The sequence below is a fragment of the Arsenicitalea aurantiaca genome, assembly GCF_003994485.1.
Lineage (GTDB): Bacteria > Pseudomonadota > Alphaproteobacteria > Rhizobiales > Devosiaceae > Arsenicitalea > Arsenicitalea aurantiaca.
On record NZ_RZNJ01000001.1, the window covers coordinates 445266 to 559194 of the forward strand.

The window sequence follows — 113929 nt, forward strand, 5'->3', positions numbered from 1 at the left end:
TGGAACGGGGACTTCATCAACGGCGCCTATGAGGTGACGGCGGCCGAGCCGCCCATGGTTAAAGCCATCACGGCGCTGCGCGCGCTGTTCGAAGACGGCGCCTTCCCCCGGGAATTTCCGGCGCTGCTCCAGGAAGAGGCAAGCACCTGGATTCAGGGCGGGCGCGCGGCGATGGTGATCACCAATATGAGCCGGAACGCGCAGTTCAACGACCCCGAGCGGTCGCAGTTTCCGGGCCGCATCAAGACGACGTCGGTGCCGATTTCCGAAGAGCTGGCGGGGGAGTTCGAGGTTGCGCCGGTGGGAACCGAATCCTGGAGCTACGTCATCCCGCGCAACGCGACCGACAAGCAACGGTCGTGGAGCCTGATCAAGCACATGTCCTCGCGCGCCTCCACGCGCACCGCCGCGCTCAATGGCAACGGGCCGGCCCGGGCCTCGCTCTATGCCGATCCCGAATATATCGCGACGCTGCCCTATGCGGCCGAGGAGGCTCGCGCCCTGGCCGTGGCCCGCGTGCCGATGCCGGCCTTCGACGGAGCGCCGCGCGCGGCGGACCTGATCCGCGAGGCCTATGAGGGCGCCGTGCTCGGTTTCGTCGAGCCCGAGGCGGCGATGGAAGATCTCGCCGCGCAGCTGCGCCCGTTGCTGCCGCGCTGACCGGCTGATCCCCAAAGACGATCCCGGAGGCCGATGCCGGCCTCCGGTCCCTTCCTTGCGCCCTTTATGCGCATCCACGCAAATTCTTGGACAGGCCAGAACCGAATGAAAATCGCCGAGATCAAAGCCATCCCGCTCACCATGCCGATCGCGCCGGGCGAGCACAGAACCTGGTGGGGGGATTATCCCTCGATCTCGATCATCCTCGTCGAGGTGACGACCGACGAGGGGATCAAGGGCTATGGCGAGGGGCTGGCGCGCTATTGCCCGCAATCATACGGGCTGATGATCGAAAACCTGCTGGCGCCGCGCTATATCGGGCAGGACCCGTTCGCCGTCGAGGCGCTGTGGCAGCGCGCCTTCCGCATCCATAGCGGCAAGTCGGGCGGCATGATGATGGAAGCGATCTCGGCCATCGACATCGCGCTCTGGGACATCATGGGCAAGGCGCTGAACCAGCCGATCCACCGGCTGCTGGGCACGTACGGCCGTACCGAAGTGGAGGCCTATGCCTCCTCGATCTCGTGGAGCGCCGAGGAGAAGGCGGCCGAGCAGATCGAGGCGGCCACCGCCATGGGCTTCAAGATGATCAAGGCCAAGCTCGGCGCACCGGCCGACGAGGCAATCGCGTGGTGCCGCAAGGTGCGCGAGATGGTGCGCAGCGACATCAAGCTCTGTGCCGACGCCAATTTCGCCTATGACCTCGATGATGCAATCAGGGTGGCGCGGGCGCTGCACGAGCTCGATTTCTACTGGCTCGAGGAGCCGATCGCGCCTGAGGACATCGACGGCTACAAGCGGCTGCGTGCGGCCTCGCCCATGCGCATCGTCGCCGGCGAGAGCGAGCACACAACGTTCGGGGCCCGCGAGATTATCGCGTCGCGCGCCGTGGGCATGATCCAGCCCGATTGCACGCGGGCGGGCGGCATCACCGAGACGCGCAAGATCGCCAATCTCGCCTATGCGTTCAATGTCGGCTATGCCCCCCATATCGGCGGCGGCGGGGCCATTTCGTCGGCCGCAAACCTGCAGCTGTCGGCGGCCATGCCCAATTTCACGATCTTTGAAAGCATGATCTTCCCGAGCGCGCTCCGCGACCAACTGGCCACCGAGCCGGTCGGCGCGATCGACACCAGGACCGGGCTCGTGCCGGTGCCGCAGGGGCCGGGGCTGGGGATCGAACTCGATTTCGACATGGTCGAAAAGCTCCGCTCGGAAGGGTGACACCATGTTCGGCAGGGTCGGGCAGTATCTGCTCATATCGCCGGTTCATTTGCTGCTGATCGCGTTCATCCTCGTACCCTCGCTCTATGTGGGCTGGCTGAGCTTTCACAGCGCGACCTTCGGGGGCACGGCTGAGTTCGTCGGCTTTGCCAACTACCTGACCCTGCTGGGAGACCGCAATTTCTGGCGAGCCTCGCTCAATACCTTCGTGATCGTCAACCTCATCGTCTACATCGAGTTGGCGCTGGGGCTGGCGATCGCCCTGCTGTTCGCGCGCGGCGTGCCGATGACGAAGGTGATGGTCGCGATCGTGCTGCTGCCCTATGCGGTAAGCGAGGTGGTGGCGATCGTCATGTGGCGCTACGTGTTCGACCCGAGCGCGGGCATCGTCAACCTTGCGCTACAGGGCATGGGGCTGCCGATCGTGGAATGGGCGATCAACCCGACCCATGCGCTAGGGCTTGTCGTGCTGATCAGTGTCTGGCAGAACCTGCCCTTCACCTTCATCCTCATCTACACTGCCCGGCTGGGGCTGCCCAAGGACATCTACGAGGCCGCCGACCTCGATGGCGGCTCGCCATGGAAGATTTTCCGGCACGTAACCATCCCGCTCCTGATGCCCGCCATCATGGTCGCGGTGATGTTCCGCTACATCTTTGCGTTCCGCATCTTTTCGGAAGTCTGGCTCCTCACCGAAGGCGGTCCGGCGCGGATGACCGAAGTGCTGGCGGTCTACCTCTATCGCAGCGCCTTCCGCTACCATGATTTCGGCGTCGCCTCGGCCACGGGCTGGGCCATGGTGCTGCTCTCCTTTGCTATCGCCGCACTCTACCTGAGGGCGATGTACCGGAGGATGTTCACATGAACACGCGCATGCTGGGCGCAGTCGGGCGCCATGTCGCCCTCGCCATGGTGATCCTGTGGTCGGCCTTCCCGATCTATTTGGTGGTCAGTTCCTCGTTCAAGGCATCGCGCGACATCTTCGCGATCCCGCCAAAGCTCTTTGCCTTCAGCCCCACGCTCGACAATTACGTGCGCCTGTTCAACGAGTGGCCGCAGTTCTTCCAAGCGCTGGGCAACAGCCTCATCATCACCGCCTGCGCCACGGCGCTGACTGTGATCGTCTGCTCGCTGGCGGGCTACGTCTATTCGCGCCATCGCGGCATGCTGCTGACCGGCTCGGCCTTCTTCATGATCATCATCCGGCTGTTTCCGCCCATCGTGATCACGCTGCCGCTTTTTCCCTGGATCAACGCAGTCCGGCTCAACGACACGCACATCATCCTGATCGTCCTTTACGCAAGCTTTTATGTGAGCCTCGGGACCTGGATCATGAAGGCGTTCTTCGACCAGATCCCGCGCGAACTGGACGAGGCGGCGACCATGGATGGCGCGTCGCCATTGCAGGCGCTGGTGCGGATCCTCCTCCCGCTCGGGGCGCCAGGCATGGTGGCGACGGCGGTGTTCGTCACGGTGTTTGCCTGGAATGAGTTCCTCTTTGCCTTCATCTTCTCATCGACCAATGCGCGCACCGCGCCAATGACGCTGAGCGAGATGATGGGGTCGGTCACCGGGGTGGACTGGGGGGTGCTGTTCGCGGCGGCGAGCCTGCATCTGGTGCCCGTCGCCATCTTCGTCGTGGCCATGCAGCGCTATCTGATCGCTGGGCTAACGGCCGGATCGGTCAAGGGATAAAGGCGAGTTCGCCGGAAGGAATGCAATGTCTGGGATTACACTGCGCGGGGTGCGCAAGGCCTATGGCGATGTCGAGGTGCTGCACGGGGTCGATCTCGACATCCCGCAGGGCAAGATGACCGTGCTGCTCGGACCCTCGGGATGCGGGAAATCGACGCTCTTGCGGATGATTGCAGGGCTCGAGCCGATCACCGGCGGCGATCTCGCCATTGCCGGGCGGCGGGTCAATGACGTGCCGGCCAAGCAGCGCGGCTGCGCTATGGTGTTCCAGAGCTATGCGCTCTATCCCCATCTGAGCGTCTACAAGAACCTTGCTTTTCCGCTGACCATGGCGGGGCAGGCGGCCGAGACGATCGACACTCGCGTGCGCGCCATAGCCGCAATGCTGCAGATCGAGCCCTATCTCGACCGGCTGCCGCGCGACCTCTCTGGTGGCCAGCGCCAGCGCGTCGCGATGGGTCGTGCGATCATTCGCGAGCCCGACGTCTATCTCTTCGACGAGCCGCTTAGCAATCTCGACGCTGAATTGCGGGTGAAGATGCGGCTAGAGATCGCGAGGTTGCAGCGCGAACTGGGCGCGACCATGCTGTTTGTCACTCATGACCAGGTTGAGGCAATGACACTCGCCCACCAGATCGTCGTGATGAAGGACGGCCATATCGAACAGGTGGGCGCTCCGCTCGACATCTATCGTGCGCCCGCGTCGCGGTTCGTCGCGACTTTCATCGGCTCACCAGGCATGAACATTATCGACGTCACCGAGACGCTTGGGCAAGGCTCAGACAGGGCGGCAGTACTCGAGAACGGTGTGCATGTGCCGCTCGCTGCCTGGGGATCTGAGGCGCCTGCCGCGATCGCGCTCAGGCCCGAGGCGTTTTCCTTGCACCCGCTGGAGGGCGGCTCGGTGCTCACTCTGGACAGCGGGAGCTATACAGTTCTCGGCATTGAGCAACTCGGCGATCGGGCGTATTGTTATCTGTCAACCACGATTGGAGAGATTGCGGTGGCGGTAAGTGGCGGGACGGGCGTGGAAGCAGTGGGAAGCGCACAAGGTCTTAATCTCCACTATCGCCAAGGGGACATCCGCCTCTTCAACGCTAGCGGCCGTGCTATCGCCGGCTAGCGCCAGCCAGACCTGTCGGCTGTAACTTTCTCAACAACCGGCCGTCTTGACGCCGCTTCTGATTTGCAGCACATACGGGGGCGTTGCGGGTGTAGCTCAATGGTAGAGCAGAAGCTTCCCAAGCTTACGACGAGGGTTCGATTCCCTTCACCCGCTCCAAGCCGAAATTGCCAATATTCGTCAGCCGCCGCTCACTCGGGGCTCATTTTGCCATGGGGTTGGCCTCGCGGTCGCCACGCCGACGGGTTCCGGCTTTCGGGCATTGCGATACCTTTGGCGCCAATCAGATTTTGGCGGCGTCCGGCAGGAACTTGTCGAGTCCCATGATGTCGTAGGTACGCTCGCCCGCGGCCAGGCGAGCGCGCAGGGCCGTCTCGTTCTGTTCGCGCGCTTGGCTGAGACGAATGACCTCATCGATCTCGTCGGCATCCACAACGACGAGGCCGTCACGGTCACCCACCACGATATCCCCCGGGCGTACGATCGTGCCGCCGCAGAGGATCGGCTTTTGCACCTTGCCCACCTGCCGCTTGCCCGAGCCCTTGATCGACAGGCCCCGCGCAAACACCGGGAAACCGGAATCGACCATCGATTGGGCGTCGCGCACACAGCCATCGACGATCAGTCCACCGCAGCCAACGGCCTGCGCGCCGGCCGTCATGACATCGCCCCAGATGCCGGACTCCATGAAGCCCTTCGCGTCGACGACGAGAATATCCCCGGCCTGCATGCGGGTCAGGGCATAGTGCAGCATCAGATTGTCGGCGGGTTCGCTGTCGACGGTAAAGGCTCGACCCGCAAGGCGCATGCCCGGATCGATCGGCTTGATGCCCGAATCCATCGCACCGCGGCGGCCCTGCGCCTCGTGAATGGTGGCCGATCCAAGCCTTCCTAGGGCCGCCAGCTTCTCCGCCAGTGTCATTTCCATCTCCCTGTCCGTAGCTTACGATCTTGACGCCTGCGTCAAATGTGCCTCCTCTGCTAGAGGGGCAGAAAGCCCGGCTGAAGGGTGTTTTTTTTTCTATCAGCTAGATACGGACCCAGTAGGGAAGCATGATGAAGCTGCAGCAGTTGCGCTATCTGATCCAGGTTGCGGAATCGGGCAGCTTCACCAAGGCGGCCACCAAGCTCAACATCGCCCAGCCGGCACTCAGCAAACAGATCAGGCTGCTCGAAAGCGATCTGGGCGTGGCTTTATTCGTGCGTGACGGCCGCGGGGTCGAGGCGACCGCCGCCGGACGCGAACTGCTTCGTCGGGCGGGCCTGCTTTTTCACGATCTCTACGAAATGCGACAGGCTGTCACCAGTTACCGCGACGTCGTCGAAGGGACCGTGACGATCGGCATGATGCCCATGCTCGGCGCCCATGTGGTGCCCGACCTGCTGCTGCGCGCCCGCCAGCTTCATCCCAATGTGCGTATCAACTTCATGGTCGGCATGTCAGACGCCATCCATGAGTGGGTGATCGCGGGGCGCGTGGATTTCGGCATCGTGTCCACCGCAGCCGAAACCAGCAAATATCTCGTCTACCAGCCGCTTGCCACGAGCCGCATGGAGCTGGTTCACAGCGTGTCGGACGCTGCAGTCAACGAGGGCAATGCGATGACGCTTGCTGAAGCGCTGCAACTTCCCCTCGTGATCCCCACGAAGGCCAATGGGCTACGCTCGCTGATAGAGCGGGGGGCGGCGGAGAAGGGCCTCAGCCTGCAGCCCGTGATCGAGGTTGATTCAATCGACATCATCAAGCGGCTCGTGCGCACCGGCATCGGTGGCGCGATCCTTCCCCGCTTTTCCATCCTTGAAGAACTGGAGCGCGGTGATTTTCGGAGCGACCCGATTGTCGAGCCGGAGTTGACCTATGAGGCGGCGATCACCTTTCCGGTCGAACGGCCGCTGAGCTCGATTTCGTCGGCGATCGCTTCGATCTTGCAGGAAGTCGTCATTTCCGTGCTCAGCGAGGCGCCGTCGGTCTCTAATGATTATAGCTGATAGCACGGCAAGTCGGCTACCGACGCCTCACCCCTCCATCTTAACTGGCTTCACCTGCTGAAACCAGCAAGCCGGAGGGAAAGTCCGGACTGGTTCTTCCCTTTTCGCCCCGGCTCGCCGGGCTGAGGGCGATGCGGTGTTGAACACGTCGGGAAAGGTCGGGGCGTATCGATGGGCTTGTCTCGGGATCAGATTGCTGAAGCGGCGAGCCTGCTCATCTCAGCAGGCCGCAGCGGGACCCGGCTCTCCGCGCTGCCGGAGCGAATCCGGCCTGAGGCCATCGAAGATGCGCACGCCGTTCACGATGCGGTTCGCGAGGCGCTGCGCCAGGACATCGGTGCGATCAAGGTCAACCTTGCTGGGGGCGTCGTCTTTCGGGGCACGCTGGCTAGCGCAGTATGTCGACCCAGCCCGGCGAGGTTCGATGCAGCTCCCGGGCAGTTCGCCGGCATTGAAGCCGAGATCGCCTTTCGCTTCCCGGACGGGCTGTTGCCGTCTCCCGATTCTTATGATCCCGCCCGTGTGGCAGAGGCCACAGAGGCTTGCGCAGCTTTCGATCTCGTGGGCACGCGCTTTCATGACTTCATGCGTCGCAGCCAGTTCGAGCGTATAGCCGATGGGCTGAACGCCGGCGCCTTTGCCTATGGCCCTTTTCGGCGAAACTGGCTCGGCGTGAACTTTGCCGAGCTTGCGGTGCAGGTATCGGTGGATGGCATCGAGAGTTTCTCCGGCATCGGCGGTCACGCTGCAAGCGATCCCTTCCTCTACGCACTCGCCTATGCCGAAACTGTGCGGGACCAGGGGATCGCGCCCGGTACCATACTGACCACCGGCTCATTATGCGGCCTGCTGCCCGTCGCCCCGGGCCAGACCATTCGCGCGCGGCTCGGTGACTTCCACCCCATCGAAGTGACGCTGCGGCCCATCGACAACGAGGGCGACGCGCTAGAGCGTACCCGGCCCGGCAGGAGAGAATACCAATAATGCTGATCTACGAGAGTCTGGCGAAAGCCTTTGCCGCGGAAGGCGTCGATACCCAGTTCGGCCTGATGGGCGATGGCAACATGCACTGGATGACGGCCATGGACCAGCTTCCTGGCATGACCACGGTGGGCGTACGGCACGAACACTGTTCGGTGCTGATGGCGATGGGATACTGGAGCGCCACCGGCAAGCCGGGCGTCTGCTCGGTCACGCATGGCCCCGGTTTCACCCAGGTCATGACGGGGTTGACGACGGCCGCGCGCAACAATGTGCCGCTGGTCTGCTTTGCCGGCGAGACGTCGCTCGGCGCGTCCTGGGCCCTGCAGGCAATGGACCAGGCGCCACTCGCGCGCGCGTGCGGGGCCGAATACATCGCCGTGCACAGCCCCGCACGCATCCATGACCAGGTGCGCGAGGCATTTTATCTCGCGCGGACCAAGTCGATGCCGATCGTCCTCGGCGTGCCGCTCGATATTCAGAAGATGCAGGCACCCAACCTGCCGCCTTATCGGCCGTCGCTGGAGTTCCTGTCTCCGACCACAGCGTTGCCGCCCGATCCGGCCGCAATCGCAATGCTTGCCGAGAAGCTCGCCGCCGCCCGTCATCCTGTGCTTGTTGCAGGAAATGGTGCGGTGCAAGCCGACGCCCTTGCGGTAATCGAAGCTCTGGCCGACCGGACGGGTGCGCTCCTGGGCACCTCGCTTCTTGCCAAGGGCGCTTTTGATCATCATCCCTTCTCGCTCGGAATCGTGGGCGGCTATGTGCGCGAGGCATCGCGGGCCATCGCGCGCGATGCGGATCTCGTCATCGCTTTTGGCGCCCAGCTCTCCCGGTTCACCCTCGATGGGGGCCGGATGTTCCCGGATGCCGAAATCGTGCAGGTCGACATCGCGCCACAGGCGCTGAAGGAAGGGCTCGTGGTCGCCCACACAATGCTCCGTGCCGACGCGAGGCTTGCCGGGGAGGCACTGTTCGGTCGGCTCGAGGGCCATCAGCCCCTAACCACGATCCGAACCGATGATGTCGCACGCCGCCTGCGCGAAGGTCCCGCCGACTCGACGCCTTACGCCATTACCGACGGCACGCTCGATCCGCGCCGTGTCTTCGAGGCCCTCGAGACGATCATCCCCAAGGACTATCATCTGGTCTCGGGATCGGCCCACCAGGCCTATTGGCACACGGCCATGCGCGGCATGGCGCCTCAGAACTATCATGCGGTTCGCGCCTTCGGGGCCATCGGCAATGCGATGAGCTTTGCCATCGGGGTGGCCACCGCGCGCAAGGACGGCAAGGTGGTGCTGGTGGAGGGCGATGGCGGACTGCTCATGCACATCCAGGAGATGGAGACGCTGCAGCGCCACGGCATCAAGCTGCTCATCGTCTGCGTCGATGACGGTGCCTATGGCGCGGAGATCCACAAGCTTCGTGTCGACGGCGTCGATGATGCCAACGCTATCTTCGGACGCCCCAATTTCGAGGGTGTCAGCAAGGCGTTCGGTGCTGACGGCGCCACGGTCACCCGCATCGAGCAACTGCCGGACCTGATGGCCCGATACGAAGCGGGCGAGGTGGCAGCCATCTGGGACGTCCACGTCTCGGACCAGGTGATGACGCCGCCCATGCGCGACGAAGTCGCTGCTAGCAAATCCAGAATATGAAGCGCGAAAGCGCGTAAGGGAGGAAGACCATGAGACTGTCTAGACGCACCCTGCTGGCCGGCATTGCCGGCGCGGCGCTCGCTTCGGCGATCGGTTCGGGGCCAGCGGCGGCCCAGAGCTGGCCGGAGCCAGGGCGGACCATCACCGCCATCGTCCCGTTCACCGCCGGTGGCGGCACCGACGCCTTCGCGCGGCGCATCACACCCAAAATGTCCGAAGCGCTGGGCGTTCCCATCGAGGTCGTAAACCGGCCTGGCGCATCGTCCCAGATCGGCATGACCGAACTGGCCAATGCTGCCCCGGATGGCTACACCATCGGTTTCCAGATCTTTCCGACCTCGCTTGCCTATCTCGACCCTGAGCGCCAGTCCGCCTACACCCGCGACAGCTTCACGCCGATCGGGCCGGCCTTCGTCGTGGAGAGCGTGCTGGCGGTCCGTACCGATAGCCAGTTCGAGACACTCGGCCAGCTCGTCGAGCACGCCACCGCAAATCCAGGCGTATTGACGGCAGCTACGCCGGGCGTGCTCTCGACCGGGCATCTGGCCGCAATCGGCTTCGAGCAGGCAACAGGGGTCGATTTCGCGCTCGTCAACTTCCAGGGCGGGGGACCTTCGGTCACCGCGACCCTGGGCGGGCACGTCGCAGTGGGCTTTTTTGCGATGAACGAGTTGCTGCCGCAGCTCGAAAGTCGAGGCGGTCAGCTGCGCGCGCTCGCGGTGCTCTCGGACCAGGACAATCCTTACGAGGTGCCGACCGCGGTCTCGCAGGGCTTCGATGTGCCCTCCTACGCCCCCGATGTCGGCATCGTGGCGCCAGCCGGAATTCCTGCCGAAGCGCAGGCGGCGCTCTCTGAGGCGCTGAAGGCCGCGCTCGAAGACCCCGAGATCATCGCGGCGGCTGCCGACACGGGCAACTCGATCGGTTGGGAGTCGCCCGAGGACTATACCGCCCGCTGGATCGAGGCAGAAGAACGCTACGCTCCGCTGATCGAACTGGCCAAGCAGTAGAAGTCTCCGGGCCACGCCGCTGGAGGCGTGGCCCACCCCGACACCAGAGACATTCCGAAAGCCACCGTGGAAACGCTCCATCTCCTCTTCGAGGGCATTTTGACGGTTCTTCAACCGGGCAATCTGCTCTTCGCATTCCTGGGTTGCCTTCTTGGCACGATGATCGGGGTTCTGCCCGGGATCGGTCCTGCGGCCGGCATCGCCATCCTCATTCCCGTTACCTCAGGCATGGACGCTACCGGCGCGATCATCATGCTCGCCGCGATCTACTATGGTGTCATGTATGGCGGCACGATCACCTCGGTGCTGATCAATACGCCGGGCGAAGCGGCGTCCGCCGTCACCTGCCTCGATGGCTACCAGATGGCCAAGCGGGGCAGGGCAGGGGTGGCGCTGTCGATCGCCGCGATCGGTTCGTTCATCGGCGGTACCTTCGCAACGTTCGGGCTCGTCTTCCTCGCGCTGCCCTTGACCGGTCTGGCGCTTGCCTTCGGGCCTCCCGAAATTTTCGCGCTGCTCGTCTTCGGGCTGTCGCTCGTGACGGGGCTGGCGAGCAAATCGCTTGTCCGGGCGCTTATCGCAGCCATTATCGGCATGCTCATCGCCCAGGTCGGGATCGATCCCGTGCTCGGCGCCCCGCGCTTTACCTTCGGCATCACCGAACTGTTGGACGGGTTCGGCATCGTGCCGGTCGTCATGGGGCTGTTCGGGATCGGTGAACTGCTGTCGAGCGTCGAGGCGCGCTATCGCAACAAGCCGACGCCGGCGGTCCGGGGGCTTCTCCCATCGCCGACCGACTTCCGGGCCTCTGCCGCCCCGATTGCACGGGGTACCGGGCTTGGCTTCGTGCTCGGTCTCGTCCCGGGCATCGGCACGATCGTGCCGACCTTCCTGTCCTATGCGCTCGAGCGCCGGCTGTCCCGCACCCCGGAACGCTTTGGCCAGGGTGCGATCGAAGGTGTCGCCGGCCCTGAAACTGCCAACAATGCCAGCGCCGCCGCCTCGCTCATTCCACTGTTCACCCTAGGCATACCCGGCTCGGCGGTCACCGCGCTGCTGCTCGGCGCCTTCATGGTCAAGGGGTTGACGCCCGGCCCCGCGCTGTTCGTCGAGCAACCGGCCTTTGTCTGGGCGATCATTGCGAGCCTGCTCGTCGGAAATCTGATCCTCCTCGTGCTCAACCTGCCCTTCATTCCGGTGTGGGTCTCGCTGCTGCGCGTGCCGCGGGCCATCATGCTCTCGGCAATCCTCTGCTTTTGCATACTGGGGGCCTACAGCCTCAACAACAGTACCTTCGACGTCATCGTCATGCTCGGCTTCGGAATTGTGGGCTACCTGTTCAACAAGCTCGATATCCCGGTCGCCCCGCTCGTGCTGACGCTTGTGCTCACGCCATTGCTCGAGGCCGCGCTCCGCCAGTCGCTCGAGATGTCGGTGGGCAATTTCATGATCTTCGTCAACCGGCCGATCGCGCTGGGGTTCATCGTCCTTGCGATCGCCTCGATCGCACTCTCGGCCCTCAATTCGGTGCGTCACCTGCGTGGGGGAGGCAGCGAGATATGACCGACCCTGACACCGAACACGAGCCCGATGACGCCGGCCTCTGGCCGCAGCCGACTTCGATGCGGCGCGTGCATCAGATCGCGGCCCTGCTGCTCGTGCTCTTCGGAGCCTTCATCGTATGGCAGGCGCTGGGGCTGCGCTTCTACACCTCGCTCGGTCCGGGCCCCGGCTTCTTCTCGTTCTGGCTCGGCGCCTCTCTCATCGTTCTCGCCCTCATCATGTTCGTGGGCGCAAGATGGGGCCGCGCCGAATTGCCGCCGCCGGGCTTCTTTGCGGACCGGCAAGGCTATCTGGGCATGGCCGGAATCGTGGGGGGATTGCTCGCTGCGAGCCTGTTGCTCCGCCCTCTCGGTTTTCCGCTGACGCTGATGGCCATCATGTTCGTCATGCTCAAACTCGTGGGCCGTACCGGATGGACCACGGCGGTGCTCGGCGCCCTCATCGGCGGACCCGGTGTCTACCTGCTCTTTGTTCATTGGCTGAGGGTGCCGCTACCTGCCGGCATCACCAGCTTTCTCGGCTAGCCACAGATGGAACGCTCATGATCATCGATATTCACGGCCACTACACCACGGTTCCCGGCGACCTGCTCGCCTTCCGCAAGCAGCAGCTGTCAGGAGAGGTGCCGCCCGACCGCATCGTCGCCCAGGCGGCGGGGATCTCCGACGATGCCATCCGCTCGAGCATTCTGGAGGGGCAGCGCAAGTTCCAGATCGAACGTGGCACCGATCTCACCATCTTTTCGCCGATCGCCGGGGCCATGGCCCATCACGAGGGCGATGCGACCATGAGCCGGTACTGGGCGGAGGCCTGCAACAACACCATCCACCGGGTGGTGCAGATGTTCCCCGAAAATTTCATCGGGGTCTGCCAATTGCCCCAGTCGCCCGGCGTCTCGCCTGAAAACTGCATCGAGGAATTGCGTCGCTGCGTCGAGGAACTTGGCTTCATCGGGTGCAACCTCAATCCCGATCCGGCGGGGGGCTACTGGACCGATCCGCCGATGTTCGATCGCTGGTGGTATCCGCTCTACGAGGCGCTCTGCGATCTCGACGTGCCGGCGATGATCCATGTCAGTTCGTCCTGCAATCCGCACTTCCATCATACCGGCGCGCACTATCTCAATGGCGACACCAGCGTCTTCATGCAGTGCGTGACCTCCGACATCTTCAGGGATTTTCCCAAGCTGCGGTTCGTCATTCCCCATGGCGGCGGGGCGGTCCCTTATCATTGGGGCCGCTACCGTGGGCTCGCACACGACCTCGGGCGCCCCATTCTTGAAGAGCATCTGCTTGAGAACATTTTTTTCGATACCTGCGTCTATCACACGCCAGGTCTCGAACTGCTCACCAAGGTCATCCCGACCAAAAACGTTCTGTTCGCGTCCGAGATGATCGGTGCCATCCGCAGCATCGATCCGCGGACGGGCCATCACTACGACGATACCAAGCGCTACATGGATGAGCTCGACCTCAGCGCCGAGGATCGACAGGCGATCTTCGAGGACAATGCCCGCCGGGTCTATCCGCGGCTCGACGCCCAGTTGAAATCCCGCGGTCTCTAGGCCAGGGCACCTGATTAAGCGCCGTCACCGTCCCGGACCCGAAAGAACAGGTCCGGGATAGGGCGGCGCTCGCCGCCGCAATCGGCACACGGCAACTGTGAATATTTCGAACGAGCGATGATCGCTCAGGCGGCAGGGCCGAAGCCGAATTGGCCCACTGATTGCGAGGTCTTCCAGCGCACTTTGCCTGGAAGCCCGAGGGCGGACGAGGCGCGGTTGCTCCGCGCCTCGCCTGACGGTCAGTTAAGCTCGCGCAGGGTGCCTTCGAAGAGCTCGTCCGTGGTGTACCGCTTCGACACGATGCCCTGCTCAAAGGCGTAGCGTGCGATCAGGTCAAACGCCTCGCGGTTGGCATCTACGCCAAACGGCATCGGGTCGCGGCCGGCGGGGGCAGGGGCGGCGTCCTTGCTGGCCTTCAGCATGCGATAGATTTCTTCAGCGAGCCATGGGTGCTGCCGCACAAGCTCGGTTCGGATGACGACCAGATGGTTGACCGGGGAGAAGCCGTGTGCCTCGGCCCATTGCTCGGCCACGGCATCGGCGTCGTCGATCACCGGCACCAGTGCAGGGTCGGCCGTCTTCTCGGTGATCGCAGCATCGACTTCGCCGGTCTTGAGCATGTCGAGCAGTGCGCGGCCTTCAGGGGCCCGGATGACCCAGGACGGTTCGTCGAAATCGGGGACGTGTGCGCCCTCGAAGGTCACCCAGTTTATGTCCTTGAAGGAGACGCCGTACTCGTCCCCGAGCATGCCGCGGATCCAGGCGCCCGTGGTCTGGGAATAGGCCCGCACCGCGACGCGCTTGCCAGGCAGGTCCTTGGGGCCGAAGGTGCCGAACGTCCTGTTCTGTATGAACAATGGCTGCTGGGGGCGGCCGAGCATCACTGCGGGAACTGGCGTGATGGGGATGCCGCGATCGACCGCCATCAGATAGGTGACGATCGCCATCTCGCAGACGTCGTAGCAGAGCTCACGCGCCATCGGCTTGAATGCGGTGTGGACCGGTGTGACCTGAACGATGTCGAGATCCACGATGTCGCTCTTGATGTCGCCCCGTTTTATGGCTGCGGTGATGGGCTCGTCGCCGATCACGAGGCTTAATTTCAGGGGGGCGCTATCGACGCCCGCAGAGTTCAGGTCGGGGTCTTGCATGGTCATCGGTCGCCTTCGTCCATGGGATCAAGCGCGGTCCGATCGGGACCGGACTTCGCGCAGAACGGAGACTGAACCGGCGACCCGGGGCTTTCCATAGCCTTGTGGGAATAGCAGCTTTCATGTTTCGCATCTGAGCGCCCATCCCGCACGCCCGGACCAGGGTCGTTCTCGGGAAGCCAGCGGGGTCATTCCCGAATCGCACTAGCTGATAGCGCAATAATCTGGGTAGGCAGCGCCGGTCACCATCCTAGGCTTGGACAAGACCAAGGAGGATGAAATGAACCTGCTCAAGGCCCTCGCGGCCACCCTCGTCGTTGGCTGCGCCGCGCTGTCGGCCACCGGCGCCAATGCCCAGGACTTCCCCACCGAGCCAATCAAGGTGATCGTACCCTACGCGCCGGGTGGCGTGACTGATCTGCTCGCCCGCACGTTCCAGCGCGCCATCGGGGAGGCCGGCACGCTCTCGCAGCCGATCACCGTGGTGAACATGGCTGGCGCCGGCAGCACGGTGGGCACGCGCCATGTGATGAGTGCCAAGCCGGATGGGCACACGCTGCTGCTCCACCACCTCGGCCTGCTCTCGGGCCAGGCTGCCGGCATGTGGGAGCACGGCTTTGCCGATTTCGCTCCCATCGCAGGGACCACCCGCTATTGTCACGTGCTCGCCGTGAGCGCCTCGTCGCCCTATGACGATCTCGCCGGGTTCCTCCAGGACGCGCGCGAGAATCCCGACACCATCGTTTTCGGCGCCAATCTGGGCGGCGCCATCCACATGGCCGGTCTCGTCGTCGAAAGCCTCGACCCCGAAGCCAAGCTGCGCTTTGCCCAGATCGGCGGCGAGGTCGACAACATCGCGGCAATCAAGGGCAACATCATCCAGGCAACGGCCCTCTCGGTGGGCTCGTACAACCAGTACAAGGCCGAAGGCCTGAAGGCCCTGTTCGCCATGGCGCCGGAGCGTGCCGCAGAAGCCCAGGACATCCCGACCGGCGTCGAACTCGGCTACCCCGATTCCTCGCTGTGCGTGCAGCACAGCTGGTACGCACCCGCCGGCACTCCGCCCGAAGTTGTCTCGACGCTCGCCGACGCCCTCGAGGGGGCGATGAACGACGAGACGGTGAAGGCGTTTTTCGCCGGCCGTTCCATGGAGATGACCTTCGTGCGTGGGGATGCGCTCACCGCCGATCTCGAAGCCACCTACGCGCAGTTCGCGCCGCTCGCGGCCGGTGCCATGGCGCCGGTTCAATAAGGGCCGCGTTCGCAAAGCGGTGATCCGGTCGATGGGGAGGGAGAAGCTTTCCTCCCCATCCTCCTGTTTGAGAAATCCAGCCCGCGAGACATGATGACCATGAGCGACAAAGGTCTGCAGACCAAAATCCTGGCAGCCGTGCTGATCGCCTTCAGCGCCCTCATTTTCTGGGGGACGCTCAATCTGGCACCGTCGCCCTTCGAGCCCTTGGGCGCGAGCGCATTTCCCCGGTTCATCGCCGTTCTGGTTGCAATCTTTTCGATTGGGCTGGTGTTCATGCCCTCCGAACGGGAAGAGCCCGAACTCCCGGTCGTGGCTGATCCTGCTCCGGAACTCGCCGGGCCAGTGGATGACGACCAGGTCGGCATGCGGGCCACGCCCGTGATGGCCTTGGCGACCGTCGGCTGCACCATTGTCTACGCTATCGCACTGCAGGCGCGGATTGTGAGCTTTGCCATATCGACCGCGATCTTCCTCCTGGTGCTCATGACCATTCTCACCCGCTTCAACCCTCGAGCCATGCCCTTAACTCTCGTCATGGCGGTCGTGTTCGGATTTGGCCTCGAATACGTCTTCACCTCAGTGTTCGTGGTCAACCTTCCATAAGAGCAGCAACGATGGTTTTCCTTGAAACACTCGGGCCGCTCTTTGCGCCCATGCCTCTCTTCCTGATCTTCATCGGGACACTCCTCGGCATCGTCGTGGGCGCCATTCCCGGGCTCACCGGCTCCATGCTGATCGTGCTGACGCTGCCGCTCACCTTCACCATGCCGCCGCTCGACGCATTGGTACTGCTGATCTCCATGTATGTTGGCGCCATCAGTGGTGGTCTCATCTCCGCGACGCTGCTGCGGATGCCGGGCACGCCCGCGTCGGTCATGACCACACTCGACGGCTACCCAATGGCGCGCTCGGGCCATGCGGCCAAGGCGCTCGGCTTCGGCATCAGCGCCTCGGTGTTCGGCGGGATCGTGTCCTGGGTCGTACTCGTTGCCTTGTCGCGGCCGCTCGCGGACTTCGGCGCGCAGTTTGGTCCATTCGAGAAGTTCAGCCTCGTGCTGATGGCGCTTGTGCTGATCGCCTCGGTCAGCGACGGCTCGATCATTCGCGGCCTGATTGCCGGGCTCCTCGGCATGCTGGTGACGATGATCGGCGCAGATCCGGCCGTCGGGACAATGCGGCTCACCTTCGGCTTCAGCTCTCTGGAAGCCGGCCTCGGCGTCGTGCCCGTGCTCATTGGCCTCTTCTCGGTCGGCCAGGTGCTGAACGAAGTCATGGCGCATGATCGAAAGCCGGCACAGCTTTTCAAGGTCCACATCCGGGACACCTTGCTCAGCTCCGCCGAATGGGCCCGCAGCCTGCCCAATCTCATCCGGTCCTCGATCCTGGGAACGGGCATCGGCATCCTGCCCGGGATCGGCGCCAACATCGCTTCGGCCGTGGCTTACACCCTCGCGCGCAACGCGTCCAAGACGCCCGAGAAGTTCGGCAAGGGCTCGGAAGAAGGCATCATCGCGTCGGAATCCGCCAATAATGCCAGCGTCGGTGGTGCACTGATCCCGCTGATCGCCATGGGGATCCCCGCCAGCGTCATCGATGCCATCCTGCTTGGTGCGATGATGATGCAGTCGATCACTCCGGGCACATTGCTGTTCGTCAACAATCCCGAGCTGGTTGCCGGCATGATGGGCTCTTACCTGATCGCGGTGCTGCTGATGTTCGTGATCATGGTCGTCCTGTCGCGCTACATCGCCAAGCTGGGCATGGTGCCAAGGTCTCGCCTGATGCCGATCATCATCGTTTTCTGCGTTGCCGGCACCTATGCCAACAGCAACATCATGTTCGACGTCTGGGTGATGCTGGCATTCGGCGTACTTGGATTTACCCTGGAGAAATGCCGCCTGCCGCTGGCACCGTTCGTCATCGGGTTCATCCTTGCACCTTTGGCCGAAACCAACCTTCGGGCGGGGCTGATGATATCGGGCGGCTCGCCGATCCCCATCCTCTCCCGCCCGATCTCGCTGTGTTTCGTGCTTGTCACCCTCGGGCTCCTCGCGTGGCAGGTGCGGCGGGAGTTCCTCGCGCGAAAGACGGTGAAGGGGGTTGCTGTGCCGACGTGAACGTCGCGGCCTCCGGGAGTATGGTCTTCCGTGATGCAGAGTCGGTCCCCATCGGCCATCGCGTCTAGGGCGGGGTGGTGCTGGCGAGCCAGCCTATGGGGCCGTGCATGAGCCGGGCGACGAGGTCGGTCTGGCCGTGAACGCCGAGCTTCTCGCCGGCTTGCGGCCGGCGATGAACCGGAGGCCGCATGCGCGGCGCTCGGCATTTCGCGTCGTGCGGCAGATCGCCATCTGGCGACCGCCCGCGCGGTCTATGGCGCTGAGGGCAATCTTGCCGCGCTCGCACGCTTTATGGCGGATCGGTCGTTTCCGCGCCTGCCGTTCTGAGCAGGTCCGTGCCGGCCGCGAGGAGTGAGCGGCCCTCCGCAGGCGCGGAGATCGGATGGACGATGACGGATTATTCGCGCTCAAGGGGTGCCGGTCGGCCGCGGGCGGTGAGGCCCGCGGCCGGATTGGCTAGACGCGGATTTCGCGGTTGCCGCCGATGCGCATGAGCAGGGCGAGCGAGAGCATGGTGAGGACCAGCAGGATGGTCGAGAGAGCGGCCGCAGTGCCCTGCTGACCCCGGATCACCTGGGCGTAGATGCCGAGCGAAAGGGTCTGGGTCGATGTGTTGTAGAGAAAGAGCGTCGTGCTCAATTCGGTGATGATGGTCACCCAGCTCAGCACTGCGCCGGCGAGGATCCCTGGCGCGAGGGCCGGCACGATCACCTGCATCAGGGTGCGGAACTTGGACGCCCCGAGGCTCACCGCCGCTTCCTCGATGCTGGGGCTGAACTGATACATCAGCGCCGTCGTCGAGCGGACGGTATAGGGCAGCCTGCGGATGGCGAGCGCCAGCACCATGATCGCGAACGTGCCGGTCAGGACCAGCGGGGGCTGGCTGAAGGCGGTAATGAGCGCGATGCCGATGATCAGGCCCGGCACCACGTATGGCACCATGGTCATCGTATCGAGCGCGCCGGTGAGGGCGTTCTTGCGCCTCACGGTGAGGTACGAGACCAGCACCGCGATCACCACCAAGACGACCAGCGCCGTGATGCCGATGCTGAAGGTGTTGGTGACGTAGCGGGTGATGTCGCGCTGGGCGTTGATGTAGTTGTTGAACGAGAACCCGGCGACGAACTGGCCGTAAAGCGTGTTGCGGAACGAGCTGACGACGACGACCAGAAGGGGTGCGAGTGCCAGGGTGAGGAAGCTGTAGATGTAGAGATAGACCAGCCAGCCGCGCCAGCCGGTGAGACGGGTCGGCTCGATGGCACGCATCGCGGTCATCGAGAAGGTGCGACGATCGACGATGAATTTCTGGATGAGGAACACCGCCAGCGTGACCGCGATGACGATGACGGCGACGGCGGCCGCAAAGCTGCTGTCGATGCTGACCTCGCCCACGAACGAGCTGTAGATAAGCACCGGGATGGTGCGGAAGCCCTGTCCGATCAGCATGGGCGTGCCGAAATCGGCGAATGCCCGTACGAAGACCAGAAGGCTGCCCCCGAGCACCGTGGGCAGGAGCAGCGGGGTGATGACCTTGGCCGCGCGGCGCCAGCCGGTGACCCCCATGCTTTCGGCCGCCTCGAGCAGCGAGACGTCGATCGTGCGCCAGGCGCCCATCAGATAGGTGAAGATCAGCGGCACCAGCTGCAGGGTGAGCACCAGCAGGATGCCGGCAAAGCCGTAAATGCTGGGCGCACTGATGCCGAACGTGCCCTGCAGCCAGCGGGTGATGAGCCCGTTGTTTCCAAGGAGCAGGATCCAGGAATAGGCGCCGATGAAGGGCGGCGACATCATGGAGGCGAGGATCAGCACCTGGATCGTGCGACTTCCCGGAATGCGGAACATCGTCATGAAATAGGCGAGCGGGAAGGCGATGACGAAGGCGAGGATCGTCACGCAGACCGTCACCATCAGGCTGTTGATGAGGGTGCCGTAATAGAGACGCGACGAGAAGAAGGTCGCGAACCCGTCGAGCGTAAAGCTGCCGCCGCTCGAGACGCTGCTGATCAGCACCGTGATCAGCGGCCAGACGACGAGGAAGAGATAGCCCGCCGTCAGCAGCAGCGCGACCGAGGTCCAGCCATCGAAACTCTTGCCGGCGACCTTCACGCTGAGGTCCCCTGCATGATGGATGCGCCGGTCTCGAGATCAAAGAAGGTCAGCATGTCCCGATCGACCTCGAGGAAGACCTCCGCGCCCTCTTCCCAGAGGGAGGAGCGACGGGAGAATTCGAGGAATTCGATGATCTCGCCGGTTTCGAGCCGGGCACGAACCTGGGAATGGGAGCCGAGGAAGGTCTCATCGACGATCGTCGCCCGGAGGCCCGAGCTGGCGGCCCGGACCGCCTCCGGACGTACCGAAACCTGGATCCGGCCCGAAGCGGTCGGCGTCACGAGACCGGTTACGTCGAGCTCGGTGCCCGTGCCGAGTGCCACCATGGCCTTCTCGTCCTGCCGGAGCAGGTCGCGGGCGAGCAGATTGGTCTTGCCGATGAACTCGGCAACGAAGCGGTTGGCCGGCCGGCGATAGATTTCGGCAGGCGCACCGACCTGCTGGACGACGCCCAGATTCATCACCGCGATCCGGTCCGAGACGGCCATGGCCTCTTCCTGATCGTGGGTCACGTAGACCGTGGTGATGCCCGCCTTGCGCTGGGCCTCGCGGATCGTGTCGCGCATCTCGACGCGCAGCTTGGCGTCGAGATTGGAAAGGGGCTCGTCCATGAGCAGCAGGGCCGGCTCGATCACCAGCGCCCGCGCCAGCGCCACGCGCTGCTGCTGGCCGCCCGACATCTGTCCGGGCAGGCGATCCTTGAGGTGGGCCATGCGGACGGAGTCGAGCGCCTGCTCGATCCGGCGCTCAGCATCGGCGCGCGGGACCTTGCGGGTCTGCAGGCCAAAGCCGACATTCTTGGCCGCCGACATCTGCGGGAAGAGCGCATAGTTCTGGAAGACCATACCGATATTGCGCTCGGAGGCGGGGCGGTCGTTGATGACCGTGCCGTCAAACGAGATGGTCCCGGCCTCGATGGAGTTGAACCCGGCGATCATCCGCAGGAGCGTGGTCTTGCCGCAGCCCGAGGGGCCGAGCAGGGTGAAGAACTCGCCGTCTTCGATCTCAAGGTTGAGATCGGGGATGGCGACCTGCCCGGCATATTCCTTGCGGAGCGATTGAAGCGCTATGCGGGTCATAGCGCTTCACCCTTCTTGAACGTCGAGCCGATCAAGAGCGCGCCTCGAGGATGGCGCGGTACTTGGCAACGATGGCTTCGCGGTTGGCCGCGACGTATTCGCCGTCTTCCTGCACGGTCGGGATCTCGGAGAGGGGCGGCAGGCCGGGCTTGGTGATGCCATCGCGCAGCGGGCGACCGGCGGTCTGCTCGGCGATGATGGTCTGGCCTTCCTCGGAGATGATGAAGTCGATGAACGCTTCGGCCGCCGCGGGATTGGGTGCGCCCGCGATGATCTGGACGGTTGCGGGCAGGAAGGCCGCGCCTTCGGCGGGATAGACGATCTCGACCGGCGCGCCGCTGCGCACGAAGTTGAGCGAGAGCGGCTCGTAGGTGAGGGCCACCACATATTCGCCATTGGCGACGTCCTGGGCGACCTGGGTCGAGGAGCCGATGGAGATGCCGTCGAGCTGGTCGACGAGCGATTCCACGAACGTCCAGCCGGCATCCGATTCATAATCGCCGCCGACGGCCTTCAGCATGTTGGTCAGCTGGGCGAAGGCGGAGGAGGAGCCGGTGGGATCCCCGAAGGCGATGCGGCCCTTGAGTTCGGGCTGCAGCAGATCGGCATAGCTCGTGATCTCGACGCCGGCCTGGGCCGCCGCTTCGGTGTTGACCAGGAGGTTCGAGCCGTCGGCCTGGTAGGGGGTGAAGGCGCCGGTGGTGTTCTTGCCGGCTTCGACCATCGCCGCATCCTCGGGCGAGGTGTATTCCTGCCAGAGCGTGATGTTGGCCGCTGCCTGCGCGGCACCGCCGCCGAACATCACGTCGCCCTGCGGGTTGCCCGCCTCGCTGCGGATGCGCGAGTAGAGTTCGCCCGTGCCGGCGGTGATGAGCTGAACTTCGACGCCGGTATTGCCTTCGAACACCGGGATCAGGCTCTGCAACATGCCTTCTTCATTGGGGGTGTAGACGACGAGCGTCGACCCCGAAATGTCCTGGGCATGCGCGCTTGCAAGCGCCATGAGGGAAATCGTCGTGGCAAAGAACGCCGTGGCAGTCATCCGGGTCAGGCTTGGCATGGTGGGATCCTCTGATCGCGATGGCGCGGCCGAGATCCGGGTTTTCACGCAGCCGTCCCGTCGATCGCGCGGGGCGCGACGCGGAGGGCGCCGTTGACCGGACACCCTTGCTGACCCTGCGTAAGGCCCGAGCCTCGCTGACGCGCCACCGTCATGAAACTGTCACATATGAGGCTGAGCCCTTCTGCGAATGCAACAATTTTCTTTCAGCAGAACGATCTTCCACAGCTTGCTCACCGCCGCCGGAAGCGGCTTCATCCGAAGGATATGCCCGTCATGGTTTCCGAGAGCTGCCAGAGCCGGGAGCCAAGCGCCGGGTCGGCGGCATTGGCGGGCACCTGGGCGAGGGTCGGATAGCCGCGGGTCTCGCTCAGCCGGTGCGGGCCGTAATAGGCGCCCGATACGGCGTCCGGCGAGGTCGCGGCGAAGAGCGTCGGAAGCGCACCCTGGGCAGCGGGCTGGAAGAGAAACCAGAGCCAGGTGCGGGCAAGCCCCTGCGGGCTGTTTCGCCCCGGGGCGTTGTGGAGGAGGTCGGTTCGCGAGACGCCCGGATGGGCGGCCATGCTGGCAATGCCCCAGCCTGCCGCAGCGCTGCGCCGGTGCAGCTCGAACGCAAAGACGAGGCAGGCGATCTTGGATTGGGCATAGGCGCGCATGGGAACATAGGCGCGCTCGGAATTGAGATCGTCGAAATCGATGCTGCCCGAGCGGGCGGCCACGCTGCCGAGGCTGACGACGCGCGGACGATCAGCCTTGCGCAAGAGCGGCAGGAGCGCGGCGGTGAGCGCGAAATGGCCCAGATAATTGGTGCCGAGCTGGAGCTCGATGCCGTCGCGCGTCACCTGGCGGGTGGGCGGCACCATGACGCCGGCATTGTTGATGAGGAGTTCGATCGCATCATGGCTTCCGCGGAGCCGCTCGCCAAAGGCCGCGACCGAAGCAAGATCGGCGAGGTCGAGTTGCTCGAAGCGGGCCGCTACGCCCGGAACGGCCGCGCGGATCCCTTCGATTGCCGCGCGCCCCCTGGCCGGGTTGCGCCCGGCAAGGATGATGCCGCCCCCAGCCCGTGCGAGGGCGAGCGCATCCTCATAGCCGAGCCCGCCCGTTCCGGTGATGACGGCAGTCCGGCCGCTCTGGTGGGGAATGTCTTTTTCCGTCCATCTTGCCAATTGAATTGTCCTTCGTGTTGGCGGCTGGCCTTCAGGCCTGGGTAGCAAGCAGGGTGCGCACGCGGCGGACCCCCGTGGTTTCGGTCGTTGCGAGCGGCAGAGTGCGGAGCCGCCGGCCCGTCGCGGCGTGGATGGCATTGGCGATGGCGGCCGCGACCGGCACGATGCCGGGTTCGCCGGCCCCGCCGGGGGGAAGATCGCTCTGCATGATCGCGACCTCGATCGCGGGCGCATTGGCCATGCGCTGCATGGGATAATCGTGGAAGTTCGATTGCCGCACCGCGCCGTCTTGGATCGTGATGGTGCTCATGAGCGCACTCGTCACCCCGAAGATGATGCCGCCCTCCATCTGGGCGACGACCGCGTCTGGGTTGATCACAGTGCCCACATCGATGGCGCAGAAGACGCGATCGACGGTGAGCTCCCCATCCTCGGCGACGCTCACCTCCGCCACCTGCGCGACGATGCTGCGATAGCATTCCTCGATCGCGATGCCGCGCCCCCGGCCCGGCGCCAGCGGGCGGCCCCAGCCGGCCATTTCGGCCACCCGCTCGAGCACGGCGAGGTGCCGGGGGCTGTCGACGAGCAGGCGCCGGCGATATTCGAGCGGATCGGCCCCGGCGGCGAGGGCGCATTCGTCGATGAAGCTTTCCGAAAAGAAGGTGTTGAAGGAAAAGCCGTTCGAGCGCCAGAAATGGATCGGCACATGGGTGGGCACGTGCTGGCTGCGCATGCGTCGGTTGGGGATGGAGTAGTGAAGTTTGTCGAGCCCCTCGACGGTGAGGTAATCCCCATCCGGCCCGGGGGTGAACGGCATGTTGCGGCTGCCCATGGCGTTGAGGATGGACTGGGCGGCGACGCGCGCATCATAGGCGAGCGGCAGCCCGTCGGTTCCGAGCGCGGCGCGCAGCCGCCCCGCGGCCTGGCTGCGATAGAGGCCGCGGCCAATGTCTTCCTCGCGCGACCACATGACCTTGACCGCACGGCCCCGGTGCCGGGCGGCGAGATAGGCCGCTTCGGCGATGACGTCCTGATCGCTGCGCCGCCCGAAGGCCCCGCCGTTCATCGTCACATGGAGCGTCACCTCGCCCGGGCGTGCGTCGGCCCAGCCCATGCCGCGCCCGACGCCGGCCTGCATGGTCACGCGGTTCTGAGTGGGTGCCCAGATTTCGGCGGACCCATCTTCGTTCAGGATGGCGGTGGCGTTCATCGGCTCCATGCAGGCATGGGTGACGAAGGGCACGCCGTAATCGGCCTCGACAAGCCTTGCGCCCGGAGCGGCCAGGGCCGCTTCGACATCGCCATCATCGATGTGGCCGTGCGGCGCCTCGGAGCCGAGCGCCGCCTCAAGGCGGGCAGCGAGGGCGGCGCTATTTTCCCCATCAGCCTCGGTCGGGGTCCATTCGACATCGAGGCGCCACGCGGCCCGCTCGGCCTGCCACCAGGACTGGGCAAGGATCGCGACGTGCCGGCCATCGATGATGGCGACGTCGACGACGCCCGGTTCGGCGCGCAGTGCCGCCTCGTTCCGGATTGCCGCAACGCCGGCGCCGAAGACCGGTGCGTGCCGTATCGTGGCATGGAGCATGTCGGGCAGGACGACGTCCATGCCGAAAACGGGTTCGCCCCTGACCTTGGCCGGCAGGTCCACGCGCCGTTGCGAGCGGCCGATCAGGCCCCAGGCGCTGCGCGGCTTCAGCGTCGGCGCGTCGGGGGGCGGCAGCAGGGCGGCGGCTGCCGCGAGTTCGGCATAGGCGATGCGCCGGCCGGTCGGCTCGTGATGGACCAGACCCTCGGCCGTCGTGAGTTCGGAGGCTGGTACGCCGAGGCGCGCGGCGGCGGCCGCCACCAGCATCTGCCGGGCGGCGGCGCCGGCGACGCGCATCGGGTGCCAGAGGCCCATGGTCGAGCCCGACGCTCCGGTGGCGATGAAGCCCATCTGGCCCAGCACCCGCCGCCCGATCCAGGCGACCGGGCCGCTCGCCTCTTCAGGGCGCACCTGCAGCACGTTGGACCAGGTGGAGTAAGATGGGTGCGCCTCGGTCGGGAAGACGACCTCGATGCGCTCGTCAAAGGGAATGTCGAGCTCTTCGGCCACGAGCATGGCAAGGCCGGTATGGATGCCCTGTCCCATTTCGGTGCGGGGCACGTTGATCACGACGTGGCCGTCATTGCGGAGCATGACGAAGGCGTTGAGCTTTGCGTCCTCGCCATCGACGGCGCCCCCGTGAAGGCCCTCGACGTCGACGGTGGCGAGAAAGCCGACGCCGCCAATGGCCGCGACGAGCGCGGTGCCGGCAAGGGCGGAGCCGGTGATCAGAAAGCCTCGGCGGGTGATGAGCGGCATGGCTGGCTCCTCAGGCGACGGGGCGCGCGGCAGCGGCGCGGTGGATGGCGCGCCGGATGCGCGGATAGGTGCCGCAGCGGCAGATATTGGTGATCGCCTCGTCGATCTCGTCATCGGTGGGGCTGGGATTTCGGGAAAGGAGATCCGTTGCGGCGATCAGGAAGCCGGGCTGGCAGAAGCCGCATTGCGGCACCTGTTCGTCGAGCCAGGCCTGCTGCAGGTAGGAAAGGCGGCCCTCCGGGTCGGCGAGACCCTCGACGGTGACGATCTCGGCCCCTTGAAGCGACCCGGCGAGCGTGACGCAGGACGGCGTCGATTGCCCGTCGATCAGCACCCGGCAGGCGCCGCACTGGGCGACGCCGCACCCGTATTTGGGCCCGAGCGTGCCCAGATCTTCCCGCAGGACCCAGAGGAGCGGCTTGTCGTCCAGCCCGTCGAGACTGACCGGACGGCCATTGAGTGTGAAATCCACCATGCTGCGTTCCTCTGCAAATGCCATGAGGCAAGATGGTCCGGGACGCTCAGGGCTTCCTGCCGGAACCGGCAAAAAACTTGCCTGATCCTCCAGAGGTCTGGCGCGGGCGGATGGCGGGCAGTATCGTCGGGCGAATGAGGATGGGAGCTGGACGATGCACTCCGAACTGAAGCGGGCCGTTGCGCGCTATGTCGAAAACCATGGGGGGCTCGATGCGCCGTCCCCGACGCCGGTCGCGGACGTGCTCGTCATCTGCAGTACCCAGCCCCGCAACCCGTTCCGCAAGCTCTACAAGCCATCGCTCTGCGTGGTCGCGCAGGGCGCCAAGCGGATCGCGCTCGAGGGCCAGACCATCGACTATGCCGCCGGATCAGCGCTCGCGGTGAGCCTCGAGGTGCCGGGGCATGGCAGCATTACCGAGGCCAGCCGGGCCGAGCCCTTTTTAGGGCTGACCATCGGGTTCGATGTGGGGCTGCTGCGCGAGGTGCTCGAGCAGATGGCCAATCCGCCAAAGCCCTCCGGCGAACGGCTCGGCGCGTTTGTCGAGACGCTGAGCGAACCGGTGCAGAACTGCATCATCCGCCTGCTCGAAATCTTCGAGACGCCCGAGGCGGTGCCGGTGCTCTACCCTGCTGTGACGCGGGAGCTCTACTATCGGCTGCTCTCGGGGCCGAACGGCCGAGAAATCTGCAAGATCGCGCATGTGGACAGCCACACCCAGCGGATCGCCGAGGCGATCCACATGATGCGCGCCGACATATCGCGGCCGTTGAAGGTCGAGGACATGGCGAGGGCGGCGCGCATGGGCGTCTCGTCATTCCACCAGCACTTCCGGACGCTGACGTCGATGTCGCCGCTGCAATACCACAAGCAGCTGCGCCTGCTCGAAGCGCGCCGCCTGATGGTGGCCGAGGCGGCCAATGTGACGAATGCTGCGTTCCGCGTGGGCTATGAAAGCCCTTCGCAGTTCAGTCGGGACTATGCGCGCATGTTCGGCCGGGCGCCCAAGCGCGACGCGATGGCGCTCAAGGGCCTGCCCGTCGCGGTCTAGTCAGACGCCGAGCTTGCGGCCGGCGGTGCGCGCCATGGCGGCAGGATCGGGCGCGTCGATCTGGCGGTAGCGCGCCTGGATGAGGCTGTAGAGGCCGAAGGCGAAGAGCCCCAGCGCCACGAGGCCATATAGGATGCCGCCGAACGGCAGCTGGCGGACCCAGGCGAGCGCCTCGGTCACCGAACCCACCTGCTCGGGATCGGCTGCGATGGCAGCAAAGACGATGAAGCCCCCGGTGATGAGGAGAACCGCGCCGCGTGCGCCGAGCCCGAGCGCGCAGACCGGCGTGATCCAGGCGTGCTCGCGCGAGGCGGCCTCGAGATATTTGCGGTAGCCGCCCGTTGCGCCCTTCCAGATCTGGGCGATGCCGGCGCCGATGACGGCGATGCCCGCGAGCCCGAGAAGGAAGGCGCCGAAGGGCAGGCCCAGAACGGTGGCGGCGAGCCCGCTGCCACCGTCTTCACCGCCCCCCGAGCCGCCCATGCCGGTTGCCGCGCCGAGCGCGAAGAGGGCAAGGCTCGTATGGGTGATGCCGCTGACGACCATGCCGGCCCTGACCGCGATGCCCTTGGCGTCATTGTCCTGGTCATCGGCATTGGCGATGCCCTGCACCAGCCGCCATGCGGCATGTCCGGCAAGCCCGATGCCGACGAGCCCGAGCAGGATGCGCCCGAAGGGCTGGCCGAGCAGCCAGCCCAGCGCGCCCTCGGGCCCGACATCCGCCCCGCCGCCACCGATGGCGCCGAACAGGGCAAGGCCGCCCACGATCAGATAAACGACCCCGCGGGCAGCATAGCCGCTGCGCGCGAGGGTCTCGAACTTGCTGTCACGGGCCAAGCCAGCCTCCTTATTGGTGTGCTGGCAACGCTTCGGAAAGATGACGGTTCCCCTGTTCAGTAGAAGACGTCGGGTGCCACCCGCCAGTCGGGGCGGCCATGGGGTTCGGGCCAGAAGAAGGTTTCGGGCGCGTTGAAGTAGACGATGGCGACGAGCCGGTCGAGCACGCCGATGCCCGCGGCCATTTCGTTGACCTCCTCGAGCCAGTCGTGCTCCTGGCGCTTGCCGCCCGCGACCCCGAACTCCGCGATGATGAGAGGCTTGTGGATCGCCTCGATCCAGTGGGCCTGCTCGGCGATGCGCCTGCGCACGCTGAGCGGCTTGCCGCGATGGGCCCGGTCCCAGCCCTCGAGCGCGAAGACCGACAGGCTCGCATAGTCCACATAGTCATCGCCCGGATAGTAGAGCGCCGCCCCTTCGTGCCCCGCGGGGGACCAGACGAAGGCCGCCTCCGGGGCGAGGCGCGCGCACTGCTCGACGAAATGGCGATAGGCCGCGACGTATTCGGAGGGGGCGCGGTTGGACCAGGGGAAGATGTTCCGACCCATCTCCATTTCATGGGCGAAGCGGATGAGAACCGGCGTACCGGGCGCGCCGAGCGTGCCGCAGATGGCGGCGATCTCGGCGTCGAAGGCGCCGCCCACGATGTCGGGGAGGAGGGTTTCGCCGCCTCCGATGCGGTCGGGCGCGCGGGTCCAGGGCTCGACGGTGACGAGGAACTGGCGGCCTTTCTCGGCAGCGTTCTGCTGCGCCCAGGCAAGCAGGTCCCGGTCCCAGTCCTGCCATTGCACGAAGACATGGTCGAGCCCGATGGCAGGGCTTTCGTAAAAGGCGTAGTCGGGATCATAGGCGCCGATGACGATGCCGCCGGCCCCGAGGGCGGTTGCGGGGCTGGACGCGGCGACGAGACCGGCAAGGGCGAGGGCGGAAAGTTTCCTGTCGATTGGCATGGTGACCTCCTCGGGTCATGAGATGGCGGATCAGGCGGGGAGCGGCGCTTCCTGTGCGCGGTGGCGGCGGTCGCCGGTGCGGCGCTCAGTGCCGTCGGGACGGGTGCGCAAGAGGGCGGCGCGACGATCCGGGCCCCGCCGGGTCCAGGGCGTTGCGGTGGGCGGATGGCCGATGCCGGCATGGGCGAAGCCGTGCCGTTCGAGCAGGGCCGGTGCGTAGACATTGCGCAGATCGATGAAGACCGGCCGGCGCATGCGTGAGCCGAGCCGGTCGAGGTCGAGCCGCGTCAGTTCCGCCCACTCGGTCATCAGCACGACGGCGTCGGCGTCCTTTACGCAGGTATAGGGATCGTTGAGGAAGGCGACGTCGTCGAGCATGCGGGCGGCGTTCTCCATGCCGGCCGGGTCGTAGGCGCGGATCGTGGCGCCCTGGCGCTGCAGGGTCTCGATCAGCGCGACCGACGGCGCCTCGCGCATGTCGTCTGTATCGGGCTTGAAGGTGAGCCCGAGCACGGCGATGGTCCGGCCGGCGACCGTGCCGCCCGCTGCCGAGACGACACGGCGGGCCATGGCGCGCTTTCGCGCATCGTTGACCGCGATGGTGTCCTCGACGAGCCGCAGGGTGACGCCATGGTCCTGTGCGGTGCGCAGGAGCGCGACGGTGTCCTTGGGAAAGCAGGAGCCGCCATAGCCCGGCCCGGCATTGAGAAAGCTGCGGCCGATGCGGTGATCGAGCCCCATGCCGATCGCCACCGAGCCGATATCGGCGCCGACCCCTTCGCACAGATTGGCCATCTCGTTGATGAAGGTGATCTTGGTGGCAAGAAACGCGTTGGCCGCGTATTTGATGAGCTCGGCCGTCCGCCGCCCGGTCATCAGCACCGGACAGATGTCCTCGAACGGACGATAGATCTCTGCCATCACCGCGCGGGCGCGGGCGTCCTCGGTGCCGACGACGATGCGGTCGGGCTTGAGGAAATCCGCGATCGCCGTGCCTTCGCGCAGGAATTCTGGATTGGAGACGACGACGAGGTCGGCATCGGGGCGCGCCGTGGCGATGATGCGCTCGATGGTGTCGCCGGTGCCGACCGGCACGGTCGATTTGGTCACGACGAGCGCGAAGCCGGTGGCGTTGGCCGCAATCTGCCGGGCCGCGGCATGGACGAAGCCGAGGTCGGCCTGCCCGTCGCTTGCCCTTGCGGGCGTGCCCACGGCAATGAAGATGGCGCCGGACCCGGCCATGGCCTGACCGAGTTCGGTGGTGAAGGCGAGCCGGCCGGCCGCCGCATTGGCCGCGACGAGTTCGGCGAGGCCCGGCTCGTAGATCGGCATCACGCCCTGCTTCAGCCCCAGGATCTTTGCCGCGTCGGTATCGACGCAGGTCACCTCATGGCCGAGTTCGGCGAGGCAGGTGCCGGTGACGAGCCCGACATAGCCGGTTCCGACGATTGCGATACGCATCGGGTGCTCCTTTCTCTGAAGCGCTTTGGGGGCGTCAGCGCCGGGCGAGCTCGGCCCGGAGCGCGTTGAGGCGCTGCGAGATCTCGTCGCCGCGCACGAGCGGGGGATACTGGCTGGGGCGGCCATCCATCATCACGCTCCAATTGCCGCCCGGCTCGGCGAGCTGGAACACCGCGCGGCCGCCGCTGCGGTGCTGGAAGCAGGTGACGGCGGGGCTTGCGCCGCCCTTGAAGCGCCAAGTGGCCTCGAGGCACATGCGGCCGGTGTCGGTGATGCGCCAGCGGCCCTCGGCAATGCTCGGGGTGCCGTCTTCGGTGGCGATGGCGGTGAAGGTGCGGTCGGCGGCGAAATAGGCTCCGCCATCGCCCCAGCGCCAGGTCTTGCCGGCATAGAGCTCATAAAGCTCGCCGGCGTTCATCGGCTTGGCCTTGGCGACGGCCTCGGCAAGGGTCGCCGACTGGGCGGGAAGGGCGGAGATCGCGAGCGCGAGCCCGGTGGCGAGGCCGGCGGCGATGCGCCTGAGGGTCGTATTGGTCATCTGGTCCTCCTGGATGCTAGAAGCTGAGGGAAAGGGAAGTGAGCGGGACAAGGCCGGCAGCGAGCGGCTGGATCAGCGATCCCGAGCCCTCGACCACCTTGCAGAGCCCCTGTTCGGCCCGAAGCACGATACCGAGCAGGGGCAGCTCGACCATGAGCGCATTGAAGAAGCCGAGCCGCAGGCAGGCGGCGCTGCTGAGCGGCGCCAGAAGGCGCGCGCCCCGATTTTCGCGCAGATGGCAAACGATGATCGCGATGGTCGCGACCCCGTAGAGCACCGCGTTGAGCGCGGTGAAGACGTAAAAGCCGGCGGCGATTTCCGCATTGGGGAAGGCGAAGAGCGGCAGAGCGCAGATCAGCGAGACTGTGAGGGTCGGCGCGATCACGCTGAGCGGCAGGGTCGCCTCGGCCGCCTCGCCCTTGGGCGTGACGCGGAACGGCGCCACGGTGCCGGTCAGGCGGTCGCGGATCGCCGCCAGCACGCCGAGCAGCGACCAGGGCCAGCGGGCGACGAGGAAGAGGTTGGATTCCCAGCTCACGAAGCGCGCATCGACCGGCCGCAGCCAGCCATTGGCCCGCCAGCGCATGGGAATGGCGAGGACGAGCAGCGCCAGCGGCAGGAAGTGGACGAGGAACGCGACGAACCCCGCGTTGATCATGGTGACGTTGAAGGCGATGGCGAGGATCGGCAGGACGATGGCGAGCGGCAGCATCAGCGAAAAGAGCGGATAGAAGAGCTGGCTGAAGAGGAAGCGCCCGCGCAGATGGCCCGGCAGGCCGCCGAGGAAGGCGGGCGTGTGGGCGAGAAGCAGCGTCATCATCGAGCGCGACCACTGGAATTCCTGGGTCGCGAGATCGGCAAAGGTCGCCGGGCCGTCTCCATGGGCGATGGCGTCGATCGCGTGGACGCCGCGCCAGCCATGGGCATTCATCATGAGGGTGGTCGAATGATCCTCGGCGAGCTCCGGGCCGAGCCCGCCTATGGCCCTCAGGGCCTCGGTCCGCACCGCATAGTGCGAGCCGAAGCAGAGCGGGGCCATGGAGAGGCTGTGCCCGGCCTGCTGAGGGCCGTGGAGGACCCCCTCGGCATAGAGCCGGCTGCGTGCCGACCAGCTGGTTGCAGCATTGCGGTCGCAGATCGAGGGCGCCGACACGTAGCCGACCCGGGGATCGGCGAAGGGCCGCAGGATTTCGACGAGATAGTCGGGATCGGGGACGTGGTCGGCATCGAGCTGGGCGACGAAGTCGTAGCGCTCATAGCCATGATGGTCGTAAAAATAGGCAAGGTTGCCCTCCTTGCAGCGCGTCCGGCGCGGCCAGGTCGCGCGGTGATAGTCCGCAACGCCCCGACGGGTGGAAACGAAGACGCCATTGGCCGCGCACCAGGCGAGCGTTTCGGGCGAGGGGTCCTCGTCGGCGAGCCAGGTGTCGTGCGGATAGGTCTGGGCGAGCATCGCCAGGAGCGTTTCGCGCAGGACGGGGAAGGGCTCCGACGGCGCCTTGGTCACTACCATCGCAACGCGCAGGCCCTGCGGCACGGGGATGGTGCGGTTGGGCACTTTCGCCCGCCCCACGATCAGCAAATAGTAGAAGGGCACGATCGTGACCCAGACGAGCACGATGGTGTTGGCGGTATAGCGCCAGGGATCGGTGAAATGCTCCGGCTGCAGCCACCACGACCACGCCCAGGCGAGGGCGGCGAGGGCAAGCGCCATCGAGACAAGATATTCGCCCCTCTGCCCGGGCGTCATCAGCGGGACGAGATAGTCCGGCCCACCCCAGTGCTGCCGCGTGCCTGCGGAAAGGGCGAGCTCGCTCATGCAGCCCTCCTCAGCCCGAAGCTCCGGGCTGCCGTCGCAAGGATGGTGCCGAGATCCGAATGGCGGGGCGAAAATCCCAGGATCTCGCGGGCACGGCGTGGATCTGCGACCAGCATGGGCGGGTCACCGGCGCGCCTCGGATGCAGGATGCTCGGTACCGCGCGGCCGGTGAGGGCCTCGATGCCGGAGAGGATGTCGCGCACCGAATGGCCGGTGCCGGTGCCGATGTTGAGCGCCGTGCTGGAGCCGCCCGCGAGCAGATAATCGAGGGCGGCGACATGGGCGTCGGCAAGGTCGCTCACATGGATGTAGTCGCGAATGCAGGTGCCGTCGGGGGTCGGATAGTCGCCCCCGAAGATCTCGAGGGCGGGGATGGCCCCGGCGGCGGCCATGAGGGCGCGGGGGATGAGATGGGTCTCGGGATCGTGCCGCTCGGCGAGCGCGCCCTCGGGATCGGCGCCGGCGGCGTTGAAATAGCGGAGCGCCACGTGGCGCATCGCACCGCTCGAGCAGAAATCGCGCAGCATCACCTCGCCGATGAGCTTGGTGCGGCCATAGGGGTTGATCGGGCGTTGCGGCGTCGTTTCGAGGATCGGCATCGCGTCGGGCACGCCATAGGTCGCGCAGCTCGAGGAGAAGACGATGTGCTCGACGCCATGGCTCGCGGCGGTTTCGAGAAGGGCGAGCGTGCCCCCGACATTGTTGCGATAATAGCGGGCAGGCTCGCGCACGGACTCTCCGACATAGGCATAGGCCGCAAAGTGCATGATGGCGACTGGGCGGTGGGTGGCGATGGCGGCGCCGAGCAGCGCGCGGTCCGCTATGTCGCCGACGACCAGCGGTCCCCAGAGCACCGCGTCGCGATGGCCGGTCTCGAGGCTGTCATAGGCGATGGGACGATAGCCGGCGCGCGACAGTGCCTTGCAGGCATGGCTGCCGATGAAGCCCGCGCCGCCGGTGACGAGGACGCTGGTCATCAGAGCGCCCCTACCGTCAACGGTGCAGGCGCAGCGCCGGTCGCCTCGAGCCCGAGGACAGCCTCGAAATGCGCGATGGTGCGGGTAAGGCCTTCGCGCAGTGCAATGCGCGGGCTCCAGTCGAGCAGGGCGCGGGCGCGCCCGATATCGGGCCGGCGCTGGCGCGGATCGTCGGTCGGCAGCGGACGGTGGACGAGCCGCGAGCGCGACCCGGTGAGGGCGATGATTTCGGCGGCAAGCTCGGCGATGGTGAATTCGCCCGGATTGCCGAGGTTCACGGGTCCTTCGACTGCCGGCTCGGCGGCCATCAGGCGGACGAAGCCTTCGATCAGGTCGTCGACATAGCAGAACGAGCGGGTCTGGCTGCCGTCGCCATAAAGCGTGATGTCTTCGCCGCGCAGGGCCTGCACGATGAAGTTCGAGACCACGCGCCCGTCCCGCGGGTCCATGCGTGGACCGTAAGTGTTGAAGATGCGCGCCACGCGGATATCGGTGCCGAAGCTCCGGCGATAGTCGAAGAAGAGCGTTTCGGCGGCCCGCTTGCCTTCGTCATAGCAGGCGCGGGGGCCTGTCGCGTTGACGTGGCCCCAATAGCTTTCGGCCTGCGGATGCTGTTGGGGATCCCCGTAGATCTCGGAGGTGGAGGCCTGGAAGATCCGCGCACCCGTGCGCCGGGCGAGCTCGAGCATGGTGATGGCGCCCAGCACGCTGGTCTTCATCGTGCGGACCGGGTCGGCCTGATAATGCGGGGGCGAGGCGGGGCAGGCGAGGTTGAAGATGGCATCGACGCTGCAGAAGACCGGCTCGGCGACATCATGGGCGAGAACGGTGAACCGGGCGGTGCCTTCGAGATGGGCGATGTTCTGGCGCCGTCCTGTACTGAAGTCGTCGAGGCAGATGACTTCATTGCGCTCGGCCAGCAGGCGCTCACAAAGATGAGAGCCCAGAAAACCGGCGCCCCCGGTTACGAGCACGCGCCTGGGGGTCTTTCGCCGTTCTATGGTTGGAAAGACTTCACCCAGAAGCATCCGTATTTCTTCGGAGTTCTGTTCGCCTCTCGGCGATCGCGCGGACTTGCCGCACGTGGTTCCAGAAATAGTCTCTGTCGAATTCATCGACTTTGTCTCCGCAGTATTTGCAGATAACTATTTCAACGACCAAAGACGTTTATCAACGTTATCCAAAAATTAACCCTAATGGACTTGGCATTTGATTTAAATTGGAGAGAGAGCAGGCTGGCCGGAGGCGCTTGCAGGCGGGCTGTCAAAATGGTCCAAGGGGTGGAACTGGCGAGGGGATTCGCGCTCGCCGGGAACTCTGGGAGCGTGCAGCCATCGCATGGCGTGATGACAGTTCGGGATCCGGCGGGGCCATGCGCGATCCGGCCGAAGTCCTGCGCTCGGTATTCGGCCATGCCGGATTTCGCGGCCAGCAGGAAGCCGTGGTCAGGCATGTCACGGCGGGCGGCGACGCCGTCGTGCTCTTTCCCACCGGTGCGGGCAAGTCGGCCTGCTACCAGATCCCCGCGCTCTGCAGGCCCGGCGTCGGAATCGTCGTCTCCCCGCTGATCGCCTTGATGCGCGACCAGGTCGAGGCGCTGAAACAGGCCGGCGTGCGGGCGGCGGCGCTCAATTCGTCGCTCTCGGCCGATGAAGCGTCCGACGTCCGGACCAGCCTCCGTCGGGGTGAACTCGACCTGCTCTATGTCGCGCCGGAGCGGCTCGTGACGCAGGGCTTCCAGAACCTCATCGCCGGAACGCCGATCGCGCTCTTTGCCATCGATGAGGCCCATTGCGTCAGCCAGTGGGGGCATGATTTCCGGCCCGAATACCGGGACCTGGCAGCGCTTGCAGAACTCTATCCCGACGTGCCGCGGATCGCGCTCACCGCAACGGCCGACAAGCTGACGCGGGCCGACATCATCGAGCGGCTGGGGCTGGAGAAGGCGGAGGTCTTCGAGACCAGCTTCGACCGCCCCAACATCAGCTATGCCATCGTCGAGCGCGACAATGCGCGCCGGCAATTGCTGAGCTTCCTCTCGCGGCACAAGGACGAGAGCGGCATCGTCTACTGCCTGTCGCGGGCCAAGGTGGACGATACCGCGGACTGGCTGCGCGGCCAGGGCGTGCCGGCGCTGCCCTATCACGCGGGCATGGACGCGGAACGCCGTCGCGCCAATCAGGACGCCTTCCTCAAGGAGGAGGGGCTCTGCCTCGTCGCTACGGTGGCCTTCGGCATGGGGATCGACAAGCCCGATGTCCGCTATGTCGCCCATCTCGACCTGCCGGCCTCGGTCGAGGCCTATTACCAGGAAACGGGGCGCGCGGGCCGCGACGGGCAGCCTGCCGAGGCCTGGATGAGCTATGGCATGGCCGATGTGGTGCAGCGCCGCCGGATGATCGAGGAGGGCAACGCCCCCGACCAGATCAAGCGGGTCGAGCAGGGCAAGCTCAACGCGCTGCTGGGTGTCTGCGAGACGGCCGGCTGCCGGCGGCAGGCGATCCTCGCCCATTTCGGGGAGCCGCATCCGGGCAAGTGCGGCAATTGCGACACCTGCCTCTCGCCCGTCGAGACCTGGGACGGGACCGAAGCGGCGATCAAGGCGCTGGCAGCCGTTTACCGTACCGGCCAGCGCTTCGGGGCAGGGCACATCGTCGATGTGCTGCTCGGACGGCAGACGGACAAGACCGAACGGTTCGGGCACGACCGGCAACAGGTGTTCGGCGCGGGCAAGGAGCACGACCAGCGGACCTGGCAGTCGGTGATCCGGCAATTGACCGCGTCGGGCTATATCATCGTCGATCACGCCGCCCATGGGGCGCTGATGCTGAGCGAGGCGGCGCGCGGGGTGTTCAGGCGCGAGACGCCGATCGTCTTCCGGCGGGACCGGCCGCGCAAGGCAGCCGAGGTGCGCCGGCAACTGGGTGCTGTAACGGCCCTGCCAGAAGCGGCGCAACCGGTCTTCGAGGCGCTGAAGGCCGAGCGGCTGAAGATCGCCCGGGCGCAGGGCGTGCCGCCCTATGTGGTCTTCCACGATGCGACCCTGAGGGCGCTGGCGCTCGCTCGGCCAAGAACGCCCGAGGATCTGGCCGAGGTCGCCGGGATCGGTCAGGCCAAGCTCGCCCGCTATGGCGAGGCGTTCCTCGCGGTGATTGCGCGGTTCTAGAGGCCGCGACCGATCCCGTAATAGGCCCAGCCCTGCTCGGCGAGCCGCTGCGGGGCATAGAGGTTCCGTCCATCGAAGATGACCGGCCGGGTGAGCCGCCGCGCCATTTCCTCGAAATCGGGTGCCCGGAACTGCTGCCATTCGGTGCAGATGCAGAGCGCGTCGGCGCCATCGAGGGCAGAGTAGCGGTCGGTGACGAGGCGGTAGTCGTCACGGCCCGAATAGCGGGCGGCAAAGGCCCCGCCTGCAGCCGGGTCGAAGGCCTGGACCTTGGCGCCGGCCGCCCAGAGGGCTTCGATCAGATCGAGGCTCGGGGCTTCGCGCAGATCATCGGTATTGGGCTTGAAGGCGAGCCCCCAGACCGCGAAGGTGCGACCGGCGAGCGCCGCGGCGGAGCCGTAATGGCGGAGGATCTTGCCGAAGAGGTGCGATCGCTGCCGGGCGTTGACGTCGGCTACAGCCCCCAGCAGCGGGGTGGGCACATCATTGGCGGCCGCGGTCGCGATCAGCGCGCGCACGTCCTTGGGAAAGCACGAGCCGCCATAGCCCATGCCGGCATAGATGAAGTGATGCCCGATGCGCGGGTCGGCGCCGATGCCGCGGCGGACCTGATCGATGTCGGCGCCCAGCCGTTCGGCAATCCCCGCGATTTCGTTCATGAAGCTGATCTTGGTCGCGAGCATGGCGTTGGCGGCGTATTTGGTGAGTTCGGCCGAACGCGGCTCCATCACGAGCAGCCGGTCGTGATTGCGGTTGAAGGGCTCGTAGATCTCGCGCATCACCGCTTCGGCTTCGCCCGATACCGTGCCGATGATGGTGCGGTCGGGGCGCATGAAATCGGCGACGGCGCTGCCTTCCTTCAAAAATTCGGGGTTCGAGACGATCTCGAGGCCATGGGCAAGGCCGCGCTCGGAGAGCACGGTGCGGGCAAGCGCGGCGACGGCATCGGCGGTGCCGACCGGGACGGTCGACTTCATGACGAGGATGCGATCGGCGTCCATGGCGCCCGCGATGGTGCGGGCAACGCCGAGTACGTGGCCGAGATCGGCCGAACCGTCTTCGCCCGGCGGCGTGCCGACGGCAATGAAGATTACCGGGGCATGGGCGACCCCACGCGCCGCATCGGTGGAAAAGGCGAGTGTGCCGGCCGCCAGATTGCGCGTCACGAGCGGCTGCAGGCCCGGCTCGTAGAGCGGCACGATACCGGCCTTGAGGGCGGCAATCTTGTCCTCGTCGATATCGATGCAGAGGACGTCGTGGCCGATCTCGGCGAGGCAGGCTCCGGTGACAAGCCCGACATAGCCGGTTCCGAAAATGGTGAGTTTCATGAGAGGAAGGCCCCGCTGACGCTGGCTCTGGCGGTAGCGTCAAAGCTTCGGGCTGGCAATGGGGCTATTGTGCCCGGAGGCGCGCGGGCGCGGTGATGGCGGGGGCGGTGGTGCCGCGTACCATGAGTTCGACGGGCAGCTCGATCCGGCCGGGCGCGGCAGGACGATCCTCGAGAATGCCGATCAGCATGCGCATCGCGGAGCGGCCGATCTCATGCTGGGGCTGGCGTATGGTGGTGAGCCCCGGATCGACGGCGCTCGCAAAGACGGTGTCGTCGAACCCGACGACCGAAACGTCTTCGGGAACGCGGCGGCCGGACGCATGCAGTTCGGTGATGGCGCCGACGGCCATCTCGTCGCTATTGGAGAAGATGGCCGAGAAGGGGATGCCCGAAGCCAGCAGATCGCGCATGGCGGCCTGGCCGGAGGCGAGGCGGAAATTGCCGGCGATCTCGAGCGCCGGATCGAAGGGGAGCCCGGCCGCTTCGAGCGCTTCGCGATAGCCTCGATTGCGCTCGAGGTCGATCATTTCGTGCATCGGTCCGGTGAGATTGACGATGCGCGTGTGCCCGAGCCCGATAAGGTGCTCGACCGCGAGCCGGGCGGCGGCGGCATTGTCGATATGGACCATGGGCAGGTCGAGATCGGCGATCATCTGGAGCGCAATGACGATTGGGGGCAGGCTCTGGCGCAGCGCCTCGGGGATCCAGCCGGTCATGACGATGAGCCCGTCGGCCTGTTTGTTGCGCACCATGTCGACATAATGGGCGATCCGCGCATCGTCATAGCGCGCATCGCCCATCAGCACCTTGTAGCCGGCCTCGAAGGCGAACTCCTCAACGCCCTTGTAGATGTCGAGATAGAAGGGGTTGGTGATGTCGCGGACGAGCAGGATCACGGTCTTGGTCGCCTGACGGCGGAAATCGACCGCCTGCCGGTTGGGCACGAAGCCGAGCCGCTCCACCGCCTCGAGCACGCGGCGGCGCGTGTCGGGGCGCAGTTTCTCGGGGTGGGTGAGGGCGCGCGAGACCGTGGCCGTGGACACCCCCGCCAGCTCGGCAACGCTGCGAATGGTGGGGGTGGCCATGGCTCAGACGCGCAATTGCCGCGTGCGCCCGTAGAGCAGCATCAGCGCCAGCAGCACCGCCCCGAAGATGAGCTGGCGGCCCCAGAACTCGAGCTGCAGCGTGGTCAGCACACTTTGCAGGATGGTCAGCGCGATGGCTCCGAGCACGACGCCGAAATAGTTGCCCGTGCCGCCGGCCAGCGAGATGCCGCCGATGACGACGGCGATGATCGAGGGCAGCACGTATTGATCGCCCACCGAGATGAAGCTGTTGCCGGTATAGCCGATGACGCAGACGCCGGCGATGCCGGCAAACATGCCCGAAAGCCCGTAGAGCAGGGTCCGGAGGCGCCGGGTGGGCAGGCCCGTGAACTCGGCGGCGCGTTCGTTGGAGCCCATGGCGTAGATGGCGTAGCCCAGCGTCGTCCGGCGCAAGAGGAACCACATGGCGAGCGCGATCAGCGCCCAGACGAAAAGGATGCCCGGCAGCCCGAAGACCAGCGGCCGGTTGACGAAGGCCATGAGCGTGGGGGCAGCATTGCCTGAGGGGGTGCCGCGCGACATGGCGATGAGCGCGCCCTGGACGACCCCGGCCATGCCGAGTGTCATGACGAGGGGTGGGATGCGCAGCACCGTCACCCCGAGACCGCTGACGATGCCGATGGCAAAGGTGACCCCGCCCGCCACGAGGATCGCCGGGAGGATGTTGCCGTCCTGCCCGCTCATCACGTTGCCGGCGAGAAGGGCCCCGAGCGAGATGAGTGCGCCGACCGAAAGGTCGATCCCTTCCCGTCCGCCGATGACGACGAGGCTCTGGCCCGCCGCGACGATGCCGAGGATGGCCGAAACGGTGAGGAGCCGGACGATCTGGTCGCCCCGGGCAAAACCGGGCGAAACCGCCTCGCCCAGCCCCAGCAGCACGAGAATGGAAAGAGCCGCCAGAACCAGCGGATCGGTGAGAATGGTGCGGGCGCGGTGCATGCCGGGTCCTCCTCAGCGCCGGGAGACGAGCACGCCGCCGGCAAGGGCCAGGAGCGTGATCAGCCCGGTCGTCAGGGTCTGGTATTCGAACGGGATGGCGGCAAAGAAGATGACGTTCGAGATCATGCCGATGACGAGCGCCCCGAGAAGCGAGCCGAAGGCGCTGCCCCGCCCGCCGGCGAGCGCCGTGCCCCCGAGGACGACCGCCGAGATCGAGGAAAGGGCGAGGAGCCGCCCCATCAGCGGATCCCCGCTCGCCGTCTCGCCGGTGAGACAGAGCGCGGCGAAGGCCGAAAAGAGCCCCGAGAGCATGTAGGCGCCGATCCGGATCGGCCCTACGCGCAGCCCCGTCTGGAAGGCGGCGGTGCGCAGGCCACCCGTTGCCATCAGATGGGTGAGGAAGGGACGTCGCGCGATGAAGGCGATGGCGAGAAGCGCGAAGACGAAAATCCAGAGGACCGTCGGAATGCCGAGCACATTGCCCGCATAGGTACGCCAATAGCCCGCCGGGACCGGCAGGCCCGCCGTCGGCAGGACGCGGAGCGCGAGCCCGCCGAAGATGATGCCGGTGGCGAAGGTGGTGACGATGGGCTGGAAGCGCAGGATGGCGATGAGAACGCCATTGAAGAGCCCGCAGGCGAGCCCGGTCAGGATGCCCGCGGCAATGCCGAGCAGGATGCCCCCGGTCTCCCCGCCCGTCATGGCGATGACCGAGACGGTGACGACGTTGACGAGCGCCACGATCGAGCCGACCGACAGGTCGATATCGCCCCCGAGGATCACATAGGTCTGCCCGATGGCGACGAGCACCAGCGGCAGGAAGACCGTGAGGTTTGACTTCAGCACGTTGGGCGTCAGCAGATTGGGCTGCAGCGCCAGATTGACGAGAAAGAGCGTGACGAGGGCGGCGAGGGTGACGAGCCAGACCCGGCCGCGCAGACTGTCCCTGAGCGCACTCATGCGGTTTCCCCATAGGCTGCGCGGGTGAGGTGGAAGGCGTCGCGCGTATCGCCCGAAAGCTCGGCGGTGACGGCGCCCGAATTGAAGACGAGAATGCGGTCGCAAAGCCCGAGGAGCTCGGCATCCTCGGAGGCATAGAAGACGATCGAGGTGCCCTTGGCGGCAAGGTCGCGCGCGAGCTCGAAGAAATCGCCCTTGGCGCCGAGGTCGATCCCCTTGGTGGGATCGTCGAGCAGGAGGATCGAGGCGTCGGTCGCAAGCCAGCGCGCGATGAAGATTTTCTGCTGGTTGCCGCCCGAAAGCGAGCCGATCGGCGCCTCCATGCCGGCATATTTGGTGTTGAGGCCGGCCGCGGCCTTTTCAAAGCGCGGCTTCAGCGCCGAGGGCCAGACGAAGCGGCGCCGCTCCGAGACGAGGGTGGCGGCCGCAATGTTCTCGAAGATCGAGCGGCCATGGAGCGCTGCATCGCGTCCCCGGTCGCCCGACACATAGGCGAGCCCGGCCCGGATGGCATCGGCGGGGCGGCGGAGGCGGACGGGGCGGCCATCGACGCTGACCTCGCCCCGGGCGAAAGGTTCGGCGCCGAAGAGGCCCTGGAGAATGGCGGACTGGCCCTGGCCCTGGAGGCCGCCGAGCCCGAGGATTTCGCCCGGCGCGACCGAGAAGGAGACATCTCTGAGCCGCCCGCCAGAGACCGACGAGACGACGAGGCGGGGCGTTTCACCCGCAGGCCGTGGCGGACGCGCCTCCCGCTGGTGGTCGGCCAGCTTGCCGACCATGTCGTGAACGACCGTGTCGCGATCGACCTCGCCGGCGCCATACTCGGCGACGGTCTCGCCATTGCGCATGACGGTGATGCGGTCGGCGATCTCGAAGACCTCGTCCATGCGGTGGGAAATGAAGATGATGGCGACGCCTTCGGCCTTCAGCGTACGGAGAATGGAGAAGAAAAGGTCGACCTGGCGCTTGTCGAGCGCGGCGGTCGCTTCATCGAAGATGATGATGGAGGGGTTCCGCGCGAGGACCTTTAGGATTTCGACGATCTGGCGCTGGTCGGGGCTGAGGCGCGAGACATTGGTGCCGGCGGCAAACCCCGAGCCCGCGACAGCGGAGAAGCGGGCGATCAGCACCTCGGTATCGGCGATGAGGCGCCGCCGGTCAACGAACCCGGCAGCATTGCGCGGCTCGTGCCCCAGGAAGATGTTGTCGGCGACGCTGAGCTGGGGGACGAGGGAAAGTTCCTGGTAAAAGAGCGCGACGCCCAGCGCCTCGGCCTCGCGCGGGCTCTTGAGGTCGGCGGGGCGACCGTCGATCTCGAGCGTGCCGCCATCGCGCGAAACGGTGCCGGCGATGATCTTGCAGAGCGTGCTCTTGCCGCAGCCATTGGCGCCGAGGAGCGCATGGATCTCGCCCTTGCCGACGCTGATGCGGCCGGATGAAAGCGCGGTGATGGCGCCGAAGCGCTTGGTCACGCCCTGGGCGTGCAGCGCGCGAGCGGGGCTCGGTTCGGCGGATGGGGTCTGCGTCATGACAGCCTCGCGGGGCCACGCGCCGGGCCCTGAAATGCCCGCGCGAATGCATGTCTCAAAGCGTCGGGCGCGCGTTTGATCGGGCGCGCCCCTGGCCGGGATGCGCGGCCCGCCGGAGCGGACCGCGCGAAGGCGTCGATTACTGGAAGAACTCTTCGGCTTCCTCGACAGTGAGCGAGGTGCTGACCGAGTAATAGCCCGGCTGGCCTTCGGCTCCGGCGCGGGTTTCCTCGAGGTTGTCGGCGGTCACCAGCGGAATGGGCAGGTAGATGGCATTGCCATAGACGCCGCCGAAGACGTCGTCCTTGAACTCGCGGCCCTCGAGACGGAGTACGGCGACGTTGAGGGCGCTCGCCATCACGCCCGGAGGATTGACCGATGCGCCCGAGGTCAGCCCATCGGAGGCCCAGACATCGAGGAAGTCCTTGCGGATTTCACCGGTCGCGGCGATGTCGGCGGTCTTGCCGGCCGCCTCGATGGCCCGGAATGCACCGGCGGCCATGCCGTCCTGCACCCAGACGCCGTCGATGTCGGGATAGGTGGCGAGCAGGTTCTGCATGGCCTGCTGGCCCTGCGCCTGATCCCAGTTGGCGTTGGTTTCGGTCAGGAGCGTGATGCCCGGATTGGCCTCGAAGACCTCGCGGTAGCCGGCGACGCGCATTTCGTTGGCGGGGTTGCCGGCGACGCCGTTGATGGCGACGACATTGCCTTCACCGCCCATCTCGTCGACGAGCCACTGGGCGGATTTGCGGGCCCAGTCGGTCTGGTCGATGCCGACATAGATGGCGTCGGGCGAGGAGACTTCGGCATCGGTGGCGATGACGAGGATGCCCGCTTCGGCCGCCTGGGCGAAGACCGGATCGAAGGCGGTGGGGCTGTTGGGGTTGATGATGATGGCATCGACCCCCTGGTTGATGAAGTTGCGGATGTGGCCGATCTGGCCCTGCACGTCGGTATCGGCGCTCTGAATGACCAGTTCGACCTCAATGCCGCGCTCGGCCCACGCGTCGGCGGCGGCCTGGGCCTCGTCGATCATCTGGGTGCGCCATTCGCTGCCAACGAAGCCGTTGGACAGGCCGATGGTGTAGCTCTGGGCCATGGCGGTACCGCTCATGAGCACGGCAAAGCTCGCTGCAAGAACTGCAAGTTTCATTGTCGATCCTCCTCACTGGACGACGGCAGGACGATCCTCCGCGCCCCTGTCACCGAACCCACTCTCTCTTGGGTGGCTGAGGCGATCATGTAACCGGTTACATAGCCTGTCAAGTGGACCAGTTCCGCTTTGTCGCACCGGTCGGGAAGGGGTTGTCGGCATGCGCGAATTGGGCGAGCATCGAGCAGAAAGAGGCGGGGAGAAGCGGATGAACCAGCATGGCGTGACGACGTTCGCGGGGGTCGCGCACCCCTTCATGTGCGACGTCACCGGGCACATGAGCGCCCGGCATTACATGGCGATGTTCGACGATGCGACCCTCGCCATCCTCGGCATGATCGGCGATCGCGAGAGCGCGCTCGCGGCCCGGACGGGGTGGGCTGACGTGCGCTGCGAGATCGATTATCGCCAGGAGGTGGAGCCGGGCAGCCTCATCACCATCCAGTCGCGCGTGGTCCGGCTCGGGCGCTCCTCGGTAACACTCGGGCACGAGATGATCGGCTCGATCGACCGGCTGGCGCGCGCTCAGGCGCTGGTCGTCACGGTGCATTTCGATCTCGTCGCGCGCCAGGCAATCCCGATGCCCGAGGACTTGCGACGGCGCGCTGAGGCGCTCGTCATCGGCTGAGCGGCCCTGCTACCCCAAATGGGGTATGGGCATCTGCGCTGGCTGTTCTAGCCTTCGCTCGTGATCGAGCGATGGGGTTGCTCATGGCAGATAGCGGGCATGGCCATGTTCGGCGGTCGGGGGGCCGCCCGGGCGGATCTTTCGTCATGCCCGCTCTTGCGAGGGGGCCGGGCCGGGGGGCGGTTCCGGCTCCCTCGCATCGATCCGTCCAAAGCGGTTCATGGGCGCACCCGGGGGCAGGGGCATGAGCGTCCTCTATCTTGTCGTTCAGGGCGCGGTGTTCCTCGTCTGGATCGTGTTGATGGCGCAGCTCCTGCTCGCCCTGCGCGCCGAGGCGGTGTCGGCAAGCGGCAGCACCATGCCGGGGCTCCGCGCGAGCGTCGATGCCTTCCGGCTGGGGCTGGTTTCGCCGCGCTATGGGCGGGACCGCAGGCGGATCGGGATCGTGACGGTCGTGCTGCTGGTGCTGGCCGTGCTGGCGCCGGTGGCGATATCAAACGGATGAGGAGGCGTGACGATGGCGGCGCGATTTCTGGCGGCCCTGATCGGGTTATGGGTCTTTGCCTCGGGCAGTGCGATTGCCGAGCTTAGCGCGGCCAGCGCATGCCCCTCGGAGCGGGCGGTCTACACTCATGAGTTCGAGGACGGGACGCTCGAAATGGGGTTCTGGCCGGCCCGCAATTTCGCGTCCATGGCGTCCGATCTCTATCTCTACCTCACGACCCCGGCGCGCACCTACTGGTTCACCTTTTCGGTCTCGCAGGGCTATAGCGGCATGACGCTGTTACCGGTCAGCGATCCGCGCGCCGAGGAGGCTCGTGAGAGCGGACCGCGGGATCTCCTTGCCCGCTATGCCGACGAGGATCCCGAGCTGCAGGATGTTCTGGTCTCGCTGCGCTTTTATGCGCTCGATGAGGATTTTACCTTCCTCTTCGAGCCGCCGGTAATTGGCGAGCTGGCCCCTCCCTACATCATGGCGCCCGAAATCGGCCTGACGCTCTGGTATTCGCCCGGGGCGCTGACCGAGGAGGAGGGCGCCGAGCGCGACTCGATCCCCCGCGCGCTCCTGCAACTCACCGATTGCCTCCCCGAGGATCGGGCTCCCGCCTATCCCTGAGCTCAGCTGAGCCCGAGCCGGCTCGCATGCCGGCTGGCCTCTGCGCGCGATGATATGCCGAGCTTGCGATAGATCGCCTTGATGTGGGTCGCGATCGTGGTTTCGGCGAGCCCGAGCGCAATCGCGACATCGGCATTGCGCAGCCCGCGGGCGATGAGAGCGAGCACTTCGGTCTCGCGCGGCGTCAGCTCGCCCGACGGCTCGGCGACGGGACCGGTGCGCTGGAAATGCTCCATGATGCGGCGCGCAATGGTGGGGGAGAGCGCGGGAATGCCATGCCGGAGCTGGACGAGCTGGCGATGGATCTGCTCGCGGGGCTGCCCCTTCAGCAGATAGCCCTGCGCCCCCGCCGAGAGCGCCGCCACGATATGCGCATCGTCGCCCAGAACGGTGGTGATGACGCAGAGCGCCTGCGGGGCGGTGCGGGCGAGGCGCCGGATGACGTCGAGCCCGGAGCCGTCGGGCAGGCCGAGATCGACGAGCGCCATGTCCCAATTGCCCTCATCGGCGGCTGCGAGCGCTTCGGCGAGCGTCGGCGCGGTGGCGATGACGGCCTCGGGAAAGGCACAGCCGGCGATCTCGGCGAGCCAGGCGCGCGCCTCAGGCAGGTCTTCGACGATCAGAAGTCTTGAAATCACGAGGCGGTCTCCGCGTTCGGAAAGCGGATTTCGATCCGCGTACCCGCATTAGACGCCAGAAGGAGGGTTCCGGCATGGTCATTGACGCGGGCCCGCATGTTGCCGAGCCCGCTGCCGGGTGCGGTGGCCGCGCTATCGAAGCCGCGTCCGTCATCGGCGATGGTGAGGGAGAGGCCATTTTCGTCCTGGTCGACCAGCACGCTGAGGCGCGAGCCTTCCGAATGGCGAATGGCATTGCTCGCTGCTTCGCGCACGAGCGAGCGCAGGGTGTGCGCGAAACGCGCGCTGATCGTCGCGGTGCTATCGCAGGTGGCGTGCCAGTCGAGGGTCAGCCCGGCGGCCACGAGCCGCTCGTCGGTTTCGTAGCGCAGTTCGGCAAGCACCTCCTCGAGCGCCATGCCGAGGCCCCTGGCATTGCTGATGATGTCGCGCAGGTCGGTCAGCGTTTCGCCAAGCAACGCGTCCTTGCGGGCGGGGTCGGCGGTCTGGATGCTGCGCATCAGCTGGGCGCCGATATTGTCGTGCAGGTCGCGCGCGATGCGGCGGCGTTCCTGGCGGACGCCCTGCTCGTGCGCATCGCGGCTTTCGAGCGCATGGACGAGCAATTCATGGAGGTCCCTCGCGCGTTCGACGTCGCGCATCGAAAAGAGCCGGCGGCCCGCCGCGGCGTGGCGCAGGAGGAGGGCGGGCACCGGTCCATGCCCCGGCACGAAAAGCCCGAGCCCTTCCTCGACGAGGCTGGCCGGCCCTTCGCCCGTCGCAGTCTCGATGGCCAGCGGTCGGAACGCGGCCTCGATCAGCGCGCGCCAGCGGCGGGACTGTTCTGCCCGGCTGCGCGCGAGCGCGATGTCGACGATTTCCCGAAAGCGCCCGTGGGTGACTGTCTCGGCCGGCCAGAGCCGGTGCCCCAGCATGTTGCGCAGCGGCAGGTAGATGATCGCGACGAGGAGGAGCGCAATGCCGAAGGCGGGGACGCGCTCGATGGCGACACCATAGACGAGGATGGCGTCGAGCCCGATAAGGATCAACGCACCGAGCAGGTAAGAGCCGAGCCGGAAGGCCCAGGTGCCCAGATCGAAGAGCCGGTAGCGGGCGATGCCGAGGGCGAGCCCGGCATAGATGAGCAGCAGGATGCCGAAACCCTGCGCCTGGGAGAGCTGCGGCTCGAGCCCAAGCAGGACCGGCGCTGCAATCGCAAAGACGAAGACGCCGGTGCCGCAGAGGATCGAGAGCCCGAACCAGCCGAGCGCCGCGCGGGCCAGCGGATCGGCGCGGGCAAGGAAGGTCTGTAGCCCGACGAGGCCGGCGATCAGGAAGAACATGACGAGCATCGGCCCATAGGCGCCGAGGCTCTGGCTGGGGAAGAACTGGCCGATATGGCCGATGCAGAGGGCGACGAGCAGCGCCCAGAGGCCCCATAGCGCCCCGTGCGGCACGAGGCGCCTAGGATAGACGAGGAAGAGGCAGATGAGTGCGACGCCGAAGGCGTTGGTGCCGATATAGTTGCCGGCCGAGAGCAGGCGGAAGAGCTCGGCGGGAATGGCGAGCTCGCGCACGCTGTAGACGGACGCCGAAAGCGCCGAAATCATGAGGCCGAGGCCGGTGAGGAAGAGGAAGGCCGCGCTCGGATCGCTGCGGCGGAGCGCCCAGACCCAAGCGCCGATCAGCAGGCCGCCAATGCCGACGAAGAGCTGAAGCCAGTATTCGACCGGCAGGGTCGCAAGGGGGCGGCCGGGCGCTGGCACGATGTCGGCAACCAGCGCTTCGCCGGTGGCGGTGGTGCCGGTCAGCGTGACCGAAGCCATTGCCGTGATCGCTGCGAGGGCCGACTGGCGGGCGCGGAAGACGTTGACCTCGTCGTAGGACGCGAGGGTGTCGGGTTCCTCGAGGATGTCGTCTGCCCGCAGGGCGACCGGGTCCCGGCCTGATGCCGCCAGGGTTTCGAGCCGCGTCCCGGCGGGCACTGATTCCTGCGTGCTCGCGACGATCTGCACCCGCCCGTCATCGGTCGGGCCGAGAGTGAGGCCGAGATGAGGCTCCCGCGTCACGAGATAGAGCGAAAGGACGGCAAAGAGCACCGCGAGGCCGAGCGTCGCCGCAAGGATGGCGCCGGGCGACGGCGCAAGCCCCAGCCGATCCCGTTGCGCTGCCCCTGAGCTGCCTTCCATGCGCATCCCCCGATCCTCAGAACGGGGGATGCCACATCTTTCGGGGTCTGCCTAGTTTTTGGTTCGAATTTTGACGATGTGGGTGGATCAATTGATGAAATCAGGTGCGTGCGTGGCCAGGTGCGGTCCCTTGGCAGTCCTCGTCTGGGGGTTGCTTGGCGCGGGCGGGGCGCTGGCCGAGTTCCCGCGCGAGGGCGTGCCCGAGGTGCCCAATGGCGTGCCCGCGCCATTCGTCGGGGCCTGGCAGATCGGCTTTCCGGAAGGCGAGGGCATGATCAATGGGGAGCCGATCGTCGTGTGCGGTGATCCGGTGCGGCTGCGCGCAGACGGGGACACACACATTATCTACGCCTCGCCCACCGGGCAGGAGACGCGCTTCGAACTGATGGCCTTTTCGGGGCGAACGAGCTGGTTGCCGGAGGGCGGTGAAAGCACGCTCGCGGTCTTTACCGGCCCCGACAGCTTTTTCACTTACACCGTCGACCTCATGACCGGCCGCGCCCGCTGGGACGATCCGCGCGTCTTTACCCGCTGCCCCGGCTAGACGCCATCAGCCGCGGCGCTGGGCGCGGGCCGGGCTGAAGCCCCAGGCGAGCGCGACGGTGCCGAGCGCCAGCAGTGCGGGCAGGGCGGCGGTCACCATGAGCGGCGATCGGACCAGCAACAGCGCCGCCATGCCGGCCCAGAGTATGGATGCGAGGGCTTCGGTCAGCGTCGCGATGCGCGAGGCGACCTGCCGGCGGCGGAACATGGCGCGGCGCATGGGCATGCGGAACCAGAGCTGGATCGCGGTCGCTGATCCGGCCGCAAACGCCGCGCCGATGGCGGTGATGAGCGCGGCCCGAGGCTCGGCGATAAGGATGGCCAGAAGGAAGGGCGCCAACAGCATCCCGACGACCGCAAGGACCGCCTCGACCTTTGCGCGCAGGATCGCGCCGGGGGGCAGGGGCGCTGTGCGCACGAGGTCATGCGCGTCCTCGCCGGAGACGGCAAGCCAGGCGAGCCCGCCCGCGAGCTGGCCCGAGGCCATGACGAGCACGGGCACGACCACGATCCAGATGCCCGCAGCGTCGCCATAATTGAGCCAGAGCAGCAGCGCCGGCGGCAAGAGGTAGAGCACCTGCATCAGGCTTTGCGAGACAAGCCATGGATCGCGCGCGAGGAGGCGCCATTCCTTACGCCGCATCGCATCGGCCGGGGATTTCGCCACGAAGGGCCGGGCGGGGCGGCCGGTGCGGGGCCGCTCGCCGACGCCGATGGCGGCTACTGCCTGTCGCGCAAAACGGGGCGCGCCCAGAACGAACACCGCCCCGAGCACGAGGCTCGCGGCCAGAAGGACGGCCAGCAGCGCGACCGGATCGCCCATCGCGGCGCGAGCGGGGAAAAAGAGCAGGCTCTCGGCGCCGGGCGCGCCGGCGGCGAAGGCCGGATCGGTCAGGAGGGCGAGGCGGGAGAACGTGCCGCTCCCCGCGATCGCCGCAGCCTGGACGCCGATGGCAAAGCCCGCCCCGACGATGGCGGCGACGATCTGCGCGACGAGCCGGGTGCGCCGGGCGCCGACCGTGGCAAAGAGCACGAGGGTGACGAGGATCGAAATGGCGACCGAGACCATGGCGAGCCCGACCAGCACCGGATAGGCTGCGAGCCAGTGGAGACCGTCGCGGAGCACGAGGACGTTGACGACCGGGCTCGCGAGGAGACACGAGAGCGCCGCGCTCTGGAGCGCCACCGCGCCGGTGCGCACGATGAAGAGCGTGGCGGGCGAGGCCGGCGAGGAGAGATAGAGGTCGAGATCGGCCCGGCCGTAATAGACCCGTGTCACCGCCTCGAGCGACTGGGCGAGGGTGACGGTGAAAAAAAGCAGCCCGCCAAAGCTCATCAGCGTCAGCGTCTCGCGGTCGGGCGCGACACCTGTCCTGATCCAGGGGGCGAGGATGATGTCGGCGGCCACATGCAGCAGTGCAGCGACGCCGATAAAGGCGAGGATGGCAAACCAGAGCCGTTGCGGCTTGCCGGCGGTGGCCATAGCGGCGAAATCCCGGAGGGCGAGGCGAGCCTCGTGCCGTGCCATCAGCGCGAAGGCGGAGCCCGGCATCAGAGGCTCGGGCCGTCGGCCTGAGGCGCGACGAGTTCGAGGAAGATGTCCTCGAGCGTCTGCTCCGTCCGCCCGGCGCGGGCGCGCAGTTCGGCGAGCGTGCCCTCGGCGACGAGCCTGCCTCCCGACAGGACGCCAATGCGGCCGGCCATGCGCTCGGCGACCTCGAGGATATGGGTCGTCATGATGATGGTGACGCCCGACCGGGTCTTTTCGGCCAGCACGTCCTTGACCTGGCGGGCCGATCCCGCGTCGAGCCCGGTCAAGGGTTCGTCGAGGATGATGAGGCGCGGATCGTGAACGAGCGCGCCCGCCAGCGCGACCTTCTGCAGCATGCCCTTGGAGAAGCCGCCGCAGCGTTCGTCGGCGAAGGGGGCGAGGGCGAGCCAGTCGAGGAGTTCTGTGGCGCGCCGGGCGGCGAGTTCGGTCGGCACGCGCCAGAGCCCGGCGACGAAATGGAGATATTCGCGTGGCGTCAGCCGGTCATAGACCATGGGCTCGTCCGAAACCCAGGCGGTCACGGCCTTGGCGCCCATCGGGTCTGTCGCCGTGTCATGTCCGCAGATCGCGATACGACCGGCATCGGGGGCAACGAGGCCGGCGACCATCCGGAGGATCGTCGTCTTTCCTGCGCCATTGGGGCCGAGGAGCGCGTAGAATTCGCCAGGCATGAGGCAGATCGAGACGTCTTTGACCACCGGGCGGCCATAGGCCTTGGCAAGGCCGGTGATCTCGAGGCTGGGCTGGGGCATGGGCACGTCCTTGGATGAGGAAATCTAGCCGATACCCGTTGAAGGGGGGTGAACGGAGGGGATCAAAGCCCCTCGGTCTAGCGGCGCCCCGTGATGCGGCGGGCGATCTGCCCGATCTGGTGCCTGAGGCTCACCGGGCGTTCGGGATCGACGAGATCGGTCTCGGCGAGGGTCTTTTCGAGCGCGGTGAGGGGGCGGGTCTCGAGCGGAACGAGGCGGCGGCTTCCGGGGCGGTCGAGCGCCGCGATGGTTGCCCGGATCGAGCCGGTGCGGGCTAGGGTATCGGCTATGGTTCCGGTATCGGTGCCCAGATGCTCGGCGAGCAGATCGTTGCGCACAGCGAGGATGCGGGCGCGCGTGTCGTCGGGATCGGGGGCAAGACGCGCGTCGAGCACGAGGTCGCACTCGCTGTCATAGCCCATCGAGCGATTGTTGAGATTGGCCGATCCGATCCGCAGGATCCGGTCATCCGCGATCATGATCTTGGCATGGACGTAGATCGGCGTGCCGGCGGCATTGAGCGGGTGCCAGATGGAGAAGCGCTTGTGCCGGTCGGCGGCGGCGATGAGGTGGAGGAGCCGGATGCGGGCAGAATCCATCGCCTCTGCTTCGAGCCAGCCATCGGCCGAAAGCGGGTTGAGCACGAAGATTTCGGGCCCATCCGGTTCGGCGAGGCGCGCCGCGAGCGCCCTGGCGATCGGCCTTGAGGCGAGGTACTGGCTTTCGATGTAGAGCGTTCGTTCGGCCGCAGCGATGATCGCGAAACTGGCCTTCTCGATCTCGGAGACCTGCGGGTTGCCGTTATGCTCGGCAAAGGTGCGGGCGATGCCGAGGGGGACCGAGGCGAAATCCTGCGCGATGTCTTCGGGCCATTGGGCCGTGATGGGCGGCGGCGCGGGGAGCGTTTCGCTCGTGGCGCGGCGCCAGCGGTCGCGCGCAAGTTCGCCGAGCGCGCGGGCGGCTGGCCCGGTCACGCAGGTGGTGGCGTCGTGCCAGGGGTCGAGCGCGCGGCCGAAGGGCGAACGGCGGGCCGGGTTGTTCTCGAGGTGGTCACGGGTGTCCCAGCGGCCGGTGGTCATGTCGATGCCCCCGCAAAAGGCGATCGCATCGTCGACGACGAGGATCTTCATGTGATGGGCGGCGGTCTTGGGATGGGCGCCGTCGAGCTTCATGGTGATGTTGCCATGGGCCATCCAACGGAGCATGTAGAGCGGGGTTTCCCCGCGCCCCAGCGAGCGCAGCATGCCCAGATCCCATTTGAGGAGGTAGATGTTGAGCTCGGGGCGGCGCTTCGCGATCCAGGTGAGGAAGCGCCCGATCTTGTTCGGCCCCTCCAGGGTCTTGCCATCGGGCTCGAAGCTGTTCCGTGCGTCAAAATCCCAGCCGATCAGGAGGACCGAGTGCCGGGCCGCGAGGATGGCGCGCTTGGCGGCCCGGAAATAGGCGGCAGCGTCGACGATGACGGCAAACTGCTCGGCCTCGGCCACGCGCCAGCAGGTTTCTCCCTCACGCAGCAAGCCGGCTTTCCGCTCGTCGTCGTTTCCGGCCAAGGCCTGCTCCTCCAATCGGCTCATCGCGTTCGCTGTGGCATGCTCGTGCGAGGGGCGCAAGCGCGAGGGACCTTCCCGGTGGCCACATGGCCGGCATGCACGGTCAAGGTCGTACGAAGCGGCCGGTCTATGGCATTATCTCCGAACCAGTGTGGCGCTCTAGCATTGTGTCACGACCAAGGCACGCGCGACGGAGCGGGTTCGTCGCGCCAGCAAGGGGCAGGACATGAGTGACATAGCAAGCATGGACGCGCCGGCGAAAGCTGGGCGCGCGAGCGAACGGCACGCCTTCGAGACGATGTGGGGCGCGATGATGGTTGGGCCCGAAAGGGTCCGCTTCAGGCTCTGGGCGCCCGGGGAAAACGCCCTCAAGGTCCGGATCGAGGACGTTGAGCATCCGATGACCCGCAAGGCCGATGGATGGTTCGAGGCGATCGTGGACGGCGTGCCGACGGGGGCGCGCTATCTCTACGTTCTCGATGATGGGTCGAGCGTGCCCGATCCGGCGGCCCGCGCGCAGGCCGGGGACGTTCACGGTCCTTCCATCGTCGTTGACCCGCACGCCTATCGCTGGCGGGCGACCGGCTGGACGGCACGGCCGTGGGAAGAGACTGTCCACTACGAATTGCATATCGGCACCTTCACGCCCGAAGGCACGTTCGAGGCGGCCATCGAAAAACTCGATCACCTGGCCGATCTGGGGATCACCACCATCGAAATCATGCCGGTGGGCCAGTTCGAGGGCCGGCATGGCTGGGGCTATGACGGGGTGCTGATCTATGCTCCGCATCGACCCTATGGCACGCCCGAGGCGATGAAGGCGCTGATCGATGCCGCCCATGAGCGCGGCATGAACGTGGTGCTCGACGTGATCTACAATCACTTCGGTCCGGAGGGGAATTATCTCTCCGCCTATGCGCCCGACTTCTTCCACCCTGAGCGGCACACGCCCTGGGGCAATGCGATTGCCTATGAGAAGCGCCCGGTGCGCGAGTTCTTCATCGAGAATGCGCTCTACTGGCTCGAGGAATTCCGGCTCGACGGGCTGCGGCTCGATGCGGTCGACCACATTCATGACGAGGCCTCCGATCCCGAACTCCTGGTCGAGATCGGCCAGCGCATCCGGGCGGCCTATCCCGATCGCGCCATTCACCTCACCACCGAGGACAACCGTAACGTCACCCACTACCACGAGCGTGGCGAGCGGGGTGAAGTCGTTCTGTTCAGCGGCGAGTGGAACGACGACTTCCACAACGTTGCACACGCCATCGCAACGGGCGAGACCGAGGGCTATTACGTCGACTTCGTGGAGAACCACTGGTGGCAGATTGCCCGCTCCCTTGCCGAAGGCTTCGCTTATCAGGGTGAACCCTCGCGGCTTCGGGATGGCGAGCCGCGCGGATTTCCGAGCGGTCATCTGCCTCCGACGGCGTTCGTCGACTTCATCCAGAACCATGACCAGGTGGGCAACCGCGCCTTCGGGGAGCGGCTGATCGACCTTGCGGACCGCAACATGGTCGAGACGCTGCTCGCCATGCTGCTGCTATCCCCGCATATTCCGCTGCTCTTCATGGGCGAGGAATGGGGCGAGACCCGGCCCTTCGCTTTCTTCACCGATTTCAAGGGCGAACTTGCCGATGCGGTGCGCGAAGGGCGGCGCCGGGAATTTGCGAGCTTCGCGGCGTTCCACGGCGATGCCGAAAATCTCGAGCATGTGCCCGATCCCAATGCGCAGGGCACGTTCGAGGCCTCCCGGCTCAACTGGGATTGCCTCGATACCGAAGCGGGACAGCGCTGGATGGCGCTGACCAAGCGCCTCATAAAGCTGAGGCACGAGCGGATCGTGCCCCACCTCTATGCGGTCGGGCCCAATAGCGGCACGGTGGAACAAGCCGAGGACGGGCTCGTTTCGGTCAGCTGGCGATTGACGGGAGCCGTACTGCACATGGTGGCCAATCTCGACGACGAACCACGCCGCGCCAAGACGGTGTTGGCGGGAGAAGTGGTCTATGCGACCTCCGACGAGGTGCTGAAGGGCCTTCAGGAGCGTGGCGATCTGCCCGCGCGCACCATCGTCGTTACCATTGGTGGTGAACATCAGGATCTGGTGACCCTATGAACGATACGCTCGACGCGCTCGCCTCCCGCTATCACGTGATGGGCCGGTACTGGGGGATAGACGGCACTGCCCATGACGTGCCGGAGGCGACGCGCGAGCGAATCCTTGCCGCCATGGGCATGGACGTCTCCTCGCCTGAAGCGCTCGCTCGGGCGCTGGCGGAGGCTCCCGATGACCAGCCGGTCGTGATGCAACTGAGGCCGGGCACGCGATGCTTCGTCCCGGACTGGCTCGAGGAGGGCAAATGCTGGGGTATCGCCATCCAGCTCTATGCGGTGCGCTCGGAGCGCAACTGGGGCATCGGCGACTACGCCGATCTCGCCCGTCTCGGCGCCATCGGTGCGCGGGCAGGAGCGGATTTTCTCGGTACCAACCCGTTGCACGCGCCCTTCATGGCCGATCCGAATCGGCGGAGCCCGTTCTTCCCCTCCACCAGGCGTTTCCTCAATCCGCTCTATATCGCCGTCGATGACGTGCCGGGCTTTGATCCTGCAATGGTCGATGGGGACGAGATCGCGCGGCTTCGTGCGCTCCCTGCGGTCGATTATGTGGGCGTCGCCGCCCTCAAGCGCAGCGCGCTGCGGCAGGCCTTCGATCGGTGGCGAACCCTCGACGGCTTGCCCGAGCCCTATCGCCACGCCGATTTCGAGGCCTTCCGGACGCGAGAAGGCGTGTTGCTCGAGCGCCATGGCCTTTTCGAAGCGCTCTCGGAAGCCAAGACCGCGGAGGGTCTGGGCAGTGGCTGGGAAGGGTGGCCCGAGCCGCTGCACGATCCCGAAAGCGCCGAGGTCGCTACGTTCGCAGTCGAGCATGCGGCGGAAGTGCGCTTCCATGTGTGGCTGCAGTTCCTCGCCAGCGTGCAGCTCGAAGCGGCACAGGCGGCAGCCATCGCGGCAGGCATGCGGGTCGGCCTCTATCTCGATTTCGCGGTCGGAGAGGCGCCCGACGGATCGGGCACCTGGAGCAATCCGAGCCTCTGCATGCGTGGGGTCTCGATCGGTGCGCCGCCCGATTATTTCGCGACCGACGGACAAGATTGGGGGCTCGCCCCGCTGTCGCCGGCTGCGCTCGACCGGCATCAACGGGCGCCCTTCCGCGACATGATGGCAAGCTCCATGCGCTATGCCGGCGCGCTCCGGATCGATCACGCGATGGCGCTCTGGCAGCTCTTCCTCGTCCCCCATGGCGAGCCGCCCTCGCGCGGCACCTATGTGCGCTACCCCATCGAGGAGATGGTGGGGGTGGTGGCGCAGGCATCGCACGCCCATCGCACGGTGGTGATCGGGGAGGATCTGGGCAACGTGCCCGAAGGCTTCCGCGACCTCATGGAGATCGCGGCCATCCTCTCCTACCGCATCCTCTATTTCGAGCGGAATCCGGACGGCTTCATCGCGCCCTGGGACTATCCGCGCGAAGCTCTGGCCTGTCTTTCAACCCATGATCTGCCCACTATCGTCGGATGGTGGCGGGGCGACGACATGCCCTTGCGGGAAACCCATGGACTGATGTCGGCTGAAAGCGCCGCACGGCATCTGGCCGAACGCGCCACCGAGCGGGAGCAGCTGCTCGCCGGGCTCGTTCATTACGGCATCATGACCGATGCCGATGCGGACGCAGCGCGCCGGGCGGTAACCGACCGCGATGCAGATCTCCCCGAGGCGCTCGTGCTTGGCGTGCACGTCATGCTGGCGCGGACGCCGTCCCGCATGCTCGCCGTGCGGCTCGAGGACCTGGTGGGTCAGCGCGACCCGGTCAATCTGCCCGGCACCGTGGACGCCTATCCCAACTGGCAGATCAAGCTGCCCGTAGCGCTCGAAGACCTCGAAGGCCACGGGCTCTTTCTCGCGCTCACCGGTGCCATGGCCCGCGAGCGTCCGCGCTGACACGGCGCCATTGCAGCATCAAATCTGCGCCCGGTTGCGGTTCTGCTGGAGAATCCGCTTCCGGGCGCAAGTGCCTGATCGAAGACTCAATTGTCGGGGACGAAGACCAGCGTACCCAGCGGGGGCAGGGTGACGCTCAGCGATGACGGTCGGCCGTGCCAGCTTTCATCGAGCGCATTGAGATGGCCGGCATTGCCGACATTGGAGCCGCCATAGCGTTCGGCATCCGAATTCAGCACCTCGCGCCAGCGTCCGCCGAACGGCACGCCGATCCGATACTCGCTGCGCACCACCGGCGTCATGTTGCAGACGATGATGGCCGGCGGGCTCCCCTCGAAACCCTTGCGCATGAAGATGAAGACGGAATTCTCAGCGTCGCTCGCATCGATCCACTCGAACCCCTCCGGATCGCAATCGCGCTCATGCAATGCAGGGGTTGCGCGATAAAGCCGATTGAGGTCGGCAACAAGCGCCTGCACGCCCTGGTGCAGCGGATCGTCGAGCAGGTGCCAGTCGAGGGACTGGTCGTGGTTCCATTCGCGGGCCTGGCCGAACTCCCCGCCCATGAACAGGAGCTTCTTGCCCGGATGGGTCCACATGAAAGCGAAATAGGCTCGCAGGTTCGCGAATTTCTGCCAGCGGTCGCCAGGCATCTTGCCGAGCAGCGAGCCCTTGCCGTGGACCACCTCGTCATGGCTCAGCGGCAGGACGAAGTTTTCGGTGAAGGCGTAGTGGATGCCGAAGGTCAGCTGGCCCTGGTGATGACGCCGATGGATGGGATCGCGGCTCATATAGTCGAGCGTGTCGTGCATCCAGCCCATGTTCCACTTGTAGCCGAAGCCGAGCCCACCCTGGTCGACGGGGCGTGACACGCCCGGCCAGGCCGTGGATTCCTCGGCGATCGTCTGGATCCCCGGGTGACGGGCATAGGCCTGGGCATTCATCTCGCGCAGGAAAGACACGGCCTCGAGGTTCTCATTGCCCCCGAAACGGTTGGGGATCCATTCGCCGGGCTGGCGGGAATAATCGAGATAGATCATCGAGGCGACCGCATCGACGCGCAGCGCATCGATATGGAACCGATCGAGCCAGAAGAGCGCGTTGGCGAGGAGGAAGTTGAAGACCTCGTTGCGCCCGAAATTGTAGATGAGCGTGTTCCAGTCCTTGTGGAAACCGAGGCGCGGGTCGTCGTGCTCGTAAAGCGCGGTGCCGTCGAAGCGGACGAGCCCGTGCGCGTCCGACGGGAAATGCGCGGGCACCCAGTCGACGATGACGCCGATCCCCGCTTCGTGCAGCCGGTCGACGAAGCGGGCGAACGCTTCGGGCGTTCCGAAGCGGCTCGTCGGGGCGAAGAGCCCGATGGGCTGATATCCCCAGGACCCCGCGAAGGGATGCTCGCTGATCGGCATGAGCTCGATATGGGTGAAGCCCATTTCGGTCACATAGGGAACGAGCTCGGCCGCAAGCGCATCGTAGTCGAGCATTTCGTTGTTGGCGCCGCGGCGCCAGGACCCCAGATGCACCTCATAGATCGAGACGGGCGCGGAGAGCGCCTGCGCCTCTGCCCGCGTCTCCATCCAGTGGCCATCGCGCCAGTGATGATCGGGCAGGCCGTGGACGATCGAAGCGGTTTCGGGCGCATGCTGCTGGGCAAAGGAGACCGGATCGGCCTTCAGCGGCAGGCGCTCGCCATGGGCGCCGATGATCTCGTATTTATAGACCTCGCCGCGGCCGAGGCCGGGGATGAAGAGCTCCCACACCCCGACGCCGATCCGCTTGCGCATGGGATGACGGCGACCGTCCCAGGCGTTGAAATCACCCACAACGCTCACGCGCTGGGCGTTGGGCGCCCAGACCGCAAAGGCGATCCCGTCCGTCCCCTCGAGCGTGCAGGGGTGAGCGCCCAGCTTCCGGTATTGCTCGAGATGGCGGCCTTCGCCCAGCAGGTAGTCGTCGAGCTCGCCGAGAATGGGCGGGTAGCGATAGGGGTCCTCGACCTCCCATTCGAACGCTCCGGCGCGCATCCGCAGCCGGTAGGGGAACCTGACCTCGCGCCCGTCTATGAAGCGCGAGAAGAAGCCCTCTGGGTGAATGCGCTCGAGAAGCGCGACGCACTCTCCGCTTTCGGCATCGATCACCTCCACTTCGCCCGCCTGCGGGGCGAAGACGTTGACGGCGATCGGCCGACCATTGCCGCCCTGCATGCCGAGGACGACGAAGGGATTGCCGTGGCGGCCGCGCACGACCGCCTCGACGTCCGAGGGATAGGCGGACGGACGTGTCGTGGGGTCGGATTGCATCAGTTCAGGCCTTTTCGGATCAGCAGGTCGCGAACGCCCGAAAGCGGAATGTCGACCCAGTCGGGACGATTGCCGAGCTCGTAACCGATCTCGTAGATCGCCTTCTGGAGGGTGAAGAGATCAAGCAGCGCAAGGGCAAATGCAGGGTCGGTCGGATAGGACGCCGCGCCCTCGACATGGTGGCGATAGGCCTCGAGGAAATCGGCCGTCACCTGCCCCTGCCACGCGTCGGCGCGCGCCCGGCCCTCCTCGGAGATCGTGCCGGTGGCGAAGCGGCGTCGTGCGAGAGCGGTGGACCCCGCATAGTGGAACGAGCGCAGCATCCCCGCGACGTCGCGGAGCGGCGAGGATTTGGCACGGCGCTCGGCGAGGCTGCGTTTGGGCTCGCCCTCGAAGTCGATGATCATCACGTCATCCTGGGCGACCAGCACCTGGCCGAGGTGGAAGTCGCCATGAATGCGCGACTGCGCACCCGACGGCGTCATCTTGACCGGTGCCTTCAGCCGCTCGATGAGCGTCGCCTTGAGGCCGAGGATGTCTTCGGCAAGCGCTGCCGCCTCGTCCGAAAGATTGGCACGCTCGGCCTTCAGCCGATCGAGCATGGTTTCGGCTTCGCGCACGGCATCGTCCGACCAGGCCTTTACCGTCGCCTTTTCGAGCGGTTCGAGGGCGAAGTCGGCATCTTCGGTGTCGATCGAAAGCGCCTTGTGCAGTTCGGCCGTACGCTGGCCGAGCAGGCGCCCCATGAGGAGCGTCATCGAGAAATCGGCACCCTCCTCGTCGGGTGCGCGAACGGCCTCGCCGCTGTCGGAGCGTAGCGCATGCTCTTCGAGATCGCGGTGGAGCGCATCGGTGACGACGCTCCAGGCATCGCCCTGGTTGGGGACGAAGGCAAAGGCGGCCGCAAGCGTCGTCGGCTCGCCGGCTTCGGGGCGGTGCTCGATGGCGCCGAGGAAGGCTGGCGTATTGGGGTAGCCGGCCTCTTCGGTGAGGAAGCGCGCGATTTCGACATCGGGCTGCTCGCCGGCGCGCAGGCGCCGATAGAGTTTCAGGATCAGCTTGTCGCCATAGGCGATCGAAACGTTGGATTGCTCGACGCCGAGCGGCCGCGGCTCGCCCAGTTCCTCTATCGCAGAGAGCGCCTCGGTATTTTCGAAGACGATCTCGCCATCCGAAGCGTCGAGCGTCCGGCCCTCGCGCATGGCAGTCAGCAGGGTCTCAGCCAGAGCTTCGTCATGGACGCCATCGACCAGCGCGCCGGTGCGCGGGCCCTTGCGCAGCTTGGCGAGCGTATAGGAGAGCTTGGGCGCCCCCATCTGCAGGTTCTCCTCGCCCCAGCGCGCCGTCATGGGCAGGAAATAGCGCTGAGTTTCGCCATCAATCTCGACGTCGATGACGACCAGGGCGTGCTCGCTGTCCTTGAGTTCGACGAGCGGGGTCAGGGTGACCGCTCTGATCGCCTCGTCCTTGGAGCCGAACCAGCGCTGCAGCGGCAGGAATTGCGGCAGCGTGTCGGCTTCGAGCTGTCGCTTCTCGCGTCCGGTCAGCGCCGTCAGCAGGCGTCCGTCCCGGGTGGTGAGGGTGATGAATTCGGGCAGCACTTCAGGGAGCTGCTCGTGCCAACGCGGTGCCTCGGCTTCCTCGGCGAGGAGGAACCAGAAGAACCCGTAGGCGGGCAGGGTCACGAGATAGGGCAGATCGCCAACGGGCGGGAAGGCCGAGTGGCCCATGAGCTCGATCGGCACCGCGCCCTTGAAGCGGGACAGGTCCAGCTCCACCGCTTGCGCGGCGCGCGACAGGTTCGCGACGCAGAGGATGCGCTCGCCCTCATGCTCGCGGACATAGGCGAGCACCTTGCGGTTGCGCGGGTAGAGGAGCGTCATCGTGCCCCGGCCGAAGGCGTTGTGCTGACGGCGGACGGCGATGATGCGGCGCATCCAGTTCAGCAGCGAAGAGGGGTCGCCCTGCTGGCTCTCGACGTTGACGGCCTGATAGCCATAGACCGGATCGAGGATCGCCGGCAGGTAGAGCTGCTGGGGATTGACCCGCGAGAAATCGGCGTTGCGGTCGGCCGACCATTGCATGGGGGTGCGCACGCCGTCGCGGTCGCCGAGGTAGTAATTGTCGCCCATGCCGATCTCGTCGCCGTAGTAGACGATGGGGGTGCCGGGCATGGACATGAGCAGCGAATTCATCAATTCGATCTTGCGCCGGTCGTTCTGCATGAGCGGCGCCAGGCGCCGGCGAATGCCGAGATTGATGCGCGCGCGCCGGTCCTCGGCATAGGTGCGCCAGAGATAGTCGCGCTCCTGGTCGGTCACCATTTCGAGCGTCAGCTCGTCATGGTTCCGCAAGAAGATGCCCCATTGGCAGGGCTCGGGAATTTCGGGCGTCTGCCGGATGATGTCGGTGATGGGGTGGCGGTCTTCCTGCGCCACGGCCATGTACATGCGCGGCATCAGCGGGAAGTGAAAGCCCATGTGGCACTCGTCGCCCTCGCCGAAATAGGGGCGGGTGTCCTCGGGCCATTGATTGGCCTCGGCGAGCAGCATGCGGTCGGAATAGTTGCGGTCGAGCTCGGCGCGGATTTTCTTCAGAACGTCGTGGGTCTCGGGCAGGTTCTCGTTATTGGTGCCCTCGCGCTCGATGAGATAGGGGATGGCGTCGAGCCGGAGCCCGTCGACGCCCATGTCGAGCCACATGCGCATGACCTTGAGGACTTCCTCGAGGACGCGCGGATTGTCGAAGTTCAGATCGGGCTGGTGCGAATAGAAGCGGTGCCAGAAGAAGGCGCCCGCGACGGGGTCCCAGGTCCAGTTCGAGGTCTCGGTATCGGTGAAGATGATCCGGGTCTCGGGGAATTTGGTGTCGGTATCGCTCCACACATAGAAGTCGCGGGCGGCCGAGCCGGGCTTTGCCGCACGCGCTTTCTGGAACCAGGGATGCTGGTCGGAGGTGTGGTTGATGACAAGCTCGGTGATGACGCGCAGGCCCCGGCGGTGCGCTTCGGCGACGAACGCCTTGAAGTCCCGCATCGTGCCATAGGACGGGTTGATCGCGCGGTAGTCCGAGATGTCGTAGCCGTCGTCACGGAGCGGCGAGGGGTAGAAGGGCAGGAGCCAGATGGCGGTGACGCCCAGTTCCTGCACGTGGTCGAGCCGGCGCATCAGTCCGGCGAAATCCCCAATCCCGTCATTATTGGCGTCCTGGAACGCCTTGACGTGCAATTGGTAGATCACCGCATCCTTGTACCACTCGGTATCGGAGCGATCGATGATGCCGTCGACGCGGCTCGTGCCGGCGCGGGCGGTGTTCGGTTCGTTCAGGGGCTTGTCCATCAGCGATGTGCTCCGGGGGCAGTGAGGCGCCAGATGGCGTAGGGCTTGTGGTGCGGGTCGAGCCGCAGCTGGTGGACCTTGCCGGTCCAGGTGAAGCGGTTGCCGCTCACCATGTCCTCGACGTCCACGGTGCCATCGTCGGGCAGGCCGAACTCCCAGAGCGGCACTTCGAAATGAGTGTCCTGGGCGTTGTGCGGATCGAGGCACACATGGAAGAGGAAAAGCTCGGTGCCTTCCGTGCTCGCCTTGCCGTAGTAGATGACGTTCTCGTTCCAGGCCGTGTAGAATTTGAGATTGGTGAAATGCTGCAGCGCCTCGTGCTCGCGCCGCAGGCGATTGATGAGCCTGATGTCCCAGCCGATATTGTCGGGCTGGTCGAAATCCCAGACGCGGATCTCGTATTTTTCGGAGTTGAGGTATTCCTCCTTGCCGGGGACGGCAGCGGCTTCGGAAATCTCGAAGCCGTTATAGATGCCGTAATTGCCCGCAAGGGTCGCCGCGAGGATCAGCCGGGCCTGAAAGCCCGGACGCCCAGAATGCTGCAGGTAGACCGGGTTGATGTCCGGCGTGTTGGCAAAGAAGTTCGGCCGCATGTAATGCCGGCAGTCTTCGGTCGTGAGCTCGGTCAGGTACTGCTCGAGCTCCCATTTGAGATTGCGCCAGGTGAAATAGGAATAGCTCTGGGAGAAACCGACCTTGGCGAGCCGCTTCATCACCTTTGGCCGGGTGAACGCTTCGGCGAGGAAGATCGCTTCGGGATGGCGGGCGCGCACGTCCGCGATCATCCATTCCCAGAACGGGAAGGGCTTGGTGTGCGGATTGTCGACGCGGAAGATGGTGACGCCGCGCTCGATCCAGAACAGCACGATGTCGCGCAGGGCATACCAGAGGTCGGGGATCGCCTTCCTGTAGAAATGGACGTTGACGATGTCCTCGTATTTCTTGGGCGGATTCTCGGCGAATTTGATGGTGCCGTCGGGGCGCCAGTCGAACCAGTCCGGATGCTCCTTGATCCAGGGATGGTCGGGGGAGCACTGAATGGCGAAGTCGAGCGCGATCTCCAGCCCGTGCGCGCGCGCCGCGGCAACGAGGCGCGCAAAATCCTCGAAACTGCCGAGTTCGGGGTGGATGGCGTCGTGCCCGCCATCTTCCGAGCCGATCGCGTAGGGGCTGCCCGGATCGTCGGGACCGGGGGTCAGGGTATTGTTCCGGCCCTTGCGATTGGTGCGTCCGATGGGGTGGATGGGCGGGAAATAGAGGACGTCGAATCCCAGGTCGCGGACATAGGGGAGCCGTTTGATGACGTCGTCGAACGTGCCGTGCACTTCAGTATCGCCAGATTGCGAACGCGGCATCAGCTCGTACCAGGCGCTGAAGGCGGCTGCGCGCCGATCGACGAATATCTCGAGGATCCGCTCATAAACGGTCAGATCGGTGCGCAGGCCGGCCCGCTTCATGACCTCGATAATCGTCCGGTCGGTGAGAAGCGACAGGCAATCCTCGTTCTCCGTCACGCCCTCGAAGGCGGTCAGGAGCGCGTCGAGCGCGGCGCGATCGGTCTCGCTCGCATGAGCGGATTGGGTCGCCGCACTCTCGATGATCTGCCGGCCTTCCTCGAGCTCGAGGGTGATGTCGAGCCCGGCAGCATGCTTTTTCATCACCTCCTTGCGCCATGTCGCGTAGAGGTCGCGCCAGGCGATGATGGTGAACTCGTACATCCGGTTTTCGGGGAAGGTGAATTCGGCGCGCCAGCGGTCGTTGACCAGGATGGCGAAAGGGGTCTCCGTCCAGCTTTCTGTGCCCTTGGGGCGGGTAAGGAGCGCGGCGTCGATGACCTCGTGGCCATCGGGGAAGATGTCCGCCTCGATCGTTGCAGGCTGGCCGACCACGGCCTTGGCCGGGAAGCGACCGCCGTCGATTTCGGGATCGATGCCTTCAATTGCGATGCGGCGGGCGGCGAGCGCGGAAAGCGCCTCAAGCTCGGCCACCCGGTCGAGTGGCGCGCTGACGGGCGCCTGCTCGGTTTTGCTACGCCGCGGACGCGCCGTCTTTGCCCGCGTGATCGGTTGGTTGGTCCGTTCCGCCATGAAGTGCCCCCGGTCTGTGCATGCAGAAGGCTAATGTGCAAGGTCGGGATTGGTTTCGACCTACGGCGCCCGCTGTCGAAGCCGGGAAGCAAGAAATGACTTCTGAATGTCAATTCGATAGCATTGCATGCTCAAAATGATAGCTTGATTAGCACGTGGTACCTCATTATGCTCTGAAACAGGCATCGTTTGGCGTTTGGGGTGGTTTCATGGGATTGACCGGAGACGCGCTGGTTTCGTGGTTGCGCGAGGATTATCGACAGGCGCAGCGCGTCGTGCCGGGCCCGCTCGGTCCGCGGCCCATGGTCTATGCCGACTTCACCGCCTCGGGGCGGGTTTTGCCGGCGCTCGAGCGACGGTTGGCGCGGCATGTCGCGCCCTATTACGCTAACACCCACTCCGAAACGGCCTATACCGGCATGCAGACGACGCGCCTGCGCGAGGCTGCGCGTGCAGAAATCCGCGCGGCCGTCGGTGCCGGTGAGGAGCACGCGGTCATCTTCGCCGGCGCAGGCGCAACTGCCGGTATCGGCAAGCTCGTCGGCGCATTGAAGCCCGGCCCGGGTACGGTGATCTTCCTCGGACCCTTCGAGCACCATTCCAACGATCTGCCGTGGCGCGAATGCGGCGCGTTGATCGAGCGGATCCCGCTCGATCCGCATGGACAGGTCTGCCTCGGCACGCTCGAAGAGGCGCTTGGGCGTCACAAGGGCGCCACGCTGCGGCTCGGCGCTTTTTCAGCGGCCTCGAACGTCACCGGCATCAAGACGGATCTGCGTGCGATCGCGAAGCTCATGCATGCCCATGGCGGATGGCTCTTTGCCGATTTCGCCGCTGGCGCGCCCTATATTCCCATTGCGATGGGTGAGAGTGCGCCCGAGGCAGGGGACGGCATCGACGCCATTGCGTTCTCGCCTCACAAATTCCTCGGTGGCCCGGGCGCGTCCGGTATCCTCGTCGCTGACCGCAGGCTCTTTGCAAGCGCCGTTCCGACACAGCCCGGCGGCGGTACCGTCTCCTATGTCACGGCAGGACGGCATCGCTATGTCGCCGATATCGAGCGGCGCGAGGAGGCCGGGACGCCCAACGTGCTCGGCGACATCCGGGCAGGTCTCGTCATGGCACTGAAGGGCGCCATCGGTACGGACACGATCCACAGCGCCGAGGCCCAGGCCATCGACCGTGCTGTCGCGCGCTGGGGCGCGACTGGAGAGATCGAAATCCTCGGAGGTACCGAGGCGGAGCGGCTCGCCATTTTCGCGCTCGTCATCAGATGCGGCGAAAGCGTGCTGCATCCGGGGCTCGTCGTTGCCGTCCTCAACGATTTCTTCGGCATTCAGGCCCGGGCCGGCTGCTCCTGCGCCGGACCCTATGGCCACAGCCTCCTTGGCATCGACGAGGCTGGCGCAGCGCGCTACGAGGCCCGGGTGGCTGAAGGCTTCCCCATGTTCCGGCCCGGATGGACGCGGCTCGGCTTCCATGTCCTCCACGACGATGCCGAGATCGACTACATCATCGATGCCGTCGCCTTCATTGCGCGTCACGCCAAGGCCCTGCTCGGCCTTTACGCGCCCGATCTCCGCACCGGTCGCTGGACGTGCCGCATCGGTGCGTGCGCCGAGGCAACGGAGTTTTCTGCCCTCTGCGCCTGGGGCGAAGGTGAAGGAGAGGAGGCCGTCCCCGTACCGCCCTCTCGCGACGTGATCTTTGCTGTAGCGGACGCCGCCATCGCCGCCGGGGCCGGCATTCCGCACAGCCAGACCGAACTGCCCGAGGCGCTCGAGGTCGACCGCTGGTTTGCGGTTGGCGCCGCTGCGGCCTGAACCGATGGACTGAGAATGCCCCTTGCATTCACAATTTTACCATAGCCGGTTGATCGGGGAACCATAGGCCGTCCCAATCCTTCCATTGCCATTGGAAGAATTCGACGGGACCAAGGCCATGAGAATGAGATTTGGACGCGGAACGATTTCCGCACTCGTCCTTGGCGGGGTCGTTGCTCTGGTAATGATCCCCGGCGAGGGCACGGTGGACAGCGCAGTGGCGGAGAGCCTTGCCAGTCCGCCTGCGGAAGCCGAAATGATCGCCACCCTGCGCGAGTGGGCTAAGCCCACGACGCCGGTGGAATTTGTGCAGGTGCGTGCGGAGCCCGAACCTGCACCGCAAACCCTGCTGGTCGCTGAGGCTACACCTGAACCGGTTGCAGAACCCGAGCCCGAACGGCTCGTCGTGGCAGCAGACGTGCTCAATATGCGCGACGGGGCGTCCTCGGGCAGCGCGGTGGTCGACCGGCTTGCCGGTGGGACTGCGGTCGAGCTTGTGGGCACCGAAGGCGAATGGCGGCAGGTCCGCACCGCAGCCGGCACGACCGGATGGGTGCATGCCAATTTCGTCAGCAGCCAGTCGCTGTAGACAGCTTTCACCACGGAATGACAGCGCCCGCAGGTCCCCGACCTGCGGGTTTTTTTCATGTGCATTAAGCGCCGGTTCAGAAACATGTCGGATCATTCAGTCTTGACTGAACGATCCGAAGAGCCTAGTCGTCCGCCCATGACACAGCACACGCCAATCGACCCGGTCGTCAATTTCATCGAGCTCATGGGATTGCAGTTCCAGGGCGATGGCGCGCCACGGATCGCAGGGCGTATCTATGGCCTCCTCCTCATGGAAGGGCGTCCCCTGGGGCTGCAGGACATGGCGACGCGCCTTCAGGTCAGCCGCGCCAGCATCAGCACCAATGCCCGGCTGCTCGCGACAAAGGGTCTGGTGGAGCTCGTCTCCCAGCCTGGCGATCGGCAGGATTACTATCAGCTGATCCCCGTGCCCCATGTCAGCATTCTCGAGACGGTGAGCGCGCGCATGGCGAGCGCCGCCGAACGTATGACACAGGCCGAGGCTATGCTGCCCGAGGAGATGGGCGAGGCCAAGACCCGGGTGAGGGCGCTCGTCTCCTTTTACCGGCAGTCCGCAGATTTCATGCAGCGCTGGGTCCGGGAAGTCTCGTCCTAAAAGCGCCGCATCGCCATCCCCAATTCGACACACTGTACCGCGTCAGGTTTCCGCCCAGATGAACGAAATGACCCCGAGCAAGCCCGAATGGGCTCTTACGCGCCGTGATCGCAAGCGCCTGGAGCGGGCCGCAGCCGGCAAGCGGCCGCGCCGGAAATGGCCGTTCGTCCTCGCGGCGCTCGTCGCGCTCGGGGCAGGGGGCTATTTCGTGCTCGCCGGCAGCACGCCGCCCGAAGCGCCGGCGGAGGCCGAAATCGCCGAGCCGGTCATGCAGATCAGCCCGTCCGAAGTCACCGTTATCGCCCCGCGCCGCCTCGAACGCACGGTGCGCGTCACCGGCTCGCTCGTTCCCATGCGTCAGGCGCAGGTTGCCGCGCAGGTCAACGGGCCGGTCGACAGCGTCAATTTCCGGCCCGGCGACACCGTCTCGGCCGGCGATGTGCTGGTGCAGGTCGACATCCGCAATTTCCAGGTGCAGCTGAGCCAGCAGCGCAGCACCGCCCAGGCGACCCGGACCCAACTCGAGCTCGCCGAAACCCAGCTCGAACGCACCCGGACGCTGGTCGATCGGGGTCTCTCGCCTGCCAACACGCTCGAGCAGTCCCAGTCCAATGTCGATGGGCTGCGCGCCAATCTTGCTGCGCTTGAGGCGCAGGTCGAGACCGCCGAAATCTCGATCGAGAACGCCACCGTGCGGGCACCGTTCGATGGGGTGGTTTCCGAACGTCTCGTCGAGCCGGGCCAGACGATCAGTGCCGGAACCCCGCTGATGGGGCTCGTCGATCTCTCCAGCATGGAGGTGCGCGCCACCGCCTCGCTGACCGCCAGCGCACAGATCGCCGAAGGGCAGGATGCGACGCTCAGCATCGAGGGCCTGCCCAACCGGAGTTTCGAGGCCGAAGTGCGCCGCATCAACCCGGTTGCGGTCGAAGGCACGCGCACGATCCCCGTCTACCTGACGCTCGACAATCCCGACGGCGTCCTGCGCGGCGGCATGTTCGCGACGGGCAATGTCGTGGTTGCCGCCAAGGATGGCGCCATCGCCGTGCCGACCGCCGCGATCCGCGAAGACGCCGAGGGCGAGTACGTCCTCAAGATCGATGCCGACCGGACCCATCGCCAGGTCATTGCGCGCGGCGAAAGCTGGGGGGGCGGGCTCGTCGAGATCACGAGCGGGGTCGCCGAGGGCGACATGCTGGTAACAGCGCCCCTCGCACAGGTCGAGCCCGATATGGCGATCCGCATGGTGGAGCTCTAGGCGATGTTCCTTACCCGCATCAGCGTGCGTCACCCGGTCTTTGCCACCATGGTCATGGTGGCGATCCTGGTGTTCGGCATCTACTCCTACCAGCGTCTGCCCATCGAGCAGTTCCCCGATATCGACCTGCCTGTCGTCGCGGTGGTGACGAGCTATCCCGGCGCCTCGCCCGAGGCGGTGGAAAACGACATCGTCCGGCCCATCGAGGATGCGGTCAACACCATCAACGGCATCGACACCATCCAGTCGACGGCCCGTTCGGGCCAGGCCATGGTGATCATCCTGTTCGACATGGATGTCGCCTCCGCGACTGCCGCCCAAGACGTGCGCGACAGGCTCGCGACCATCGAGGGCAGTCTGCCCTCCAATGCCGATTCCCCACAGGTGCTGCGCTTCGACCCCGGCGCGCTGCCGGTCATGTCGCTCGCGATCAGTTCGGACCGCCTGTCTCCGCGCGAACTGACAGCGCTGACCGACACGGTCGTCGTCAACCAGCTCTCGATCATCCCCGGCGTCGGCAGCGCGACGGTGATCGGCGGGGTGCCCCGCCAGCTCAACGTGCTGATCGACCCAGATCGCCTCGCCGCGTTCAACGTCGGCATCGGGGAGGTGCTGAACGCGCTGCAGCAGGAAAATCAGAACCTGCCCGCCGGGTCGGTGCGGCAAGGCTCGCTCGTCCAGTCGATCCAGGTCGAGGGGCGCCTCGCCAATACGGAGGATTTCCTCGACATCATCGTGTCGCGCCAGGGCGGTCAGCCGGTGCGGCTCAGCGATGTCGCGACCATCGAGGACGGTGCGGCCGAAGAGGAAAGCCTTGCCATCATCAATGGCGAGCGGGCGCTTGCGGTCGATATCCTCAAGGTCCAGGGCGCCAACACCGTCGCGGTCGCCGAAGGCATCCGGCACGCCATCGCCCGCATGCAGGACGGTCAGCTCGGTGACGACGTCCATATCGAGATCGTGCGCGACAATGCGGTGCCGGTCGAGGACTCCTTCCATGCGGTGCAGAACATGCTCGTGGAAGGGGCGATCCTCGCGGTCGTGATCGTCTTCATCTTCCTCAATTCCTGGCGCTCGACGATCATCACGGGCATGACGCTGCCGATCTCGATCATCGGCACCATGATCGTGCTGCACTTCCTCGGCTTCACCCTCAACATGATGTCGCTGATGGCACTCTCGCTGTCGGTCGGCATCCTGATCGACGATGCGATCGTGGTGCGCGAGAACATCATGCGGCACCTGCACATGGGCAAGAACCACGTGCAGGCGGCGCTCGATGGCACCAACGAGATCGGGCTTGCGGTTCTTGCCACCACGCTCTCGATCGTCGCGGTGTTCCTGCCCGTCGCCTTCATGGACGGCATCATGGGGCGGTTCTTCCTGCAGTTCGGGGTCACCGTCTCGGTCGCTGTGCTGATCTCGCTGTTCGTGGCGTTCACGCTCGATCCGATGATGTCGAGCGTCTGGTACGACCCCGCGGCGGAGCCCGATGCCAAGCGCGGCCCGATCGGCCGGGTGGTGCAGCGGTTCGACACCTTCTTTACCAGGCTCACCGGGACCTATCGCGGCGTGCTGCGCTGGTGCCTGCGGCACCGGCTGACGACCCTCGGCATGGCCTTCCTCATGTTCGTGGGGAGCTTCTTTCTCGTGCCCATGGTGGGCGTGGAATTCGTGCCGGCGACGGATACGGGCGAATATCAGGTGGATATCCAGACCCCGGTCGGCTCATCGCTTGCCTACACCACCGAAAAAGTGCGGCAGGTCGAGCGCACGCTGCACGAGTTCCCCGAGGTGACGCGCACCTACGCCACCATCAATGCCGGCCAGTCCATGGGCGAGAACGCGGCCTCCATCCTCGTTTCGATGGTGCCGCAGTCAGAGCGTGAGCGCAGCCCGCAGGATATGACCGCGCCGACCCGTGCCGCCCTCGCGACGATCCCGGGGATCGATTATGCCGTGGGCGCGGCCGGGGGGCTCGGCGGCGTTGCCGCGCCCATCCAGATCAACATCTTCGGGGACAATTTCGACACGCTCGAGCGGCTCGCCGACACGCTGATCGCCGATCTGCGCCAGATCGAGGGCCTCGCCGATATCGAGAACAGCCTCGATGACGCACAGCCGGTGCTTGGCATCAGGGTCGACCGCGATGCGGCAAGCGACCTCGGGGTCAGCCTCGCCCAGATCGGGGCGACGCTCCGCCCGATGCTCGGGGGCGAACAGGTGGCCGACTGGACCGCGCCGAACGGCGACACCTATGACGTCGTCGTCCGCCTGCCCGAAGCGCTGCGCGACCAGCCTGAAGTTCTCGGCTCGCTGCCCATCGCCCAGAGCGGCGCGACGGGTTCGAGCGCGCTCATCCGGCTCGATCAGGTCGCCGAGATCGTCCAGTCGGAGGGGCCGGGCGAGATCGCGCGGCAGGACCTGTCGCGGCGGGTCAGCGTCACCGCCAACATTTCGGGAGCAGCGCTCGGGGACATCACCGGGCAGATCCAGGCCGCCATCGATGCTCTCCAGCTTCCCGCAGGCTATCGGGCGACCCAGGGCGGCGACGCCGAGCAGCTCGCCGAGACGGGCGCGGCGGCAGGCTCTGCATTGCTGCTCGCGGTCATCTTCATCTATCTGGTGCTCGCCAGCCAGTTCGGCAGCTTCCTGCAGCCGATCGCCATCATGATCTCGCTGCCGCTTTCGCTGATCGGGGTCATGGGCGGGCTCCTGGTCGGGGGCAGCACCCTCAACATGATGTCGATGATCGGTTTCATCATGCTCATGGGCCTGGTTGTCAAAAACGCAATCCTTCTTGTGGACAATGCCAATCAGCGCACCCGCGAGGGCACGAACCTTTACGATGCGCTGGTGCAGGCGGGGGTGACCCGCTTCCGCCCCATCGTGATGACGAGCCTCGCGATGATCTTCGGCATGATGCCGCTCGCCCTCAGCCTGCATGAAGGCAGCGGGCAGAATGCGCCGATGGCCCATGCGGTGATCGGCGGGCTCATCAGCTCCACCCTGCTCACGCTCGTGGTGGTGCCGGTGATGCTGACCTATGTGGACGGGCTGGGGCGTTTCGTCAGCCGGTTCACGCCAAAGGCGCCCGACGATCATGGGCACCAGATCGCGGCTCCGGCGCCGCGTACGCTGGAGGGGCCGGCCGAGTAGCGGCCGGTGCCGATGAGTGGTGTGGAGTAAGGACAGGTCCTATGCGTAGCCTATTGGGAACGACGGCGCTTCTCGCCACGATGCTGGCCGGTGCGATGGGGGTGCGGGCGGAAACGCTGCCCGAGGCGCTGGCCTACGCCTATGCCAACAACCCCAACATCGCCTCGGCCCGGCTCAGCGTCGAATCCTCAGGCGAGGACATCGCGATCGCCAAGTCCGACGCCCTGCCCAATATCAGCCTCGGGGCCAACTACACCGCCTCGTTCAGCGCCACCGACGACCTCTTCTCGACGAGCCAGAATTTCACGCTCGGGCTCAACTACTCCCAGACCATCTTCGACAATCATCGGACCGACGGGCAGGTCGAGCAGTCGCGCGCCTTTTCCGAACTCGCCACCCATGCGCTCGCCAATGCCGAGCAGAACGTGCTGCTTTCGGCAGTCGATGCCTATATGAGCGTCGTGCGCGACACACAGCTCGTCGCGATCCGACAGGAGAACATCGCCTTCTTCCGCGCGCAGGTGGGTTCGGCCAATGACCGGCTGCGGCTCGGGGAGGGGACGCGCACCGATGTCTCGCAGGCCGAGGCGCGCCTTGCTCAGGCCGTCGCCGCGCACCAGGCGGCGATCGCGAGCCTGCAGACGAGCCAGGCGAGCTATCAGCGCTGGGTCGGGCGGCCCCCGCAGAACCTCTCGGCGAGCTTCACCTATCAGGGCCTCCTGCCCCAATCGATCGACGAGGCCATCGAAACCGCGCAGGCCGACCATCCCGCCCTCAAGAGCGCCCGTGCGGCGATCCGGGCGTCCCAAGCCGGGGCCGACATCGCGCGCTCCGCGTTCGGGCCGACCCTGCAGCTCATCGGCTCGGTCTGCGCTGTCGGCTGCTTCGGGGCGGACGGGCCGGGCGGCATGAGCGGCCAGATCGGTCTCACGCTTTCGATCCCCATCTATGAGGGCGGCTCGCTCGGTGCGGGCCAGCGCAAGGCCAATCTCGAGCTCATCAAGAGCGAGGTGGACGCGCTCTCTTCCTATGACGAAGTCCGCGAGGCGATCGTTACCGCCTGGGCGACGGTGATCAACTCCGAGGCGCAGATCAGCTCCGCCCAGTCGGCTGTCGCCTCGGGCCAGGAATTCGTCTCCGGCCTCGTCGAGGAGCGCGATCTGGGGCTCCGCACGACGCTCGACGTCCTCGACGCGCAGTCCGATCTCGTCACCTCGCGCGAGGCGCTGGTGCAGGCCAATGCGAGCCGCGTCATCGCCCAGTACACCCTCCTTGCCTCGGTCGGCCGCTTGAGCGCGACCAATCTCGGCTTGCCGGTGACCGTCGAGGATGGGCAGGCCTATGTGCAGGTCGTCGAGGACGTCTGGCAGGAATTGCGCGCCGTTCCGGCGCCCTGAGCGGCGGCAGACGGAACCAATCCCGCCCCTTGCGCCTTGGCCCCCGGGGCATGCCTTGGCGCATGCGGATCTCGACGGGGGCAATATGACGGGCGCAATCATTGCAGGCGTCGCGGCAGGGGCCGCGCTTTTCGTGTTCTGGCAGGTTTCGGGCACGCTGTTGCTGATCTTTGCGGGCATCCTGCTCGCCGCCGTGCTCGATGCGGCGGTGCTGGGGCTCGGGCGCATCCTGCCGATCGCGCGACCTTGGCGGCTCGCCATCGTCGTCCTCGCCATCATCCTCGGCATGGCAGCCGCACTCCTTGCGGGCGGGCTGTCGCTCTGGGACAGGCTCGCCGATTTCATCTCCGGTCTCGGCGAACAGGTGGACGAGCTGATCGAGATGCTCGAGGGCTGGGGCGTGCCGGTTTCGGACATGGCTGAGAACGGCGAGCGCTGGCGCGAAATGCTGCCCGATCCCGGCGCGGTCTTCGGCCAGCTCGGCGCAATGTTCGGCACGACGTTCGGGGTCGTCGGCGACGTGGTGATCGCGCTCTTTCTGGGTCTCTTCTTTGCGGTCGATCCGGCCGGCTATCGCGACGGGGTGCTGAAGCTGATCCCCGTCTCGCGTCGCGCGCGTCTGCGCGAGGTGCTGGACGAAACGGGCGGCTCGCTCCGGCGCTGGCTCCTTGGCCAGCTCGCCATGATGGCGCTCGTCGCCGTTTCGGTCTGGGCGCTGCTTTTTGTCATGGGCATCGAAAACGCGCTGCTGCTGGGGCTCATCGCGGGGCTCCTCAATTTCATCCCATTCCTCGGGCCCCTGCTCGCCACCATTCCCGTCGTCCTCTCGGCGGTGGGGGAGGGTGGCACGACCTTTGTCATCGTGATCGTCGCCTTCCTCATCATCCAGAATGTCGAGGGCTATCTGATCAGCCCCTTCATCCAGCAGAAGGTGGTGCACCTGCCGGCCGCCTGGTCGCTCGCCTTCATGGCCGTGATGGGCGCGCTCTTCGGCGGGCTCGGGGTCGCGCTCGCCGCGCCGCTCTATGCGGTGCTCCGGATCCTGACCCTCAGGCTTTATGTCGAGGACCAGCTCGAAAAAGGCGGGCGCGTCGTTACCGAACAGCGCTGACGAGAGCCCGCACTTCGGGCAGCACCGCCGCAACGATCCGCGCCACGCCCTCTGCATTGGGGTGGATGCCATCGGGCTGGTTGAGCGTGCGCTCGAAGGCGACCCCGTCAAGGAAGAACGGCACGAGCCTCGCCCCGTACTCCTCCGCCAGCCGGGGGTAGATCGCGTCGAACGCCGCAACATAGTCGGGGCCGAGGCCGCGATTGGCCATCATCCCGAAAAGCAGCACCGGGATATTCTCTTCGGCCAGCCGGTCGAGAATGGCGGTGAGATTTCGTTCGGTGATCGCAGGGTCGATGCCGCGCAGCATGTCGTTGGCACCGAGCCCGAGCATGACCGCATCGGGGCGGTCGGCCAGCGTCCAGTCGAGCCGCGCAAGCCCGTCCTGGCTCGTGTCCCCCGACACCCCGGCATTGACGAGGTTGACGTCGAGCCCTTCGGCGTCGAGTGCGCGCTGCAATTGCGGCACGAAGCCATCGGCAGCTGAGAGGCCGTATCCGGCCACGAGGGAGTCGCCATAGACGACGATGGTCTGGGCACGCACGATACCGGTCCACGCGAAGTTGATGAGGCAGAGAAGGGCGATGAGGTATAGGGCTTTGATGGCGGGCCGGTGCCGCGCGCCGGTCGCCGAAACGCCATGATGGCGGGTATGCACTATCATTGAAGATCCTCTCCTGCCGGACGATTTGCCCATGGATTTCAAGCCGCCACGCCCCCCTGCCATTGCGACCGAGGGGCTCAATCTGCGCCTTGCGAGCGGGCAAAGCGAGCTTCACATCCTGCGCGACGTGACCTTCAGGATCGAAGCGGGCGAGGTTGTGGCGGTGGTCGGGCCATCGGGCAGCGGCAAGACGTCGCTCCTAATGGTGCTCGCTGGGCTCGAACGCGCGACGAGCGGCTCGGTCGAAGTCGCCGGCACGCCGATCACCGGGCTCGACGAGGACCGGCTGGCGCTCTTCCGCCGCGATACGCTCGGCATCCTTTTCCAGAATTTCCATCTGATCGGGTCGATGACGGCACTCGAAAACGTGATGCTCGCCCTCGAGATCGCAGAAGATCCGCGCCCGCTTGCCGAACTCGAAAAGGCCTCGAAAACCGCGCTCGAGGCCGTCGGGCTCGGGGACCGGCTCGGGCACCTGCCGAGCGCGTTGTCGGGCGGGGAGCAGCAGCGCGTCGGGCTTGCGCGCGCCATCGTCAACCGGCCTCGCCTGCTGCTTGCCGACGAACCCACGGGCAATCTCGACCAGGCGACGGGCGGCCGGATCATCGATCTCATTTTCAGCCTTGCGCGGGAAAACGACATGGCGGTGATGCTCATCACCCATGATCCGCGCCTCGCCGCCAAGGCCGACCGGCAGCTCGAAATGGCCTGTGGCCGGCTCGGGGAACGGGCGGACGCCTGATGGGCCTTTCGCGACTGCAGGGCTGGGTGCGCGTGGCGCTCCGCGATCTTCGCGGGGACCTGCGGCGCTTCGGGGTCCTCCTCGCCTGCATCGCGCTCGGGGTGGGCACGCTCGCCGCCGTCGGCTCGACCGGCGCAGCGCTGCAGGCCGCGATCGACCGTGATGCGGTGGCGTTTCTGGGCGGCGACATCGAGGCGCGGCTCTCCTATCGCGCGGCAAGCGAGGAGGAGCGCGCGTTTCTCGAAACGCTCGGCACCGTCAGCGCGGTCACCGAGCTGAGTTCACGGGCCGGTGCGGAAGGCGCGGGCGCGCTGATCGAGTTGCGCGCCGTGGAGCCCGACTATCCACTCGTCGGCGCCGTCGAAACCCGGAACGGGGTCGTCGATGCGCTCGAACCGCTGCTTGCCCAGCGCGACGGCGCCCATGGCGCGCTCGTCGACCAGCTGCTGCTCGAGCGGCTCGGGATCGGCGAAGGCGGCCGCTTCCGCATCGGCACCGCCGATTTCGTCGTCACGGGCGTTCTCGCGGCTCTGCCCGACCAGGCGGTCAGCGGGTTCCGCCTCGGCATTCCGGTGCTGATCTCCGAAACCGCGCTCGAGCAAAGCGGGCTCATCGGCCCCGGCGTGCTTGCCCGATGGCGCTACAAGATCCTGCTCGGCGAGGGGCAGGACTATGACGGGGCCGCCGCAGCGTTGGCTGCGCGGTTCCCCGGGCAGGGCTGGGAGACGCGCTCGCCGGCCGATGCTGCCGAAAACCTCTCGGAATTCCTCGATCTCTTCGCGCGCTTCCTGATGCTTGTGGGTCTCTCTTCGCTCCTCGTGGGTGGAGTGGGGGTCTCCAATGCGGTATCGGCCTATGTCGCCGAGCGGCAGGGCGCGATCGCGACGCTGCGCAGCCTCGGGGCCACCGGGGCGCGGGTAATGGTGCATCTGCTGGTCCAGATCCTCGTCCTCACCGCGGCCGGCATAGCAATCGGCGCCCTCCTGGGGGCGCTCGCCACCCTCGTGGCGCTGCCCATGCTCGGGGGGCTGCTGTCGCTCGAGCTTTCGGCCTCCATCCATTGGCCCTCCCTCGTGACGGCGGGGTTTTTCGGGCTTCTCGTCGGTTTCGCCTTCGCCTATTTGCCGCTGCGACAGGCCGAGGCCCTGCGCCCCGCACTGCTCTTTCGCACCGCGAGCGGTGGGGTGACGGCGGGGCTCGGCTGGCGCGCGCTGCTCCGTCCGCGCAACGGGCTGCCGCTCGCAATCGCGCTCGGGCTCGTCATTCTCCTTGCCATGTGGACGACCGGTGAATGGGCGCTGGTGCTCTGGTATGCCTTCGGTGCCCTTATCGCCTTTGGGGTGCTGCGAACCGTTGCCGCCCTGCTGCAGTCGGTGCTCCGGGCCATGCCGAGGCCGCGCAACGGGCTCCTGCGCAATGCGCTCAAGAGCATCTATCGCCCGGGCGCCGCCGCGCCTGCGGTCATGCTGTCGCTCGGGCTTGGCCTGTCGCTCCTCCTCATGATCGCGCTCATCGATTCAAGCCTGCGCACGCAACTGCGCAACGAACTTTCGGGCGACACGCCCTCTTTCGTCTTCCTCAACATGTCGCCGGCCGACGATCGTGGGCTATCGGCCCTCGCCCAGAGCGATCCCCGGATCGCCGCCTATGCCAGCACCGCCATGATGCGCGGCATCATCACGGCGGTAAACGACGTGCCGGTCGCCGAAATGGGCGAGATTCCGCGGCCGGTGCGCTGGATGTTCGAGGGCGACACCTCGCTCACCTGGTCGCGCGCCTTGCCCGAGGGCTCGGCGCTGGTGGCGGGGGAGTGGTGGCCTGCAGACTATGCCGGCCCGCCGCTCGTTTCGCTGAGCCGCACCATGGCCGAGCCGCTTGGGCTCTCGGTGGGCGACGCATTCGAGGTGACGATCCAGGGTCGCCCGATCCGCGCGACCATTGCGAGCTTCCGCGAGATCGAATGGCGCAATCGCGGCTTCAACTTCATGATCGTCTTCTCGCCGGGGCTGATCGAGGGCGCGCCCGCGACCTATCTGGGCACGATGACGGCCGGGGATGGCGCGGTCGATGAAATCCAGGCGCTCCTCGTCCGGGACTTTCCCGAACTCTCCTTTGCGCCCGTCGGCGAGGCGCTGGCGCGGGTCGCCGACATCCTCTCGAGCCTCACCAATGCGGTGGCGCTGGTGGGCGGGCTCGCGGTCGTCAGCGGCGTCTTCGTGCTCGCCGGTGCGATGAGTGCCGGCCGTCGCCAGCGCGAGGCCGATGCGATGGTGATGAAGGTGCTAGGCGCGACTCGCGCCAAGGTCGTTCTCGCCTATCTCGTCGAATACGGGCTTCTCGGCTTCATCTCCGCTTTGTTCGCAAGCGTACTGGGGACGCTCGGCGCATGGGCGATCGTGACCCATGTTCTCGAGCTGCAATTTGCCGCGGATCCCGGGCTCATCGCCTTGGTGATCGGGGGGTCGGTGGTGCTCACCATGCTGGTGGGGGTCGGGGTCACCTGGTCGGCGCTCTCGGTCCGGCCGGCGCGATACCTCCGGGCGCTCGGGTGAATCGGTGTGGGCGGGCTTGCCCACCGTCCGCAATTGAGCCATGAAGGCGACGGGGGACGTCAGAGGCCAAGAATGCCGATTTCCAGTAACTTTTTTGTGCGCTCCACCGCGGCTCTCCTTGTGGTGGGGCTGTTGGCGCTGCTGGGCATTCTGGGCACCACGCTGTGGCTCGTCGAGCAGACCCAGCATTATTTCGACGAAGTGGTGGAGGCGCGCGAAGCGCGGACCGCGACGGTCGATCTGCGCGCGGCGCTGCAGGATGCCGAGACCGGCCAGCGCGGCTTCATCCTCACTCTCGACGAGCGGTATCTCGAACCCTACAACGCCGCGCGCGAGCGCGTGCTGCCGCTTTACGAGGTCCTTTCCCGGGTCCTCGCGCCCTATCCGCAGGCCGCCGAACCCATGCAGAGACTCGAGCAGGCGATTACGCTCAAGCTCGAGGAAATCGACGAGACCATTGCGCTGGCGCGCGGTGGGCAGGTGGCCGACGCCGTGGCCGTCATCCACACCGACGAGGGCAAAGCGCTGATGGACGAAGCGCGCGTCTTCTTCGACGCGCTGATCCGTGCGGCCGACCAGCGGCTGATCGAAGGCGTCGAGGACCAGCGCGGCAGCGCCATCGCACTGCGCTGGATCACCATAATCGGGGCCATCATCATCGTTCTGGTCGTTGGCGGTTCGGCGCTGACGGTCGTCCAGTATACCCGCGATCTCATGGCGGCACGTCGGGAGGTCGAGGCGGCCAATTCAGGACTTGAGGCCCGCGTTGCCGAGCGCACCGCCGATCTGGGGCGTGCCAATGAGGAAATCCAGCGCTTCGCCTATATCGTGACGCATGATCTGCGTGCGCCGCTGGTCAACATCATGGGCTTTACCAGCGAACTCGAGCAGAGCGTCGTCCCGATCCAGCGCTATATGGAGACGCGCCCCGAGGACGACGAAGATCCCGCGCTTGCCGAAGCACGGCTCGCTGCGCGCGAGGATCTGCCCGAGGCGATCGGGTTCATCCGCTCCTCGACCCGCAAGATGGACGGGCTCATCAACGCCATCCTCAAGATCTCGCGCGAAGGCCGGCGCCCGCTGCGCCCCGAGCGCCTCGACATCGCCGCGCTCCTCGAGGGCACCGCGTCGGCCATCCACCATCAGGTGAGCGAGAATGGCGGGGATATCGAGATCGATATCGCCAACCCCAAGCTGACGTCGGACCGGATGTCGCTCGAGCAGGTTTTCGGCAATCTGCTTGACAATGCCGTCAAGTATCGCGACAAGTCGCGCCCGCTCAAGATCCGCGTCGTCGGGCGGGACGCGCCGGGCAACCGCATCTTCATAGACGTCGAGGACAATGGTCGCGGCATCGCCCCGCAGGACCATGAACGCGTCTTCGAGCTTTTCCGCCGCTCGGGCGAGCAGAGCCAGGCGGGCGAGGGGATCGGCCTTGCCCATGTGCGCACGCTCGTGCGCAACCTGGGCGGGGACATCACCCTCACTTCGGAACTGGGCGTAGGCACGACCTTCCGTGTCAGCCTGCCCCGTGATCTTCGCGCAATAGTCGGGAGTAGCGCCAAATGAACGAAGCCAGAGCCGTCACCATCATCATGGTCGAGGACGATGAGGGCCATGCGCGCCTCATCGAAAAGAACATCCGCCGCGCAGGCGTCAACAACGAGATCATTCCGTTCACCAACGGCACCGAAGCACTGACCTATCTCTTCGGCGCCGACGGTTCGGGCGAGGCGAGCGCGGGCCGGCACCTGCTGATCCTGCTCGATCTCAACCTGCCCGACATGACGGGCGTCGACATCCTCGAAAAGGTCAAGAGCAACGTCCACACCAAGCGTTCGCCCGTGGTGGTGCTGACCACGACGGACGATACGCGCGAGATCCAGCGCTGCTACGATCTGGGCGCGAACGTCTACATCACCAAGCCCGTCAATTATGAGGGCTTCGCCAACGCGATCCGTCAGCTCGGGCTGTTCTTCTCGGTGATGCAGGTCCCGGAAACCGCCTGACCCATGTCCACCCAGCCCGTCCGCGTGCTCTATATCGATGACGACCCCGGCCTGGGGCGGCTGGTGCAGAAGGCACTGGTCCGCCGCGGCTATGAGGTCGAACACGTCACCGATGCGGAGACGGGCCTCGCCCGGGTCGCCGAAGGCGGGATCGACGTGATCGGGCTCGATCACTATCTGCCCACCGGCACCGGAATGGACGTCCTCGCGGCGCTTTCGGGGCAGGCGGGGGCTCCGCCGGTGGTCTACGTCACGGGCTCGGCCGAAACCGCCGTCGCGGTCGATGCGCTCAAGGCCGGCGCGGTCGACTATGTCACCAAGACCGTGGGCGCCGATTTCCTCGAGCTCCTCGGCAGCGCCATCGATCAGGCGATGACGAGCGCCCGGCTGACGCGCGAGAAGCTCAAGGCCGAGCGCGAGATGCGCGAAGCCCGCGAGCGTGCGGAAATGCTGCTGGGTGAGGTCAACCACCGGGTCGCCAACTCGCTGGCGCTGGTCGCGGCGCTGGTGCGCATGCAGGCCAATGCGGTCACCGAACCGGCCGCCCGCGACGCCCTCAACGAGACGCAGGCGCGGATTTCCGCCATCGCGGGCGTGCACCGCCGGCTCTACACCTCCGAGGACGTGCGGTTCGTGGACCTGCGCGACTATCTCCAGAGCCTCGTCGATGAGTTGGCGATCTCGATCAACCTCGCCGAAAACACCACCGTCAGCCTCGATGTCGAGCCGGTGAAGGTGCCGACCGACAAGGCGGTTTCGCTCGGTGTCATCGTCACCGAACTCGTGACCAATGCTTTCAAATACGCTTATCCGGACGGACAGGCAGGCGAGATCCGCGTGCGGTTCTCGACCGAGGGCGAAGCGGGCCGGCTCTCCGTCGAGGATGACGGCATCGGCTGGAGCGGTGCCGGCGAGGTCAAGGGGACCGGGCTCGGCAGCCGCATCGTGCGCGCCATGGCGGGCAATCTCGCGTCCCAGGTCGCTTATGATGCGGGCGGCACCGGCACCCGCGTCAGGATCGATTTCGCGCTCTGATCAGCCTGCCATCAGGCGGCCAAGGCTCGCGATCAGCGACTGGCAGAGCACCATTGCAGGCACCTGCGAGCGGAAATGCCCCAGCCGTGCTTCCTTCACGAAAAGCGCGTGGGTGGCGAGCGGCACGAAGGGGCTCAGCGCATTGTCGGTGATGACGAGCACCGTGCGCCCGCGCCGGGCGGCGTCGCGCGCCGCTTCGAGCGTTTCGGGCGTATAGTCGTCGAAGCTGATCGCGAGCAGCGCGTCGCGCTCGCCGATCGCCAGCATCTGCTGCTCGCGCATGGCGCCCAGATTGTCGAGCAGGAACGCCCGCTTGCCCGCACGGCCGAGCCCGTAATAGCAATAGCTGCCGACCCCGAACGCGCCTCGCGCCGCGGCCACATGCACTGCCTCCGCCCCATGGAGCGCGTCGATGAAAGGGCCGAGCGGGGCCGTCCGCACGTCTTCGCGCAAGCGCAGCAGCGCATCCATCGCCGCCTGGGTGAGGCTGTCGAACACGACGAGCGGATCGTCGAGCGCCAGATCGCCTGCGTTGGCGGGGCGGGCGGCGAGCGCGGCCATGCGCTCCTCATAGCTCATGCGCGGGCCGACCAGCCGCTGCCGGAACACCCCCTGCAGTTCTGCAAAGCCCTCGAAGCCAAGCTCCTTGGCGAAGCGGGTGATGGTGGAGGGCTGAACCTCCGCCTTACGCGCCAGCTCGACGATCGAATGGATCGCGACATCCTCGGGATTGTCGACGACGAACCGCGCAACCTGGCGCAGGCGCTTGCTGAGGCCGGGGCGGCGCTCGGCGAGCAGGGCGACGAGCGCGCCATAATCCTCGACGGGCTGGGGCAAGCCGGCCTCCTTGACAGTTCTGGAAATCCATTTCTAAACTGAAGAATATGGAAATCAACCGGCAGGACGGAAAATGGACGTCACACTTTCTGGCAAGATCCTGCTCGTCACCGGCAGCACGCAGGGCGTTGGTGAAAAGGTGGCGCGGCTTGCCATCGCCTCGGGCGCGGCCGGGGTCCTGATCACCGGGCGCAGTGCGGAGCGCGGTGAGGCGCTTGCCTCCGAACTCGGGACCGATGCCTGCCCCGTCGAATTCATCGCCGCCGACCTTGCCGATCCCGCCGCACCCGAACTGATCGCGGCCAGCGCGGTGAGCGCATTCGGGCGGATTGACTGCCTCGTCAATTCGGCGGGCCTCACCGACCGCGCCTCGCTGCTCGATGGCACGCCCGCGCTCTGGGAGCGGCTGTTTGCGGTCAATGCGCGCGCACCTTTCTTTCTCATGCAGCACGCGGTTGCCGACATGATCTCGCGCCGCGCGCCGGGATCGATCGTCAACATTCTCTCGGTCAACGCGCATTGCGGTGCGCCCGACCTTTCGATCTATTCGGCGAGCAAGGGGGCCCTCTCAACGCTGACGCGCAACGTCGCGCACGCGCACCTGCCCGACAGGATCCGCTGCAACGGCATCAACATGGGCTGGGCGACGACGCCGGGCGAGCACAAGATGCAGGGCGAGACCCTCGGCAAGGGCGCAGGCTGGGTCGAGGAGGCTGCCGCCGGCATGCCGCTCAAGCGCCTCCTGACCGATGACGAGGTGGCGCAGCTGACGATCTTCCTTCTCTCGGACCAGTCGGGGCTGATGACCGGCACGCTCATCGACATGGAGCAGGCCGTGCTGGGCGCACCGCCGCGCCGGGTGGCCAATTGAGCGTTCGTCTGGGGCCGTACACGCTTTCAGCGCTGCCGGCGGACGTTCGGCGCCCCGGCTATGATCGCGCCCGGCTCAAGCGGGGCATTCTCCATATCGGTGTCGGCGCTTTCCATCGCTGCCATCAGGGCGAGTTCACCGACGACGCGCTCGAAGCGGCGTTCGGGGATTGGGGGATCGTCGGGGTCAATCTGAGGGCCCCCGACCTCGACGAAACGCTCGGCGCTCAAGGCGGTCTCTACTGCCGGGAATTGCGCGACCACAACACTGTGGAGCGGCGCCTGATCGGCGCGCTGATCGAGACGATTTCGGTCGGCGACGCAGCAAGCCTCGAGCGAGCGCTCGCATTGGCTGCCGATCCCGCGATCCGGGTCGTGACGCTCACCATCACCGAGAAGGGCTATTGCCATGTGCCGGCGACGGGCCTGCTCGATACCGGCCACCCCGATATTGCGCACGATCTCGCCCATCCGCGCGCGCCGCGCTCGGTGCCCGGCTTCATCCTCGAAATGCTGCGCAGGCGGTTTGCCGCGGGCGCAGAGGCGCCGACGATCATCTCGTGCGATAACGTCCCCGACAATGGCGCGACCCTCCGGCGCTGCGTCACAGGGCTCGCCGAAGCGGGCCGAGATCCGCTTGCCGGGCGGATCGCGGAAACGGTCAACTTCCTCAACACCATGGTCGATCGCATCGTGCCGGCGACGGCGGAGGCCGATATCGAGCGGTTCGCGGCCGAGACCGGCATCCTCGACCTGGGCCTCGTCATCGGCGAACCCTTCCGGCACTGGATGATCGAAGGGGCCCAGGGGCGCGACCTGCCCGCCTGGGACCGGGTAGGCGCACTCTATGTGCCCGATGTCGCGCCCTATGAAATTCTCAAGATGCGCGTGGTCAACGGCATTCAGACCGGGCTCTGCCAGCTCGGCCTGCTTTCGGGCATCGACTACATGGCCGACGTCATGGCCGACCCGGTGTTCGCCCGTTTCGCCCGCGAGATGATCGAGGCCGAAGTGCTGCCCCATCTCCCGGCCGTGCCGGGGATCGATGTCCCCGCCTATCTCGAAACCACGCTCTCGCGCCTCACAAACCCTGCCTTGCGTCACCGGACGGCGCAGATTTCGACCGACGGCTCGCAGAAGATCCGCCAGCGGCTCCTCGAGCCGCTTCGCGCGGCGCTTGCGGCAGATACGCCCTGCGACAGGCTCCTCTGGGGCATTGCCGGCTGGATGGTCTATGCGGGCGGGCGCGATCATGCGGGCCGAACGTTCCCGGTAAACGATCCGCTGGCCGGGCGCACGCTCGCCCTCAGCGCCGAGACTGGCGAAGATGCGGGCGCCTATGTCCGCGGCCTCCTCAGCCTCGAGACAGTGTTCGGGACCGATCTCGGCACCCGGCCCGAAATCGTTGCGGCACTGACCGACCGGGTCGCCCGGTTGCGGCAGCGCCCGGCACGCGCAATCATGGCCGACATTATCGGCGGCGGCGCCTGACGCCGATCGCACACAAGACCAAAAAGGGAGACGAGCATGCGCACCATCAAGGGCCCGGGCCTGTTCCTCGCACAGTTCGCGCAGGATACGGCACCCCATAACAGCCTCGAGGGGATCGCGCGCTGGGCGCGGGATTACGGCTATGAGGGCATCCAGATCCCAAGCTGGGATGCGCGCTTCTTCGATCTCGACAAGGCCTATGAGAGCGAGACCTATTGCGACGAGATCAAGGGCAAGCTCAGCGACATCGGCATCGCGATCACCGAGCTCTCGACCCATTTCCAGGGCCAGATGGTGTCGGTGCACCCGGCCTATGACGCGATGTTCGACGGGCAGTGCCCGCCGCATCTCCGCGGCAATCCCGAAAAGCGCCGCCTCTGGGCGGCCGAGCAGGTCACCAAGGCAGCCAAGGTCTCGGCGCGGCTGGGGCTGACCGAGCATGTGAGCTTCACCGGCTCGCTCGCCTGGCCCTATTTCTACCCCTATCCGCAGCGCCCGACCGGGCTGATCGAGGAGTGCTTTGCCGAGCAGGGCCGGCGCTGGACGCCGATCCTCAACGCCTATGAGGACGCTGGCGTCGACCTCTGCTTCGAAATCCACCCGACCGAGGACGTCTTCGACGGCGACACCTTCGAGATGTTCCTCGATGCGGTGGGCGGGCACAGCCGCTGCAACATCAATTACGATGCGAGCCATTTCATCAAGCAGGGCATGGATTATCTGGGGTTCATCGACGTCTTCCACGAGCGCATCAAGATGTTCCACGTCAAGGACGCCGAGTTCAATCCGACCGCGAAGCAGGGCTATCTCGGCGGCTACAAGGGCTGGCTCGAGCGCGCCGCGCGCGACCGTTCGCTCGGGCACGGACAGGTCGACTTCAAGGGCGTCTTCTCCAAGATGGCGCAATATGATTTCGCCGGCTGGGCGGTCTATGAATGGGAGTGCTGCCTCGAGCACCCCGAGGTCGCGGCGCGCGAGGGCGCGAAGTTCATTTCGAGCCACATCATCGAAGTAACCGACCGGGTGTTCGACGATTTCGCGGCGACGGGGGCGGATGCGAACGTCAACCGCCAGCTGCTCGGGCTGAAGGGCTGACCATGGTCTACGCGACAGGAGACGGGATCGGGCCGCGCCGGCTGCGCGTCGGCATGGTGGGCGGAGGGCGCGAGGCGTTCATCGGGGCGGTGCACCGCATGGCCGCCCGGCTCGATGATCGGCTGGTGCTGGTTGCCGGGGCGCTGTCGTCGGACCCCGAGCGGGCCCGGGCATCGGCTGCCGACATCGGCATCGCGCCCGCGCGCGCCTATGCCGATTATGCCGAAATGGCCAAGGCCGAGGCGGCGCGGGAAGATGGCATCGAGGCGGTGATCATCGTCACGCCCAATCATCTCCATGCGCCCGTGGCGCGGGCCTTCCTCGCCTCTGGCATAGACGTCATCTGCGACAAGCCGCTGTCGGCGACCCTTGACGAGGCAGAGGAGCTGGCGGTTCTCGCGCGCCGGTCCGGCCTCGTCTTTGCGGTCACGCTCAACAATACCGGCTACGCCATGGTGCGCGAGGCGCGGGCCATGGTGGCCTCGGGTGCGCTCGGGACGCTCCGGATCATCCGGGCCGAATACATCCAGGATTGGCTGACCCTGCCCATCGAGGGCGAAGGCAACAAGCAGGCCGAATGGCGGACCGACCCGGCGCGGGCGGGGCGGTCGGCATGCCTTGCCGATATCGGGGTGCATGCCTATAGCCTCGCCCAGTTCGTCAGCGGGCTCGAGCCCGATGCCGTCGCCGCCGATCTTTCCACCTTCGTGCCCGGCCGCCGGCTCGACGACAACGCTCACGTGCTCATGCGCTACGGCACCGGCGCCCGGGGCGTGCTGATTGCGAGCCAGGTGAGCCCGGGCAATCTCAACCGGCTCTCGCTCAAGCTCTATGGCGACAGGGCCGGGCTCGAATGGGAGGGGGCCGAGCCCGAAGTGCTGAAATTCACCCCGTTCGGCGAGCCGACGCGCACGCTGGTGCGGGGCGGGCCGGGCGTGGGCGCGGCGGCGGGCCGGGTCTCGCGCATGCCCGCCGAGCATCCCGAGGGCTATGTCGAGGGGTTCGCCAACCTCTATCGCGACGCCGCGGCCCTCATCCTCGCCCGCCGCGCCGGCCAAACGCCCGATCCCGAACTGGTCGCTGCCGTTCCGAACATCGAAGACGGCCTCGCCGGCATGCGCTTCATCGAGGCGTGCGTCGATTCAAGCGAAGCGGGCAGCGCCTGGACAAGGCTGGTGCGCTGAGGCGCCCCTCCCGCGCTCAGAAGAACTCGGGCAGCATGTTCCGCGCCGCTTTGCCTGCGGCGGTGACGGCATCTTCGGGGGCGCTGGCATAGGGCCAGAGCAGGCGCGGACCGATCGGGCCCCAGCCGCCGGCGGCAGCCATCAGCTTGTCGAGTGCGCCATTGGAAAGCCCGTGGCTCCTGACGAGCGGCAGGACGTGGCTCGCCATGAAGGCCATGATGCGCGCCTCGAGCTCTGCGGCCGCGACCGGATCGGAGCCCGCGAGGTCCCAGTGGAGGCAGGCGCCTTTGGGGCTCAGACAGGCGACGTTGGAGTAGGCACCATCGGCACCGAGCGGGCGCCCGAACGCGACGGTATGGCCGGCAACGAAGACCGAAAGGCCCGGCAGCGTTTCGCGGCGTTCGGCATACCAGTCCGCATCGCCGCCGGGGAGTTTCGCGCCGACGAGATTGGGCGCCAGCGCGCGGAGCGGGGCGATCTGGGCGGGGCGGAGCCGGCTTTTGGCGTGGGGCGGGTTGTAGAGGACGAGCGGGGTGTCCCAGGCCGCCTCCTGCATGCCGACGATGAAGGCTTCGATCTCGGTTGGCGAGGGCGGCCACCAGTCGGGCAGGGTGATCTGCGCTGCGGCCGGTCGGATGGCGTGGAGCCGGGCGAGGCGCTCGCGGGCGATGCGCGGATTGGTGTGGCTGACCCCGATCTGGAAGGGGAGGCCGGCGGCACCGGCGCGTTCGGCGACGAGCGTGGTGATGCGCTCGTATTCGGCCTCGGTCTGGTTGTGGAATTCGCCTGCCGTGCCATTGCTGTAAATCCCGGCGACGCCGCTTTCGCAAAGAATGTCGAGCGCGTCGGAAAGCGCCGGCCAGTCGATCTCGCCGTCCTCACCCACCGGCAGCAGCACCGTGCCCCAGATGCCGCGGGGTGCGTGGGCGGGGAGGGTGTCGGGCACCGTCATTTCCACACCGAAAAGCCGCCATCGACCACCAGATTGTGCCCGTGCACGTAGTCGGAGGCTGGCGAGCAGAGAAAGAGGATGGGGCCCTTGAGATCCACCCCGTCGCGGCCCATGCGCCCGAGCGGAGTGCGGTCGGCATAGCCGGCGACGAACCGCTTATGCTGGCCGCGCTCGAAGCCGCCGGGCGAGAGCGCGTTGACGTTGACGCCCCTGGGGCCGAGATAACCCGCGAGATCGAGCGTCAGCGCGATCACTCCGCCCTTGGCGGCGGCATAGTCGACGGGCTGGCCCTTCATGTCGGTCCCCGCATAGACGCGCCGGTCGCGCCCGACGAGGCCGGCGATCGAGGCGAAATTGACGATCTTGCCCTTTCCCCGCGCTGCCATCGCGCGCCCGAAGCCGCGGCAGCAGAGGAGCGTGCCGAAGAGGTTCGAGGCGAGCATTTCCCTCATGTCCTCGGGATCGCGCTCAAAGAGTTCGGCGACCGACGCGCCCGAACCGCCCCCGGCATTGTTGACGAGAATGTCGGCGGCGCCGCGCCAGGCCTCGATTTCGGCGACGGCCTTGTCCACCGAGGCAGGATCGGCATGGTTGAGCGCCAGCGGACGGGCTTCGATGCCGTGGAGCGCTTCGAGTTCACTGCAGGCGGCGCGTGCCTTCTCGAAGTCGCGCGAGGTAATGGCGAGATCGGCGCCCGCCGCCGCGAGGATGTCGGCGGCGTCGCGCCCCAGATTGGCGCTGCCACCGGTGACGATGGCGAGCTTGCCCCGGAGCGAGAAGAGGGCGTCGATCTCTTCGTGCATCAGGGTCAGCGGGCCTTGCGCCAGTCGAGGATGGGGCCGACGGCCTTTTCGAGCAGCGCCCGGTCCTCGGTGGTCAGCTGCCGGAAGGGACGGCGCGAATGGCCCATCGGCACGCCCATGATGTCGAGCACGCCTTTGGAGCCGGGCATGACGCCGACCGCGATCAGCACCTCGATCAGGACGTTGGCGAGGCCTTGGAGGCGCCGCGCGTCATCGAGCCGGCCCTCGGCGACGTCCCTGCGCAGCTGCACATAGAGATCGCCCATATAATTGTAGGTGGTGCCGATCGCGCCCTGCGCGCCCATGGCAAAGCCCGAAAGCGCCATCTCATCATACCCGTTGTAGACATAGGCGTCGGGATAGAGGCGGCGGATGCGCTCGAGCAGGAACATGTCGCTCGAGGTGTGCCTGATGCCGATGATCTTCTCATGGGCGAAGAGCTCGCCCAGTTCGGCGATGGTGAAGCCGGCGGTGCGGGCGGGGAAGTTGTAGACGATCAGCGGCAGGGCCGAGGCGTCCGCGATGGCGCGGTAATGGGCGAGGATTTCGACGCGCGAGAAATCATAATAGAAGGGCGGGATGGCCGAAATCGCGTCATAGCCCGCCGGTGCCACGGCCTCCGAGAGCGCCAGCACGTCGGCGGTGGCGACGGCGCCCACATGGGCGATGAGCTTCATCCGCCCGGCCGCCGCTTCGGCAACGTCGGCGAGATAGGCGGCGCGTTCCTCGCGCGACTGCAGGATCGCTTCGCCCGATGAGCCACCGACATAGATGCCGTCGATCCCCTGGCGGGCCTGAAGGTCGACGAGACGGCGGGTCAAGTTGGGGTGTGGGCGAGGTAGAATGGCGGGAAGACGGGGTGGGGTGATGTGGGAAAACGGAGGGCGCAGAAGTGCTTGGCCTGACCCCCACCCGGCCTCCCCCTGATAGGGAGAGGAGAAGAGCGGTGGCTGGAGTGGCCTGATTGGGAGAAGGGCGGTGGGTGGCTCAGTCGTCCTGCTTAGGCCCGATGGGGCGCCGGCGGCGGGATGAGAGGCTATCCGTCCCTCCCCCTCTCAGGGGGAGGTTAGGTGGGGGTAGGGCCGATCAGCCGCGGAACGGCTCGAGCAGCGATCGGTCGGCTAGGGTCATGCCGAAGCCGGGGGCGGGGCTGGGTTTGAGGCGGCCGTTTTGGGGCAGGTCCTCGCCATCGAACAGCTTGCCGAAGACGGGGCGGATGGCGCGCCCGTCGGGGCTGGCGGCGACGTATTCGCAAAAGGGCGATTGCGGCTGGCTGGCGATGAAATGATAGGAATAAGGCCCGCTGCCATGGGGGATGACGGGGACGTCATAGGCCGAGGCGTGGGCGGCGATGCGCAGGAGTTCGGTCAGCCCGCCGACCCACATGACGTCGGGCTGGAGGATGTCGATGGTGCGCTCCTCCACAAGCCGGCGGAACCCATAGCGGGAATATTCGTGCTCGCCCGTCGTCCATTTGAGGGTCGGGTGGGCCTGCTTCAGCAGCCTGTAGCCCTCGATGTCGTCGGGAGGCAGCACCTCTTCCCACCAGTAGATGTCGAGCGGCTTGCAGGCTTCGGCGAGGCGGATGGCATAGGGCACGGTCAGCGCCATGTAGCAATCGACCATCAGCGGGAAATCGGGCCCGACGGCCTCGCGGTGGGCGGCGAGGAATTCGACGTTTCTTCTCAGCCCCTCCTCGCCGTCGAAATGGCCGTGCGGCAGGGGGACCTTGCCGCCCCAGAAGCCGAGTGCCTTGACCGCTTCGGGGCGCGGGCCGGTGCAGTAGAACGAAATCTCGTCGCGGCTGAGCCCGCCGATGAGGTTGTAGACGGGCTCGTCGCGCAGCTTGCCCAACAGGTCCCAGAGGGCGAGGTCGACGACGCTGATGGTCGCGACCGCGAGGCCCTTGCGGCCATAGGGCAGCGAGGCGCGAAAAAGCTGGTCCCAGATCTTGTTGACGTTGCGCGCATCCTCGCCCCGGAGAAACCGGGCGAAATGATGGGTGACGAGCCAGGCGGCGGGCACGCCGCCGAAGCCGGTCGCGACGCCGACCGTGCCGTCGGTCGCCTCGATCTCGACCACCAGCGACCCGAGCACGCCCACGCCCCAGCTGGCGCGCGAGGCCTTCCACTGGGGGTAGCCCGACATGGGGTTGGCGATCAGCGTGTCGATCAGCCAGTGGCCCTGCGCCTGCTGAAAATAATCGCCGCCATCGCCTTCGCTTCTGACCAGCGAGACGCGGATGTCGGCGATTTCGAATCTGGAGGGCATGTGGGCCTCTGTGGGTCCGGCGCGCTGCCGGATCGATTCCGGTAAATGCGCCAAGGCATTGGAATAGTGATATAAATCAGTCGAGCTGAAAGAGTTTTACCAGATCGACCGCAACGGGCTCGTTCTTCTCGTCATAGTCCATGATGTCGGCCATGAAATCCCACCAGCGCCTGTTGATCTCGGTTCTGGGCAGATCGGCCATGGTGTGATCGTCGCTGCGCACCAGGGTGGCGAAGAGGTGATTGGTCTCGGGATCGAGCCAGATCGAATAGTCCGAAACGCCCGCATCCTTCAGCGCCTTGGAAAGCTCGGGCCAGATCTCGTCATGACGCTTTTTATATTCGGCGACCTGGCCGGGATGCAGGTTCATGCGAAAGGCGATGCGCTCGGGCATGGGGATCTCCTATTGCAGGTTGACGTAGAGCCCGCCATCGACAAGCAGGGCGGCGCCCGTGACGTAGCCCGCCATGTCGGAAGCGAGGAAGGCGACCACTTTCGCCACGTCCTCGGGCTGGCCGAACCGGCCGAGCGGGATACGCCCGTCGAGATAGGCGCGCTTTTGCGGGTCGGACCAGTCGTCGCGGTTGATGTCGGTGGCGATGGCGCCGGGCATCACCGAATTGCAGCGTATGCCATAGGGGCCGAGCGCGATCGCGGCCGATTGCATGAGCGAATGCACGCCCGCCTTGGTCGGGGTGTAGTGGGTCTGCATGGCGCCCCCGACCAGCGCCGAGATCGAGCTCGTCGCGACGATAGCGCCGCCCGTGCCTTGATCCTTCATGGCGTTGGCCGCGGCCTGGCAGATGTAGAAGGCGCCGGTGAGGTTGACCCCGATGGTGGTCTCGAGCGCCTCGGCGGGCATGTCGAGGAAGCTGTGGAAGGGGCAGATGCCGGCATTGGAGGCGAGGATGTCGACGCCGCCGAGTTCGGCCCGGGCCAGCTCCACCAGTTCGAGCGCGGTGCGCTTGAGCGCTATGTCGCCCTCGAGCGGGATGGCGCGGCGACCGAGCGCGGTGATCTCGGCGATCGTCTCGGAGATGGCGGTGTCGCGCGTCTGGGCCTCGTCGGCGCGCGAATGATAGTTGATGACGACATCGCATCCCTGGCGGGCGAGTTCGACCGAGATGGCGCGGCCGATGCCGCGCGAGCCGCCGGTCACAATGGCGCGCTTGCCGGTCAGAAGCATCTCAGTCCTCCCTGCTGGTGTGGGCCATGGCCTCGAGCGTGGTTTCGTGCACGCTCGTCAGATGTGCGGCCATGGCGGAAACCGTCGCGTCTGGATCGCGGGCGGCGAGCGCTGCGACGATCGCGCGGTGCTCGACGAGCGATCGCTGCAGAACGCCCGGCGAGAGGGCGGCGACGCGGCGATATTCCATGCCGAGCACGTAGAGCGAGTGCGAGATGGTGACGAGGAAGGGATTTCCCGTGGCCGCGGCGATGGTCTCGTGGAACTCGGTATCGGCAATGCGGAAGGCGAGGGGGTCGTTGAGGAGGTCTTTCTGGGCCTCGACCAGCACCTTGAGGCTGGCAATCTGGGCGGGCTGGATGCGCTCGGCGGCCATGCGGGCGATCGAGCCGTCGATCATCTGCCGGCTCTCGTGGAGCGAGCCGAGGTTCTCGCTGTCGAGCGTGATGAGAAATTGCAGCGGGCCAAGCAGGTCCGTGGCCTCGAGCCCGGACACGTAGATGCCGCCGCCCTGGCGCATTTTCAGCACGCCCAGGATCTGAAGGCCCCGCAGCGCTTCGCGCAGGCTCGGGCGCGACACCTGGAGGTAGGTCGCGAGCTCGCGCTCGGGCGGCAGCTGGTCGCCGGGCTTCAGGCTCTTGTTCCGGACCATTTCGAGGAGGCGCTTGGCCACCTGCTCGGCGACCGAGTTGCGCTCGACCGGGGCATAGGCTTCGAGGCTCGCCATCATTCGCCCAGCGCCCGGCTGCGCACCTGATCGAGGCTGACCGCCAGCATGAGCACGACGCCGCGGGTGACGTCCTGCCAGAAGCTCGAGACGTTGAGGAGCGTCAGGCCGTTGTTGAGGGTCCCGAGGATCAGCACGGCGAGCAGCGTGCCCCAGACCGAGCCGCGACCGCCATTGAGGCTGGTGCCCCCGAGGATGATGGCGGCGATGACGGTCAGGAGCTGGGAGCCGGCCGCATTCGGAGCGGCGGCACCCAGCATGGCGCCCAATATCGTCCCGGCCAGCGCGCCGGCGACTGCCGAGATCACGTAAAGGACGATGATGGTACGCCCGACCGGAATGCCGATCAGCCGCGCGGCTTCAGGGTTGCCGCCCGAAGCATAGATGTAGCGGCCGAACTTGGTGCGCGTCATCATCACCCAGAGGACGAGGAAGGTCACCACCATGATGATGAGCGGGATGGGGATGCCGACGAAGCGCTCGGCACCGATCCAGTTGAAGCCGTCGATCATCATCGGGCGGGTGAGGCCGCCCGTCATGACGAGCGCGATGCCCGAGACGATGCTCATCATGCCGAGCGTGACGATCAGCGGGTTGAGCCGGAGCTTGGTGGTGAAGAGCCCGTTCGCGACCCCGATCATGGCCGCAACCACGAGGGCGAGAGCCACCGCGATCCAGACGGGAATGCCGGCGGTGACCATCAGCGAGATCAGCACGCCCGTGAGCCCGGCGATGGCGGCGACCGAGAGATCGAGGCCGCCCGCCACGATGAGCGGGGTGCCGGCGGCCGCCATCAGCCCGATATAGGCGACGTTGGTGCCGATCTGGAGCATGTTGCGGACGGTTAGGAAAAAGGGCGAGAGGATCGCAAAGACCGCCAGCAGCAGGAGGTAGAAGACCAGCAGCATGGCGACGCCCGACCAGGGCTTGGCCAGCAGGTTCATGGCGCGCTGCTTGAGGGTGGGGGCGGTGTCGGCGGTCGTGGTGGTCATGGCTCGTCCTCAGGCGGCTGGGGTGACGGTCTCGGCGGTGGCCGCCATCAATTGCGCGGGGGTCGCGCCTTTCTCGAAATGCTGCACGATGCGGCCGCGATCGAGCACCAGCGAGCGATCGGAAATGCCGGCCACCTCCTCGACGTCAGAGGAGAGGATGATGACCGCAAAGCCGTTGCCGGTAAGCTCGCGCAGCTTGCCGTAGATCTCGCGCCGGGCCCCGATATCGACGCCGCGCGTGGGTTCCTCGAGGATCAGCAGGTGGACGCCATCGACCAGCCAGCGGGCGAGGCAGACCTTCTGCTGGTTGCCGCCAGAAAGGGTGCGCAGCTTCTGCTCGGGCCCGCGGGTGCGGATGGAGAGGTCGCGGATCCAGTTGCCGGCATGGCCGGTCTCGAGGTCGCGCGCGACGAAGAGGCCGCGGGTGAAGCGGGACTGGAAGGGGAGCGCGATGTTCTCGCGCACGGTGAGGTCGGCGATGATGCCTTCCTTCTTGCGCTCGGCGGCAACGAACCCGATTCCCGCCCGCTTGCCGGCCTGCGGATTGCTGGGGCGATAGGGTTTGCCATCGAGCGTGACGGTGCCGGCGCGCACAGAGCCGACAGCGCCGTAGAGCGCGCGGCCGAGCACTTCGACGCCCGAGCCGACAAGCCCGAAAATCCCGAGGATCTCGCCGGCGCGCACCGAGAAGCTGACGCCGGCGATCTCGTCGCGCACGACGAGGTTATCGACGGTGAGGATTTCGGCGCCCGCCGGCGGGGGCGGGGTGTCGGGGTAGAGATCGCCGGCCGTCTCGCCGAGCATGGCGGCCAGCACCTGGGTCTTGTCGGTGGCGGCGGTGGCGAAATTGCCCGAATTGCGCCCGTCGCGGAGGACCACGATGCGATCGGAGATCTCGAAGACCTCGCTCATATAGTGTGAGATGTAGACGACCGAGACCTGCTGCGCCTTCAGCCGCCGGATGATGGCGAAGAGCAGGTGCGCCTCCTGCTCGGTGAGGGCTGCGGTGGGCTCGTCCATGATGAGGATGCGGGCCTGCCCGGCGATGGCGCGCGCGATCTCGACGATGCGCTGCTCGGCCACCGACAGGCGCTTGACGGGCTGGGTGACGTCGAGGTCGCGGAAGCCGAGCTGGGCGAGGAGTTCGCTGGCGCGCCGGCGCATGGCCTCGTCGTCGACCTGGCGGAAGCCGAAGATGGTTTTTGTCGGCAGTTCGCCCAGCAGGATGTTTTCAGCCACGGTCATGTCGGGCATGACCGAGATTTCCTGGGGCAGCAGCTTGACGCCGGCGGCGATGGCGTCGGCCGGTCGCGAGAACACGACCGGACTGCCATCGACTTCGACGACGCCGCCATCGCGCGTGTAGAGGCCGGTGAGGATCTTGACGAGCGTGGATTTTCCCGCGCCGTTCGAGCCGAGCAATGCGACGACCTCGCCGGGTTCAAGCGTCAGCTCGACGTCGCTGAGCACCGGCACGCCGCCAAAGGCCTTGCCGATATTGCGCATGGACAGGCGCTGGGCCATGGCTTGATCTCCCTCGGGCAGAAGGGGCGGACGGCCGAGGCCGCCCGCCGGTCGGGTTGTCAGTTCGCCGGGATGAGGTTCAGCGAATCCTGGAGTTCGGGCAGCTCGCGGATTTCGGCGAGATGGGCCTCGAACGCTTCCTGGGGGAATTCGAACGTGATGGCGTCGGGCTCGGCCGCACACGCAAACTCCTCATAGTACTCGCAGACATTACCATCCGAGACCATGTAGTGGGTGACGAGCACGGTATCGGGCACCTCCTCGCCGGCAAGTTCCATCAGGGCCAGCGGGATTAGATAGTTGCCGTAGCGCTCGGGGAAGTATCCGACCGACGCAACGAAGGTCGGCTCGTCGAGCATGTTCTGGATTTCGTCGGCGCCCATGCCGACCACGATCAGATCTGCCTCGCGGCCCGCCTGCTTGGCGGCGCGCAGCATGCCGGTGGCAGCCTGGTCGTTGATCGCCGTCACCATGATCGGCACGCCCTCGGGGATGCGCCCGATGACGTTGTTCATCTGGGTGAAGCTCTCTTCGAGCGTGTTCTTGGTGTCGATGAAGATGACGTTGTCGTCGGGAAAGTTTTCGACCACGGCGCGGAAGCCGGCGACCTGGCCATTGGTGCGCATGGCGGGCACCGCGCCGGACTGAGGCAGTTCGCCGACGACGAAATAACCCTCTGCCACCGCTTCGGCACCGAACTTGTCGATCGCGGCCTGCCCAAGATAGGCGCCGCCCATGAAGCCCGAGCGCGGGTTGTTGGCGCCGAAGAAGGTGGCATCGCCCATGGGGATGTCGATGGCGACCACGCGGGTGTCGGCCTGGTCCATCTGCTGCATGATGGTGGCGCCGAAATTGGCGTCGGTCTGGAACTCGATGACGTAGTCGACGCCGCGTTGGATGAAGCTCTGCGCGTTGGCGAGGGCGGTGGCGCCGTCGAGCCGGTTGTCGGCGACCTGGACGTCGACGCCCGCGGCCTCGGCATTGGCGAGGATGCCTTCTTCGACCTTGAGGGTGAAGGAGACGTCGCGCGTGAGATTGGCGAAGCCGATCAAATAGGTGTCGCCATTGCGCGGCGGCTGGTTGGCCTTGGCCGCCTCGACCATGGCGGCGTACTGCTCGGCACTGACCATGCTGCCGTCGAAATTAGACGGATCAAAGCCGTGGAAATCCTGTGCGAGGCTGGTGCCGGCCATCAGCATGGCCGCGAGCCCGGCTGCGCCGACGAGGCGCAAACGATCAAGTCGCATATCTCTCTCCCTTTGCAATCGGACAATTGGTCTGTCCAATTAACTCAACAGTGGCACGCCGGTTTTGCTTGCGCAAGTGGCCTGACCGGCAATTTGGTCAGGCCAATTCTCCATTGACCGGGGCGTGGCGCCGGCCGTACGGATAAGAAAAACAGATGAGGAGGACCGGCCATGCCGGACAGATCGCGCCCCTTTGCCGTGCTCGCCTACGGCGATTCCAACACCTGGGGCGCGGTGCCCCAGCCCTATCGCGGCGCGGGCGGACGGTTTTGCGCCGAGCGATGGACGCGCGTGACGGCGGACAGGCTGGGGTCGGATTTCGAGGTGATCGAAGCGGGGCTCAACGGGCGCACGACCTGCGTCGATGATCCCGTCGAAGGGATCGAGCGCAATGGCGTGCGCCATCTGCAGGTGGCGGTCCAGACGCACATGCCGGTGGACCTCGTGATCATCATGCTGGGCACCAATGATCTCAAGGCGCGGCTCTCGATGACTGCCGGCGACATCGCCGACGGGGCAGGCCGGCTCTGCGACATGGTGCGGCGCTCGAACTGGGGCCCGGAAGGCAGGGCGCCCCGGGTGCTGCTCGTGTCGCCCGCGCCGCTCGGCAGGCTCACCTGGCTCGCCGAAATGTTCGCGGGCGGCACCGAAAAGTCGCGCCGGCTGGCCGAGGAATATCGGCGGGTGGCCAAGGCCATGAGCGCGGAGTTCTTCGAAGGTGGATCGGTGATGGCCTCGAGCGATGATGACGGCATCCACCTTGGCGCGGAGGCGCATCTGGCGCTGGGCGAGGCGCTGGCGGCCGAGGTGCGCCGGATTGCCGGTGCCGCTAGGCAAGGGTGAGCCTTCTTGCGACGGCTTCGTCGACCGTGATGCCGAGGCCAGGGGCGGTCGGCGCGCGGACGGAGCCGCCCTCGTGCCAGATCGGATGATCGATCAGATCGCGCGTGGCGGGATTGGGGAAGGGCTTCAATTCAAAGAGCCGCGTATTGGGCGAGGCGAGCGAGAGATGGAGGCTCGCCGCCGAGAGGATTGCCGTGCTCCAGGCGTGTGCGTTGATGGTAAGCCCATGCGCCGTGCAGAGTGTATCGACCTTGCGAAAGCCCGTGACGCCTTCTGCGCGCGCCGGATCGATGCCGACGACGTCCACAGTGCCGGTTTCGATGAGGCGCTGATAGCCGGTGACCGTCCATTCGCGCTCGCCGGTGCCGATCGGCACGCCGGTCGCGGCTTTGAGGGCGCGGTGATCCTCGATCCGGCTCGGGTAGAAGGGCTCCTCGATCCAGCCGATATCGTATTTGGCCATGGCGTTGACCGTCGCGATCGCCGTCTCGCGGTCCCAGACGACGCCATTGCCGGCATCGACGATGATCTCGAAATCGGGGCCGACCGCGGCGCGCAGATCGCGGATGAAGGCGATGTCGGTCGCGGGATTGCGGCCGATGTCGGACAGGCCCTTCTTGGCAAAGCCGAGCTTTACGCCCTTGAACCCCTCGTCGCGGAAGCGCACGACTTCGGCGACATTTTCGGCGCGCGTCGCCTTGTTGACGTGGTTGGCGGCGTAGGCGGGGAGGCTCTCGCGCTGGCGCCCGAAGAGCTCGACCAGCGGCTTGCCGGCGATCTTGCCCTCGATGTCCCAGAGCGCCATGTCGAGCGCGGAATAGGCAAAGCAGGCAATGCCGCCCTCTCCATACCACCAGGCGTGCGCGCGCATCTTGTCCCAGGCTTCCGAGATGGTGATGTCGCCGGCATCGCGGAGGAGGGGCGCGAAGCCCTCCTCGATCAGGAGCTTGGTCGCCTTGCATGCTTCGGGCCACATGGCGATGCCTTCGCCCCAGCCGACGATACCGTCGGTCGTCTCGACCCGCACCAGCGTCGTCATGCGGCGCGTGGAGAAGTCATTGGGATCGTCATAGCCGATGACGATGGCCGAGACTGCGGCGATGCGCATGCCTGCTCCTCCCCTTGCCCACGACCCTCCCGCCGCCGGCTCCTCACCCAATTGACTAGCATTGAGGTCGCTGCTAGGTCAATGAGTGGTCTGGCCACTTGGCCATTCTCGGATTGTTCGTTGGGAGGCGGCGTGGCAGAAGCGGCGACAGGCCCGGTATTCCTGCCCATGCGCAAGGCGGGGTTGACCGACCGGCTGGTGACCCAGCTGCTCGGGCTGGTGACGACCGGCAATCTGGGCGCGGGCGATCAATTGCCCTCCGAGCGCAAGCTCGCGGAGACTTTCGGGGTCAGCCGCCCGACATTGCGAGAGGCCATCCGGGCGCTCTCGGTGCTGGGCGTTCTCGAAATCCGGCATGGTGGCGGGGTGTTCGTCTCCCAGCTCAGCGCCGCCGACCTCCTGCAGCCGCTGACGTTCTTCCTGACGCTGCGCTCGACGGAGGTCGAAAAGCTCTACGAGGCGCGCGAACTGATCGAGGGCGACATCGCGGCGCGCGCGGCCGGCCGGGCCGGGCCCGAGGATGTCGCGGCGCTCACCGACCTGATCGTGCGCCAGGAGGCGGCGATGGCCGACCCGCTCGCCTATCGTGCGGTCGACACCGAATTTCATGAGCGACTGGCAGTGCTTGCCGATAACGGGTTTCTTGCCAGGGCAGCGCAAAGCCTCAACATATTGGGGCTCGAATTCCGCAAGACAGCGTCAGAAACGCCCGAGGTGATCGCGCGCTCGATCACCGACCACCGGGCGATCGTTTCGGCGCTCGCGGCCGGCGATGCAGAGGCGGCGCGGGCCGCAATGGGGCTCCACATGCGCAACGTGCTGGGCACGACGCGCGCGCAGATGAAGGCGACACAGCCATGACCGAACGCCGCTGGGGGCTCAACCGGCCGACCGAGGCCGATATCGTTGCGGGCGGGTTCTCGACGCCCTGGGACGCCCCTTTCATCCCGCCCTTTCCGTTCCAGTTCCGCAATGCGCAGATCCTGACCGCGTTCTATCGGACCGATCCCGCGGCTATGGCGTTCCTCGCGCCGCCGCCGGTGGAAGCAGTTGGGGATGTTGTCGCCATCCACATCTACAAGATGAACGATACCGACTGGATCGGGCCATATCACGAGGCGAACGTGATGTTCGGGGCGTCCATTGCGGGGCGGGAGGGAGCGTACTCGCCCTATCTGTTCCTCCATTCCGATGGCGGGGTGGCCCATGGCCGCGAGGTGCACGGCCAGCCCAAGAAATATGCCAATCCGAGTCTCGAATTCCGCGGCGATCTGATCGTCGGCGGGGTGGAGCGGAACGGGATCGAGGTCGTGACGATCACGACGCCCTACAAGCAGGAGCGGGCTGATCCGGCCGCGATGCGGGCCCATTTCGAGTTCGGCACCAACCTCAATCTCAAGTCCGTCAACCACATCGACGGACGCCCGGCGATCCGCCAGATCACCTCGCGCAAGCTGACCGACATGGTGGTGCACGAATGCTGGCGCGGGCCCTGCACGGTGGAGTTGCGGCCCAACGCGCAGGCGCCGGTGTTCCGCCTGCCGGTGATCGAACCCCTGGAAGCGTTCTTCTGGCGGGCCGATTTCACGCTGGTCGCGGGCGAGATCGTGCACGACTATCTCTAGAACCAAACCAGACCGAAGGGAGGAGCGGCAATGGCGGACAAGGTCAATATCGGGGTGATCGGGGCGGGCTGGTGGGCGAGCCTGTCGCACATCCCCGCGCTCATCGCGAACCCCCATGTCGATATCGTCGCGGTCAACCGTCCGGACCGGGAGGGGCTGGACCGGGTGGCGGCGGAATTCGCGCTGAGCCATGCCTATACCGATGCCGCCGAGATGCTGGCGAAGGAAGATCTCGCCGGCGTGGTGATCGCTTCGCCGCATATCCTGCATGCCGAGCACGCCCGGTTGGCGCTCGAAAAGGGCCTCCACGTCCTCATCGAAAAGCCGATGGCGACCCGAGCCGAGGACGCGCAGCAATTGGTGGCGCTGGCCGGAAAAAAGGGCGTCCAGATCATCATGCCCTATGGCTGGAACTACAAGCCGATCCTGGACACCGCGCACCGGCTGGTTGCCGAAGGTTGGGTGGGCGAAGTCCGCCATGTCGTGGCGCAGATGGCCTCTGCGCTGGCCGATCTCTTCGGCGGCGAGCCGATGGTCGAGACGAAGGATCATCTCTTCCGCCCGCCGGTCTCGACCTGGGCCGACCCCGAGAAATCGGGCGGCTATGGCTGGGGACAGCTGACGCACGGGCTGGGGGCGCTGTTCCGCATCGTCGACCTCGAGCCCACGGGCGTCTTCGCGCGCACCGGTCTTTCGCCGGCTGGGGTCGATTACTACGATGCAGCGGTGGTCGAGTTCGCCAATGGGGCGACCATGGCGCTGTCGGGCGCGGCGACGGTGCCCAAATCGCGTGGCTACCAGATCGACATCCGCATTTTCGGGACCGAGGGCATGCTGCTGTTCGACATCGAGCGGGCGCGGGTGGAGGCGATCCGGCATGACGGCCAGACCCATGTCGAGCAGCTGCCAGCCGATGCCGGTGATTACGAGCAGGTGGCGCCGATCACACGGTTCGTCGACATCTGCCGGGGCGTGCCGACCGTCAATCCGGCCGATGGGACGATCGGCATGCGCGCCACACTCGTGCTTGACGCAATGTACCGCTCGGCAAGGAGCGGGCGGATGGAGGAGGTCCTGCAATGAAGCTTTCGGTGACCAGCTGGTCGTTTCCGCAACTGACGCTGGCTGAAGTGGCCGGCGTCGCGCGCGCAATCGGGATCGGTGCCATCGATCTGGGGTATTTCTATCGCTCCAGTCTCGACAAGGCACGGCTGCTGTCGGAGCCCGAGGCCTATGGGCAGGAGGTGCGTCAAACCCTCGGCGTAAATATCGCCAATCTCTACCATCTCTTCGGCAGCGACATCGCCGAACGCAACCTCGCGAGCGGTGGAGATGGCGCGGCGAACCGGGCCGATTTCGAGCGGGCGCTCGCCTTCTGCAAGGCAGCCGGCGCGCCCAGCGTCTTCATCCTGCCCGGCATAATCAATCCGGGGCAGGGGCGATCCGAGGCGCTCGCCAACACCATCGAGGCGCTGAAGCCGTTGGTGGCGGCGGGGCAGGCGGCAGGCATCGCGGTGTGCGTCGAGCCGCATGTTCACTCCTATCTCGAGAGCCCGGCGCTTGCGGCGGCGCTCTGCGAGGGGGTGCCGGGGGTAAAGCTCGCGCTCGACTATGCCCATTTCGCCGTCGCGGGATATCGGCAGGACGAGATCGACGCGCTGGCGCCCCATGCTGGACACATCCATCTGCGCCAGGCGCGGCCGGGGGCGCTCCAAACCAAGATGGAGGAGGGGACGCTCAATTTCCCCGCGCTCTTCGCCACGCTGCGCGATGCCGGCTATCAGGGCTATCTCGCCTCAGAATACGTGAACCAGGCCTATTTCGACACGCTGCATGACGACGTGCTCTCCGAGACCATAAAGATGCGCGACGCCTTTCTCGCCTGGAGCGCAAAGTGAGCCGGGGCGCGGCGATCGTCACGGGCGGGGCGGGCGGCATCGGGCTCGCGATATCGTCCCGCCTCGTGCGGGAGGGATTTTCGGTGGTGGTCGCGGACCGTGACGCCGACGCCGCGCGAGCGGCGGCCGAGGGGCTCGGCTGCGCCTGGCGCGCGCTCGACATCGGGCAGGAAAGCTCGGTGATCGAGACCGTGCGCGGCGTGGCAGCCGAGATGGGCGGGCTCGCCGCGGTGATCAACAATGCGGGCATCCACACCCAAAGCCTCGTCGTCGAGACGAGCGCGGAGGACTGGGACCGCATCCACGCCGTCAACGGGCGCGGCACTTTCCTCATGTGCCGTGAGGCGGCACGGATTATGGCGGGGCAGGGTCAGGGGCAGATCGTCAACATCGTGACGCGGCTAGGCTTCGGCAATCCGTTCTCCTCCGTCTACATGGCCTCCAAGAGTGCGGTCGCGGCGCTCACCCAATGCCTTGCCGTCGAGATGGCGGCGACGGGTGTGCGCGTCAACGCAGTGGCTCCGGGCCATGTGGGCCCGGGAACGGGCATGGAGGCGGCGTTCCGCAGGAAGGCCGAAAAGCTCGGCAAGACCTGGGACGAATTCGAGAGCCAGGTGGTGGGCTCGATCCCGCTCGGACGTTGGTGCCGCCCCGAAGACGTGGCCGGAGCCGTCGCATGGCTGCTGGGTCCGGACGCCGAATTCGTCACCGGCGAGACGATCTCTGTGACGGGGGGATTCCAGGCCTATGGCGTGGCTCCGGATGGAGATGCTGTCCGCGCTGCAGCAAGCACGGCATTGAACTGACGCAAGCGTCATTAGACGGCAGCATCGGATAAGCGCCGGGAAACGTTCGGATTTCATGGATCACGCCGGCGCGCCGCCATGTCGTCGCCCCGCCGATGACACCGCTTTGCCCTTATCCCTTGATGGATAGCATATTTTTCCGCCATACTGGTTGTGGTGCTGCCTGCATGCGCAGGCTGGCGCCCAAAGCAGAACAGTTCAGGCCGCCACAGGGCAGGCATTTGACAGAGACGGAAGGAAAAACCCGCATGAGACGCATCGTCTGTTCGACACTCGCCGCCACCATGCTGCTCGGTGCTGGCGCCGCCTCGGCCCAGCAGCAGTTCGTCGTCATCGGCACCGGTGGTGTCACCGGCGTCTATTATGCCGCCGGCGGCGCGATCTGCCGCCTGATGAACCAGACCCGCGAAGAGCACGGCTTCCGCTGCTCGGTGGAATCCACCGCCGCCTCGGTCTACAACATCAACGCCATCCGCCAGGGCGAACTCGATTTTGGCATGGCGCAGTCCGACACCATGTTCAACGCGGTCAACGGCCAGGCCGAATTCGCCGATTCGGGCGAAGACAGCGAGCTGCGTGCCGTGTTCTCGCTCCATCCGGAGCCCTTCACCCTCGTCGCTCGCGCGGATTCGGGCATCGAATCCTTTGCCGATCTCGCGGGCAAGCGCGTCAACATCGGTGCGCCCGGCTCGGGCACGCAGGCCTCGATGGACATCATCCTCGAAGCCATGGGCATGTCGCGCGGTGATTTCTCGCTCGCGTCCGAGCTCCGTCCCGACGAGCACGGCCCGGCGCTCTGCGACAACCAGATCGACGCCTTCTTCTATGGCGTGGGCCACCCCTCGGCCAACATCGCCGATCCCACCACCACCTGCGGCGCGCAGCTCGTGCCGATCGAGGGCGAGGCGATCGACGGGCTGATCGAGGAGTTCCCCTTCTACGCCGCAGCCGAGATCCCCGGCGGCATCTATGCCAATAACGAGGATGCCACGCAGACCTTCGGCGTGCTCGCAACCCTCGTCAGCTCCACCGCCGTGCCCGATGATGCGGTCTATGCGCTCGTGAAGTCGGTCTTCGAGAATTTCGATGCCTTCAAGGCCCTGCACCCGGCCCTCGGCATTCTCTCGGAAGACAACATGGTGGTGGATGGTCTCTCCGCCCCGCTTCACCCGGGCGCCGAGCGCTATTATCAGGAAATGGGCTGGCTCTAATCGAGTCCGGTTCGGGCGGCCCTTCGGGGCCGCCCTTCGCTTTTACGGTCAGCGGGAGCGGCGATGAGCAACGCCAATGGTAACGGTGTGTCCGATAAAGGGCGCATGGACGAAGCGGCGGCCGCAGACGAGCAGGAGCTCGCGCGCCTCGTGGCCGAAGCCGATACAGGGGGGCGCCAGCCCGTCGATCGGTTCACCAAGATCATTCTCTTCGTCGTGCCGCTGGCCTGGGCGCTGTTCCAGCTCTGGTACGCCTCGCCCTTTCCGTTCCAGTTCCGCTTCGGCGTCTTTAACGCCACCGAAGCGCGCGCCATCCATCTGGCCTTCGCGGTCTTTCTCGTCTTCCTCGCCTATCCCGCCTGGAAGGGGTCGCCGCGCCATCGTGTGCCGTGGGTCGACTGGCTTCTCGCGTTCCTCGCCGCGGCCTCGGCCGCCTATCTCTACATCTTCCAGGCCGAGCTTTCCCGCCGGCCCGGCCTGCCCACGACCACCGATGTGGTCGTCGCGGTCGCAGGCGTCCTGTTCCTCCTCGAAGCCGCCCGCCGCTCGCTCGGGGTGGCGCTGCCCATCGTCGGCATCGTCTTCATCACCTATGCCTTTGTCGGGCCCTATCTGCCGGGGCTGATGGCGCATCCGGGCGCCTCGCTCAACCGGGCGGCGACCCAGTACTGGCTGACGACCGAAGGCGTGTTCGGCGTGGCGCTCGGGGTCTCGACCGCCTTCGTCTTCCTTTTCGTGCTCTTCGGCTCGCTCCTCGAAAAGGCGGGCGCGGGCAATTACTTCATCAAGGTGGCCTTCGCGCTTCTCGGGCATTTCCGCGGCGGACCCGCTAAGGCGGCGGTGCTCGGGTCGGGCGCCACGGGCCTCATTTCGGGCTCGTCGGTCGCCAACGTCGTCACCACCGGCACCTTCACCATCCCGCTGATGAAGCGGGTGGGCTACTCGCCGGTCAAGGCTGGCGCCATCGAGGTTTCGGCTTCGGTCAACGGCCAGATCATGCCGCCCGTCATGGGCGCGGCGGCCTTCCTCATCGCCGAATATGTCGGCATTTCCTATGCCGAGGTCGTGCGCCACGCCATCATCCCGGCGCTCCTGACCTACATCTCGCTCTTTTACGTCGTCGACATCGAGGCGCGTAAAGCCGGGCTCAAGGGCCTGCCGCGCGAAAAGCACCGTTCCGCGCTCATGAGCATCGCGCTCTTCGGCATGACGGTTGCGGGCATCATCATCTTCTCGGCGGCGGTCTATTGGGGGCTGGGCTGGACGCGCACGCTCTTTGGCAGCGCGGCGAGCTGGGGCGTGATCATCGGCTCCTTCCTCATCTATCTGGTGCTGATCGCATTCCGTTCGCGCTTCCCCGATCTCGAGGCGGACGATCCGGCGCGCATGGCCGAGAAGCTGCCCGATACGCTCGAGGTCGCGCCCGGGGGCATCCACTATCTGCTGCCCGTCTTCATCCTCGTCTGGTGCCTCATGGTCGAGGAACTCTCGCCCGGGCTCTCGGCCTTCTACGGCACCTGCGCGCTCATGTTCCTCGTGCTCACCCAGCGTCCGCTGATTGCGCTCTTCCGGCGCCAGGGGCGGCTGCTGGGCGAGCTCCAGACCGGCTTTGCCGACCTTCTCGACGGGCTCGTCACCGGTTCGCGCAACATGATCGGCATCGCGATCGCCACCGCTGCCGCCGGCATCGTCGTGGGCACCGTGTCGCTCACCGGCATCGGGCTCGTGCTCACCGAAATCGTCATCGCGGTCTCGGCGGGCAATCTGCTCATCATGCTCCTCATGGCGGCGCTGATCTGCATGGTGCTCGGGCTCGGCATGCCGACCACGGCGAACTATGTCGTCGTCGCCACGCTGATCGCGCCCGTCATCGTCGAGGTCGCCACCCTCAACGGGCTCGCCGTCGCGCTCGTCTCGGTGCACCTATTCGTCTTCTATTTCGGGCTCATGGCCGACGTCACGCCACCCGTCGGGCTCGCCTCCTTCGCGGCCTCGGCGATCTCGCGCGCCGATCCGGTGAAGACGGGCGTGCAGGCCTTCCGCTACGAGATGCGCACCGCCATCCTGCCGTTCATCTTCATCTACAATCAGCAATTGCTGCTGATCGGGGTGGAGAACCCGATACAGCTGATTGCCGTGCTCGTTGCCTCGCTCGTGGGCATGCTGACCTTCGTTTCGGTCACCCAGCAGATCTTCATCACCCGCAGCCGCATCTGGGAGACGGCGATCCTGCTCGTGGCCTGCGTCATGCTCTTCGTGCCCGGCATCTTCATGGACCGGATTTCGCCGGCCTATGTCGATGTGCCGGTGGAAGAGCTCAACGAACGTGTGGCCGCCGCGCCGGTCGATGGGTTCATCCGCATCGAGGTCGCGGGCATGGATCTGGGGGGCAATGACTATACCCGGCTCGTGCAATTGCCGCTCGGGGCGCCCGGCGACGGGCCGGCGCGTCTCAGTGCGGCGGGCGTGCAGATCACCGAGTTCGCCGGGCAGGCGCAGATCCTCAACGTGCGCTTCCGCACCCAGGCCGAGCAGCTCGGCCTCGCGGCGGGCCAGACCGTCTCGCGCGTGCTGGTCCCCAATACGGCGCGCCCGCCCAAGGAGCTGATCTACCTGCCGGGCTTCCTGCTCATCGGCATCGTCGCGGCGCTGCAATGGCGCCGCCGCAGCTGGGATCAGCCCGGCCGCGACAAGCGGGCGCCGGCTGCCGCGTGAGCGTGGGCCGGCGCGGGAACCGGCGCGTTGGTCGGAGAATTGAGGGGGTCGGTGCATGCGCCGGCCCCGTCCGGCCGGCCGGGGGGATCTGATGGCCGAGGCCGAACGCAGCGAGACTGAAGCCGAGCCGGGGCGTTTCGAGGCCCTGCGCAACAGGCTGCGGCTCCTTTATCACGGGCGCACCCCGGGGGCGATCCGCTTCCAGTTCGCCGTGCTCGTCGTCGATCTGGCGATCATCGCCTTCTTCATCGCGAGCCCGATCCTGCAGGATCAGCGCCTCTTCCTCTGGCTCGACTATTCGGTCGCGCTGCTTCTGGTTCTCGACATCACCGCGCGCGGCCTCGCCTCCACCGACATCCGCCGGTGGCTCAAGCAGCCCACGGTGCTCGTGGATCTCTTCATCCTCGTGACGCTCCTTGCCCCGCTCTGGCTTGTCAATCTGGGGTTCCTGCGCATCCTCAGGCTCTGGACCATCGCGCGCAGCGGCTTCCTCTGGCGCCCGCTCCGCAAGAAGGGCCTGCACGAATGGGAGGATGTCGGGCACGCCGTGGTCAATCTCGTGACCTTCCTCTTCGTGGTCACGGGCTTCATCTACACCTTCTTCGTGCGCGACGGCACGGGCATAGATGGCTATGTCGACGCGCTCTATTTCACCGTGACCTCGGTGACGACCACCGGTTATGGCGACATCATCCTGCCCGGGGTCTGGGGCCGGCTGACCTCGATCGCCATCATGATCGTGGGGATCACGCTGTTCTTCCGGCTCGCCCAGGCGATCGTCCGGCCCTACAAGGTGAGCTTCCCCTGTCCCCAATGCGCGCTGCAGCGCCATGATCCCGACGCCGTGCACTGCAAGGCCTGCGGGCATCTGCTGAAGATCCCCGACGATGGGGAATAGGGCTCTAAGGGGAGGGGTGGGCGGCCTGCCGTCCTTGCGTCAGCTGGCGCGGCTATAAAGCAGCACGGTCACCGGCTGGTAATCGCGGCCGAGGTGAAAAACCTTGGCGCGCAGCTTGTCGGGCTGGCCGGTCACGGTCAGCGGCTCGGCCAGGGCCTTCTGGGCAGCTTCGAGCGCGCTGCAGGCGTCGACGTGGATGCACCGGTCGCGCTGGAACGCGTCGTCCTGGCCCGCCAGGGGCTGGACGGTAAATCGGTTGGTCTCGATCATATAGGGGGCTTCTCGTCGGATTCCGTGAACGAAGTCTTCCGCGCCGACGGTTAACGGGAGGTTAAGGGTCGGCGCCTGCGAGAGCGGTCTTCTAGCACGTCGGAGGCGTCCCGCCCACTCCCGCCGCGCGGCCCGGAGATGCGCTGGGCGCATGGCTCGGGACGGAACCTTTCAGACCGCGAGCCGGTAGAAGCGCGCCGCGTTCTCCCCGAAGGCCTTGCCCATCCCGTCCGCATCGAGCCGCGCGCCAAGCAGGGCCCGCGCCGTGCCGATCACCCGCTCATAGGGCGCCGCGAGCAGCGCCACCGGCCAGTCGCTGCCATAGATCAGCCGGTCCGGCCCGAAGCACTCGACCACATGATCGACATAGGGGGCGAGGTCGTCCGGCATCCAGCGCGCGTGGTCGGCTTCGGTCACCATGCCCGAGACCTTGCAGTGCACCCCTTCGTGAGCGGCGATTTCGGCCATCAGGCTGCGCCAGGGGTCGAGCGTGCCCGCCGCGATCGCGGGCTTTGAGACATGGTCGATCACCGCCCGCAGCTCCGGTACCTCCTCGAGCGCCTTCAGCACATGGGGCAGGTGGCGCGGAAAGGTCAGGAAATCGAAGGCGAGGCCCGTTTCCGCCAGATGCTTCAGATTGGCAAGCACGGTGGGGCGCAGGATATAGGCGTCGTCCTCGAGATCCTGCAGCATGGGCCGGATCCCCTTGAACTTGGCGTGCTCGGCGAGCGCGGCCAGCCGGTCGGGAAAATCGCTGCGCTCCATGTCGACCCAGCCCACGACGCCGGCGATGAAATCGGTCTCCTCGGCGAGCGAGAGCATGAACCGCGTCTCGTCCTCGGTGTCCGCCGCCTGCACGGTCACGGTGTAGTCGACGCCGGCCGCCTTCAGCTCCGGAGCGAGATCGGCCGGCAGGTAGTCGCGATAGAGCACCGCATCGTCCGGGCTCATCCAGCCATAATCTCCCCGCGCGGGCTTCCAGAAATGCTGATGGGCGTCGATCACGGGCATGGGTCTACTCCTCGGTTTTCTCCGGTCTAGCGCAGGCCGGGCCGGCCTGCCTAGGGTGGGGCGAAACTTATCGGGTTGGTTTGGGAACCGGTTTGCTCCCGGTGGCGTTGCGCCCCGCAAAGGGGATCAAATTCATGCCACAATCGACCACCGCCGCGCGGCGCGGATTTTCATTCTGGGCGCTGCTGGCCCTGGCCATCATCGTGATCGGCTTCGGGCTGCCGATCGCGGCAGGCGGCGTCTGGCTGATCACGCTGGGCGGCTCGTGGTACTATGCGATTGCCGGGCTCGGGCTCATCGTCTCTGGCGTCCTGATCTTCCGCCGCGACATTATCGGGGTCTGGCTCTATCTCGCGGTCTATGTCGGAACGCTCGCCTGGGCGCTCTGGGAAGTCGGGGTCGATGGCTGGGCCCTCGTGCCACGCGTGGTCGCGCCCACCGTGATCCTGCTGCTCGTGCTCATCGCCATCCCCGCGATGCGCCGCCGTAGTGATCAGGGCCTGCCGCGCGGCGCGGTGACGGCCGGGCTTGCGGGCATCGCCGCCATCGGCGCGGCCGGCTTCCTCTATCTCTCCGTCGAGGAAGGGCCGGTCCAGGCCCAGCAGGTGACGCCCGAAACCCCGACCGAAACCAATATCGTTCCGCCCGCGGCGCCGCCCGCCGATGAAACGGTGCCGAGCGGTGTCGAGCCGTTCGACGCTCCGCAGGCGCCGCTGCCCAATCTCGAGCCGGGCGATCCCATCCCCGATGGGCCGACGCTCGGCGCCGATCCCGCGCCCGGTGGTCCGGTCGAACCGGAAATCGTCACGCCCGAAACCACCTACGCGCTCTTTGAGACGGGGGTCGACTGGCCCGCTTATGGCGGCACCAATCACGCCACCCGTTATTCCCCGCTCAACCAGATCACGCGCGACAACGTCGATCAGCTCGAAGTCATCTGGGAGTTCCGCACCGGCGACCTCCCCGAGGGCGACGAGGCTTTCGGCAATCAGAACACCCCGATCAAGATCGGCGATCGCGTCCTCTTCTGCTCGGCGCTCAACAAGGTCTTCGCGGTGGATGCAGCGACCGGGCTCGAGTTCTGGCGCTATGATCCGGGCGTTTCGACCGATGCCATCGGCTACAATGCGAGCTGCCGGGGCCTCGCCTATTACGAGGCGCCCAACCTCACCGTCGGCGATCTCTGCGCCACCCGCGTGCTGATGCAGACGCTCGATGCGCGCCTCATCGCGCTCGATGTCGAAACCGGCCAGCTCTGCGCCGATTTCGGCAATGGCGGCATCGTCAACCTGCTCGAAGGCATCGGGGACAGCGCGCCGGGCTTTTATTCCCCCACCTCCCCGCCGACCGTCGTGCGCAACATCGCCGTCGTCGGCAGCCAGGTCAGCGACGGGCAGACCCGCGAGGCCCCCTCGGGCGTCATCCGTGGCTACAATGCTGAAACCGGCGTCCTTGAGTGGGCCTGGGATTTGGGGCAGCCCGATCTCGAGCTGCCGCTCGCCGAGGGCCAGGTCTTCACCCCCGGCACGCCCAACATGTGGACCATCGCCTCGGGCGATGATGCGCTGGGGCTCGTTTACCTCCCCATGGGCAATTCGGCCGTAGACTATTGGGGCGGCGATCGCAGCGAGGAGGAGAACACCTATTCCTCCGCGCTCGTGGCCATCGACGTCACCTCGGGCGAGGTCGAGTGGTTCTACCAGACTGTCCACTACGACATCTGGGACTACGACCTCGGATCCCAGGGCACGCTCGTCGACTTCCCGACCGAAAACGGTCCGGTCCCCGCGGTCATCCTCCCCACCAAGCAGGCGCAGTTCTTCATCTTCGATCGCGCCACCGGCGAGCCACTGGTCGAGATCGAGGAGCGCCCGGTGCCCCAGGGCGGCGTCGAACCCGAACGGCTTTCGCCCACGCAGCCCTTCGTCGTCGATTTCCCCGATGTGCTTAAGCCCGATATCGAAGAGCGGCACATGTGGGGCACGACGCCGCTCGACCAGCTCTGGTGCCGCATCCAGTACCGGCAGGCGAGCTATCAGGGCCGCTACACGCCTCCGACCTCCGAAACCCACTGGATCCAGTATCCGGGCTATAATGGCGGCTCGGACTGGGGCGGGGTCGCCGTCGACACCCAGCGCAACATCATGGTGACCAACTACAACGACACGCCCAATTACAACCGCCTCGTCCCGCGCGAAGAGGTGGACGAGATCGGGGTCGTGCCCATGGGCGATCCGGCCTATCAGAGCAATCCGGACACCAGCGTCTCCCCGCAGGTCGGCGCACCCTATGGCATCGACGTCAATGCCGGCTGGCGCGTGCCCTTCACCGGGCTTCTCTGCAAGCAGCCTCCCTATGGCGGCATCGCGGCGATCGATCTCAACACCCGCGAAGTACTCTGGGATCGTCCCTTCGGCACCGCGCGCAAGAACGGGCCCTTCGGCATCCCCTCCATGCTGCCTCTCGATATCGGCACCCCCAATAATGGCGGCGCGGTCGTGACGGCAACCGGGCTCATCTTCATCGGCGCGGCCACCGACGATCTGATCCACGCGATCGACATCGAGACCGGAGAAACGCTCTGGCAGGATGCCCTGCCGGCGGGCGGTCAGGCGGGCCCGATGATGTACGAGGCTCAGGGCCGGCAGTTCCTCGTCATCAATGCGGGCGGGCACGATTTCATGGAAACGCCCATCGGCGATTACTTCATCGCCTATGCACTGCCCGAATAAGCCCTTTGCAGGGCCGGCTCGCCGCGCGCTCCATTTGGGCGTTGCGGTGGGCCGGCCAAACCGACACACTCGGGGTGGACTGCCCCGACCCGCCCGTCCCGAGGAGAGATCGTGCAGCCTATGACCGGGCCCTTCGATGCCTATTGCGGTCCGCCGCCCGCGCCCGATGCGCTCTGGACGAGCTGGAACCTCGATCCGGTCCTCCTGTTCGCGTTTGCGCTCGTCACAGCGCTCTTCCTCACGCTCCGGCGAAACGCGTCGCTTTTTGAACTGCGCGCCTTCGCGGGCGGCATGGCGCTCCTCGTCATCGCCTTCGTCTCCCCGCTCTGCGCGCTGACCACGGCGCTCTTTTCGGCGCGCATCGTCCATCACCTCCTGCTCGTCGCCTTCGCTGCGCCGCTCCTCGCGCTCGCGCTGCCCTGGCGCGCCATGCATCGCCTCACGACGCCGGTCTTCATTTTCCACACCGCGGTCTTCTGGGCCTGGCACATTCCCGATGCTTACGCCTTCGCGCTCAGCGACACGCTGGGCTATTGGCTGATGCAGGCGAGCCTTCTGGGCTCGGCGCTGCTGCTCTGGCAGGCAGTACTGGGGCAGGGGGCGCTCGCAACGCGGCTTTCGGTGCTGCTCGGCTCGATCATCCAGATGGGGCTGCTCGGCGCGCTCCTCACCTTCGCCCCGGTGGCGCTCTATGCCCCGCATTTCGACACGACCGCGCTCTACGGCATGACCCCGCTCACCGACCAGCAACTCGGCGGACTTCTCATGTGGGTTCCGGCCGCGCTGCCCTATCTCGGCGTGGCGTTGATGCTCGTCCTGCCGCTCTTTTCGGGCCGGGACGGGCGCGCGGGAGAGCCCAATTGACGAGTGCGCTCCTGCCCTATCTGACCACGGTTTTCAAATTCGTCCATGTTTCGGCCATCGCCCTCTGGGCGGCCGGGCTCCTCGCGCTGCCGGTCCTTTACCTGCAGCGCCCGCACACCGCGAGCGGCCCCGATCTCCACCGGCTCCACCGCTTCGTGCGCTATTTCTATACCGTGCTCTTTTCGCCCTCGGCCTTCGTCGCCATCGGCTCGGGCATCGCGCTCATCTTCCTGCGCCAGACCTTCGATCCATGGTTCACCGCCAAGCTCTTCTTCGTGGCGATGATGGTGCTGCTGCACGTCCTTTCGGGGCTGATGATCCTGCGGCTCTTCGAGCCCGAAGGCGAGTATCACTTCTCGCGCTTCATCATCGTCACGGTGCTCAACATCCTCGTCGTCACGGCAATCCTCGCGCTCGTCCTCGGCAAGCCCGAGCTACGCTTCGAGTTTCCGTTCGCGGAGGCCTTCGTCCCCGGGGCGCTCGGCAGCTTCGTCTTCGATCACTTGTTGGGCGATATCATGAGGCCGACGCCATGATCGAAGACCAGCTTGCCGCCATGCCATCCGGCAAATCCGGTCACGATGCCGGTCAGCGTGGAAAGCACGAGCCCGTGCGGCAGCACCGCTTCGGGATAGACGAGCCGCAGCCCCCAATTGGCGCCGGCCAGCGCCAGCAGCGTCATGGCGGCGACGGCGTGGTTCCAGCTCGCCACGCGCACGCGTATGCCGGTGACGAACAGCAGTTCGGCCGTTCCGACCAGCGCCGCCGCCACCCCGAAGCCGAAGGCGAACCCGGCCGACCAGACGCCGGCGCGCAGCCAGAACGGATCGGCGGTAAACCAGTAGAAAATGTCGGCGCCCAGCGTCGCGAACACCAGCGCGATCGGAAAATGCACGCTCATGGCATGGATCGGATGGCCCGCGACAGCGATGGCCGAGTTGATGTCCTTTTCGGCGACGGCCTGGATCACGGGGCTCGGATGGTCCGCGCTCGCCTCGGGCTTGTGCTCGTGAGCGCGCGCCACCTCGTCGGCCTTCTCGTCGCCTTCTTTGGACATGCGCGGTCTCCTTGGGTCGGGGGAAGTTTCGGGCCTCGGCGCCCGGCTGTCCA

97 protein-coding genes and 1 tRNA gene (1 of these 98 running past the window's edge) are annotated in these 113929 nt (G+C 66.3%); 52 read left to right on the forward strand and 46 right to left on the reverse strand.

Annotated features, from left to right (window positions below):
- The 6 genes from EMQ25_RS02215 to EMQ25_RS02240 all read left to right on the forward strand — a co-directional run.
- A protein-coding gene (locus tag EMQ25_RS02215) for a type 2 periplasmic-binding domain-containing protein (protein WP_127186914.1) crosses the window boundary here: on the forward strand, nucleotides 1–660 show its 3' portion. It extends 621 nt beyond the left edge of the window; the window shows 660 of its 1281 coding nt (coding positions 622–1281); its start codon lies off the left edge, out of view; the stop codon is at nucleotides 658–660.
- Nucleotides 661–765: 105 nt separating this feature from the next.
- On the forward strand, nucleotides 766–1884 hold the full coding sequence (locus EMQ25_RS02220; protein WP_127186915.1) for a mandelate racemase/muconate lactonizing enzyme family protein: 1119 nt from the start codon (nucleotides 766–768) through the stop codon (nucleotides 1882–1884).
- Nucleotides 1885–1888: 4 nt separating this feature from the next.
- Nucleotides 1889–2749 carry a carbohydrate ABC transporter permease gene (locus tag EMQ25_RS02225; protein WP_127186916.1) on the forward strand — a complete coding sequence of 287 codons (861 nt, stop codon included), beginning with the start codon at nucleotides 1889–1891 and terminating at the stop codon, nucleotides 2747–2749.
- On the forward strand, nucleotides 2746–3579 hold the full coding sequence (locus tag EMQ25_RS02230; RefSeq protein WP_127186917.1) for a carbohydrate ABC transporter permease: 834 nt from the start codon (nucleotides 2746–2748) through the stop codon (nucleotides 3577–3579). The genes EMQ25_RS02225 and EMQ25_RS02230 overlap by 4 nt, the downstream gene beginning before the upstream one ends.
- 25 nt (nucleotides 3580–3604) lie before the next feature.
- Nucleotides 3605–4702, forward strand: a complete 1098-nt coding sequence (locus tag EMQ25_RS02235) for an ABC transporter ATP-binding protein (RefSeq protein ID WP_127186918.1) — start codon at nucleotides 3605–3607, stop codon at nucleotides 4700–4702.
- 85 nt (nucleotides 4703–4787) lie between these two features.
- Nucleotides 4788–4861, forward strand: a tRNA-Gly gene (locus EMQ25_RS02240).
- 124 nt (nucleotides 4862–4985) lie between these two features.
- Here the strand turns inward: EMQ25_RS02240 and EMQ25_RS02245 are convergent.
- Nucleotides 4986–5630 carry a 4-carboxy-4-hydroxy-2-oxoadipate aldolase/oxaloacetate decarboxylase gene (locus EMQ25_RS02245; RefSeq protein ID WP_127186919.1) on the reverse strand — a complete coding sequence of 215 codons (645 nt, stop codon included), beginning with the start codon at nucleotides 5628–5630 and terminating at the stop codon, nucleotides 4986–4988.
- 125 nt (nucleotides 5631–5755) lie between these two features.
- On the opposite strand from EMQ25_RS02245, the gene EMQ25_RS02250 reads away from it, so the two are divergent.
- The 7 genes from EMQ25_RS02250 to EMQ25_RS02280 all read left to right on the forward strand — a co-directional run bounded on the left by EMQ25_RS02250 (nucleotide 5756) and on the right by EMQ25_RS02280 (nucleotide 13470).
- Nucleotides 5756–6691, forward strand: a complete 936-nt coding sequence (locus EMQ25_RS02250; protein WP_127186920.1) for a LysR family transcriptional regulator — start codon at nucleotides 5756–5758, stop codon at nucleotides 6689–6691.
- A gap of 171 nt (nucleotides 6692–6862) precedes the next feature.
- On the forward strand, nucleotides 6863–7675 hold the full coding sequence (locus EMQ25_RS02255; protein WP_127186921.1) for a hypothetical protein: 813 nt from the start codon (nucleotides 6863–6865) through the stop codon (nucleotides 7673–7675).
- Nucleotides 7675–9333: a thiamine pyrophosphate-binding protein gene (locus EMQ25_RS02260; protein ID WP_127186922.1), complete on the forward strand. Its 1659-nt coding sequence runs from the start codon at nucleotides 7675–7677 to the stop codon at nucleotides 9331–9333. The genes EMQ25_RS02255 and EMQ25_RS02260 overlap by 1 nt, the downstream gene beginning before the upstream one ends.
- A gap of 29 nt (nucleotides 9334–9362) precedes the next feature.
- Nucleotides 9363–10343, forward strand: coding sequence for a Bug family tripartite tricarboxylate transporter substrate binding protein (locus EMQ25_RS02265; RefSeq protein WP_127186923.1), 981 nt, complete (start codon nucleotides 9363–9365; stop codon nucleotides 10341–10343).
- 66 nt (nucleotides 10344–10409) lie between these two features.
- Nucleotides 10410–11906 (forward strand): tripartite tricarboxylate transporter permease, encoded by a 1497-nt coding sequence (locus EMQ25_RS02270; protein ID WP_127186924.1) that lies wholly within the window; start codon nucleotides 10410–10412, stop codon nucleotides 11904–11906.
- Nucleotides 11903–12430: a tripartite tricarboxylate transporter TctB family protein gene (locus EMQ25_RS02275; protein WP_127186925.1), complete on the forward strand. Its 528-nt coding sequence runs from the start codon at nucleotides 11903–11905 to the stop codon at nucleotides 12428–12430. The genes EMQ25_RS02270 and EMQ25_RS02275 overlap by 4 nt, the downstream gene beginning before the upstream one ends.
- A 17-nt stretch (nucleotides 12431–12447) precedes the next feature.
- Nucleotides 12448–13470: an amidohydrolase family protein gene (locus tag EMQ25_RS02280; protein WP_127186926.1), complete on the forward strand. Its 1023-nt coding sequence runs from the start codon at nucleotides 12448–12450 to the stop codon at nucleotides 13468–13470.
- Nucleotides 13471–13709: 239 nt separating this feature from the next.
- Here the strand turns inward: EMQ25_RS02280 and EMQ25_RS02285 are convergent, their stop codons facing one another.
- On the reverse strand, nucleotides 13710–14627 hold the full coding sequence (locus EMQ25_RS02285; protein ID WP_127186927.1) for a substrate-binding domain-containing protein: 918 nt from the start codon (nucleotides 14625–14627) through the stop codon (nucleotides 13710–13712).
- Nucleotides 14628–14901: 274 nt separating this feature from the next.
- On the opposite strand from EMQ25_RS02285, the gene EMQ25_RS02290 reads away from it, so the two are divergent.
- The 3 genes from EMQ25_RS02290 (at nucleotide 14902) to EMQ25_RS02300 (ending at nucleotide 17993) form a co-directional block, all read left to right on the forward strand.
- Nucleotides 14902–15873 (forward strand): Bug family tripartite tricarboxylate transporter substrate binding protein, encoded by a 972-nt coding sequence (locus EMQ25_RS02290; RefSeq protein ID WP_127186928.1) that lies wholly within the window; start codon nucleotides 14902–14904, stop codon nucleotides 15871–15873.
- A gap of 99 nt (nucleotides 15874–15972) precedes the next feature.
- Complete coding sequence (locus tag EMQ25_RS02295) at nucleotides 15973–16479, forward strand: tripartite tricarboxylate transporter TctB family protein (RefSeq protein WP_158625926.1); 507 nt, start codon at nucleotides 15973–15975, stop codon at nucleotides 16477–16479.
- 11 nt (nucleotides 16480–16490) lie between these two features.
- Entirely contained in the window at nucleotides 16491–17993 is a 1503-nt protein-coding gene (locus EMQ25_RS02300; RefSeq protein WP_127186930.1) for a tripartite tricarboxylate transporter permease, read from the forward strand.
- Nucleotides 17994–18057: 64 nt separating this feature from the next.
- Here EMQ25_RS02300 and EMQ25_RS18465 read toward each other — a convergent pair whose 3' ends face one another.
- The 7 genes from EMQ25_RS18465 to EMQ25_RS02330 all read right to left on the reverse strand — a co-directional run bounded on the left by EMQ25_RS18465 (nucleotide 18058) and on the right by EMQ25_RS02330 (nucleotide 26232).
- The gene (locus EMQ25_RS18465) at nucleotides 18058–18183 is read right to left on the reverse strand and encodes a hypothetical protein (protein ID WP_280177624.1); all 126 of its coding nucleotides are present in this window, start codon (nucleotides 18181–18183) and stop codon (nucleotides 18058–18060) included.
- Nucleotides 18184–18449: 266 nt separating this feature from the next.
- Complete coding sequence (locus EMQ25_RS02305) at nucleotides 18450–20099, reverse strand: ABC transporter permease (protein ID WP_127186931.1); 1650 nt, start codon at nucleotides 20097–20099, stop codon at nucleotides 18450–18452.
- Nucleotides 20096–21181, reverse strand: coding sequence for an ABC transporter ATP-binding protein (locus EMQ25_RS02310; RefSeq protein ID WP_127186932.1), 1086 nt, complete (start codon nucleotides 21179–21181; stop codon nucleotides 20096–20098). Before EMQ25_RS02310 ends, EMQ25_RS02305 begins: the two co-directional genes overlap by 4 nt.
- A gap of 31 nt (nucleotides 21182–21212) precedes the next feature.
- On the reverse strand, nucleotides 21213–22241 hold the full coding sequence (locus EMQ25_RS02315) for an extracellular solute-binding protein (protein WP_127186933.1): 1029 nt from the start codon (nucleotides 22239–22241) through the stop codon (nucleotides 21213–21215).
- 254 nt (nucleotides 22242–22495) lie between these two features.
- On the reverse strand, nucleotides 22496–23410 hold the full coding sequence (locus EMQ25_RS02320; protein ID WP_127186934.1) for an SDR family oxidoreductase: 915 nt from the start codon (nucleotides 23408–23410) through the stop codon (nucleotides 22496–22498).
- Between the two features lie 31 nt (nucleotides 23411–23441).
- Nucleotides 23442–25757, reverse strand: coding sequence for a xanthine dehydrogenase family protein molybdopterin-binding subunit (locus EMQ25_RS02325; protein WP_127186935.1), 2316 nt, complete (start codon nucleotides 25755–25757; stop codon nucleotides 23442–23444).
- A gap of 10 nt (nucleotides 25758–25767) precedes the next feature.
- Complete coding sequence (locus EMQ25_RS02330; RefSeq protein ID WP_127186936.1) at nucleotides 25768–26232, reverse strand: (2Fe-2S)-binding protein; 465 nt, start codon at nucleotides 26230–26232, stop codon at nucleotides 25768–25770.
- Nucleotides 26233–26386: 154 nt separating this feature from the next.
- Between EMQ25_RS02330 and EMQ25_RS02335 the strand changes: the two genes are divergently transcribed.
- Complete coding sequence (locus tag EMQ25_RS02335; RefSeq protein ID WP_127186937.1) at nucleotides 26387–27283, forward strand: AraC family transcriptional regulator; 897 nt, start codon at nucleotides 26387–26389, stop codon at nucleotides 27281–27283.
- On the opposite strand, the gene EMQ25_RS02340 is transcribed toward EMQ25_RS02335, so the two are convergent.
- From EMQ25_RS02340 to EMQ25_RS02370, 7 genes are read right to left on the reverse strand one after another with little or no spacing between them, the layout of a single operon-like run.
- A complete protein-coding gene (locus EMQ25_RS02340) occupies nucleotides 27284–28120 on the reverse strand; it encodes a DUF1206 domain-containing protein (RefSeq protein ID WP_127186938.1) in 837 nt (278 codons plus the stop codon).
- 56 nt (nucleotides 28121–28176) lie between these two features.
- Nucleotides 28177–29070, reverse strand: coding sequence for a glycoside hydrolase family 26 protein (locus EMQ25_RS02345; protein WP_127186939.1), 894 nt, complete (start codon nucleotides 29068–29070; stop codon nucleotides 28177–28179).
- 30 nt (nucleotides 29071–29100) lie between these two features.
- Nucleotides 29101–30531 carry a UDP-glucose dehydrogenase family protein gene (locus EMQ25_RS02350; protein WP_127186940.1) on the reverse strand — a complete coding sequence of 477 codons (1431 nt, stop codon included), beginning with the start codon at nucleotides 30529–30531 and terminating at the stop codon, nucleotides 29101–29103.
- Between the two features lie 34 nt (nucleotides 30532–30565).
- Nucleotides 30566–31069, reverse strand: a complete 504-nt coding sequence (locus EMQ25_RS02355) for a DUF995 domain-containing protein (protein WP_127186941.1) — start codon at nucleotides 31067–31069, stop codon at nucleotides 30566–30568.
- A gap of 16 nt (nucleotides 31070–31085) precedes the next feature.
- A complete protein-coding gene (locus EMQ25_RS02360; RefSeq protein ID WP_127186942.1) occupies nucleotides 31086–32888 on the reverse strand; it encodes a glycosyltransferase family 2 protein in 1803 nt (600 codons plus the stop codon).
- Nucleotides 32885–33865 carry a UDP-glucose 4-epimerase GalE gene (gene galE / locus EMQ25_RS02365; protein ID WP_425290221.1) on the reverse strand — a complete coding sequence of 327 codons (981 nt, stop codon included), beginning with the start codon at nucleotides 33863–33865 and terminating at the stop codon, nucleotides 32885–32887. The genes EMQ25_RS02360 and galE overlap by 4 nt, the downstream gene beginning before the upstream one ends.
- Complete coding sequence (locus tag EMQ25_RS02370; protein WP_127186944.1) at nucleotides 33865–34893, reverse strand: UDP-glucuronic acid decarboxylase family protein; 1029 nt, start codon at nucleotides 34891–34893, stop codon at nucleotides 33865–33867. The genes galE and EMQ25_RS02370 overlap by 1 nt, the downstream gene beginning before the upstream one ends.
- Nucleotides 34894–35237: 344 nt before the next feature.
- On the opposite strand from EMQ25_RS02370, the gene recQ reads away from it, so the two are divergent.
- Nucleotides 35238–37031 (forward strand): DNA helicase RecQ, encoded by a 1794-nt coding sequence (gene recQ, locus EMQ25_RS02375; RefSeq protein ID WP_127186945.1) that lies wholly within the window; start codon nucleotides 35238–35240, stop codon nucleotides 37029–37031.
- Here recQ and EMQ25_RS02380 read toward each other — a convergent pair.
- The 6 genes from EMQ25_RS02380 to EMQ25_RS02405 all read right to left on the reverse strand — a co-directional run bounded on the left by EMQ25_RS02380 (nucleotide 37028) and on the right by EMQ25_RS02405 (nucleotide 44048).
- A complete protein-coding gene (locus EMQ25_RS02380) occupies nucleotides 37028–38359 on the reverse strand; it encodes a UDP-glucose dehydrogenase family protein (RefSeq protein WP_127186946.1) in 1332 nt (443 codons plus the stop codon). The two genes, recQ and EMQ25_RS02380, sit on opposite strands and share 4 nt — an antisense overlap.
- Nucleotides 38360–38423: 64 nt before the next feature.
- Complete coding sequence (locus EMQ25_RS02385; protein WP_127186947.1) at nucleotides 38424–39446, reverse strand: LacI family DNA-binding transcriptional regulator; 1023 nt, start codon at nucleotides 39444–39446, stop codon at nucleotides 38424–38426.
- A 3-nt stretch (nucleotides 39447–39449) separates the two neighbouring features.
- Nucleotides 39450–40406 carry an ABC transporter permease gene (locus tag EMQ25_RS02390; RefSeq protein ID WP_127186948.1) on the reverse strand — a complete coding sequence of 319 codons (957 nt, stop codon included), beginning with the start codon at nucleotides 40404–40406 and terminating at the stop codon, nucleotides 39450–39452.
- A 12-nt stretch (nucleotides 40407–40418) separates the two neighbouring features.
- Nucleotides 40419–41366: an ABC transporter permease gene (locus tag EMQ25_RS02395; protein ID WP_127186949.1), complete on the reverse strand. Its 948-nt coding sequence runs from the start codon at nucleotides 41364–41366 to the stop codon at nucleotides 40419–40421.
- On the reverse strand, nucleotides 41363–42895 hold the full coding sequence (locus EMQ25_RS02400; RefSeq protein ID WP_127186950.1) for a sugar ABC transporter ATP-binding protein: 1533 nt from the start codon (nucleotides 42893–42895) through the stop codon (nucleotides 41363–41365). Before EMQ25_RS02400 ends, EMQ25_RS02395 begins: the two co-directional genes overlap by 4 nt.
- A 139-nt stretch (nucleotides 42896–43034) precedes the next feature.
- Nucleotides 43035–44048: a substrate-binding domain-containing protein gene (locus EMQ25_RS02405; protein WP_127186951.1), complete on the reverse strand. Its 1014-nt coding sequence runs from the start codon at nucleotides 44046–44048 to the stop codon at nucleotides 43035–43037.
- 208 nt (nucleotides 44049–44256) lie between these two features.
- Here EMQ25_RS02405 and EMQ25_RS02410 point away from each other — a divergent pair, with 208 nt between their 5' ends.
- From EMQ25_RS02410 to EMQ25_RS02420, 3 genes are all read left to right on the forward strand, one after another.
- Nucleotides 44257–44676 (forward strand): acyl-CoA thioesterase, encoded by a 420-nt coding sequence (locus EMQ25_RS02410; RefSeq protein ID WP_127186952.1) that lies wholly within the window; start codon nucleotides 44257–44259, stop codon nucleotides 44674–44676.
- A gap of 244 nt (nucleotides 44677–44920) precedes the next feature.
- A complete protein-coding gene (locus EMQ25_RS02415) occupies nucleotides 44921–45181 on the forward strand; it encodes a hypothetical protein (protein WP_127186953.1) in 261 nt (86 codons plus the stop codon).
- Between the two features lie 12 nt (nucleotides 45182–45193).
- Nucleotides 45194–45793, forward strand: coding sequence for a hypothetical protein (locus EMQ25_RS02420; protein ID WP_127186954.1), 600 nt, complete (start codon nucleotides 45194–45196; stop codon nucleotides 45791–45793).
- 2 nt (nucleotides 45794–45795) lie between these two features.
- On the opposite strand, the gene EMQ25_RS02425 is transcribed toward EMQ25_RS02420, so the two are convergent.
- Both EMQ25_RS02425 and EMQ25_RS02430 read right to left on the reverse strand, forming a co-directional pair.
- The gene (locus tag EMQ25_RS02425; RefSeq protein WP_244606436.1) at nucleotides 45796–46431 is read right to left on the reverse strand and encodes a response regulator; all 636 of its coding nucleotides are present in this window, start codon (nucleotides 46429–46431) and stop codon (nucleotides 45796–45798) included.
- Nucleotides 46428–48599 carry a sensor histidine kinase gene (locus EMQ25_RS02430; protein ID WP_158625927.1) on the reverse strand — a complete coding sequence of 724 codons (2172 nt, stop codon included), beginning with the start codon at nucleotides 48597–48599 and terminating at the stop codon, nucleotides 46428–46430. Before EMQ25_RS02430 ends, EMQ25_RS02425 begins: the two co-directional genes overlap by 4 nt.
- Before the next feature lie 130 nt (nucleotides 48600–48729).
- On the opposite strand from EMQ25_RS02430, the gene EMQ25_RS02435 reads away from it, so the two are divergent.
- Nucleotides 48730–49143: a hypothetical protein gene (locus EMQ25_RS02435; protein ID WP_127186956.1), complete on the forward strand. Its 414-nt coding sequence runs from the start codon at nucleotides 48730–48732 to the stop codon at nucleotides 49141–49143.
- Nucleotides 49144–49149: 6 nt separating this feature from the next.
- Here the strand turns inward: EMQ25_RS02435 and EMQ25_RS02440 are convergent, their stop codons facing one another.
- The 3 genes from EMQ25_RS02440 to EMQ25_RS02450 form a co-directional block, all read right to left on the reverse strand.
- Nucleotides 49150–50694, reverse strand: a complete 1545-nt coding sequence (locus tag EMQ25_RS02440; RefSeq protein ID WP_127186957.1) for a permease — start codon at nucleotides 50692–50694, stop codon at nucleotides 49150–49152.
- Complete coding sequence (locus EMQ25_RS02445) at nucleotides 50694–51446, reverse strand: ABC transporter ATP-binding protein (protein WP_127186958.1); 753 nt, start codon at nucleotides 51444–51446, stop codon at nucleotides 50694–50696. Before EMQ25_RS02445 ends, EMQ25_RS02440 begins: the two co-directional genes overlap by 1 nt.
- A gap of 77 nt (nucleotides 51447–51523) precedes the next feature.
- Nucleotides 51524–52996 (reverse strand): phospholipase D-like domain-containing protein, encoded by a 1473-nt coding sequence (locus EMQ25_RS02450; RefSeq protein ID WP_244606437.1) that lies wholly within the window; start codon nucleotides 52994–52996, stop codon nucleotides 51524–51526.
- Between the two features lie 226 nt (nucleotides 52997–53222).
- Here EMQ25_RS02450 and treZ point away from each other — a divergent pair, with 226 nt between their 5' ends.
- Together treZ and malQ are read left to right on the forward strand one after the other, a co-directional pair.
- A complete protein-coding gene (gene treZ / locus EMQ25_RS02455) occupies nucleotides 53223–55115 on the forward strand; it encodes a malto-oligosyltrehalose trehalohydrolase (protein ID WP_244606438.1) in 1893 nt (630 codons plus the stop codon).
- Nucleotides 55112–56998 carry a 4-alpha-glucanotransferase gene (gene malQ / locus EMQ25_RS02460; RefSeq protein ID WP_127186960.1) on the forward strand — a complete coding sequence of 629 codons (1887 nt, stop codon included), beginning with the start codon at nucleotides 55112–55114 and terminating at the stop codon, nucleotides 56996–56998. Before treZ ends, malQ begins: the two co-directional genes overlap by 4 nt.
- 86 nt (nucleotides 56999–57084) lie before the next feature.
- On the opposite strand, the gene glgB is transcribed toward malQ, so the two are convergent.
- Genes glgB through EMQ25_RS02475 form a run of 3 tightly spaced genes read right to left on the reverse strand, consistent with a single transcriptional unit; the run spans nucleotide 57085 to nucleotide 64723 of the window.
- Nucleotides 57085–59298, reverse strand: coding sequence for a 1,4-alpha-glucan branching protein GlgB (gene glgB / locus EMQ25_RS02465; protein ID WP_127186961.1), 2214 nt, complete (start codon nucleotides 59296–59298; stop codon nucleotides 57085–57087).
- Nucleotides 59298–62576 carry a maltose alpha-D-glucosyltransferase gene (treS, locus tag EMQ25_RS02470; RefSeq protein WP_204569867.1) on the reverse strand — a complete coding sequence of 1093 codons (3279 nt, stop codon included), beginning with the start codon at nucleotides 62574–62576 and terminating at the stop codon, nucleotides 59298–59300. The genes glgB and treS overlap by 1 nt, the downstream gene beginning before the upstream one ends.
- Nucleotides 62577–62635: 59 nt before the next feature.
- Nucleotides 62636–64723, reverse strand: coding sequence for an alpha-1,4-glucan--maltose-1-phosphate maltosyltransferase (locus EMQ25_RS02475; protein WP_127186963.1), 2088 nt, complete (start codon nucleotides 64721–64723; stop codon nucleotides 62636–62638).
- Nucleotides 64724–64932: 209 nt separating this feature from the next.
- Between EMQ25_RS02475 and EMQ25_RS02480 the strand changes: the two genes are divergently transcribed.
- From EMQ25_RS02480 to EMQ25_RS02510, 7 genes are all read left to right on the forward strand, one after another.
- A complete protein-coding gene (locus EMQ25_RS02480) occupies nucleotides 64933–66546 on the forward strand; it encodes an aminotransferase class V-fold PLP-dependent enzyme (protein WP_127186964.1) in 1614 nt (537 codons plus the stop codon).
- A 118-nt stretch (nucleotides 66547–66664) separates the two neighbouring features.
- Nucleotides 66665–67135, forward strand: a complete 471-nt coding sequence (locus tag EMQ25_RS02485) for an SH3 domain-containing protein (RefSeq protein WP_127186965.1) — start codon at nucleotides 66665–66667, stop codon at nucleotides 67133–67135.
- Between the two features lie 138 nt (nucleotides 67136–67273).
- Entirely contained in the window at nucleotides 67274–67732 is a 459-nt protein-coding gene (locus tag EMQ25_RS02490) for a GbsR/MarR family transcriptional regulator (RefSeq protein WP_127186966.1), read from the forward strand.
- A gap of 58 nt (nucleotides 67733–67790) precedes the next feature.
- Nucleotides 67791–68990 carry an efflux RND transporter periplasmic adaptor subunit gene (locus EMQ25_RS02495; protein ID WP_127186967.1) on the forward strand — a complete coding sequence of 400 codons (1200 nt, stop codon included), beginning with the start codon at nucleotides 67791–67793 and terminating at the stop codon, nucleotides 68988–68990.
- Nucleotides 68991–68993: 3 nt separating this feature from the next.
- Nucleotides 68994–72149 (forward strand): efflux RND transporter permease subunit, encoded by a 3156-nt coding sequence (locus EMQ25_RS02500; protein ID WP_127186968.1) that lies wholly within the window; start codon nucleotides 68994–68996, stop codon nucleotides 72147–72149.
- 41 nt (nucleotides 72150–72190) lie between these two features.
- Nucleotides 72191–73546 (forward strand): TolC family outer membrane protein, encoded by a 1356-nt coding sequence (locus EMQ25_RS02505; protein ID WP_127186969.1) that lies wholly within the window; start codon nucleotides 72191–72193, stop codon nucleotides 73544–73546.
- Nucleotides 73547–73601: 55 nt separating this feature from the next.
- Nucleotides 73602–74657 carry an AI-2E family transporter gene (locus EMQ25_RS02510; RefSeq protein WP_158625928.1) on the forward strand — a complete coding sequence of 352 codons (1056 nt, stop codon included), beginning with the start codon at nucleotides 73602–73604 and terminating at the stop codon, nucleotides 74655–74657.
- Here EMQ25_RS02510 and EMQ25_RS02515 read toward each other — a convergent pair.
- On the reverse strand, nucleotides 74641–75321 hold the full coding sequence (locus EMQ25_RS02515; RefSeq protein ID WP_127186971.1) for an arylesterase: 681 nt from the start codon (nucleotides 75319–75321) through the stop codon (nucleotides 74641–74643). The two genes, EMQ25_RS02510 and EMQ25_RS02515, sit on opposite strands and share 17 nt — an antisense overlap.
- 31 nt (nucleotides 75322–75352) lie before the next feature.
- On the opposite strand from EMQ25_RS02515, the gene EMQ25_RS02520 reads away from it, so the two are divergent.
- The 5 genes from EMQ25_RS02520 to EMQ25_RS02540 all read left to right on the forward strand — a co-directional run bounded on the left by EMQ25_RS02520 (nucleotide 75353) and on the right by EMQ25_RS02540 (nucleotide 81659).
- Nucleotides 75353–76063 carry an ABC transporter ATP-binding protein gene (locus tag EMQ25_RS02520; RefSeq protein WP_127186972.1) on the forward strand — a complete coding sequence of 237 codons (711 nt, stop codon included), beginning with the start codon at nucleotides 75353–75355 and terminating at the stop codon, nucleotides 76061–76063.
- Nucleotides 76063–78615, forward strand: a complete 2553-nt coding sequence (locus EMQ25_RS02525; RefSeq protein WP_127186973.1) for an ABC transporter permease — start codon at nucleotides 76063–76065, stop codon at nucleotides 78613–78615. The genes EMQ25_RS02520 and EMQ25_RS02525 overlap by 1 nt, the downstream gene beginning before the upstream one ends.
- A gap of 72 nt (nucleotides 78616–78687) precedes the next feature.
- Entirely contained in the window at nucleotides 78688–80184 is a 1497-nt protein-coding gene (locus tag EMQ25_RS02530) for a sensor histidine kinase (RefSeq protein WP_127186974.1), read from the forward strand.
- A complete protein-coding gene (locus EMQ25_RS02535) occupies nucleotides 80181–80624 on the forward strand; it encodes a response regulator (protein ID WP_244606439.1) in 444 nt (147 codons plus the stop codon). Before EMQ25_RS02530 ends, EMQ25_RS02535 begins: the two co-directional genes overlap by 4 nt.
- A gap of 3 nt (nucleotides 80625–80627) precedes the next feature.
- Nucleotides 80628–81659, forward strand: coding sequence for a histidine kinase dimerization/phosphoacceptor domain -containing protein (locus EMQ25_RS02540; protein WP_127186975.1), 1032 nt, complete (start codon nucleotides 80628–80630; stop codon nucleotides 81657–81659).
- On the opposite strand, the gene EMQ25_RS02545 is transcribed toward EMQ25_RS02540, so the two are convergent.
- Entirely contained in the window at nucleotides 81660–82496 is an 837-nt protein-coding gene (locus tag EMQ25_RS02545; RefSeq protein ID WP_127186976.1) for a MurR/RpiR family transcriptional regulator, read from the reverse strand. It abuts the gene before it with no gap.
- Between the two features lie 73 nt (nucleotides 82497–82569).
- Here EMQ25_RS02545 and EMQ25_RS02550 point away from each other — a divergent pair, with 73 nt between their 5' ends.
- Genes EMQ25_RS02550 through EMQ25_RS02565 form a run of 4 tightly spaced genes read left to right on the forward strand, consistent with a single transcriptional unit; the run spans nucleotide 82570 to nucleotide 87136 of the window.
- Nucleotides 82570–83367, forward strand: a complete 798-nt coding sequence (locus tag EMQ25_RS02550) for an SDR family oxidoreductase (protein WP_127186977.1) — start codon at nucleotides 82570–82572, stop codon at nucleotides 83365–83367.
- Nucleotides 83364–84857 (forward strand): mannitol dehydrogenase family protein, encoded by a 1494-nt coding sequence (locus EMQ25_RS02555; RefSeq protein WP_127186978.1) that lies wholly within the window; start codon nucleotides 83364–83366, stop codon nucleotides 84855–84857. Before EMQ25_RS02550 ends, EMQ25_RS02555 begins: the two co-directional genes overlap by 4 nt.
- A gap of 36 nt (nucleotides 84858–84893) precedes the next feature.
- Entirely contained in the window at nucleotides 84894–85952 is a 1059-nt protein-coding gene (locus EMQ25_RS02560) for a sugar phosphate isomerase/epimerase family protein (protein ID WP_127186979.1), read from the forward strand.
- Nucleotides 85953–85954: 2 nt separating this feature from the next.
- On the forward strand, nucleotides 85955–87136 hold the full coding sequence (locus EMQ25_RS02565; protein ID WP_127186980.1) for a Gfo/Idh/MocA family protein: 1182 nt from the start codon (nucleotides 85955–85957) through the stop codon (nucleotides 87134–87136).
- Nucleotides 87137–87152: 16 nt separating this feature from the next.
- On the opposite strand, the gene EMQ25_RS02570 is transcribed toward EMQ25_RS02565, so the two are convergent.
- The 10 genes from EMQ25_RS02570 to EMQ25_RS02615 all read right to left on the reverse strand — a co-directional run bounded on the left by EMQ25_RS02570 (nucleotide 87153) and on the right by EMQ25_RS02615 (nucleotide 96838).
- The gene (locus EMQ25_RS02570; protein WP_244606440.1) at nucleotides 87153–88082 is read right to left on the reverse strand and encodes a dihydrodipicolinate synthase family protein; all 930 of its coding nucleotides are present in this window, start codon (nucleotides 88080–88082) and stop codon (nucleotides 87153–87155) included.
- Nucleotides 88083–88084: 2 nt separating this feature from the next.
- Nucleotides 88085–88891: an SDR family oxidoreductase gene (locus tag EMQ25_RS02575; protein WP_127186982.1), complete on the reverse strand. Its 807-nt coding sequence runs from the start codon at nucleotides 88889–88891 to the stop codon at nucleotides 88085–88087.
- Nucleotides 88892–88896: 5 nt separating this feature from the next.
- A complete protein-coding gene (locus EMQ25_RS02580; RefSeq protein ID WP_244606441.1) occupies nucleotides 88897–89712 on the reverse strand; it encodes an N-acetylneuraminate lyase in 816 nt (271 codons plus the stop codon).
- Nucleotides 89713–89977: 265 nt separating this feature from the next.
- Complete coding sequence (rhmD, locus tag EMQ25_RS02585; protein ID WP_127186984.1) at nucleotides 89978–91162, reverse strand: L-rhamnonate dehydratase; 1185 nt, start codon at nucleotides 91160–91162, stop codon at nucleotides 89978–89980.
- 76 nt (nucleotides 91163–91238) lie between these two features.
- The gene (gene rhaM / locus EMQ25_RS02590; protein WP_127186985.1) at nucleotides 91239–91556 is read right to left on the reverse strand and encodes an L-rhamnose mutarotase; all 318 of its coding nucleotides are present in this window, start codon (nucleotides 91554–91556) and stop codon (nucleotides 91239–91241) included.
- A 9-nt stretch (nucleotides 91557–91565) separates the two neighbouring features.
- Nucleotides 91566–92348 (reverse strand): L-rhamnose 1-dehydrogenase Lra1, encoded by a 783-nt coding sequence (gene lra1, locus EMQ25_RS02595; RefSeq protein ID WP_127186986.1) that lies wholly within the window; start codon nucleotides 92346–92348, stop codon nucleotides 91566–91568.
- A 1-nt stretch (nucleotide 92349) separates the two neighbouring features.
- Entirely contained in the window at nucleotides 92350–93078 is a 729-nt protein-coding gene (locus tag EMQ25_RS02600) for a FadR/GntR family transcriptional regulator (RefSeq protein WP_127186987.1), read from the reverse strand.
- Nucleotides 93075–94067: an ABC transporter permease gene (locus EMQ25_RS02605; protein ID WP_127186988.1), complete on the reverse strand. Its 993-nt coding sequence runs from the start codon at nucleotides 94065–94067 to the stop codon at nucleotides 93075–93077. Before EMQ25_RS02605 ends, EMQ25_RS02600 begins: the two co-directional genes overlap by 4 nt.
- Nucleotides 94068–94076: 9 nt before the next feature.
- The gene (locus tag EMQ25_RS02610; RefSeq protein ID WP_127186989.1) at nucleotides 94077–95591 is read right to left on the reverse strand and encodes a sugar ABC transporter ATP-binding protein; all 1515 of its coding nucleotides are present in this window, start codon (nucleotides 95589–95591) and stop codon (nucleotides 94077–94079) included.
- A gap of 59 nt (nucleotides 95592–95650) precedes the next feature.
- Nucleotides 95651–96838 (reverse strand): sugar ABC transporter substrate-binding protein, encoded by a 1188-nt coding sequence (locus EMQ25_RS02615; protein ID WP_127186990.1) that lies wholly within the window; start codon nucleotides 96836–96838, stop codon nucleotides 95651–95653.
- A gap of 171 nt (nucleotides 96839–97009) precedes the next feature.
- Between EMQ25_RS02615 and EMQ25_RS02620 the strand changes: the two genes are divergently transcribed.
- The gene (locus EMQ25_RS02620) at nucleotides 97010–97681 is read left to right on the forward strand and encodes an SGNH/GDSL hydrolase family protein (RefSeq protein ID WP_127186991.1); all 672 of its coding nucleotides are present in this window, start codon (nucleotides 97010–97012) and stop codon (nucleotides 97679–97681) included.
- Here EMQ25_RS02620 and EMQ25_RS02625 read toward each other — a convergent pair.
- The gene (locus EMQ25_RS02625) at nucleotides 97668–98789 is read right to left on the reverse strand and encodes a mandelate racemase/muconate lactonizing enzyme family protein (protein WP_127186992.1); all 1122 of its coding nucleotides are present in this window, start codon (nucleotides 98787–98789) and stop codon (nucleotides 97668–97670) included. The genes EMQ25_RS02620 and EMQ25_RS02625 overlap by 14 nt on opposite strands.
- A gap of 132 nt (nucleotides 98790–98921) precedes the next feature.
- Between EMQ25_RS02625 and EMQ25_RS02630 the strand changes: the two genes are divergently transcribed.
- The 8 genes from EMQ25_RS02630 (at nucleotide 98922) to EMQ25_RS02665 (ending at nucleotide 107942) form a co-directional block, all read left to right on the forward strand.
- Nucleotides 98922–99650, forward strand: coding sequence for a FadR/GntR family transcriptional regulator (locus EMQ25_RS02630; RefSeq protein ID WP_158625929.1), 729 nt, complete (start codon nucleotides 98922–98924; stop codon nucleotides 99648–99650).
- Nucleotides 99647–100414: an acetoacetate decarboxylase family protein gene (locus tag EMQ25_RS02635; protein ID WP_127186994.1), complete on the forward strand. Its 768-nt coding sequence runs from the start codon at nucleotides 99647–99649 to the stop codon at nucleotides 100412–100414. The genes EMQ25_RS02630 and EMQ25_RS02635 overlap by 4 nt, the downstream gene beginning before the upstream one ends.
- A gap of 30 nt (nucleotides 100415–100444) precedes the next feature.
- Entirely contained in the window at nucleotides 100445–101497 is a 1053-nt protein-coding gene (locus EMQ25_RS02640; protein WP_127186995.1) for a Gfo/Idh/MocA family protein, read from the forward strand.
- The gene (locus EMQ25_RS02645; RefSeq protein ID WP_127186996.1) at nucleotides 101494–102312 is read left to right on the forward strand and encodes a sugar phosphate isomerase/epimerase family protein; all 819 of its coding nucleotides are present in this window, start codon (nucleotides 101494–101496) and stop codon (nucleotides 102310–102312) included. Before EMQ25_RS02640 ends, EMQ25_RS02645 begins: the two co-directional genes overlap by 4 nt.
- A complete protein-coding gene (locus tag EMQ25_RS02650) occupies nucleotides 102309–103118 on the forward strand; it encodes an SDR family NAD(P)-dependent oxidoreductase (protein ID WP_158625930.1) in 810 nt (269 codons plus the stop codon). Before EMQ25_RS02645 ends, EMQ25_RS02650 begins: the two co-directional genes overlap by 4 nt.
- A gap of 248 nt (nucleotides 103119–103366) precedes the next feature.
- Entirely contained in the window at nucleotides 103367–104329 is a 963-nt protein-coding gene (locus tag EMQ25_RS02655) for a TAXI family TRAP transporter solute-binding subunit (protein WP_127186998.1), read from the forward strand.
- Between the two features lie 63 nt (nucleotides 104330–104392).
- Nucleotides 104393–107044 carry a TRAP transporter permease gene (locus tag EMQ25_RS02660; RefSeq protein ID WP_244606442.1) on the forward strand — a complete coding sequence of 884 codons (2652 nt, stop codon included), beginning with the start codon at nucleotides 104393–104395 and terminating at the stop codon, nucleotides 107042–107044.
- A 91-nt stretch (nucleotides 107045–107135) separates the two neighbouring features.
- Nucleotides 107136–107942 (forward strand): potassium channel family protein, encoded by an 807-nt coding sequence (locus EMQ25_RS02665; RefSeq protein ID WP_127187320.1) that lies wholly within the window; start codon nucleotides 107136–107138, stop codon nucleotides 107940–107942.
- Between the two features lie 39 nt (nucleotides 107943–107981).
- Here EMQ25_RS02665 and EMQ25_RS02670 read toward each other — a convergent pair whose 3' ends face one another.
- Both EMQ25_RS02670 and EMQ25_RS02675 read right to left on the reverse strand, forming a co-directional pair.
- Nucleotides 107982–108212, reverse strand: coding sequence for a hypothetical protein (locus EMQ25_RS02670; RefSeq protein ID WP_127186999.1), 231 nt, complete (start codon nucleotides 108210–108212; stop codon nucleotides 107982–107984).
- Between the two features lie 171 nt (nucleotides 108213–108383).
- Entirely contained in the window at nucleotides 108384–109223 is an 840-nt protein-coding gene (locus EMQ25_RS02675) for an amidohydrolase family protein (RefSeq protein ID WP_127187000.1), read from the reverse strand.
- A 134-nt stretch (nucleotides 109224–109357) separates the two neighbouring features.
- On the opposite strand from EMQ25_RS02675, the gene EMQ25_RS02680 reads away from it, so the two are divergent.
- The 3 genes from EMQ25_RS02680 to EMQ25_RS02690 all read left to right on the forward strand — a co-directional run bounded on the left by EMQ25_RS02680 (nucleotide 109358) and on the right by EMQ25_RS02690 (nucleotide 113355).
- Nucleotides 109358–111955, forward strand: coding sequence for an outer membrane protein assembly factor BamB family protein (locus EMQ25_RS02680; RefSeq protein WP_127187001.1), 2598 nt, complete (start codon nucleotides 109358–109360; stop codon nucleotides 111953–111955).
- A gap of 120 nt (nucleotides 111956–112075) precedes the next feature.
- The gene (locus tag EMQ25_RS02685; RefSeq protein WP_127187321.1) at nucleotides 112076–112819 is read left to right on the forward strand and encodes a cytochrome c oxidase assembly protein; all 744 of its coding nucleotides are present in this window, start codon (nucleotides 112076–112078) and stop codon (nucleotides 112817–112819) included.
- Nucleotides 112816–113355 carry a CopD family protein gene (locus EMQ25_RS02690; RefSeq protein WP_244606443.1) on the forward strand — a complete coding sequence of 180 codons (540 nt, stop codon included), beginning with the start codon at nucleotides 112816–112818 and terminating at the stop codon, nucleotides 113353–113355. The genes EMQ25_RS02685 and EMQ25_RS02690 overlap by 4 nt, the downstream gene beginning before the upstream one ends.
- Here EMQ25_RS02690 and EMQ25_RS02695 read toward each other — a convergent pair.
- Nucleotides 113319–113876, reverse strand: coding sequence for a DUF2231 domain-containing protein (locus tag EMQ25_RS02695; protein ID WP_127187002.1), 558 nt, complete (start codon nucleotides 113874–113876; stop codon nucleotides 113319–113321). The two genes, EMQ25_RS02690 and EMQ25_RS02695, sit on opposite strands and share 37 nt — an antisense overlap.
- Nucleotides 113877–113929: the final 53 nt, after the last annotated feature.

Excerpts from the sequence above, each read along its gene's own strand:
- EMQ25_RS02360 (WP_127186942.1), bottom strand. The coding sequence starts at position 32,888 with ATGAGCGAGCTCGCCCTTTCCGCAGGCACGCGGCAGCACTGGGGTGGG.
- galE (WP_425290221.1), bottom strand. The coding sequence starts at position 33,865 with ATGACCAGCGTCCTCGTCACCGGCGGCGCGGGCTTCATCGGCAGCCAT.
- EMQ25_RS02295 (WP_158625926.1), top strand. The coding sequence starts at position 15,973 with ATGAGCGACAAAGGTCTGCAGACCAAAATCCTGGCAGCCGTGCTGATC.
- EMQ25_RS02390 (WP_127186948.1), bottom strand. The coding sequence starts at position 40,406 with ATGCACCGCGCCCGCACCATTCTCACCGATCCGCTGGTTCTGGCGGCT.
- EMQ25_RS02660 (WP_244606442.1), top strand. The coding sequence starts at position 104,393 with ATGAGCAACGCCAATGGTAACGGTGTGTCCGATAAAGGGCGCATGGAC.
- EMQ25_RS02495 (WP_127186967.1), top strand. The coding sequence starts at position 67,791 with ATGAACGAAATGACCCCGAGCAAGCCCGAATGGGCTCTTACGCGCCGT.
- EMQ25_RS02695 (WP_127187002.1), bottom strand. The coding sequence starts at position 113,876 with ATGTCCAAAGAAGGCGACGAGAAGGCCGACGAGGTGGCGCGCGCTCAC.
- EMQ25_RS02345 (WP_127186939.1), bottom strand. The coding sequence starts at position 29,070 with ATGCCAATCGACAGGAAACTTTCCGCCCTCGCCCTTGCCGGTCTCGTC.
- EMQ25_RS02485 (WP_127186965.1), top strand. The coding sequence starts at position 66,665 with ATGAGAATGAGATTTGGACGCGGAACGATTTCCGCACTCGTCCTTGGC.
- EMQ25_RS02515 (WP_127186971.1), bottom strand. The coding sequence starts at position 75,321 with ATGATAGTGCATACCCGCCATCATGGCGTTTCGGCGACCGGCGCGCGG.
- EMQ25_RS02685 (WP_127187321.1), top strand. The coding sequence starts at position 112,076 with ATGACCGGGCCCTTCGATGCCTATTGCGGTCCGCCGCCCGCGCCCGAT.
- EMQ25_RS02530 (WP_127186974.1), top strand. The coding sequence starts at position 78,688 with ATGCCGATTTCCAGTAACTTTTTTGTGCGCTCCACCGCGGCTCTCCTT.
- EMQ25_RS02330 (WP_127186936.1), bottom strand. The coding sequence starts at position 26,232 with ATGGTGGATTTCACACTCAATGGCCGTCCGGTCAGTCTCGACGGGCTG.
- EMQ25_RS02675 (WP_127187000.1), bottom strand. The coding sequence starts at position 109,223 with ATGCCCGTGATCGACGCCCATCAGCATTTCTGGAAGCCCGCGCGGGGA.
- EMQ25_RS02220 (WP_127186915.1), top strand. The coding sequence starts at position 766 with ATGAAAATCGCCGAGATCAAAGCCATCCCGCTCACCATGCCGATCGCG.
- EMQ25_RS18465 (WP_280177624.1), bottom strand. The coding sequence starts at position 18,183 with ATGCGGCCTCCGGTTCATCGCCGGCCGCAAGCCGGCGAGAAGCTCGGC.
- EMQ25_RS02620 (WP_127186991.1), top strand. The coding sequence starts at position 97,010 with ATGCCGGACAGATCGCGCCCCTTTGCCGTGCTCGCCTACGGCGATTCC.
- EMQ25_RS02475 (WP_127186963.1), bottom strand. The coding sequence starts at position 64,723 with ATGGCGGAACGGACCAACCAACCGATCACGCGGGCAAAGACGGCGCGT.
- EMQ25_RS02335 (WP_127186937.1), top strand. The coding sequence starts at position 26,387 with ATGCACTCCGAACTGAAGCGGGCCGTTGCGCGCTATGTCGAAAACCAT.
- EMQ25_RS02500 (WP_127186968.1), top strand. The coding sequence starts at position 68,994 with ATGTTCCTTACCCGCATCAGCGTGCGTCACCCGGTCTTTGCCACCATG.
- EMQ25_RS02405 (WP_127186951.1), bottom strand. The coding sequence starts at position 44,048 with ATGAAACTTGCAGTTCTTGCAGCGAGCTTTGCCGTGCTCATGAGCGGT.
- malQ (WP_127186960.1), top strand. The coding sequence starts at position 55,112 with ATGAACGATACGCTCGACGCGCTCGCCTCCCGCTATCACGTGATGGGC.
- EMQ25_RS02655 (WP_127186998.1), top strand. The coding sequence starts at position 103,367 with ATGAGACGCATCGTCTGTTCGACACTCGCCGCCACCATGCTGCTCGGT.
- EMQ25_RS02550 (WP_127186977.1), top strand. The coding sequence starts at position 82,570 with ATGGACGTCACACTTTCTGGCAAGATCCTGCTCGTCACCGGCAGCACG.
- EMQ25_RS02430 (WP_158625927.1), bottom strand. The coding sequence starts at position 48,599 with ATGGAAGGCAGCTCAGGGGCAGCGCAACGGGATCGGCTGGGGCTTGCG.
- EMQ25_RS02285 (WP_127186927.1), bottom strand. The coding sequence starts at position 14,627 with ATGACCATGCAAGACCCCGACCTGAACTCTGCGGGCGTCGATAGCGCC.
- EMQ25_RS02610 (WP_127186989.1), bottom strand. The coding sequence starts at position 95,591 with ATGGCCCAGCGCCTGTCCATGCGCAATATCGGCAAGGCCTTTGGCGGC.
- EMQ25_RS02575 (WP_127186982.1), bottom strand. The coding sequence starts at position 88,891 with ATGCACGAAGAGATCGACGCCCTCTTCTCGCTCCGGGGCAAGCTCGCC.
- EMQ25_RS02640 (WP_127186995.1), top strand. The coding sequence starts at position 100,445 with ATGGCGGACAAGGTCAATATCGGGGTGATCGGGGCGGGCTGGTGGGCG.
- EMQ25_RS02315 (WP_127186933.1), bottom strand. The coding sequence starts at position 22,241 with ATGCCAAGCCTGACCCGGATGACTGCCACGGCGTTCTTTGCCACGACG.
- EMQ25_RS02670 (WP_127186999.1), bottom strand. The coding sequence starts at position 108,212 with ATGATCGAGACCAACCGATTTACCGTCCAGCCCCTGGCGGGCCAGGAC.
- EMQ25_RS02350 (WP_127186940.1), bottom strand. The coding sequence starts at position 30,531 with ATGCGTATCGCAATCGTCGGAACCGGCTATGTCGGGCTCGTCACCGGC.
- EMQ25_RS02520 (WP_127186972.1), top strand. The coding sequence starts at position 75,353 with ATGGATTTCAAGCCGCCACGCCCCCCTGCCATTGCGACCGAGGGGCTC.
- EMQ25_RS02535 (WP_244606439.1), top strand. The coding sequence starts at position 80,181 with ATGAACGAAGCCAGAGCCGTCACCATCATCATGGTCGAGGACGATGAG.
- EMQ25_RS02380 (WP_127186946.1), bottom strand. The coding sequence starts at position 38,359 with ATGAAACTCACCATTTTCGGAACCGGCTATGTCGGGCTTGTCACCGGA.
- EMQ25_RS02250 (WP_127186920.1), top strand. The coding sequence starts at position 5,756 with ATGATGAAGCTGCAGCAGTTGCGCTATCTGATCCAGGTTGCGGAATCG.
- EMQ25_RS02355 (WP_127186941.1), bottom strand. The coding sequence starts at position 31,069 with ATGACCAATACGACCCTCAGGCGCATCGCCGCCGGCCTCGCCACCGGG.
- EMQ25_RS02300 (WP_127186930.1), top strand. The coding sequence starts at position 16,491 with ATGGTTTTCCTTGAAACACTCGGGCCGCTCTTTGCGCCCATGCCTCTC.
- EMQ25_RS02385 (WP_127186947.1), bottom strand. The coding sequence starts at position 39,446 with ATGGCCACCCCCACCATTCGCAGCGTTGCCGAGCTGGCGGGGGTGTCC.
- EMQ25_RS02255 (WP_127186921.1), top strand. The coding sequence starts at position 6,863 with ATGGGCTTGTCTCGGGATCAGATTGCTGAAGCGGCGAGCCTGCTCATC.
- EMQ25_RS02490 (WP_127186966.1), top strand. The coding sequence starts at position 67,274 with ATGACACAGCACACGCCAATCGACCCGGTCGTCAATTTCATCGAGCTC.
- EMQ25_RS02370 (WP_127186944.1), bottom strand. The coding sequence starts at position 34,893 with ATGCTTCTGGGTGAAGTCTTTCCAACCATAGAACGGCGAAAGACCCCC.
- EMQ25_RS02400 (WP_127186950.1), bottom strand. The coding sequence starts at position 42,895 with ATGACGCAGACCCCATCCGCCGAACCGAGCCCCGCTCGCGCGCTGCAC.
- lra1 (WP_127186986.1), bottom strand. The coding sequence starts at position 92,348 with ATGCTTCTGACCGGCAAGCGCGCCATTGTGACCGGCGGCTCGCGCGGC.
- EMQ25_RS02260 (WP_127186922.1), top strand. The coding sequence starts at position 7,675 with ATGCTGATCTACGAGAGTCTGGCGAAAGCCTTTGCCGCGGAAGGCGTC.
- EMQ25_RS02265 (WP_127186923.1), top strand. The coding sequence starts at position 9,363 with ATGAGACTGTCTAGACGCACCCTGCTGGCCGGCATTGCCGGCGCGGCG.
- EMQ25_RS02605 (WP_127186988.1), bottom strand. The coding sequence starts at position 94,067 with ATGACCACCACGACCGCCGACACCGCCCCCACCCTCAAGCAGCGCGCC.
- EMQ25_RS02665 (WP_127187320.1), top strand. The coding sequence starts at position 107,136 with ATGGCCGAGGCCGAACGCAGCGAGACTGAAGCCGAGCCGGGGCGTTTC.
- EMQ25_RS02540 (WP_127186975.1), top strand. The coding sequence starts at position 80,628 with ATGTCCACCCAGCCCGTCCGCGTGCTCTATATCGATGACGACCCCGGC.
- rhaM (WP_127186985.1), bottom strand. The coding sequence starts at position 91,556 with ATGCCCGAGCGCATCGCCTTTCGCATGAACCTGCATCCCGGCCAGGTC.
- EMQ25_RS02420 (WP_127186954.1), top strand. The coding sequence starts at position 45,194 with ATGGCGGCGCGATTTCTGGCGGCCCTGATCGGGTTATGGGTCTTTGCC.
- EMQ25_RS02560 (WP_127186979.1), top strand. The coding sequence starts at position 84,894 with ATGCGCACCATCAAGGGCCCGGGCCTGTTCCTCGCACAGTTCGCGCAG.
- EMQ25_RS02225 (WP_127186916.1), top strand. The coding sequence starts at position 1,889 with ATGTTCGGCAGGGTCGGGCAGTATCTGCTCATATCGCCGGTTCATTTG.
- EMQ25_RS02310 (WP_127186932.1), bottom strand. The coding sequence starts at position 21,181 with ATGACCCGCATAGCGCTTCAATCGCTCCGCAAGGAATATGCCGGGCAG.
- EMQ25_RS02615 (WP_127186990.1), bottom strand. The coding sequence starts at position 96,838 with ATGCGACTTGATCGTTTGCGCCTCGTCGGCGCAGCCGGGCTCGCGGCC.
- treZ (WP_244606438.1), top strand. The coding sequence starts at position 53,223 with ATGAGTGACATAGCAAGCATGGACGCGCCGGCGAAAGCTGGGCGCGCG.
- EMQ25_RS02600 (WP_127186987.1), bottom strand. The coding sequence starts at position 93,078 with ATGATGGCGAGCCTCGAAGCCTATGCCCCGGTCGAGCGCAACTCGGTC.
- EMQ25_RS02440 (WP_127186957.1), bottom strand. The coding sequence starts at position 50,694 with ATGCCGGGCTCCGCCTTCGCGCTGATGGCACGGCACGAGGCTCGCCTC.
- EMQ25_RS02645 (WP_127186996.1), top strand. The coding sequence starts at position 101,494 with ATGAAGCTTTCGGTGACCAGCTGGTCGTTTCCGCAACTGACGCTGGCT.
- EMQ25_RS02325 (WP_127186935.1), bottom strand. The coding sequence starts at position 25,757 with ATGCCGCTCATCACCCGCCGAGGCTTTCTGATCACCGGCTCCGCCCTT.
- EMQ25_RS02230 (WP_127186917.1), top strand. The coding sequence starts at position 2,746 with ATGAACACGCGCATGCTGGGCGCAGTCGGGCGCCATGTCGCCCTCGCC.
- EMQ25_RS02290 (WP_127186928.1), top strand. The coding sequence starts at position 14,902 with ATGAACCTGCTCAAGGCCCTCGCGGCCACCCTCGTCGTTGGCTGCGCC.
- EMQ25_RS02235 (WP_127186918.1), top strand. The coding sequence starts at position 3,605 with ATGTCTGGGATTACACTGCGCGGGGTGCGCAAGGCCTATGGCGATGTC.
- EMQ25_RS02625 (WP_127186992.1), bottom strand. The coding sequence starts at position 98,789 with ATGCGCATCGCCGCAGTCTCGGCCATCGTCATCGGCTATGACGATCCC.
- EMQ25_RS02415 (WP_127186953.1), top strand. The coding sequence starts at position 44,921 with ATGAGCGTCCTCTATCTTGTCGTTCAGGGCGCGGTGTTCCTCGTCTGG.
- EMQ25_RS02525 (WP_127186973.1), top strand. The coding sequence starts at position 76,063 with ATGGGCCTTTCGCGACTGCAGGGCTGGGTGCGCGTGGCGCTCCGCGAT.
- EMQ25_RS02410 (WP_127186952.1), top strand. The coding sequence starts at position 44,257 with ATGAACCAGCATGGCGTGACGACGTTCGCGGGGGTCGCGCACCCCTTC.
- EMQ25_RS02680 (WP_127187001.1), top strand. The coding sequence starts at position 109,358 with ATGCCACAATCGACCACCGCCGCGCGGCGCGGATTTTCATTCTGGGCG.
- EMQ25_RS02565 (WP_127186980.1), top strand. The coding sequence starts at position 85,955 with ATGGTCTACGCGACAGGAGACGGGATCGGGCCGCGCCGGCTGCGCGTC.
- recQ (WP_127186945.1), top strand. The coding sequence starts at position 35,238 with ATGCGCGATCCGGCCGAAGTCCTGCGCTCGGTATTCGGCCATGCCGGA.
- EMQ25_RS02280 (WP_127186926.1), top strand. The coding sequence starts at position 12,448 with ATGATCATCGATATTCACGGCCACTACACCACGGTTCCCGGCGACCTG.
- EMQ25_RS02635 (WP_127186994.1), top strand. The coding sequence starts at position 99,647 with ATGACCGAACGCCGCTGGGGGCTCAACCGGCCGACCGAGGCCGATATC.
- EMQ25_RS02445 (WP_127186958.1), bottom strand. The coding sequence starts at position 51,446 with ATGCCCCAGCCCAGCCTCGAGATCACCGGCCTTGCCAAGGCCTATGGC.
- EMQ25_RS02505 (WP_127186969.1), top strand. The coding sequence starts at position 72,191 with ATGCGTAGCCTATTGGGAACGACGGCGCTTCTCGCCACGATGCTGGCC.
- glgB (WP_127186961.1), bottom strand. The coding sequence starts at position 59,298 with ATGCAATCCGACCCCACGACACGTCCGTCCGCCTATCCCTCGGACGTC.
- rhmD (WP_127186984.1), bottom strand. The coding sequence starts at position 91,162 with ATGCCCTCCAGATTCGAAATCGCCGACATCCGCGTCTCGCTGGTCAGA.
- EMQ25_RS02245 (WP_127186919.1), bottom strand. The coding sequence starts at position 5,630 with ATGGAAATGACACTGGCGGAGAAGCTGGCGGCCCTAGGAAGGCTTGGA.
- EMQ25_RS02395 (WP_127186949.1), bottom strand. The coding sequence starts at position 41,366 with ATGAGTGCGCTCAGGGACAGTCTGCGCGGCCGGGTCTGGCTCGTCACC.
- EMQ25_RS02480 (WP_127186964.1), top strand. The coding sequence starts at position 64,933 with ATGGGATTGACCGGAGACGCGCTGGTTTCGTGGTTGCGCGAGGATTAT.
- EMQ25_RS02275 (WP_127186925.1), top strand. The coding sequence starts at position 11,903 with ATGACCGACCCTGACACCGAACACGAGCCCGATGACGCCGGCCTCTGG.